This is a genomic window from Streptosporangium sp. CA-135522 (assembly GCF_050949235.1).
GTDB lineage: Bacteria > Actinomycetota > Actinomycetes > Streptosporangiales > Streptosporangiaceae > Streptosporangium.
This window is the reverse complement of sequence record NZ_CP192026.1, coordinates 277,307-392,649: the sequence shown is the minus strand read 5'-3', so window position 1 is coordinate 392,649 and position 115,343 is coordinate 277,307. Positions and strand designations below refer to the sequence as shown.

94 protein-coding genes, 2 tRNA genes and 7 pseudogenes (2 of these 103 running past the window's edge) are annotated in these 115,343 nt (G+C 66.9%); 50 read left to right on the top strand and 53 right to left on the bottom strand.

All coding sequences use genetic code 11. The features are described 5' to 3' along the window. Together ACQPYK_RS01940 and ACQPYK_RS01935 are read left to right on the top strand one after the other, a co-directional pair. A protein-coding gene (locus tag ACQPYK_RS01940) for a DUF742 domain-containing protein (protein ID WP_433249195.1) crosses the window boundary here: on the top strand, positions 1 to 29 show its 3' end. The gene continues 319 nt to the left of window position 1, outside the view; only the last 29 of its 348 coding nucleotides appear in the window; its start codon lies off the left edge, out of view; the stop codon is at positions 27 to 29. Further along, entirely contained in the window at positions 10 to 585 is a 576-nt protein-coding gene (locus ACQPYK_RS01935) for a GTP-binding protein (RefSeq protein ID WP_433249192.1), read from the top strand. The genes ACQPYK_RS01940 and ACQPYK_RS01935 overlap by 20 nt, the downstream gene beginning before the upstream one ends. Before the next feature lie 60 nt (positions 586 to 645). Here ACQPYK_RS01935 and ACQPYK_RS01930 read toward each other — a convergent pair whose 3' ends face one another. The 6 genes from ACQPYK_RS01930 to xylA form a co-directional block, all read right to left on the bottom strand. Next, positions 646 to 1,017: a DUF742 domain-containing protein gene (locus ACQPYK_RS01930; RefSeq protein WP_433249189.1), complete on the bottom strand. Its 372-nt coding sequence runs from the start codon at positions 1,015 to 1,017 to the stop codon at positions 646 to 648. Continuing rightward, positions 1,014 to 1,403 (bottom strand): roadblock/LC7 domain-containing protein, encoded by a 390-nt coding sequence (locus ACQPYK_RS01925; RefSeq protein ID WP_012887135.1) that lies wholly within the window; start codon positions 1,401 to 1,403, stop codon positions 1,014 to 1,016. The genes ACQPYK_RS01930 and ACQPYK_RS01925 overlap by 4 nt, the downstream gene beginning before the upstream one ends. 101 nt (positions 1,404 to 1,504) lie before the next feature. Continuing rightward, positions 1,505 to 3,727 (bottom strand): sensor histidine kinase, encoded by a 2,223-nt coding sequence (locus ACQPYK_RS01920; protein WP_433249185.1) that lies wholly within the window; start codon positions 3,725 to 3,727, stop codon positions 1,505 to 1,507. 144 nt (positions 3,728 to 3,871) lie between these two features. Further along, complete coding sequence (locus tag ACQPYK_RS01915; RefSeq protein WP_433249182.1) at positions 3,872 to 4,522, bottom strand: DUF998 domain-containing protein; 651 nt, start codon at positions 4,520 to 4,522, stop codon at positions 3,872 to 3,874. Positions 4,523 to 4,665: 143 nt separating this feature from the next. Beyond that, the gene (gene xylB, locus ACQPYK_RS01910) at positions 4,666 to 6,039 is read right to left on the bottom strand and encodes a xylulokinase (RefSeq protein ID WP_433249179.1); all 1,374 of its coding nucleotides are present in this window, start codon (positions 6,037 to 6,039) and stop codon (positions 4,666 to 4,668) included. After that, positions 6,036 to 7,187: a xylose isomerase gene (gene xylA, locus ACQPYK_RS01905; RefSeq protein ID WP_433249176.1), complete on the bottom strand. Its 1,152-nt coding sequence runs from the start codon at positions 7,185 to 7,187 to the stop codon at positions 6,036 to 6,038. The genes xylB and xylA overlap by 4 nt, the downstream gene beginning before the upstream one ends. 78 nt (positions 7,188 to 7,265) lie before the next feature. Between xylA and ACQPYK_RS01900 the strand changes: the two genes are divergently transcribed. Then, entirely contained in the window at positions 7,266 to 8,435 is a 1,170-nt protein-coding gene (locus ACQPYK_RS01900) for an ROK family protein (protein ID WP_433249173.1), read from the top strand. A gap of 171 nt (positions 8,436 to 8,606) precedes the next feature. Here ACQPYK_RS01900 and ACQPYK_RS01895 read toward each other — a convergent pair whose 3' ends face one another. Further along, positions 8,607 to 8,828, bottom strand: coding sequence for a hypothetical protein (locus tag ACQPYK_RS01895; protein ID WP_433249170.1), 222 nt, complete (start codon positions 8,826 to 8,828; stop codon positions 8,607 to 8,609). 277 nt (positions 8,829 to 9,105) lie between these two features. After that, positions 9,106 to 9,555 (bottom strand): MarR family winged helix-turn-helix transcriptional regulator, encoded by a 450-nt coding sequence (locus ACQPYK_RS01890; protein ID WP_433249167.1) that lies wholly within the window; start codon positions 9,553 to 9,555, stop codon positions 9,106 to 9,108. A gap of 73 nt (positions 9,556 to 9,628) precedes the next feature. Here ACQPYK_RS01890 and ACQPYK_RS01885 point away from each other — a divergent pair, with 73 nt between their 5' ends. The 3 genes from ACQPYK_RS01885 to ACQPYK_RS01875 all read left to right on the top strand — a co-directional run bounded on the left by ACQPYK_RS01885 (position 9,629) and on the right by ACQPYK_RS01875 (position 12,970). Next, complete coding sequence (locus ACQPYK_RS01885) at positions 9,629 to 10,138, top strand: VOC family protein (RefSeq protein ID WP_433249164.1); 510 nt, start codon at positions 9,629 to 9,631, stop codon at positions 10,136 to 10,138. A gap of 197 nt (positions 10,139 to 10,335) precedes the next feature. Next, on the top strand, positions 10,336 to 10,722 hold the full coding sequence (locus ACQPYK_RS01880) for a hypothetical protein (RefSeq protein WP_433249161.1): 387 nt from the start codon (positions 10,336 to 10,338) through the stop codon (positions 10,720 to 10,722). A gap of 1,162 nt (positions 10,723 to 11,884) precedes the next feature. Continuing rightward, positions 11,885 to 12,970, top strand: coding sequence for a hypothetical protein (locus ACQPYK_RS01875; RefSeq protein ID WP_433249158.1), 1,086 nt, complete (start codon positions 11,885 to 11,887; stop codon positions 12,968 to 12,970). A 474-nt stretch (positions 12,971 to 13,444) separates the two neighbouring features. Here the strand turns inward: ACQPYK_RS01875 and ACQPYK_RS01870 are convergent, their stop codons facing one another. Continuing rightward, on the bottom strand, positions 13,445 to 14,074 hold the full coding sequence (locus tag ACQPYK_RS01870; RefSeq protein WP_433249155.1) for a TetR/AcrR family transcriptional regulator: 630 nt from the start codon (positions 14,072 to 14,074) through the stop codon (positions 13,445 to 13,447). A gap of 81 nt (positions 14,075 to 14,155) precedes the next feature. On the opposite strand from ACQPYK_RS01870, the gene ACQPYK_RS01865 reads away from it, so the two are divergent. The 3 genes from ACQPYK_RS01865 (at position 14,156) to ACQPYK_RS01855 (ending at position 17,683) form a co-directional block, all read left to right on the top strand. Then, positions 14,156 to 14,791, top strand: coding sequence for a hypothetical protein (locus tag ACQPYK_RS01865; protein ID WP_433249152.1), 636 nt, complete (start codon positions 14,156 to 14,158; stop codon positions 14,789 to 14,791). A gap of 323 nt (positions 14,792 to 15,114) precedes the next feature. After that, positions 15,115 to 16,197, top strand: coding sequence for an acyltransferase family protein (locus ACQPYK_RS01860; RefSeq protein WP_433249149.1), 1,083 nt, complete (start codon positions 15,115 to 15,117; stop codon positions 16,195 to 16,197). Positions 16,198 to 16,538: 341 nt separating this feature from the next. After that, a protein-coding gene (locus ACQPYK_RS01855) for an IS3 family transposase (protein ID WP_433258673.1) occupies positions 16,539 to 17,683 on the top strand; the annotation gives its coding sequence in 2 pieces (ribosomal slippage) (positions 16,539 to 16,752 and positions 16,752 to 17,683; 1,146 coding nt in all). 327 nt (positions 17,684 to 18,010) lie between these two features. Here ACQPYK_RS01855 and ACQPYK_RS01850 read toward each other — a convergent pair. Continuing rightward, positions 18,011 to 18,298, bottom strand: a complete 288-nt coding sequence (locus ACQPYK_RS01850) for a terminase small subunit (protein WP_433249146.1) — start codon at positions 18,296 to 18,298, stop codon at positions 18,011 to 18,013. 129 nt (positions 18,299 to 18,427) lie between these two features. Next, on the bottom strand, positions 18,428 to 18,970 hold the full coding sequence (locus ACQPYK_RS01845) for a hypothetical protein (RefSeq protein WP_433249143.1): 543 nt from the start codon (positions 18,968 to 18,970) through the stop codon (positions 18,428 to 18,430). Between the two features lie 373 nt (positions 18,971 to 19,343). On the opposite strand from ACQPYK_RS01845, the pseudogene ACQPYK_RS01840 reads away from it, so the two are divergent. Together ACQPYK_RS01840 and ACQPYK_RS01835 are read left to right on the top strand one after the other, a co-directional pair. Then, a pseudogene (locus ACQPYK_RS01840) lies at positions 19,344 to 20,168 on the top strand (transposase family protein); the annotation flags it as partial. A gap of 669 nt (positions 20,169 to 20,837) precedes the next feature. Next, positions 20,838 to 22,664 (top strand): sugar transferase, encoded by a 1,827-nt coding sequence (locus ACQPYK_RS01835; protein WP_433249141.1) that lies wholly within the window; start codon positions 20,838 to 20,840, stop codon positions 22,662 to 22,664. Between the two features lie 128 nt (positions 22,665 to 22,792). On the opposite strand, the pseudogene ACQPYK_RS01830 reads toward ACQPYK_RS01835, so the two are convergent. Further along, a pseudogene (locus ACQPYK_RS01830) lies at positions 22,793 to 23,082 on the bottom strand (hypothetical protein); the annotation flags it as partial. 59 nt (positions 23,083 to 23,141) lie between these two features. Continuing rightward, the gene (locus tag ACQPYK_RS01825; RefSeq protein ID WP_433249138.1) at positions 23,142 to 23,630 is read right to left on the bottom strand and encodes a DUF5946 family protein; all 489 of its coding nucleotides are present in this window, start codon (positions 23,628 to 23,630) and stop codon (positions 23,142 to 23,144) included. Positions 23,631 to 23,771: 141 nt separating this feature from the next. Here ACQPYK_RS01825 and ACQPYK_RS01820 point away from each other — a divergent pair. The 4 genes and pseudogenes from ACQPYK_RS01820 to ACQPYK_RS01805 form a co-directional block, all read left to right on the top strand. After that, a pseudogene (locus ACQPYK_RS01820) lies at positions 23,772 to 23,906 on the top strand (IS701 family transposase); the annotation flags it as partial. Further along, positions 23,887 to 24,078, top strand: a pseudogene (locus ACQPYK_RS01815) (integrase core domain-containing protein); the annotation flags it as partial. The pseudogenes ACQPYK_RS01820 and ACQPYK_RS01815, both read left to right, overlap by 20 nt. A gap of 226 nt (positions 24,079 to 24,304) precedes the next feature. Beyond that, positions 24,305 to 25,513: a hypothetical protein gene (locus ACQPYK_RS01810; protein ID WP_433249135.1), complete on the top strand. Its 1,209-nt coding sequence runs from the start codon at positions 24,305 to 24,307 to the stop codon at positions 25,511 to 25,513. A gap of 17 nt (positions 25,514 to 25,530) precedes the next feature. After that, positions 25,531 to 25,995, top strand: coding sequence for a hypothetical protein (locus ACQPYK_RS01805; RefSeq protein WP_433249132.1), 465 nt, complete (start codon positions 25,531 to 25,533; stop codon positions 25,993 to 25,995). A gap of 152 nt (positions 25,996 to 26,147) precedes the next feature. Here the strand turns inward: ACQPYK_RS01805 and ACQPYK_RS01800 are convergent, their stop codons facing one another. Genes ACQPYK_RS01800 through ACQPYK_RS01790 form a run of 3 tightly spaced genes read right to left on the bottom strand, consistent with a single transcriptional unit; the run spans position 26,148 to position 27,576 of the window. Next, on the bottom strand, positions 26,148 to 26,336 hold the full coding sequence (locus ACQPYK_RS01800) for a hypothetical protein (protein WP_433249129.1): 189 nt from the start codon (positions 26,334 to 26,336) through the stop codon (positions 26,148 to 26,150). Between the two features lie 10 nt (positions 26,337 to 26,346). After that, positions 26,347 to 26,883, bottom strand: a complete 537-nt coding sequence (locus ACQPYK_RS01795) for a dihydrofolate reductase family protein (protein ID WP_433249126.1) — start codon at positions 26,881 to 26,883, stop codon at positions 26,347 to 26,349. A gap of 30 nt (positions 26,884 to 26,913) precedes the next feature. Beyond that, positions 26,914 to 27,576, bottom strand: a complete 663-nt coding sequence (locus ACQPYK_RS01790; RefSeq protein ID WP_433249123.1) for a DUF998 domain-containing protein — start codon at positions 27,574 to 27,576, stop codon at positions 26,914 to 26,916. Positions 27,577 to 27,668: 92 nt separating this feature from the next. Here ACQPYK_RS01790 and ACQPYK_RS01785 point away from each other — a divergent pair, with 92 nt between their 5' ends. Both ACQPYK_RS01785 and ACQPYK_RS01780 read left to right on the top strand, forming a co-directional pair. After that, positions 27,669 to 27,983 (top strand): YciI family protein, encoded by a 315-nt coding sequence (locus tag ACQPYK_RS01785; RefSeq protein ID WP_433249120.1) that lies wholly within the window; start codon positions 27,669 to 27,671, stop codon positions 27,981 to 27,983. Next, positions 27,983 to 29,194 (top strand): annotated as a pseudogene (locus ACQPYK_RS01780) (RNA polymerase sigma factor); the annotation flags it as partial. The gene ACQPYK_RS01785 and the pseudogene ACQPYK_RS01780, both read left to right, overlap by 1 nt. A gap of 1,479 nt (positions 29,195 to 30,673) precedes the next feature. Here ACQPYK_RS01780 and ACQPYK_RS01775 read toward each other — a convergent pair. Next, entirely contained in the window at positions 30,674 to 31,252 is a 579-nt protein-coding gene (locus ACQPYK_RS01775) for a TetR/AcrR family transcriptional regulator (RefSeq protein ID WP_433249117.1), read from the bottom strand. 76 nt (positions 31,253 to 31,328) lie between these two features. Here ACQPYK_RS01775 and ACQPYK_RS01770 point away from each other — a divergent pair, with 76 nt between their 5' ends. After that, on the top strand, positions 31,329 to 32,150 hold the full coding sequence (locus ACQPYK_RS01770) for an NAD(P)H-binding protein (protein WP_433249115.1): 822 nt from the start codon (positions 31,329 to 31,331) through the stop codon (positions 32,148 to 32,150). A 219-nt stretch (positions 32,151 to 32,369) separates the two neighbouring features. Here the strand turns inward: ACQPYK_RS01770 and ACQPYK_RS01765 are convergent, their stop codons facing one another. Continuing rightward, positions 32,370 to 32,909 carry a dihydrofolate reductase family protein gene (locus ACQPYK_RS01765; RefSeq protein WP_433249112.1) on the bottom strand — a complete coding sequence of 180 codons (540 nt, stop codon included), beginning with the start codon at positions 32,907 to 32,909 and terminating at the stop codon, positions 32,370 to 32,372. A gap of 82 nt (positions 32,910 to 32,991) precedes the next feature. On the opposite strand from ACQPYK_RS01765, the gene ACQPYK_RS01760 reads away from it, so the two are divergent. After that, complete coding sequence (locus ACQPYK_RS01760; protein WP_433249109.1) at positions 32,992 to 33,903, top strand: LysR family transcriptional regulator; 912 nt, start codon at positions 32,992 to 32,994, stop codon at positions 33,901 to 33,903. A gap of 195 nt (positions 33,904 to 34,098) precedes the next feature. On the opposite strand, the gene ACQPYK_RS01755 is transcribed toward ACQPYK_RS01760, so the two are convergent. Continuing rightward, entirely contained in the window at positions 34,099 to 34,578 is a 480-nt protein-coding gene (locus ACQPYK_RS01755; RefSeq protein ID WP_433249106.1) for a helix-turn-helix domain-containing protein, read from the bottom strand. 165 nt (positions 34,579 to 34,743) lie between these two features. On the opposite strand from ACQPYK_RS01755, the gene ACQPYK_RS01750 reads away from it, so the two are divergent. From ACQPYK_RS01750 to ACQPYK_RS01735, 4 genes are all read left to right on the top strand, one after another. Then, complete coding sequence (locus ACQPYK_RS01750) at positions 34,744 to 35,289, top strand: dihydrofolate reductase family protein (protein WP_433249103.1); 546 nt, start codon at positions 34,744 to 34,746, stop codon at positions 35,287 to 35,289. Positions 35,290 to 35,397: 108 nt separating this feature from the next. After that, the gene (locus tag ACQPYK_RS01745; protein WP_433249101.1) at positions 35,398 to 36,063 is read left to right on the top strand and encodes a DUF998 domain-containing protein; all 666 of its coding nucleotides are present in this window, start codon (positions 35,398 to 35,400) and stop codon (positions 36,061 to 36,063) included. A gap of 80 nt (positions 36,064 to 36,143) precedes the next feature. Beyond that, entirely contained in the window at positions 36,144 to 36,515 is a 372-nt protein-coding gene (locus ACQPYK_RS01740) for a DUF1801 domain-containing protein (protein WP_433249098.1), read from the top strand. Between the two features lie 83 nt (positions 36,516 to 36,598). Next, positions 36,599 to 37,375: an alpha/beta fold hydrolase gene (locus ACQPYK_RS01735; protein ID WP_433249095.1), complete on the top strand. Its 777-nt coding sequence runs from the start codon at positions 36,599 to 36,601 to the stop codon at positions 37,373 to 37,375. A gap of 230 nt (positions 37,376 to 37,605) precedes the next feature. Here the strand turns inward: ACQPYK_RS01735 and ACQPYK_RS01730 are convergent, their stop codons facing one another. The 7 genes from ACQPYK_RS01730 to ACQPYK_RS01700 all read right to left on the bottom strand — a co-directional run bounded on the left by ACQPYK_RS01730 (position 37,606) and on the right by ACQPYK_RS01700 (position 43,395). Continuing rightward, positions 37,606 to 37,758: a hypothetical protein gene (locus tag ACQPYK_RS01730; protein ID WP_433249092.1), complete on the bottom strand. Its 153-nt coding sequence runs from the start codon at positions 37,756 to 37,758 to the stop codon at positions 37,606 to 37,608. Between the two features lie 911 nt (positions 37,759 to 38,669). Next, positions 38,670 to 38,867: a hypothetical protein gene (locus ACQPYK_RS01725; protein ID WP_433249089.1), complete on the bottom strand. Its 198-nt coding sequence runs from the start codon at positions 38,865 to 38,867 to the stop codon at positions 38,670 to 38,672. Then, complete coding sequence (locus tag ACQPYK_RS01720) at positions 38,864 to 39,193, bottom strand: transposase (RefSeq protein ID WP_433249086.1); 330 nt, start codon at positions 39,191 to 39,193, stop codon at positions 38,864 to 38,866. The genes ACQPYK_RS01725 and ACQPYK_RS01720 overlap by 4 nt, the downstream gene beginning before the upstream one ends. A 316-nt stretch (positions 39,194 to 39,509) precedes the next feature. Beyond that, a complete protein-coding gene (locus ACQPYK_RS01715; RefSeq protein ID WP_433249083.1) occupies positions 39,510 to 40,859 on the bottom strand; it encodes an alpha/beta hydrolase in 1,350 nt (449 codons plus the stop codon). Between the two features lie 339 nt (positions 40,860 to 41,198). Continuing rightward, positions 41,199 to 41,275, bottom strand: a tRNA-Thr gene (locus ACQPYK_RS01710). A 67-nt stretch (positions 41,276 to 41,342) separates the two neighbouring features. Beyond that, a complete protein-coding gene (locus ACQPYK_RS01705) occupies positions 41,343 to 42,806 on the bottom strand; it encodes an alpha/beta hydrolase (protein ID WP_433249080.1) in 1,464 nt (487 codons plus the stop codon). A gap of 211 nt (positions 42,807 to 43,017) precedes the next feature. Next, the gene (locus ACQPYK_RS01700; RefSeq protein ID WP_433249077.1) at positions 43,018 to 43,395 is read right to left on the bottom strand and encodes a DUF4267 domain-containing protein; all 378 of its coding nucleotides are present in this window, start codon (positions 43,393 to 43,395) and stop codon (positions 43,018 to 43,020) included. Positions 43,396 to 43,499: 104 nt separating this feature from the next. On the opposite strand from ACQPYK_RS01700, the gene ACQPYK_RS01695 reads away from it, so the two are divergent. Then, positions 43,500 to 44,102: a TetR/AcrR family transcriptional regulator gene (locus ACQPYK_RS01695; protein ID WP_433249074.1), complete on the top strand. Its 603-nt coding sequence runs from the start codon at positions 43,500 to 43,502 to the stop codon at positions 44,100 to 44,102. Positions 44,103 to 44,242: 140 nt separating this feature from the next. On the opposite strand, the gene ACQPYK_RS01690 is transcribed toward ACQPYK_RS01695, so the two are convergent. From ACQPYK_RS01690 to topA, 11 genes are all read right to left on the bottom strand, one after another. Continuing rightward, a complete protein-coding gene (locus ACQPYK_RS01690) occupies positions 44,243 to 45,094 on the bottom strand; it encodes a PSP1 domain-containing protein (RefSeq protein WP_433249071.1) in 852 nt (283 codons plus the stop codon). Positions 45,095 to 45,260: 166 nt separating this feature from the next. After that, on the bottom strand, positions 45,261 to 45,920 hold the full coding sequence (locus ACQPYK_RS01685; RefSeq protein WP_433249066.1) for a permease-like cell division protein FtsX: 660 nt from the start codon (positions 45,918 to 45,920) through the stop codon (positions 45,261 to 45,263). Beyond that, positions 45,917 to 46,429: a SigE family RNA polymerase sigma factor gene (locus tag ACQPYK_RS01680; protein ID WP_433258671.1), complete on the bottom strand. Its 513-nt coding sequence runs from the start codon at positions 46,427 to 46,429 to the stop codon at positions 45,917 to 45,919. Before ACQPYK_RS01680 ends, ACQPYK_RS01685 begins: the two co-directional genes overlap by 4 nt. A gap of 276 nt (positions 46,430 to 46,705) precedes the next feature. Continuing rightward, positions 46,706 to 47,860 carry a glycosyltransferase family 4 protein gene (locus ACQPYK_RS01675; protein WP_433249061.1) on the bottom strand — a complete coding sequence of 385 codons (1,155 nt, stop codon included), beginning with the start codon at positions 47,858 to 47,860 and terminating at the stop codon, positions 46,706 to 46,708. Next, a complete protein-coding gene (locus tag ACQPYK_RS01670) occupies positions 47,857 to 48,546 on the bottom strand; it encodes a hypothetical protein (protein ID WP_433249058.1) in 690 nt (229 codons plus the stop codon). Before ACQPYK_RS01670 ends, ACQPYK_RS01675 begins: the two co-directional genes overlap by 4 nt. Positions 48,547 to 48,804: 258 nt before the next feature. Further along, a complete protein-coding gene (locus tag ACQPYK_RS01665; protein WP_433249055.1) occupies positions 48,805 to 50,478 on the bottom strand; it encodes a hypothetical protein in 1,674 nt (557 codons plus the stop codon). Beyond that, positions 50,475 to 50,981 carry a SigE family RNA polymerase sigma factor gene (locus tag ACQPYK_RS01660; RefSeq protein ID WP_433249052.1) on the bottom strand — a complete coding sequence of 169 codons (507 nt, stop codon included), beginning with the start codon at positions 50,979 to 50,981 and terminating at the stop codon, positions 50,475 to 50,477. Before ACQPYK_RS01660 ends, ACQPYK_RS01665 begins: the two co-directional genes overlap by 4 nt. Positions 50,982 to 51,047: 66 nt before the next feature. After that, positions 51,048 to 52,229 carry a DNA polymerase III subunit delta' gene (locus tag ACQPYK_RS01655; RefSeq protein ID WP_433249049.1) on the bottom strand — a complete coding sequence of 394 codons (1,182 nt, stop codon included), beginning with the start codon at positions 52,227 to 52,229 and terminating at the stop codon, positions 51,048 to 51,050. A 21-nt stretch (positions 52,230 to 52,250) separates the two neighbouring features. Beyond that, the gene (gene tmk / locus ACQPYK_RS01650) at positions 52,251 to 54,317 is read right to left on the bottom strand and encodes a dTMP kinase (protein ID WP_433249046.1); all 2,067 of its coding nucleotides are present in this window, start codon (positions 54,315 to 54,317) and stop codon (positions 52,251 to 52,253) included. A gap of 172 nt (positions 54,318 to 54,489) precedes the next feature. Further along, positions 54,490 to 55,926: a metallophosphoesterase gene (locus ACQPYK_RS01645; protein ID WP_433249043.1), complete on the bottom strand. Its 1,437-nt coding sequence runs from the start codon at positions 55,924 to 55,926 to the stop codon at positions 54,490 to 54,492. 211 nt (positions 55,927 to 56,137) lie between these two features. Next, the gene (gene topA, locus ACQPYK_RS01640) at positions 56,138 to 58,786 is read right to left on the bottom strand and encodes a type I DNA topoisomerase (RefSeq protein WP_433249040.1); all 2,649 of its coding nucleotides are present in this window, start codon (positions 58,784 to 58,786) and stop codon (positions 56,138 to 56,140) included. Between topA and ACQPYK_RS01635 the strand changes: the two genes are divergently transcribed. Further along, on the top strand, positions 58,713 to 59,129 hold the full coding sequence (locus ACQPYK_RS01635; RefSeq protein ID WP_433249037.1) for a DUF5703 family protein: 417 nt from the start codon (positions 58,713 to 58,715) through the stop codon (positions 59,127 to 59,129). The genes topA and ACQPYK_RS01635 overlap by 74 nt on opposite strands. 197 nt (positions 59,130 to 59,326) lie before the next feature. On the opposite strand, the gene ACQPYK_RS01630 is transcribed toward ACQPYK_RS01635, so the two are convergent. The 3 genes from ACQPYK_RS01630 to ACQPYK_RS01620 all read right to left on the bottom strand — a co-directional run bounded on the left by ACQPYK_RS01630 (position 59,327) and on the right by ACQPYK_RS01620 (position 63,354). Continuing rightward, a complete protein-coding gene (locus ACQPYK_RS01630) occupies positions 59,327 to 61,081 on the bottom strand; it encodes a chaplin family protein (protein WP_433249034.1) in 1,755 nt (584 codons plus the stop codon). Positions 61,082 to 61,314: 233 nt separating this feature from the next. After that, on the bottom strand, positions 61,315 to 61,875 hold the full coding sequence (locus ACQPYK_RS01625; RefSeq protein ID WP_433249031.1) for a hypothetical protein: 561 nt from the start codon (positions 61,873 to 61,875) through the stop codon (positions 61,315 to 61,317). Positions 61,876 to 62,046: 171 nt separating this feature from the next. Continuing rightward, complete coding sequence (locus tag ACQPYK_RS01620; RefSeq protein WP_433249028.1) at positions 62,047 to 63,354, bottom strand: M20/M25/M40 family metallo-hydrolase; 1,308 nt, start codon at positions 63,352 to 63,354, stop codon at positions 62,047 to 62,049. A gap of 167 nt (positions 63,355 to 63,521) precedes the next feature. Here ACQPYK_RS01620 and ACQPYK_RS01615 point away from each other — a divergent pair. Both ACQPYK_RS01615 and ACQPYK_RS01610 read left to right on the top strand, forming a co-directional pair. Further along, a tRNA-Leu gene (locus ACQPYK_RS01615) sits at positions 63,522 to 63,607 on the top strand. A gap of 157 nt (positions 63,608 to 63,764) precedes the next feature. Then, on the top strand, positions 63,765 to 64,016 hold the full coding sequence (locus ACQPYK_RS01610) for a hypothetical protein (RefSeq protein ID WP_433249025.1): 252 nt from the start codon (positions 63,765 to 63,767) through the stop codon (positions 64,014 to 64,016). 135 nt (positions 64,017 to 64,151) lie between these two features. Here ACQPYK_RS01610 and ACQPYK_RS01605 read toward each other — a convergent pair. The 4 genes and pseudogenes from ACQPYK_RS01605 to ACQPYK_RS01590 form a co-directional block, all read right to left on the bottom strand. Further along, a pseudogene (locus ACQPYK_RS01605) lies at positions 64,152 to 65,264 on the bottom strand (recombinase family protein); the annotation flags it as partial. Between the two features lie 5 nt (positions 65,265 to 65,269). Further along, entirely contained in the window at positions 65,270 to 65,569 is a 300-nt protein-coding gene (locus tag ACQPYK_RS01600; protein WP_355510411.1) for a hypothetical protein, read from the bottom strand. Continuing rightward, the gene (locus ACQPYK_RS01595) at positions 65,566 to 66,441 is read right to left on the bottom strand and encodes a hypothetical protein (protein ID WP_433249022.1); all 876 of its coding nucleotides are present in this window, start codon (positions 66,439 to 66,441) and stop codon (positions 65,566 to 65,568) included. Before ACQPYK_RS01595 ends, ACQPYK_RS01600 begins: the two co-directional genes overlap by 4 nt. Next, a complete protein-coding gene (locus ACQPYK_RS01590; protein ID WP_433249019.1) occupies positions 66,442 to 66,840 on the bottom strand; it encodes a hypothetical protein in 399 nt (132 codons plus the stop codon). A 698-nt stretch (positions 66,841 to 67,538) separates the two neighbouring features. On the opposite strand from ACQPYK_RS01590, the gene ACQPYK_RS01585 reads away from it, so the two are divergent. Further along, positions 67,539 to 67,886, top strand: coding sequence for a GntR family transcriptional regulator (locus ACQPYK_RS01585; RefSeq protein ID WP_433249017.1), 348 nt, complete (start codon positions 67,539 to 67,541; stop codon positions 67,884 to 67,886). A 353-nt stretch (positions 67,887 to 68,239) separates the two neighbouring features. Here ACQPYK_RS01585 and ACQPYK_RS01580 read toward each other — a convergent pair whose 3' ends face one another. From ACQPYK_RS01580 to ACQPYK_RS01565, 4 genes are all read right to left on the bottom strand, one after another. Next, positions 68,240 to 69,574 carry a hypothetical protein gene (locus tag ACQPYK_RS01580; protein WP_433249014.1) on the bottom strand — a complete coding sequence of 445 codons (1,335 nt, stop codon included), beginning with the start codon at positions 69,572 to 69,574 and terminating at the stop codon, positions 68,240 to 68,242. Continuing rightward, a complete protein-coding gene (gene mobF, locus ACQPYK_RS01575; RefSeq protein WP_433249011.1) occupies positions 69,511 to 72,228 on the bottom strand; it encodes a MobF family relaxase in 2,718 nt (905 codons plus the stop codon). The genes ACQPYK_RS01580 and mobF overlap by 64 nt, the downstream gene beginning before the upstream one ends. Positions 72,229 to 72,790: 562 nt before the next feature. Then, complete coding sequence (locus ACQPYK_RS01570) at positions 72,791 to 74,662, bottom strand: hypothetical protein (RefSeq protein ID WP_433249008.1); 1,872 nt, start codon at positions 74,660 to 74,662, stop codon at positions 72,791 to 72,793. Positions 74,663 to 74,840: 178 nt separating this feature from the next. After that, complete coding sequence (locus ACQPYK_RS01565; RefSeq protein WP_433249005.1) at positions 74,841 to 75,788, bottom strand: hypothetical protein; 948 nt, start codon at positions 75,786 to 75,788, stop codon at positions 74,841 to 74,843. A gap of 398 nt (positions 75,789 to 76,186) precedes the next feature. Between ACQPYK_RS01565 and ACQPYK_RS01560 the strand changes: the two genes are divergently transcribed. Next, on the top strand, positions 76,187 to 77,182 hold the full coding sequence (locus ACQPYK_RS01560; RefSeq protein WP_433249002.1) for a hypothetical protein: 996 nt from the start codon (positions 76,187 to 76,189) through the stop codon (positions 77,180 to 77,182). A 272-nt stretch (positions 77,183 to 77,454) separates the two neighbouring features. On the opposite strand, the gene ACQPYK_RS01555 is transcribed toward ACQPYK_RS01560, so the two are convergent. Further along, positions 77,455 to 78,153: a hypothetical protein gene (locus ACQPYK_RS01555; protein ID WP_433248999.1), complete on the bottom strand. Its 699-nt coding sequence runs from the start codon at positions 78,151 to 78,153 to the stop codon at positions 77,455 to 77,457. A gap of 262 nt (positions 78,154 to 78,415) precedes the next feature. Between ACQPYK_RS01555 and ACQPYK_RS01550 the strand changes: the two genes are divergently transcribed. The 3 genes from ACQPYK_RS01550 to ACQPYK_RS01540 all read left to right on the top strand — a co-directional run bounded on the left by ACQPYK_RS01550 (position 78,416) and on the right by ACQPYK_RS01540 (position 83,890). Then, positions 78,416 to 79,843 carry a hypothetical protein gene (locus ACQPYK_RS01550; protein ID WP_433248996.1) on the top strand — a complete coding sequence of 476 codons (1,428 nt, stop codon included), beginning with the start codon at positions 78,416 to 78,418 and terminating at the stop codon, positions 79,841 to 79,843. A gap of 1,127 nt (positions 79,844 to 80,970) precedes the next feature. After that, a complete protein-coding gene (locus ACQPYK_RS01545) occupies positions 80,971 to 81,135 on the top strand; it encodes a hypothetical protein (RefSeq protein ID WP_433248993.1) in 165 nt (54 codons plus the stop codon). A gap of 292 nt (positions 81,136 to 81,427) precedes the next feature. Then, positions 81,428 to 83,890: a hypothetical protein gene (locus ACQPYK_RS01540; protein ID WP_433248990.1), complete on the top strand. Its 2,463-nt coding sequence runs from the start codon at positions 81,428 to 81,430 to the stop codon at positions 83,888 to 83,890. A 229-nt stretch (positions 83,891 to 84,119) separates the two neighbouring features. Here the strand turns inward: ACQPYK_RS01540 and ACQPYK_RS01535 are convergent, their stop codons facing one another. Both ACQPYK_RS01535 and ACQPYK_RS01530 read right to left on the bottom strand, forming a co-directional pair. Further along, positions 84,120 to 84,920 carry a WbqC family protein gene (locus ACQPYK_RS01535; protein ID WP_433248987.1) on the bottom strand — a complete coding sequence of 267 codons (801 nt, stop codon included), beginning with the start codon at positions 84,918 to 84,920 and terminating at the stop codon, positions 84,120 to 84,122. Further along, entirely contained in the window at positions 84,862 to 86,646 is a 1,785-nt protein-coding gene (locus ACQPYK_RS01530; RefSeq protein WP_386499931.1) for an ElyC/SanA/YdcF family protein, read from the bottom strand. Before ACQPYK_RS01530 ends, ACQPYK_RS01535 begins: the two co-directional genes overlap by 59 nt. Positions 86,647 to 86,803: 157 nt before the next feature. Between ACQPYK_RS01530 and ACQPYK_RS01525 the strand changes: the two genes are divergently transcribed. The 10 genes and pseudogenes from ACQPYK_RS01525 to ACQPYK_RS01480 all read left to right on the top strand — a co-directional run bounded on the left by ACQPYK_RS01525 (position 86,804) and on the right by ACQPYK_RS01480 (position 97,390). After that, positions 86,804 to 87,247, top strand: a complete 444-nt coding sequence (locus tag ACQPYK_RS01525) for a recombinase family protein (RefSeq protein WP_433248984.1) — start codon at positions 86,804 to 86,806, stop codon at positions 87,245 to 87,247. Between the two features lie 963 nt (positions 87,248 to 88,210). Beyond that, on the top strand, positions 88,211 to 88,531 hold the full coding sequence (locus tag ACQPYK_RS01520; RefSeq protein ID WP_093892002.1) for a hypothetical protein: 321 nt from the start codon (positions 88,211 to 88,213) through the stop codon (positions 88,529 to 88,531). A 68-nt stretch (positions 88,532 to 88,599) separates the two neighbouring features. Beyond that, positions 88,600 to 88,773, top strand: a complete 174-nt coding sequence (locus ACQPYK_RS01515) for an FxLD family lanthipeptide (RefSeq protein WP_143121300.1) — start codon at positions 88,600 to 88,602, stop codon at positions 88,771 to 88,773. A 62-nt stretch (positions 88,774 to 88,835) separates the two neighbouring features. After that, on the top strand, positions 88,836 to 90,860 hold the full coding sequence (locus ACQPYK_RS01510) for a lantibiotic dehydratase family protein (protein WP_433248979.1): 2,025 nt from the start codon (positions 88,836 to 88,838) through the stop codon (positions 90,858 to 90,860). Beyond that, positions 90,857 to 91,915: a lanthionine synthetase C family protein gene (locus ACQPYK_RS01505; RefSeq protein WP_433248976.1), complete on the top strand. Its 1,059-nt coding sequence runs from the start codon at positions 90,857 to 90,859 to the stop codon at positions 91,913 to 91,915. The genes ACQPYK_RS01510 and ACQPYK_RS01505 overlap by 4 nt, the downstream gene beginning before the upstream one ends. 36 nt (positions 91,916 to 91,951) lie before the next feature. Continuing rightward, positions 91,952 to 94,000: a methyltransferase, FxLD system gene (gene fxlM, locus ACQPYK_RS01500; RefSeq protein ID WP_433248973.1), complete on the top strand. Its 2,049-nt coding sequence runs from the start codon at positions 91,952 to 91,954 to the stop codon at positions 93,998 to 94,000. A gap of 15 nt (positions 94,001 to 94,015) precedes the next feature. Next, a complete protein-coding gene (locus ACQPYK_RS01495; RefSeq protein WP_433248970.1) occupies positions 94,016 to 95,134 on the top strand; it encodes a hypothetical protein in 1,119 nt (372 codons plus the stop codon). Positions 95,135 to 95,235: 101 nt separating this feature from the next. After that, positions 95,236 to 95,487, top strand: a pseudogene (locus ACQPYK_RS01490) (transposase); the annotation flags it as partial. A gap of 88 nt (positions 95,488 to 95,575) precedes the next feature. Further along, a complete protein-coding gene (locus ACQPYK_RS01485) occupies positions 95,576 to 96,427 on the top strand; it encodes an IS701 family transposase (RefSeq protein ID WP_433248968.1) in 852 nt (283 codons plus the stop codon). Between the two features lie 147 nt (positions 96,428 to 96,574). Further along, positions 96,575 to 97,390: a transposase gene (locus tag ACQPYK_RS01480; protein ID WP_433258669.1), complete on the top strand. Its 816-nt coding sequence runs from the start codon at positions 96,575 to 96,577 to the stop codon at positions 97,388 to 97,390. A gap of 127 nt (positions 97,391 to 97,517) precedes the next feature. Here the strand turns inward: ACQPYK_RS01480 and ACQPYK_RS01475 are convergent, their stop codons facing one another. Next, positions 97,518 to 97,679, bottom strand: a complete 162-nt coding sequence (locus ACQPYK_RS01475; protein WP_433248965.1) for a transposase — start codon at positions 97,677 to 97,679, stop codon at positions 97,518 to 97,520. 311 nt (positions 97,680 to 97,990) lie between these two features. On the opposite strand from ACQPYK_RS01475, the gene ACQPYK_RS01470 reads away from it, so the two are divergent. The 5 genes from ACQPYK_RS01470 (at position 97,991) to ACQPYK_RS01450 (ending at position 109,172) form a co-directional block, all read left to right on the top strand. Beyond that, positions 97,991 to 101,215 carry a helicase-related protein gene (locus tag ACQPYK_RS01470; RefSeq protein WP_433248962.1) on the top strand — a complete coding sequence of 1,075 codons (3,225 nt, stop codon included), beginning with the start codon at positions 97,991 to 97,993 and terminating at the stop codon, positions 101,213 to 101,215. Next, a complete protein-coding gene (locus ACQPYK_RS01465) occupies positions 101,212 to 104,073 on the top strand; it encodes a hypothetical protein (protein WP_433248959.1) in 2,862 nt (953 codons plus the stop codon). Before ACQPYK_RS01470 ends, ACQPYK_RS01465 begins: the two co-directional genes overlap by 4 nt. Continuing rightward, positions 104,070 to 107,006: a DUF499 domain-containing protein gene (locus ACQPYK_RS01460; RefSeq protein WP_433248956.1), complete on the top strand. Its 2,937-nt coding sequence runs from the start codon at positions 104,070 to 104,072 to the stop codon at positions 107,004 to 107,006. Before ACQPYK_RS01465 ends, ACQPYK_RS01460 begins: the two co-directional genes overlap by 4 nt. Before the next feature lie 504 nt (positions 107,007 to 107,510). After that, entirely contained in the window at positions 107,511 to 107,645 is a 135-nt protein-coding gene (locus ACQPYK_RS01455) for a hypothetical protein (RefSeq protein WP_433248953.1), read from the top strand. Between the two features lie 9 nt (positions 107,646 to 107,654). Further along, complete coding sequence (locus tag ACQPYK_RS01450; RefSeq protein WP_433248950.1) at positions 107,655 to 109,172, top strand: hypothetical protein; 1,518 nt, start codon at positions 107,655 to 107,657, stop codon at positions 109,170 to 109,172. Here ACQPYK_RS01450 and ACQPYK_RS01445 read toward each other — a convergent pair. Next, on the bottom strand, positions 109,105 to 109,941 hold the full coding sequence (locus ACQPYK_RS01445; protein ID WP_433248947.1) for a hypothetical protein: 837 nt from the start codon (positions 109,939 to 109,941) through the stop codon (positions 109,105 to 109,107). The genes ACQPYK_RS01450 and ACQPYK_RS01445 overlap by 68 nt on opposite strands. Positions 109,942 to 110,327: 386 nt before the next feature. On the opposite strand from ACQPYK_RS01445, the gene ACQPYK_RS01440 reads away from it, so the two are divergent. The 3 genes in view from ACQPYK_RS01440 to ACQPYK_RS01430 are tightly spaced (at most 3 nt apart) and all read left to right on the top strand, a layout consistent with a single transcriptional unit that may run on beyond the window. Then, positions 110,328 to 111,518 (top strand): hypothetical protein, encoded by a 1,191-nt coding sequence (locus ACQPYK_RS01440; protein WP_433258668.1) that lies wholly within the window; start codon positions 110,328 to 110,330, stop codon positions 111,516 to 111,518. Further along, positions 111,508 to 114,867, top strand: a complete 3,360-nt coding sequence (locus tag ACQPYK_RS01435; protein ID WP_433248944.1) for a hypothetical protein — start codon at positions 111,508 to 111,510, stop codon at positions 114,865 to 114,867. The genes ACQPYK_RS01440 and ACQPYK_RS01435 overlap by 11 nt, the downstream gene beginning before the upstream one ends. Positions 114,868 to 114,870: 3 nt before the next feature. Further along, a protein-coding gene (locus ACQPYK_RS01430; protein ID WP_433248941.1) for an RNaseH domain-containing protein crosses the window boundary here: on the top strand, positions 114,871 to 115,343 show its beginning. It continues 2,245 nt past the right edge of the window; the window shows 473 of its 2,718 coding nt (coding positions 1-473); its start codon is at positions 114,871 to 114,873; its stop codon lies beyond the right edge, outside the window.

The following is a 115,343-nucleotide window of genomic DNA, read 5'->3' as shown; positions in this document are numbered from 1 at the left end:
AAGTGATCAATGGACTTCGGGCCCTCTGACGAACCCGTCGCGCTCAAGATTCTCATCGCGGGCGGCTTCGGGGTGGGCAAGACCACGCTCGTCGGCGCGATCAGCGAGATCCGTCCGCTGCGCACCGAGGAGGTGCTCTCCGATCGCGGCATCGGCATCGACGACGTCGAGGGCGTGGAGGGCAAGACCACCACCACGGTCGCGATGGACTTCGGCCGCATCACGATCCGGGAGGGCCTGGTCGTGTACCTGTTCGGCACCCCCGGTCAGGAGCGGTTCTGGTTCATGTGGGACGAGCTGTCCTACGGCGCGCTGGGCGCGGTCGTGCTGGCCGACACCCGGCGGCTGACCGACTGCTTCCCCTCGATCGACTACTTCGAGCAGCGCGGGACGCCGTTCATCGTGGCGGTCAACTGCTTCGACGGCGCGGACCGCTACGAGGCCGATGACGTGCGGATCGCTCTCGACCTGGACCCGGACGTGCCGGTGCTGCTGTGCGACGTACGGCGCCGCGCCTCGGCCAAGACCGTGCTGGTGACGCTCGTGGAGCACTCCCTCAAGGTGCTGACGGCGAGCCAGCGCTGACCGGACCCGGTAGTCCGCGATTCCCGTCGCGAACCACCGGCCTGTCACGGCCTCCGGGGGTCACAATGCCCGGAGGCCGCTGATCACTTCCTGCAGCAGGCTCTCCGCGGGCGGCGTGGCCGCCGGCAGCGGCGACCGCACCAGGATCAGGCCCTGATCCAGCAGATCCCCCAGCAGAACCTTGATCACCCCGATCGGCAGCCCGACGTCCGAGGCGATCTCCACGATCGGCCGCGTCCGCCTCATCAGGCCGAGCAGCCGCCGGTGCTCCGAGCCCAGGTGCGATCTGGCGGAGACCGCCGACCCCGTGGCCACCACCATCGACAGCAGATCGAACGCGGCGGAGGACGTGCTGGTCCGCCCGCCGGTCAGCGCGTAGGGACGGACGACCGGCCCCGCCTCCTCATCGACCCACTCGATGTCGTCGCTCATTGGCCGGCCACCCGGGGGCCGGTGGCGAGATGCTGGCCGACCCGGGTGACCAGGCGGGCCATCTCGTAGGCGATCAGGCCCACGTCGGCGGCACCCGTGGTCATGACCGACAGGCAGCTTCCCTGGCCGGCCGAGGTGACGAAGAGGAACGCGGAGTCCATCTCCACCATCGTCTGGCGTACGGCCCCGCCGCCGAACTGCAGGCTGGTCCCCTTGGCCAGGCTCTGGAAGCCGGAGGCCACCGCGGACAGATGGTCGGCGTCCTCCTTGCTCAGCCCCCGGGACGAGGCCACCATCAGCCCGTCGTTGGACAGGATCAGCGCGTGTGAGACGTCCGCCACGCTCGTGACGAAGTCATCCAGAAGCCAATACAGCTCACCCGGCACGTGATTAAGCCCCTTCCCCTGTGGTGGTCACGCTCGTTCTGGGCCCTCGTCGGTTCAACGGATCCGCCTTCGCGGCCGTGCCTCCGGCTTTCGAACCCCGTTCACTGCTCCATACCGCCGTCCTCACCGTTGTCCTCCCCCTCCGACCGTCCGCGGCGCCACCCCGCCTGCAGCGAGCTCAGCAGCGCCCGCGCCTCCTCGGGCGATCGCTCCTCCGGCTCGGCGACCGAGACGGGCTCCTGTCGCAGCTGCGGCGAGATGTTCGCCTGGCGCACCCGGCGGGGCAGCCCGCCGTTGCCGCGCCGCTGCGGCGCCTTCCACAGCCCGGCCGGGACCGGCACCACGGGCTCGACGGCCTTGACCAGCTCCACGGGCTTGACGACGCGCACGGGCTCGGCGGACTCGGCCGGCTCCAGCAGCGCCGGCCCCTGCGGCTCCATCGGCTCCGGGTCGCCCAACAGCGACTCCGGCAGCAGGATGACCACGCCGGTCCCGCCGTACGGCGAGGTCCGCAGCGTCACCCCGACCCCGTAGCGCGCGGCCAGCAGCCCGACCACCGCGAAACCGAGCCGCTCGGTCTCGGCGGGGTCGAACTCCGGCGGGCTGGCCAGCCGCTCGTTGATCGCGGCACGCTTGTCCGCGGTCATGCCGAGTCCCCTGTCCTCGATCTCGATCGTGAACCCCCGGCCCACGAGCTCGCCCCGCACCGAAACCTCGCCTCCGGGCGGGGAGAAGATCGTGGCGTTCTCGATGACCTCGGCGAACAGATGCATCATGTCCGCCACCGCACCGCCGACCAGGGTGGTGCCGGGCATCGGGTAGATCCGCACCCGGGCGTAGTCCTCGACCTGGGCGGCGGCGCCGCGCAGCACGTCCTCCATCAGCACCGACGAGCGCCACTTGCGGCCCGCGGCCCCGCCGGAGAGGATCACCAGGCCCTCGGCGTGGCGGCGCATGCGGGTGGTGAGGTGGTCGAGCCGGAACAGGCTCTCCAGCGCCTCGGGGTCCTCGGCCTGCTTCTGCATCCCGTCGAGCAGCTTGAGCTGGCGCTGCAGCAGGGACTGGCTGCGCCGGGCGAGGTTGCGGAAGGACTGGGCGGCGCCCTCGCGCAGCCTGGCCTGCTCCACGGCGGAGTCCACCGCGCGGTGCTGGACGCTGTCGAAGGCGGCGGCGACGTCGTGGACCTCGGCCGTGCTGCCCAGCGATTCCAGCGGGGGCGCCTCGACCGCCACGTCCACCGGCTCGCCCCTGCGCAGCTTCTCCATGACCCGCGGCAGCCGTATCTCGGCCAGGTCGGTGGCGGCGTTGCGCACCGCGGCCAGCTCCCGGGTGAGCCCGCGCCCCACCCGGTAGGAGACCAGCAGCGACGCCAGGACCGCGGCGAGCCCCAGCACACCGGCGATCCCGGCCCTGGCGAAGGTCGCCAGGGCCGACGGGGTCGCCTGGTCGACGAGCGAGAGACCGGCGGTCGTCAGGGATCTCTGGTAGGAGGTCTCCAGATCGTCGCTGACGGCTCGCCAGTCGGTGGCCGGCACCCTGGCGCCGTCCAGCAGGCGGCCCTCCAGACCGGTGAACCTGGCCGTCAGCGGCGAGGCCGCCAGCTCGGCGAACGGCGCGCGCAGCACCGGGTCCAGCTCCGCCAGCCCCTGCTCCAGGAGGAAGGCCCGCTTGGTGGACATCTGGCCGAACAGCCGCAGCTCACCGGCCGACAGGGGGCGCCCGGCCGCCAGCGCGCCGGCGGCGAGCGCCCGCTCCCGGCTGAGGAAGTCCTTGGAGTAGCCGATCATGATGATGCCGCGTGACTGCCGGCTGAGCACCTGGTCGTCGCTGACGCTCGTGCTGGCGAACATCCGCTGCATCGCGTCGGGCACCAGGCCGAACTCACGGGCGAGCACGACCGGCCCGATCCGGCCGTCGTCGATCTTGGCCCGGACCGTGTCGAGCGCGCTCGCGCGCGCCGTCAGCTCGTCGACGGCGGCCCTCACCTCTGCCGTCATGATCGAGCGGGCCGAGTCGGAGCCCGCCCCCTCGCGCAGGCGGGCGCGGGCCTGGTCGGTCACGGCGCGCTGGCCGGTCAGGGTGGCGCGGTCGGCGGCCACGCGGGTGGCCAGATACTCCGCCGACAGGAGATGCTCGCGCTCGACGGAGGTGACCAGGTCGGTGGCGGGCTTGCCGACCGCGTCGTAGAGCGCGTCGGCGTTGAGCAGGCTCATCGAGTCACCGACGGTGACCGTGGCCGCGAAGCCCCACAGGGCGACCAGCGAGGTCAGCGGGATGGCCACCAGTACCGAGATCTTGAACCGGATGGACCTGCTCGATGCCATGTCACCTCTACGGTTCGGTCTCGGAGCGCCGGTGGCGGAGACCTCCGGACGATCTCTAGATCGCCGACGAGGATAGCACTGACTAGTCCCGTTATTCGTATCCTATTTGTGACATGTCATGAAAGAGTCAAGAGAAGTGACAAGTCAGCCGAGAGCGGCACGTGAGGCGCGGGACCCCTCGCGCACCCAGGTCAGCTGCGCCAGCCGTACGGCCAGCACGCCGACCAACGCGACCTCGGTGCCCAGCAGAACCCGCTCGACGAGGCCGATCAGCACCCGGTCGCCGGGAAGCGCCACGTAGGTGATCGCCAGCAGTCCGAACCCGCCCGCCAGCGCCAGCCACTCGACCGGCCTGGCCACCGGTCGCCACCGCTCGTCCTGGCCGAGCCGGGCCACCATCAGCGCGCCCGCCAGGGGCATGACGACGAACGCGGCGATCGACACGTAGCGGTGCACCTCGGCGTTCAGGTCCAGCGCCAGCCCCGGGGCGGTGGTCGGCACGATCGCGATGACGACCAGCGCCGCGCTCCAGGCGAGCATCAGCCGCCGCGCCGCCGCCCCTACCGGCGCCCTGGCCGCCCGCAGCCCCGCGACCAGCGCGAAGGACGCGACCCCCAGGGACGCCATCGCGAACTCGGTGGCTCCCCCGCGGTCCAATACGGCGTACTCGCTGATCGTCAGGTTGAGCGGGTCCAGGTACGGATCCGCGTCGATCTGACCGATGACCGTGGCCACGACGGCCATCACGATCCCGGCGCAGGAGACCAGGGGATAGAGCCTCTTCAACGCGAGCATGCGTCAAGACTGTCCCGCAGTGCCCCGTCCACGTATCCGGCGACGCCCCTGACACGACCCTGACCCATCCCTGAGAGGGCGCCACGGCGGGGGCGGGAGCCGGGGTCGGCCGCGGGCTTCGGCGTAGCGGACCCCGACGGCCGTCAGCCGCGGGCTTCGGCGTAGCGGGTCCTGACGGCCGGCGTGGCCTCCGCCTCGAAGCGTCCGGTCCCGCCCGCCTTCCAGGCCGGGGGCTCGTCGTCGCCGCTGAGCAGCCACGCGGCCTGCCGCGCCGCGCCGTCCGCGACGTACTCGCCCGGCTCGGGGACGAGCACCGGTCGCCCGAAGACCGCCGGGGCGATCCGCCGTACGGCCTCCGACCGGGCGCCGCCCCCGATGAGCAGCACCCGGGCCGGGTCCAGTCCCAGGGCGTCGAAGGCGTCGGCCATGTGGCAGAGCAGGCCCTCCACGGCGGCCCTGGCCAGGTGGGCCGGGGTGGAGGTGGCCAGGGTCAGGCCGTGCAGCGATCCGGTGGCGTCGGGCAGGTTCGGGGTCCGCTCCCCCTCCAGGTACGGCACGCAGACCAGGCCGCCCGCCCCCGCGGGGGCCTCCAGGGCGAGCCGTCCGAGCCGGTCGAGATCGACCCCGAGCAGCCGGGCGGCGGCGTCGAGCACCCGGGCCGCGTTGAGCGTGCACACCAGCGGCAGGAACCGCCCGGTGGCGTCGGCGAAGCCGGCCACCGCACCGCTGGGATCGGCGCTCGGGCCGGCGGCGACCGCGAAGGCGGTCCCCGATGTCCCGATCGACACCACCACGTCCCCGGGCTCGGCCCCGACCCCGAGGGCCGCGGCCATGTTGTCCCCGGTCCCGGGCGCCAGCCGTACCGGCCCCTGAGCGCCGCTCAGGACGCGCAGTTCGCCCGCCGGGTCGCGGGGGCCCAGCACACGCGGCAACTCGGGAACGGCGCCGAAGGCCGTCCGGAGGAGATCGGTCCGGTAGGAGCCGGTCGCGGGCGACCAGTATCCGGTCCCGGACGCGTCGCCCCGGTCGGTGACGAACTCCCCGCCCAGCCGCCAGGTGAGCCAGTCGTGCGGCAGGCACACCCGCGCCGTACGGCGGGCGTTGCCGGGCTCGTGCTCGGCCAGCCAGCGCAGCTTGGTCACCGTGAACGAGGCGACCGGCACGCTGCCGACCGCCTCGGCCCACTCCGCCGGCCCGCCCAGCTCCGCGACGAGGTCCCGGGCGGCCCCGGCCGAGCGGGTGTCGTTCCACAGCAGCGCGTCGCGCACGACGGCGCCGGACTCGTCCAGGCAGACCATGCCGTGCTGCTGGGCGCCGACGCTCATCGCCGCGACGCCGTCCAAGCCGCCCGCCCGCGCGACCGCCTCCTGGAGCGCCGTCCACCAGGCCTCCGGATCGACCTCGGTCCCGTCCGGATGGGCCGCGCGCCCCTGCCGCACCAGGGCGCCCGTCTCGGCGTCCCTGATCACCACCTTGCAGCTCTGGGTCGAGGAGTCGACCCCGGCCACGAGGGTCATCCGCGGACCCCCAGCAGGTGCTCCAGGGCGAGCTGGTTCAGGCGGGAGAAGTGGAAGCCGCGCGCGGCGGCCCGGTCGAGGTCGAAGTCGTCGCGGTGCAGGTCCTCCAGCGTCTCGCCCGGGGCCAGCGTGGGCTCCGACAGCTCGGCCACCCGGCTCGCGGCGAGCGCCTCGGCGACCTCGGGGTCGGCGCGGTAGGCCTTCGCCTTCTCCCTGAGGATCAGGTAGGTGCGCATGTTGGCCGCGGCCGAGACCCAGACGTCCTCGGCGTCCTCGGTGCGCAGCGGCTTGTAGTCGAAGTGCCGGGGACCGTCGTACCCGGCGTTCTCCAGCAGGTCCACCAGGAAGAAGGCGTTCTTCACGTCACCGTGACCGAAGACCAGGTCCTGGTCGAACCGGGGGCCGTGCTGGCCGTTGAGATCGATGTGGAAGAGCTTGCCGTGCCAGAGCGCCTGCGCGATGCCGTGCGCGAAGTTGAGCCCGGCCATCTCCTCATGGCCGACCTCGGGGTTGAGCCCGACCCGTTCGGAGTGCTCCAGCTCGTTGATGAACGCCAGCGCGTGGCCGACGGTCGGCAGGAGGATGTCGCCGCGCGGCTCGTTCGGCTTGGGCTCGATGGCGAACCTGATGTCGTAGCCCCGGTCGATCACATAGGAGGTCAGCAGGTCCATGCTCTCCTTGTAACGGCTGAGCGCGGCCCTGATGTCCTTGGCGGCCCCGGACTCGGCGCCCTCGCGGCCACCCCAGCAGACGTAGGTGGTCGCGCCGAGCTCGGCGGCCAGGTCGACGTTGCGCATCACCTTGCGCAGGGCGTGGCGCCGCACGTCGCGGTCGTTGCTGGTGAACCCGCCGTCCTTGAAGACCGGGTGGGTGAACAGGTTCGTGGTGGCCATCGGGACCTTCAGCCCGGTCTCGGCCAGGGCCTTCTTGAAACGCTCGATCGCCTTGTCCCGGTCCGGCTCGACGGCCAGCAGGTCGTCGTCGTGGAAGGTGACGCCGTACGCACCGAGCTCGGCGAGCCGGTGGACGCTCTCCACCGGATCGAGCGGGGCCCGGCTCGCGTCTCCGAACTGGTCACGGGCCTGCCAGCCGACGGTCCACAGGCCGAAGGTGAAGCGGTCTTCGGGCTTTGGGGTGTAGTCGCTCATGTGTGGTCCTCCGATTTAATCCACTTTATGGACTTAATATGGGACGAGGTGGTGGGATCGTCAAGAGGTGGGTGTTTCATGACGCAGGCCGTACGCCATGACTCGATGCGTGCCCGCAACCTCGGCGTGGTCCTGGCCGAGGTGCGCCGGAGCGGCCCGATCACACGCGCGGCGCTGGCCGAGATCACCGGCCTGACCAAGACCACGGTGTCCAAGATGGTCGGCGACCTGCTCGAGGCGGGCATGGTCACCGAGTCGGGCGCGCTGCGGGACGGCGAGCGGGGACGGCCGGGCACGGCGGTCGGCCTTAGCGGGCACCGGGTGGCGGCGCTCGGCCTGGAGATCAACGTCGACTACCTGTCGGTCTGCGTCGTCGATCTCACCCTCTCGGTACGGCTGCGCTGTGCACAGGCTGTGGACAACCAGGCCGCATCTCCTGTGGAAACACTGTCTCACCTGCAAGAACTTGCCCACAGAGCTGTGGATGAAGCCCGTGCACAAGGTCTCACCATCGCCGGGGCCGCCCTCGCCGTCCCCGGCCCCGTGGACGACGGGCTGCTCCACACCGCCCCGAACCTCGGCTGGCACGACGTCCGCGTGGGCGACCTGCTGGACTTCCCCGTGACCGTGGAGAACGAGGCCAATCTCGCGGCGCTGGGCGAGCTGTGGTTCGGCTCCGGCACGGACGACTTCCTCCACGTGTCAGGAGAGATCGGCATCGGCGCCGGCCTGGTGGTCGGCGGCGCCCTGTTCCGCGGTGCCCGCGGCCTCGCCGGGGAGCTCGGACACGTGATCGTCTCTCCCGACGGTCCTCCCTGCCGTTGCGGGGGCCGGGGCTGCCTGGAGCAGTACGCCGGGCAGGAGGCCCTGCTGCGCGCAGCCGGCCTGGGCGGGGTGCCCGAGCTCGTGGAGCGCCTGCGGGCGGGCGAGGCGAGCGCGCTGGAGGCCTGCGAGCGCGCCGGGCACGCGCTCGGCGTCGCGCTCACCTCCGCGATCCATCTGATGGACCCCGCGACGGTCGTACTGGGCGGCATCTTCGCCCCGCTGTTCCCATGGATCCACGGCCCGGCCCACGAGACGATGAACGCCCGGCTGGCCCGGATGCGCCGCGCCGTCCCCGAGCTCACGGTCTCCCGGCTCGGCGGCGACGCCGCCACCCTGGGCGCCGCCGGGCAGGTCATCCACCGGATCGTCGCCGACCCCTGGACCCACGTGGCCACCTCCCGGACGGCCGCCGGCCCGCGCTGACCCGGGCAGGCGCTTCCCGGACGGCCGCCGCCCACGCCGACCCGGACGGCCACCTCCCGGACGGCCGCCGCCCACGCCGACCCGGGCGGCCACCTCCCGGACGGCCGCCCGCGCCGACCCGGGGCGTCGGCCCCGCCGGAGCGGGGCCGACGGCCGCGCCGTACGCCTCGGCTACAGCCCGGACGGGTCGCGGCCGACGCTGATCTCCTCGGCGATCCGCAGGAACCCATGGTCGTCAAGGCCCGGGACGTCGACCAGCCGCCGCCGGAGCACGGCGACCACCTGGGCGACGTCCGCTCCGGCGTAGCCCACCGCGACCTCGTGGACGATCCTGAAGAGCACGCGGTTCGCCTCGTGCTCGGTGTTCGTCCGCATCAGAGAAGCCTCCGTCATGTGCGCATCCCCCTGCTTTCGTCGAATGGTCGGGGCAACGGTACGGCCGGGAGCCGACGGTCGGCGGGAGGCCCCCCGGCGTGCCGGGCGTGACAGAGCGACCCGGCCGGGACCGGCGGCCGCCGACCGGCGCGAGCCCGGAGATCATCTCCGTCGCACGACGGACATGAGCGTCCGCCTCCGTACGTCGCACGACGGACACGAGCGTTCCGTACCGTCGCACGACGAACACGAGCGTTCCGTACCGTCGCACGACGAACACGAGCGTCCGCCTCCGTCAGCGCGCCGCCTTTCCCAGCACGGCCGCGCAGATCCCGGCGAGCTGACGGATCTGCTCGGGGTCGAGCCGGTCGAACAGGCTCCGCCGTACCGCCTCGACGTGGCCGGGGGCGGCCGCGGCGAGCACCGAGAATCCCTCGTCGGTGAGCACCGCCCAGCTCACGCGCTTGTCGGAGGCGCACGGCTCGCGCCGGACCCAGCCGCGTTCCTCCAGCCGGGCCACCGCGTGGGAAAGACGGCTCTGCGAGGAGTTGACCTCCGCCGCGAGCTCGCTCATCCGCAGCGCCCGCCCCGGCACCTCCGACAGTCTCACCAGCACCGCGTAGTAGGCGTGCGGCATGCCGGAGTCCCGCTGCAGCTGCCGGTCCAGCTCTTCCTGGACGAGCTGCGAGGCCGCCAGGAACGCGCGCCAGGTGTGCTGCTCGTCATCGTCCAGCCATCGCGTCACGTCCTCAGTTTACTTGAACTCTCAAGCATCGGAAGGTAGCGTACTTGAGAGTTCAAGTTTTACGGGAGGAATCATGCCGGTCCAACGGCTCAACCACGCGGTCCTGTTCGTGCGCGACGTCGCGCGCAGCGTGGCCTTCTACGAAGAGGCCCTCGGCTTCAGGGTCGTCATGGGCATGCAGGGAGCCGCGTTCCTGCAGGCCTCCGGCTCCAGCAACGACCACGACCTCGGGCTGTTCGAGCTCGGCTCCCAGGCCGGCCCCTCCGGTGCCGGACGCTCCACCGTCGGGCTCTACCACCTGGCATGGGAAGTGGACACCCTGGACGAACTGGAGCGGATCGCGATCAAGCTCGGCGAGATGGACGCGCTGGTCGGTGCCTCGGACCACTCCACCACCAAGGCCCTGTACGCCAAGGACCCCGACGGCCTGGAGTTCGAGGTCTCCTGGCTGGTTCCGGCCGACCTGCTCACCGAGGAGGTGCTGCGGGGACGCAGCGGCATCAAGCCCCTCGACATCGCCAAGGAGAAGGAGCGCTACGGCGCGCAGACCCGCGGCGGCCTCGGCGTCTCGATCCCCGCCTGACCACATTGAAGGCGTGGGCGACGTTCGTGCACTCGCCCGAGCGGGTGACCGACACCGTGGAGCAGCTTCTCGGGCGGCCGGCGCGGACGTTCCGCTCGTGGGCGCAGGAGCACGCGGACGATTTCCGCTAGAGCACGAGGCGCTTTCCGCCAGAGCACGGCACCGGCTGCCGTCCGCCCAAGCCCGATGAAACAACGATGATCAAGCCCTCCCTCTTCGCCGCCGATGTGATTATGATCATGGTCCCGGCGAAGGTGACCCGCAGCTCCGCCGGGACCGATCCCCCCATCTTGAAGGGGTGTCTCATGTCCACCAAGCTCACCAGATTGGCCGCGACGTCGTTCGCGGCGGTTGCCCTGGCAGCGTCGGGAGCCGCATTGGCGACGCCTGCCAGCGCCGCGGCCACCGCCCCCCGCACGCCGAGCACCTCGGTCGCCGTCATGTCCACATGGATCAAGTACGGCGATTACTCGTCAGAGGCGACGTGCAATGCGAAGGGCGCGGAACTGCGACGGAATGGGACGTACCTGTCGTACTACTGCACGTACACGGGCTTTTTCACGCTGATGGTCCTGACCAGGTAACCGGCTGAACGCGCGCGGCCCGGAACGGCGATCTCCGGGCCGCCTCCGCGACCGCTCAGGGATCGGATGGTACAGGTTTCCCTACCATCGCAGACCGGCCGTCTCCCCGGCCCCTGCTCCACCTCGTACCGGTGGCCGCCGCCCTCGCTGGGATACGCCGCCTGAACATGGCTTGGGCTCTTACGAAAGTCCCCGACCCTGCCCGGTGCAGGCTCAGGGACTTCACGTTGAGGTGTGCACATACGGAACCACTCGACATCACCTCCGATGAGGGCCTCCGGCCCGGTGCCACCTTGGGGAGTCGAACCCCAGACCTCTTCATTACGAGTTGGAACACGACCGTCCATCACCGTCTTACGGTCCTTCTCGGGCGGGGGGCTACAGGGTTCCTCGGTCCATGGTCGTCCAGGGCCGCCCAGACCTGCTGACGGCATCCGCGTTGGCAAGATCATGCCGATGCCGGCCGGTCACGTCCGAGGCTGAGCACTCTTCACCCGGTCGCGCACCGCGGCGGCCGGCCGGCGGTCGTGAAGAACCCGGCCTTCCGGGTCGAGGAGCATCCACGGCCCGTCCACCAGGAGGCACAGCGGCCCGACGCCGGAGACGAAGGCAAGAAGAGCCGGAGACGAAGGCAAGAAGAGGGAAGGCCGGCCACGCGGCGCCAGGATGCGGCCACTCGCTCTGCGCGGACCTGCCCGGTGCGACCGCCAGGCCACCACGTTGACCATGGCGCGGTTGGCCATGGCGCGAATCGACCCTCACCCGAACCGTGCCGGGCGACCGAAAAAATCACGAGAGTAGCACACGATCCGGCGGGGCATCCGGAATTCATCACAAAAAGCCGCGAGCCTTACCACATGCCGCCCGACTTTCGTGTCCCTCTAATTACCATACGTGATTACCTAATCGCTGAACACGAATATTGACGACCCCGATGAAGATTGATAAGGTCCCGTCCCACGTGTGATCTCTCCCGAATCACACGGGGTTTCGGTTGAAATAGCAACCAGGCGATCTCGCCGGCCCGACGTCATTCGATTATATATCGACGACACTGGAGAACAACATCAAGACATCACTTGGCAGAGCCCTGTATAAACGCCGCCGTTTTTCAGCCGGCCGCAAGATCATCCGGAGTTGCATCCCCGCAGCTGCCGCTCTGGTGTTCATCGCGTCCGCCCTCACCTCCGGCGTCGCCGCCAGCGCCGAATCCCATGAGCGCGCGCCGGCCGACAGCGTCTCGGCCCTCAAGGCACGGCCCAACGACGGATCCGGATATTGGCCGGACTTCTCGAACACCGGTTATGCCAAAACTCCGGCCAATGCCGGCGGTCTGGGTTTGAAGGCATACCCTGGGAAACTCACCAACTATGCTTCGAATATGAGTGCCAGCAAACCGTTGACACTCAGGTTCCCGAATAACAGCGTCATCTCCTTCAAACGCTTCCTGGCTCTGAAGGTATACATCTACGGCGACAATCTCACGTTCGTCGGCTGCTCGTTCGAGGGCACCAATCCCGACGACAACCTCGTCCAGATCTATTCGGACAACAAAATCAAGTTCCTGTATTCGACGTTCAAGCCCAACTCCTACTCGAGGCCTCCCGGCAACGACGGCACCGTCTCGTCGTCCCATTCCAAGCCCGGCACGCCGTTCAACAAGTCCTGGCAGTATGCGACGACGATGAAGGAAGCCGTCGTCGTCATGGACCACAACGACATCTGGGGCAACGCGGGCATGCAGATGGTGACGGGCTTCCCCGGACGCCCGTCGACCTGGACGAACAACTACATCCATGACATGGCCGACACGTCCCATGACGTCTATCACCACGACGGCATCGGCCCGCAGAGCGAAGGCAACGGCGGCCCCATGGTCGTCCGCCACAACACCCTGGCCTCATTGGGCAACACCAACGCCCTGGCCCTGCAGGGCGACGGTGTCTACGATCACATCTCGTTCACGGACAACTACGTCTCCGGCTGGGGTTATGCCCTGAGCATCGGCGTCGCCAACAACGCCACCAACATCACCGTCACCGGTAACATCTTCTCGACCGAACTCGAGCAGTTGTACGGTTTCCTGTACGGCAACCTCTGGGGCGGGTCGGCCCGCGGCTCCACCTGGCGCGGCAATCTCATCCAAGCCCGTGCGGGGGACGGCAACCGCGCCTATTCGACGGCCGACAACGGCAAGTATCTGTGGCCGACCGGTAACGACGGCCACACCACCGACTACACAGGCTGAGTCTCTTCCCAACTGACGGCGACCGCACGACCGCGCTGCTCTTCGCGAACCCAGCAAACGCGAAGAGCAGCGCGAGCCGTATTACACGAGCTTCGCCGTTAATGATCGCGATGGGGACCGTACGGGACGTTAATGATCGCGATGGGACCGTACGGGATGGGGTCTTCCGGCGTTGTCGGCACAGCCCGTCGAGCTGGATCACCGATCAAGCCTCCGCTGTCGTTCCGGTCCGGTGTCGAAGAGGGCCGTCAGGTAAGCATCGGAATCAAGGCCGCCATCCCGGAAGAGATCAAGTTCGCTGTCCCGGAGGAGGGAGAACGCCTCTGCGCCCTGTCCGATCACGATGCCACGCCCATCACCGGCGAAAACTCGTACCCCCACCCGTGGACGCGACCATGAGCAGAGCTCGACAAACCTGGAAGTCCTACGAGCGCACCGGCCACCGGCACCGTTGAGGCGAGCGCCCGACCAGGCTCACCGTTCCCCTGCGACCAGGGCGGCGAGGTGGCGACGTAGCACAGAGAGCATCGTCTCGGGATCCAGGCGACCGGGGTGAAGCACGGCCTGCAGGGACATGCCGTCGAGCAACGCGCACAGGCTGCGGGCCTCCAGGGTGATGTCAGCGTCCAAGCGCAGGCGACCGGCGCGGCGGGCGCCTTCCAGAACGCGGGTGGTCAGCGCGAGTAGCCCGTCGTAGAGCTCGTCGGCGTGGGGACGCAGCTCGGGGCGGGTGCGGGCGGCGGTGACGAAGGCCAGCCACACCACCGCCTCGCGCCGGCGCTCGCCGTCCAGGGGTAGCACCTCGGCGAGCATGCACACGGCCGTCTCCCACCGCTCGTGCGGCGTAAGGGGCGCGTCTGCGTTCAGCAGGCGGTCGGCGTGCGCGACCAGCCGGCCCGTAACGCGTTCGCTCATCGCCCTCATCGCGAAGACCATCAGCTCGGAGTGCGTGGTGAAGTAGTGCCGCACCGAGCCGATGGCCAGCCCTGCCTCGGCGGCGACGTTGCGTAGCGACGCCTGCTCCAGGCCGTCGCGCTCCACCACCCGGAAAACCGCCTCGACGACGGCCCGGCGCCGCTCCTGCGGATCCACGATCTTCGGCATCCCACTTTTATAGCATGCTCGTGCTACATTTTTTTTAGCATGCCCGCGCTACCAACGGAGGGTGTTAATGAGGAGGGTGTTATGAACGGAATGTTGCTGACGGCCGTCGTGGCCGTGCTGGTGGTCGGCGTGGTCGTCAAGCGGTTCATCGGGGAGCCTCTCAACGCCCGCGACCTGTTCACGCCGCCCGTCATCCTCATCGGCATCGGCGTCTTCGGCCTGGCCAAGGACGCGCATCCGAGCGGCCGCGACATCGTCTGGATCGCGGTGGCCTCCCTCGCGGGCCTGCTCTTCGGCGCGTTGCGAGGCCTTACCCCGCGGCTGTTCACCAAGCGCGGTCACCTCTGGCAGCGCTACACGGTCTGGACCCTGCTGGTCTGGGTGGTGTCCGCGGTGAGCAACATGGGGCTCGGCCTGCTCGCCGTGGCCGCGGGCGTCCCGGAACAGGCGCGGCCGATCACCCTGTCCATCGGCGTCGGCCTCCTCGGCGAGGCGATCACGCTCGGACTCCGCGCCCTGACCACCGGAACGCCCTTCGCCCCCGAGACCTCCTCACCCCTCGACCGCGCCCTGCGGCTCGCGGCCCGCCCCACCGGTACGGCTCACGCCGCGGACCACGCCTCGGGCCATCACGAAGGCTCGCCGGACCCGGGCCGGACGGCTCTTGACACTGCGGCGCGGACCGTCGCGCGATGGGCCAGAGACGGGCGGGCCTAGGGTGGCGCCTATCTCCGGAACACGCCCATCCCTGGATACTCTCCGGAACACACCCATCCCTGGATACAACGCCGCGATTCGTCCCGTGACCAGCCCATCATGATCAACATCCTGGTCGCCGGCTCAGCAGCACCTCCCATCACGACCCGGCCGGGTAGAGGCCGGTGGGGCCCGGCCGCCCCGCTGTCGCGCCACCTGGGCCGCGTCCTCAACCCACTCCCCGACCACCGACGACACATCCACCTACCGGGTGAACACCCCTGGCCATGATCTGGACACGCACGTCGGCGAACTCACCGATCCATTGGAAGGGCTTGCACGAAATGAAGACCGAGCCGAGGACCACGACCAGGCTCTTCGGGGTGGACAACCTGCGGGTCACGCTGACCGTACTGGTCATCGCCCATCACGTGGCGGTCACGTACGGGAACATCCCGCTCTGGTTCTATACCGAGCCCGCGCAGGACGGATCCGGGGTCATCCTCGACGTCCTGGTCACGTTCAACCAGTCGTTCTTCATGGGGTTCTTCTTCCTCATCTCCGGTTTCTTCACCCCTGGCTCCTACGACCGCAAGGGCGGCCGAGGTTTCGTCCGCGACCGACTGGTGCGGCTCGGCATCCCGCTGCTCGCCTTCCTCCTCCTGCTGCGCCCCCTGGTCACCCTGGGGATCTACGTCGAGGAGGAGCACGACCTGCCGTACTGGATGTTCTACATCGGCTCGTGGGACCCGGGACCCATGTGGTTCGTGGAAGTGCTGCTCGTCTTCACCGTGTTCTACGCGTTCTGGCGGCGCTGGTATGGGCGGGCCGAGGCTCGCGTGACGGTGCCGCAGGCGCGCTCGATCGTGCTGTTCGCACTCGGCTTGTCGGTGGCCACGTTCCTGTGGCGGATCCCGGTGCCGGTCGGCTCCTACATCCCGGTGCTCGGGCTGCCCTCCCCGCACTTTCTGCCGCAGTACGTGAGCATGTTCGTGGTCGGCCTCGTCGCGTCCAGGCGCGGCTGGTACGAGAGCCTGTCTCCCAGAGCGGGACGGATCGGGCTCGCCGTGGCCGGCACGGTGACGGCAGTGCTCATGCCACTGTCCTGGATGACCGCGGGGCCGTTACGGACGGCGCTGGAGGCCGCCTGGGAATCCACCTTCGCGGTCAGCCTCATCGTCGGGCTCACGGTCCTTTTCAGGGAACGGTTCAACCGGCAGGGGCCGCGCGGCAGGTTCCTGTCCGACCACGCGTTCACCGTCTACATCATCCACCCGCTGGTGCTGGTGGGCCTCGCCTACGCATTGCGCGGGCTGCACACGCTCGCGATCGTCAAGTTCGCCATAGTCCTGGCCATCGCCTTGCCGGCGTGCTGGGGGCTGGCCTATCTGACGCGGTCGTTGCCCGGAGCCAAGCGAGTGCTGTGAAAAGGGGTGCCGTTGACCGACGTGTCACGAGCCGCCAAACCCCGGGGCCACTTCGCCGGCGAAGCCCACCCATCATGAGCAGGCACATCAGACCACCTTGCGGAGATCATTTCACGGAGAGAACGTCACCGTGCCGCCATTGCGAGTGGGGCGGCGTTGCCGGTGCATGGACAAAAAGAAACCATGGTCGAGGCGGCAAGTGTGGGGACGAGCGGCTGGAGGCATGGGTGCCGAAATGGAGTTGACCCGGTTTGGTGGACACCTGATTTCTGAGGAACCCTGGTTCCCGGAAGAAGGAGTCCACTGTGCCGAACAACTATCCGCCGGAGTTTCGCCGGCAGATGGTGGAGCTGGTGCGCGCGGGACGGTCGCCGGAGGAGCTCGCCAAGGAATTCGAGCCCTCCGCGCAGTCGATCCGTGTCTGGGTGCGCCAGGCCGACCTGGATGACGGCCGCCGCCAAGACGGGCTGACCAGCGCCGAAAAAGACGAGCTGGCCCGGCTGCGTCGTGAGGTCAAGCTGCTGCGCGAGGAGAAGGAGATCTTGCGTAAGGCCGCGGTTTTCTTCGCGCGGGAGACGGATCGGCCGAGATGAGATTCCGGCTGATTCATGCGGAGAAAGACCACCACGGCGTCTCCCTGCTGGCCCGGGTGCTGGGTGTGTCGCGCCAGGGCTACTACGCCTGGGCCGGGCGCGGCCCGTCGGCTCGCGCCCGTCGCGATGCGGAGCTGACCGAGAAGATCCACGCTCACTATCAGGCCTCCGATGAGATTTACGGAGCGCCGCGCATCCACGCCGACCTGCGCCAGATCGACGGGGACAACGTGGGCCGCAAGCGGGTGGCCCGGCTGATGCGCGCGGCCGGGCTGGCCGGAGTGTCTCGGCGTCGGGGCTGTCGCACGACGATTACGGATAGGAAGGCGGCTGCCGCCTCAGACCTGGTGAGGCGGACGTTCGAAGCCGACGAGCCGAACCGGATCTGGACCGCCGATATCACGTATGTGCCGACGTGGCAGGGCTTCCTTTACCTCGCGGTCGTCTTGGATGTCTTCTCCCGCAGGATCGTTGGTTGGGCGATGGCCGAGCACATGCGCACCGAACTGGTCACCGATGCCCTGGCGATGGCGGTTGGTCAGCGCCGCCCTGACGCCGGGGTGATCCATCACAGCGACAAGGGCGGTCAATATACGTCGATTGCGTTCGGCCAGCGGTGTGCGCAGGCCGGCGTGCGCCCCTCCACCGGCCGCACCGGCACGTGCTTTGATAACGCGATCACCGAGAGCTTCTTCGCCTCGCTGGAGTGCGAGCTGATCGACCGGCGGACTTTCCACACCAGGTCAGAGGCCGAGCGCGCGGTGTTCGCCTACATCGAGGGCTTCTACAATCCACGCCGCCGTCACTCCGCTAACGGCCAGCTCAGCCCGGCCGAATATGAGCGACGCCAAGCCCTCAAGCCCATTCAAGAAGACGACTATGCTGCCGCGTAGCCGAAAGCCCTGATGTGTCTACCGAACCGGGGCAACTCCAAAAAGCATGATCTTGCAGATGTGGAAGCGGATGGCATCGAACTCGAACTTTCGGAACTCGATCCCATGTCGATCGATTCGCTCGACGGCACGGCACTCGGCCAGGTCCTACTGGAGATATTCAGCGGTGTGGACTCCGAGATAGGGTCGAAACACAGTCATCACAGCAGCCACAGCACCCACACGGCCCCGGCGGGCCGGTCACCAGCGGAGGCGTCCAGATCCTAGGAGTCACGCTCCCCGGCAGCATCGGCGCGTAGCTGAGCGAGCCTGCCTCCGATCGGCTTGTCACCCTTCATCGCCTTGCGGGTCACCCTTCATCGCCTTGCGGACCGCCGGAGTGCCTCCGAGGTCACGCAGCACGCCTTGGAACTGCGGGCCGGGCCGGCCGACGATCCTGATGACCTCGCACATCGACTCCAGCGCCCGCAGCCGTCGTAGCGCGCCCTCGTCGCCGACCGGCTCCCGGCGTAGTTTGGCCAGTTCCTCGGCTCGGTCGATGACCTTCTCGATCTCCTCGGCCTGCCGCAGCGCGAGCGCCTTCATCGCCTGGTCGGAGTCGGTGAGCCAGTCCATCACCTCCACCGCGGCACGTACGGCGTCGCGCAGGTCCGGCGCACGATCCCGCGCGGGCGGTTCGGGCGCTGCCGCGAGGCGGCATGCTTTCTCCCCTCGGTCGGGCCGATGAGGCTCTTATGGGACGAGTTATGAGGCAAGTAGATCGAAATGGAAGCCGGCGATCAGGAGTACGGCCGCCACGATGCGGATGTGAACGGCGCGAGGATGCATGAAGATCGCAGGTAGCTTTGTGCACACCTTGTCGATGAGGAGCACGGTTCCCGCCACGGCCAGCGGAGCCAGACAGAGCAGCGTGACGACGACGGCAACCTTGAGAAGGCCGATGAGCACGTCCAAGCCGGGGACACCAGCCGGGACGGGAATGTCGATGCTCCATGCAATATCCCATATGGCGACCCAGCTGAACGCCAGGACAAACGCACCGACCGAAAACGAGTAGACCAGCGCGCGGCTCCAGAGAGCCTGAATGAGGGCGTGTAGCCGGTCCGCGAACGACGCGAGACGCTCAGCACCCGCGATGTCGAGCAGGATGGTCATGCCGCTGACGAAGGCCGCGATCTTCCCCGCCCTGCCCCACCAGATCATCGGCAGACCGAACATCTCGTTTCCCAAGGTGGACCTGCCGTCCAGCCACATCTGCCAAGCCTCGAAGTAGCCGATGTCCGCCACGACCGGAGCGTATGATCCGTTTGGCCGCCTGACCAGCGCCCTGCTCCGCTAAGCCCGGAGGGCAGAAGCAGAGGGGTACGGGCAGGCGCGGGGGAGAAAAAGGGAGACTGTGGCGCGGGTCGACCAATGATCATGGCTAAAAACAGACATGCTCGCGTTTCACCAGATCAGATGCTTGCCGGTGTCGCGAAGTGAGCGGCTTGCGTGCGCGAAGCCGGTTACCCCGTCCACTGTTGCATCGATAGTGCGCGGCGCGCGTTGGCGAGGTCGAGTGAGTCACCGCCCTTGGACAGCGTAGAGCGGTGGCGGATGAGGGGAGGCTCCCGATAAGACAGCAGTCGACCAAGATCCGATGCCCCGGCCGGGAGCCTCGTTGCTGTCTTACCGTGCCTCGATTCCGCTGTACAACCGCACCCTGGCACGCCTGACCGAGCTGATCCGCACGCAGCGTGCCGACCGCCGGTGGCGGCGGTGGCGGCGGCGGCGGTGGCGGCGGCGGCGGCGGCGGCGGCGGCGGCGGAGATTAGACCCGGCCCGGCAGGCGTTGCTGGTCCTGGCCCCTCTGCGTAACGGCGGCACCTACGCCCGCCGGGCCGCCGGATTCGCCATCGGCACCACCACGGCCTGGCGCTACGTCCGCGAAAGCGTCGACCTGTTGGTCGCGCCGGCCGACGGCGCACGCCGCCGTCAAGCGCGCGCTCCGGCCGGCCTACACCATCCTGGACGGCACCCTCATCCCCATCGATCGCGTCGCCGACGAACGGCCGTACTACAGCGGGAAACACAAACAGCGCGGGATGAACGTCCAAAACTGCTGGCCGATCCCGCAGGTCGGCTGGTGTGGGTCTCACCGGCGCTGCCGGGCGCCGTGCACGACGTGACCGCGTCCCGGACGGTTGGCCTGATCGACGCCCTGACCAGCGCCGGTGTGAAGACCTTCGCGGACAAGGGTTACCAAGGCGTGGGCGGCACGATTCGGACGCCGTTCAAGCGGCATCGCCATCGTCCCTGGTTGTCGCGCGCCCAGAGGGACGTCACCCGCTCTCATGCCCGTATCCGGGCCATCGGTGAGCGTGCCGTCGCGACCTTGAAGTCCTAGAAGGTGCTGACCAGGCTGCGCTGCTGTCCGCATCGCGCGACCGCGCTCGTGCAGGCGATCCTCGTACCGCAGCTCGTCAAAGAGGGCCGTTACTTAGGAAAGAGGGCCGTTACTCAGGATGAAAAGGCCTCAGGGTGCGCGCCGATGGCCGCACAGAACTCCGCGAACGGGCTCGAAACACCACGCCATCACCGACGGTGACGGCATCGCGCTCGCGCTGTCCCTGACCGGCGGCAATCGCTGATCAAGGCGATTCCCTCGATGCGCGGCCGCCGCGGACGGCCCCGCAAGCGGCCCGCATGCCCATACGCCGACCGCGGCTACGATCATGACAAGTGCCGCCGTCTGGTCTGGCGCACCGGCATCAATCCGCACATCGCCCGCCGCGGCGCCCCGCACGGCTCCAGAGTAGGTATCCACCGCTGGGTCGTGGACGAACGATCGCGCTGCTGCGCTGGTTCCGTCGCCTGCGAATCCGCTGGGAGCCCGCGACGACATCCACGAAGCGTTCATGACCCCCGCCGCAGCCATCATCTGCTGCGATGCCTCATCCGCTGATCTTTGTGTCAAGATCTCTAAGGGCGGCCACGCATTCCGCCGAGGTAGCTGATTCGTTAGAGTTGCACAAGCGTTTGCTGTGAATTATGGGGTTGAAGAGACATCGCCATCAACGATCTGTCCCCTGTAGGGACACTGCAGTTCAACCCGGGGATCTGGGTCAGTGCGGGGAAAGGCGTCCGAGAGGCCGCTGACGATCTGGCCCAGGGCGTGGACGCGTTCTGCCGGGCGATGGATGAGCGGCCCTTCGGTCAGGACGACCTGGGCCGGGCACTGTTCGAGGGCCACCCCGAGGCAGGCGTGCCGGGGTTCGCCCGACTACGTGACGACCTGCTGAAAGACCTGGTCGTGGCGGTGAACCTGCTACGCGGGATGGCGGCCGGGTTGGTCGTCACCGGGGACAGGTATGCCACAGCCGAGGCGGCGAACACCGGGGTCCCGTACGCGCAGCCGTGCCCGAAATGGCTGAAGGATCCGGAGGAGTACAAGCCTAAGCTGGGCCCGAGCGGCCTGCCGACGACCACGCCACCACCTGACTTCGTGAGCCAGGCGATCTGGTTCCTCGAGTCCGTAGGATTCGGCTCCGCGTGGCCGGATGCCGATCTCGACGGTGTGACGCGGCTGCGCGATGCCGCGACGGCGCTGGGACGCGTGGTCGGCGACGTTCAGGAGCAGATCGCCGGGCAGGCCGGACGTGCGACCGGAGCCGGGTTCGGGCCGACCACGGCCGCGTTCGGACGGGCCGCGCGGGTGGTGCACGGCGAGAAGGGGCAGTTGGCGGACCTGCAGCGGCGGTGCGAGCATCTCGCCTACTGCGGCCAGGTCGCCTATGACGCGATCGTCAAGGCCAGATGGCGATTCGTGGCATCCGCGGTGTTCGTGCTGACACTGATGCTCCTCGCAAAGCTACTGGCCCCCCGGCTCGGCCCGCTCCTCGACGTTGTGGTGAAAAAGCTTCTCCGAGCGGAGGGCCTGGCACTGCGGATCATCTTGCTGATCATCCGGCAGGCCGCGCTGGGTGCGATGTTCTCCGGCGGACTGAGCGCGATCAATCAGTTGTTCACCACCGGCGACATCGATGCGGCGAAGCTGGTTCGGGATGCATCTCACGGAGCGCTCGCCGGCGGGTTGATGGCCGGTGCGCACGCCGCGCTGCCCGCGATCCTGCGCCGAGGCGGACCCGCGCTCACCGGCCTGGCCGAGGCCATGGAGTCGGCCACATGGGAGCGGGCATTCTCCCGGATCCTGGCCGGCGGGACGGTGAGCACAACCGTGCTGGCGACCGCGGGATGGGCCAGCGGTGCCGGCTGGAATTGGAAGCACGCCGCCGAGATGGGATTCGGCATGGCCGTTCTCAGCACCGGTGCGGCACTCGCCTCCCGAACCTGGCCTGCCCCAAGCTATGCGAGCCTGAAGGGCAGAGACTGGAAGCAGAGTCCGGCCAAGCAGTGGCATGATGTCAAGTGGGCCTTGGGGATTCTCACGATCACCGCCCCTGCGGTCTCCGCCTTCGCGCTCGCAAAGTTCGCTGAGGACAGAAAGAATCCCTTCTTCTTGCAGAAACGGGTTGGCCAGTTCGGCCGCGAGTTCGACATCGCCAAGGGCCGTTCGATGAGCACAACCGATGGTAAGGACAGCAGCCATGGCGCATCGGATTCGCGGCGTACGAGGATCGGCGAAGTTTGGGCGAAGACCAGTCTCGATGAGTTTGTCCAACTGGCTTACAACGTCCTCTATAAGAGAGACATGTCGGTCATAAACGACCGACCACTCTTGGATGCCACCAGACAGGAGACAATAGCGGCCCTCGGCCCCACCCTGGGTCCGCGTTGGAACGAAGCGGATCTGGCTGGAAAGCCTGGGCTGTTCGGCCCGTTCCCCAACAAGATCGTCGAGCTCGGCCTCAAGCCGAAGACAGAGGCGTTCGACCTTCAACGAGGCTACACGGGCATCTGGCATGACAAAAACGCGAGCCTGTATTCGGACCGGAATATCCTTTGGGAGTTCATTTCCACTTACGTGAAGCGCATTTCCTAGCCTCGATCTTTCGCGCGTCGCGCGAAACAGGGAGGCGAAGCCGTGACGCAGCGGTGGATCTTGTTGTTCGTAAGCTCGGGGTTTTCGCCGGTCAACTCCCTACCTATTACTCCAGCCGCACTTATCGATCGTCGCCATCGCGACCAGTGCAGGGTGTGGTGCTCGTTGATGGTTGCCGGGGTCAGGAGTAGGAAGAGGCGGCGGATCTCGTTGGCGGAGATTGCGACGAGTTGATCACTGTGTCGTGGGCGGTGGGCCTCCTCTAGAGCACGCCCTGCGAGCACGCGCTCAGACGAGCTCCTGAACGCTGGAGTGAGGTGGGATCTTCGAGGAGAGCGGATCGGGTGACGGCGAGGAAGGCCGGCGCGAGCATGGCCGGCGTCATGTACCGACACCATGCGGGGTAGAGCCGGACCTGACAGCGGAGTCGGTAGTCGCGGTCGGGGTCGGGGTCGGGGTCGGGGTCGGGGTCGAGCATCAGGTCTGGGCGGATCTCCAGGACTCCACAGTCGCTTGGGCAATGATTTCGATGTGGCGTCCGTATGCCAGGTGCCCATCAGACACGAAGCTGCCGTCCCTGAACGGCAACCCGCAGAACGTGGCGCGGAAGTGCCCGGGAGATCCGCCCGGCGGGAGCGGCGCGTACGCCGCGAATGGCGCCATGTCGTAGCTCGACCGTACCCCGTGCTTGTTCCGCGCCACCTGATGAGCTGCCACGCGAAGCAGCGCGTCAAGGCCCTTGTCCACATAAAGCTGCAGCTGGCGGAACTGACCGTCAAGGTACTTCTCATGGGCTCTGGAAGGATGCTGCAGGAGATACGCGCAGACCACAGGCGCGTGCCACCTGTACATCTGAGGGTCGGCCTGCTCTTCAGCCAGGATCGCGTGGTAGTAGTCCACGCACACGCCCAGCGGGCCAGCAATTGCACCGCAGTCGCACTGACCCATGCTGGGGCTATCTGTCATGGTCTGCACCATAGGCGGCCGGTAACAGCCATGTCGACGGCATTTCGGCGCAGTCCTATGTCCTACCGGGCCATAGCCCCACAGGACATAGGACGACCACCGCTGTGATCATTCAGGTCTGATGGATCCGAAGATCATGCGGTGGCCGCGTTCGCCGGAGTGGAACACCTCAGTGCTGCCCGTCTGCAGGCTGGTCTGGATGCCGCGTTCGCGCTGGTGGCCTACCAGTTCGAACGCCCCGAGGTACGGCTGCGTGCCCGATCGTGTATCGAGGGCCGAATACTTCAACCGGACCCTGTAAACCGAGTGGGCCTACCGGCAGGTCGTCACCGGCAACGCCGAACGCGCCGAGGCACCGCGACCATTGATGGACTACTACGACACCCGACGACGTCACAGCGCACTCGACGGTCTTCCACCGATCAGCCGCCTGTCACCAACGTCATGACCGAGTACAACTAGCGCAGGATGACGGCGGTGCTCACCCCTGGAGCCATGGCCACCAAGACGCATGCTCCGATGAACGCGAGAAACGGGACCCATGCGGTCGAGCCATCCCTGGTAGGCCGTCGGCAGCGTGGGCAGCCCGCTCACCGATGGGCCCTGTCCGGGAACCCCTGATCGCCCGCCGCGACTTGCCCCATGCATGATCATTCACATGTACGATCTCGGCCATGTTCGACTTATCCGGCCCCTGGGGACGCGTGCTGGCGGGCACCCGGCTGCACCACGGACCCGCCATGCAGTCGCTGGCCGTCGATCCGGTCACTCACGACCTGTTCGTCATCCAGCTTCGCGACCCCGACGTGGCGCCGGTTGAGGGCAATCTGTGCGTCAACCGGGTGCACCGCCGTACCGGGCTGGTGCAGGACTGGATGCACCTGGACGGCTTCGGACACGGCTACCAGATCGGTGCCCAGCACTTGGGTGGTCGCACCCACCTGTGGTCGGAGGCCGGGCCGGTGCGCAAGGGGTTCGGCACCAGGGTCACCCGCTTCCCCTTCCTGCCCGGCCAGAGCATCGACATGAGCGCGAGCGTGCTGCTGGCACCCTTCAGCCCGGTGCCCGGCACGCTGGTCTGCGCGCCGACCGTGGACCCGGTCGGCAACTGGCTGACCATCCGCTACCGCACCACCGCCGGCCACTTCTACGCCCGCTACGCCATCGATCCGGCCACCGGCAAGGCCGCCACCACCCCGGCCGCCACGATCGCGCACCCGGCGGCGATCGCCGACACCTTCCAGGGCTTCGCCACCCTCGGCGACCTGCTCTACCTCTACACCGGCAACCCTTCGGCCTCCTACGAGACCAGCAACACCCACATCTCGATCGTCTCCTGGTCCGACCCCGGAACCGCGCCCCGCGTCACCCGCATCACCGCGCTGCCCGGGCTGCCTCTGCGCGAGCCAGAGGGGTTGGCCCTGGAATCCGTCGGTGAGCGAGTGCAGCTCCTGTTCGGATTCAACGGTGACGCGGAGCGCGGCCGGGAGGCCAGCGTGTGCCTGTACACGTCCGACCCGCCCGTGCAGGGTGTGAAGGTCGTGGCCGGCTGGAGCGCGATCACCCTTGCGGACGGCATCACCCCGCACGCCGACCAACGGCTGCCGCGGGCACGACTGGTCAGCCTCGGCGGCAGCACCCAGCTGCAGCTGCGTGGTTCTCTCGGCTGCGACCTGGCCGCAGACGGCCTGATCGGGACGCTGCCGCCCTGGCTGACACCCAGCCACCCGGTGCGCGCCGCGGTCCCGCGCAACATGGCCTACGGTATGGGCGCCTGCCAGGTGGAGGCGAACGCGGCCGGCGAGCTGTGGGCGTACGGCGCAAGCGCGGGCAGCCGGGTGACATGGATCGACCTCGACTGCTTCTCGGCCCCCTGGGCCTGAACCCTCCGGAGAATCTCATGAACCCGCCCAGCCGCCGCGCGCTGCTGACCACCCTGCCCGTCGCCCTCGCTTCCTCCTCGGCCATCTTGGCCGCTCCGGCTTCAGCCACTTCGGTCGCTTCAGCCGGTGGGGGCGTGGAGGTTGTCGTCGGGTGGAAACCGCTCACCCTGCGCGCGGGCGTCACGCCGTTCCCCGGCGACGCGCCTCAGGCACGTACGGTACGCGTCGCGGGCACGAGCTTCCTGCAGCTGCGCGGTGGCGCGAGCGTCTCTTTCACCACCGACGCCGTGCTCGGGACGCTGCCCACCGGGATTGCCGTAACGAAGCTGACCAGGGGACTGTGTTCGCGCAACAACTTCAACGGGCTGATCGTCTGCCGAGTAGAGGCCGACACGAAGGGGCAGCTCACGGTGCTAGGTGGCACCACCGCCAGCAAGATCACCTGGGTGGCGCTGGACAGCTTCTCCTCTGTGCTGGCCTGACCGATCAAGCTGGCGACAAGCTGCGGCACCGGCTCGGCGACCATGACGTCGTGTCCATCAGACAGAAGGGCCTCTACATGGCCTTACTCCTCAGCTCGCCTTCCGGCCAGGCAGGCGGCGTGGTCATGGGCAGTCGAGCCGCAGGTCCAGGATCACAGGACGCCGAGGTCGCGGACGACCTGGGCGAAGGCGCGGATGAGGCCGTTCTCCGTCAGACCCGGAACCGGCTGAGGTTCCAGAACGGGTACCCGCCGGACCGCACCCGGTTGGGAGGTTGCGGCGTCGACGATGGTCTGCAGTTTCTCGTACAGGGGGCGGCCGAGGGCGGCGGGCTTGGTCATCTCTGGCTTGCTAGGCGGATTGGTAGTGGAGGTTCAGGACACCGGATGTGAAGATGGTCGAATCGACCAGCTTGAACGGCAGGTGGCCGGTGCTCTCGTCGAACAGCCGGGTCCCGGTGCCGAGCACGATCGGGTGGACCATCAGGTGGAGCTCGTCGATGAGGCCCGCACCCAGCAGCGTCCTGGTCAGCGCGATGCTGCCGGTGATGCTGATGTTCTTGCCGGGCCACCCCTTCATCCTCCTCAGCTCGTCGATCACGTTTTCGCTGATCAAGGTGGAGTTTTTCCACTCCGCCGTCTGCAAGGTGGTGGAGACGACCAGCTTGCGGATGTTGTTCAGCCGGTCGGCCATCTCGCCGCTCCGGTGGGGCCAGACCGCGGCGAAGGACTCGTAGGTGGCCCGGCCCAGCAGGAGCGTGTCCGCCTCGGCCTGGATCGCCATGACCGCTGCACCCATCTCCTCGTTCATGTAGGGGAAGTGCCACTTCTCGGGCGACTCCACGACTCCGTCCATCGAGACGAACAGCCCGGCAACGATCTTCCTCATGGTTTCTCCTCAGGGACGAAGTGGTGTGATTCAAGCGGACTTGCGGAAGCAGGCCGCGGCAAGGGAGAGCCAGCCCATTGCGATCATGACCCCCGTGGCGAGCGTCACCGAGCCGGCGGGCCCGCCGGTGATCGCCCAGCCGTCACCCACGATCACGGCCACACCGGCCAGGCGGGAGACGACGGCCATGCCGCGGTCGCCGGTACGGGTGAAGTACCGGCCGAGGACGAAGCAGGCCGCGGCGAAAGCGATGAACGTCACCGAACCTGCCACCATGTGCAGGATGCTGTGCCAGCTCATCGCCGCCGGCGGCCCGGCCGGCGTGCCCACGGGGAAACCGTCGCCGGGATCCATGACGAAGACGCCCGCTCCGATCATTCCGGTGCCGCCGACCAACGTCAGGCGTGGCACCCAGGTGCCGCCGGGCTCGCCGTACAGGGCCTTGCGGAACCCGAAGGAACCGGTGATGAGCAACGAGCCGACGATCAAGAAGTTGGTGATCTGGATCCACCCGAGCGAGCCTGTGGCGAGCTGACTGAAGGGGTGGCGGACCAGGTCGAAGCCCTCGCGGGTGAACGCCTGCGTCAGGGCGACGACAGTCCAGACGGGCATGGCGGCCGCCGCGGCGGTGAGCAGCGTGCGGGTGGAGGCGGAGCCGCGGGTGGAGGCGGAGCTGCGAGTGGTGGTGGTCATATTCCCGGTTCCCTTTGTGGTTTTGCCTACGCGTCGTCCAAGCGATATGACAGGGAACGCAGGAAGCTAAGGTTGCTCAAAAGGAGTACGGCATGCGATTTCTCTTGACGGGCGTGGGCGAGCAGAAGTCGGACGAGACGCTCCAGATCGAGATGGGCAAGTTCATCCAGGAGCTGACCCAGGCCGTGTCGCTGCTGGCCGTCGGCGGGATGGAGCTGGGAGGCACCGTGCTCACGTCCGTCGGCGGCGAGCTCACGGTGACCGACGGACCCTTCGCCGAGGCCAAGGAGATGGCGGGCGGGTTCGCGCTGATCGAGGTGGGGTCCAAGGAGGAGGCGCTGGAGGTGTCCCGCCGATTCTTCAAGATCATCGGCGATGGTGAGGGCCGGATCCAGCAGATCTACTGATGAGTGCCGCACGGGACGCCCACGGGGCGGTCGACGCGGTCTGGAAGCTCGAGTCCGCGCGGATCATCGCGGGCCTGACCAGGATGGTCCGCGACGTCGGCCTGGCCGAGGAGCTCGCCCAGGACGCGCTGGTGGCCGCGCTGGAGCAGTGGCCCGAGCAGGGCGTCCCGGACAACCCCGGCGCATGGCTCATGACGGCGGCCAAACGTCGCGCGATCGACCACATTCGCCGCAACGAGCGAATGGTGCGCAAGCACGAGGAGGTCGCCCGCACGCTGGAGCACCAGGATCCCGAACTCGACGACGACGTACTGCGTCTGATGTTCATCTCCTGCCATCCCGTGCTGCCCGCCGAGGAGCGGGTCGCGCTGACACTCCGGCTGCTCGGCGGCCTGGGCGCCCTGGAGATCGCGCGGGCGTTCCTGGTGCCGGAGCAGGTCGTCTCCCAGCGCATCGCCAAGGCCAAGCGCACCCTCGCCGAGGAGCAGATCCCGTTCGAACTGCCGCCGGGACCGCAGCTCGCCGGCCGGCTGACGTCCGTACTCGATGTCATCTACCTGATCTTCAACGAGGGCTACTCGGCGACCTCCGGCGACGACCTGATGCGCCCGTCACTCGCCTTGGAGGCGCTGCGCCTGGGCAGGCTGCTGGCCGAGCTGGCACCTCACGAAGCCGAGGTGCACGGCCTGGTCGCTTTGATGGAGATCCAGGCGTCACGCGCGACCGCGCGCACCGGGCCTTCTGGTGAGCCCATCCAACTGCACGAGCAGGACCGCGGCCTCTGGGACCGGCTCCTGATCACCCGCGGCTTCGCGGCGATGTTGCGGGCCAGGGAGGCAGGTGGCCCACTCGGTCCCTACGTGCTGCAGGCCGCGATCGCCGTCTCCCACGCGCAGGCGAGGACCGCGGAGGACACGAACTGGGCGCAGATTGCGACGCTCTACGAGACGCTGGGACGGCTGACGCCGTCCCCGGTGATCCAGCTCAACCGGGCCGTGGCCCTCGGCATGGCCCGCGGGCCCCAGGCAGGGCTGGACCTCGTCGAGACGGTGGCCGTGGACCGGGCCCTCAAGGATTACCACTTGCTGTCGGTGGTGCGCGGCGACCTGCTGGCCAGACTCGGCCGGCACGACGAGGCCGCCAAGGACTTCGAACGCGCAGCCGTGCTCACCCGCAACGCCGCGGAACGCACGTTTCTCCTCAAACGCGCCGCCACTGGGGCGGCCCAGGCACGCTCCAGGGAGGACGGCATCACGTTGGGTGAGGCCGCAGAGGGCTTCCTGGCCCGCGGCGACCTGGACGCCGAGACGGTCCGCTCCTACGGCCAAACCCTGCGCCGCCTGCGCCTGGACCTCGGCCCCGGCACCCCGCTGGCCGACGTGACCACCGGGAAGGTGGCCAGGGTCTTCGCCGTAGCGTGGGGGACGGCGGCCCCCAAGACCTGGAACCGGCACCGCGCCGCCGTACGCTCATTCTCGTTCTGGGCCGCCATCGAGGACCTGTCGGCCGAGCTGGACAGGAAGCCGGAAAGCCGCGAACGACGCCCCGCCGTCCACGGGTCGGACTTGGAGGCCCTGTGGCGGCACCCGTCCCTGCGCGAGCGGACGCTGTGGCGGCTCCTGCACGAGTCGGGAACGTCCGCGAGGGCGGCCCTGTCGCTTAACATCGAGGACCTCGACCTGACCGCCCGCCGCGGCCGCGTCACCACCGGGGCCGGACCGGTCTGGATCTCCTGGGGGTACGGCACGGCCGCCCTGCTGTCCGAACTGGTGGCGGGCCGGGCTCGCGGGCCCCTGTTCCTGGCCGAACGGAGACCTGCCCCGGCCCGCATGCCCAAGCCCGCCGACCTGTGCCCAGACACGGGACGGGGACGGCTTTCCTACGAGCGCGCCGAGTACCTCTTCAAGAAGGCCGCGGGCTATACCCTGCACCAGCTGGCTTTCCCGATGGGGCATGCCGTTCCGGGCGCACCGGACAATCGGCAGGCGGAAACCCGTGACTGAGTGGATCATCGATGGCATCTCATCTTGAAATCGCAGGTCGCCGGGACCGGTGTGAGTGATCGGGGTGTGCTCGTGCCGGTGCGGGCGAGATTCCGGACATGATGATCGTCTGTCACCGGGTGATCTCGCTGGTGGTCTTCGGATCTCCATGTCCGGCACTCAAGGTGCCCACACCTCGATGCAGGGCCCGGCCCGTCTCACCGCCATCGAAGCCAGACTGCGGGCCCAACCTCTGCTATCCGGCGCGGATGCTTCGTCGGCATGTGTGCGACCGCGACGATCCTCTGGAACGTCTGCCGCCCTTGTCGTGTGAGCTGCACGTAGGTGCGCCAGCCGGTCACCGCTCCGCGTCACGACGACCCGCCGGTCACCCGCTCCACCCGCCCCGAGCCCGCCGACAGGCCGCGCCCCGCACGCGGCGGCCCTCGCACGTCCGAAAACAGTGCTCAATGAGCGGAAACGGTCCTCGGGGAGAAGTCGGGCCGGAAAACGATCGGACAAAATCACGCAGTGGATCGGGCTGAGCAGTCTGGTTGACCGGTTGCTGCCTGTGATGGCGTCGGGTCTCTTGGATGAACCCGTGAGGCGGCCCGGGCTCGACGCCGAGCTGCGCGCCGTTGAGGCGGCTGTCGCCGCGCAATCGCGCCATCATCGTGATCCCCTACTGCGCCGGCGAGCGCGAGGTGCTCACAGAGAGTTCAGCCAGGCGACGAGCCGGGCTCCCTCGCGTGTCATGATCTCCGGGTCCCGCAGCGCGTTGGCCAGCAGCGACATGCCCTGATACGCGCCCACCAGGGTCACCGCGAGCGCGTCGGGATCGGGCTGCCCCAGCTCGCGGAACTGGCGTGCCGCCCAGTCCAGCAGCAGCCGGATGAGGTTGCCCGCCGCGACATCCAGCCCACCCTGCTCACGCTTGTCCAGCTCGGCGGCGAGCGTCCCCGTCGGGCAGCCGTAAAGCACGGCCACATCGCGCTGAGAGATCCAGTCCTCCACCAGATGCTTGAGTCGGTCACGCGGGTCCGGCAGGCGGTTCAGCTCGCCGGTGATGAGCTCCAGCCGGCGTTCGTGCTCGGCGAGCGCGGCCGCGACCAGCTCGTCCTTGGTCTTGAAGTAGTAGTACACGTTGCCCACCGGGACATCGGCGGCACGCGCTATGTCGGCGATGGTGGTGCGCTCGACTCCCTGCCGGTGAACTACCTGGGCGGCGGCTGCCATCAGGCGCCTGCGCTTGGCTCCGGCGGCTTGCACTCGCTGTGAGTCAGTCACCCAACTAACTATAGGCGCCAGAGTGTGTTAACGTTTCTCTCAGTCAGTCAACTAACTCAAATTGAGGGAGCTCATCATGATCGTTGTTACGGGTGCCACGGGAAACGTCGGCCGGACCCTGGTGCGGCTGCTGGCCGGGACGGGCGAGCAGGTCACCGCGGTGGCTCGCCACATCACGCAGGCCGACGTCCCGGAAAGCGTGCGCGCCGTCGCCGCCGACCTGAGTGACGTCGAGAGCCTGCGCCCGGCGCTGGAGAGAGCGGACGCGCTGTTCCTCCTGGTCGCCGGAGAGGACCCGCAAGGGCTGGTGGGGGCGGCCAAGGCCGCGGGCGTCCGCAAGATCGTCCTGCTGTCCAGCCAGGGAGCCGGGACCCGGCCGCAGGCCTACCGGCACGCCGGGATGTTCGAGGAGGCCGTGCGAGAGTCGGGGCTGGGCTGGACGATCCTGCGCTCGGGCGGTATGGCCTCCAACGCCTACGCGTGGGCCGAACCGGTCCGCCTGCATCGCACCGCTGCCGCATCCTTCGGCGACATGGGCCTGCCGTTCATCGACCCCGACGACGTGGCCGCCGCCGGCGCCGCCGTCCTGCGTGAAGCCGGGCACGACGGCGCCACCTATGTCCTGACCGGGCCTGCGGCGACCAGCCCGCGCGAGCGGGCGGCGGCGATCGGCCAGGCGCTGGGCGAGCCGGTGCGCTTCGTCGAGCAGACCCGGCAGGAGGCCCACGAGCAGATGGCGCAGTTCATGCCGCTGCCCGTGGTCGAGGGGACGCTGGCCATCCTCGGCGAGCCCACCCCCGAGGAGCAGCGCGTCAGTCCAGACGTCGAGCGGATTCTGGGCCGCGCCCCGCGCCCCTTCGGCGAGTGGGCCGCGCGCAACGCCGCCGCCTTCCGGTGAGCAAGCCGTCCGGCGATCCAGGCCTTCCTGTCCGATCCCTCCGGCCGACTTGATGCCGACGCCCGGCAGATGGCCGGGATCAAGCTGCGGTCCCCGGCCGACATCGACACCGACCTGTTCACGGCCTGGCTCCGGCAAGCCTGCGACCTGGAGTCGAATGGGTGGTAGACGCGCAGGATCGTGACTCCCGCTGAGCTAGCGCGGGCGCCACGGTCGTGTTTATCCCCCGAAGCCGACCGGGCGGTAGTCCAGGACGACGGCGCCGGAGCTGAAGACGGTGGTTCCGGCGAGCGCCCAGGTCGTGATGGCCACGCCGCTCGGGAACAGCTGTCGGCCCGCGCCCACCACAACGGGGCGCAGCAGCAGCTTGAGCTCGTCCAGGAGGCCGTGCTCGATCAGGTGGTTGACCAGGGCTGCGCTGCCGTACACCAGCAGGTCCCTGCCGGGCTCCCGCTTGAGCTTGGCAACCTGTTCGGCGACGTCGCCTTTGATCACGACGCTGCTCCAGCCCGCGTCGCTCAAGGTCGTGGAAGCCACGTACTTGGGAATCGAGTTCATCCGGGCGGCGAAGTCGTCCTCATGCGTCATCGCCCGCCACACCTTCGACATGGCGTCGTAGGTCTTGCGCCCCAGCAGCAGCGCCCGGCTGGCGAACAACTGACCGCGCTGGAACTTGTCCTCCTCTTCGTCCCAGAACGGCGTGAACTCCTCCAGGACCCCGTCCATGGAGATACGAACCACCGCGACGATCTTGCTCATCCCTTCAGTCTGCAACAACACGCAAGTCTGAACAACGGGACATAATGAAACGCACCTTTAATTGGGCTCAACGGAGGGGCTTGTGCTCGAACGGCTTGAACTGGAGGCCTTCCTCACCCTGGCCGAGGAGCTGCACTTCGGGCGCACCGCCGAACGCCTGCACGTGACCACCGGCCGGATCAGCCAGACCATCAAAAAACTAGAGCGCCAGGTCGGCGCGTTGCTGTTCGAACGCACCAGCCGCGAGGTACGGCTCACCGCTCTGGGACAGCAGCTGCGCGACACCCTGCTCCCGGCCTACGAGCAGATCGGCGCCGGGCTCGAGCAGGCCGTCACCGCCGCCCGCGGCATCACCGGCACGCTGGGCGTCGGCTTCTCCGCTGGGTGGTCGGGCGATCTCGTCGTCCAGGCAGCCGACCTCTTCCGAGTCCGTCACCCCGACTGCGAGGTTCACATCCAGGAGGTGCCGCTGGGCGACCCGCTCGGGCCGCTCCGCAGCGGCAAGCTCGACCTCCAGCTCACCGAGTTTCCCATCGACGAGCCCGACATCGCCCTCGGCCCTGTCATCTTCTCCGAACCCCGCGCGCTCATGGTGCCCGCCGGCCATCCCTTCGCCGGGCGGGAGACGGTCTCGCTGGAGGACCTCGCCGACACCGTCCTGCTGCCGATGACAGGGAACATCCCCGGCTACTGGCTGGACTACCATTACCCGCGCCTGACCCCATCGGGCCGGGCCATTCCACACGGACCCCCCATCACCTACTGGCAGGAAGTGTTCTCCCACATCAGCGTCGGCAAGGGCGTCTCGGTCGTCGCCGCCCGCGGCGTCCGCTACTACACCAGGCCAGGTGTGGCCTTCGTGCCTTTCAGCGACGCCCCGCCCATCGAGTACGGGCTGTTGTGGCGGGCAGGCGAGGAGAACGACCGCGTTCGCACGTTCATCCAGATCATCCGCGAGATCCACCCACCTGCGGGCCGGAGCGGACGAGCCTGACGGAGGCGACAGCCAGGCCAGGTGTTCAGAGAACGCCAGCGGGTTGTCGAGCATGATGTTGTGACCGGCGTTCGGGACGGTGACGACCCGGACACCCACGACACGGATCGGGCCATCGGCCGGCTACCGCGATCGCCATGGCACCGCCCATGCCGCGCCCAGCCGGCTGCCGGGCGTGGCATGGGCGTGTGCGGTTTACTTGGCAGGCGGGCAGAACCTGGCCTCGATGACGCCGATGACGTTGCCGATCGCGTTGTTCCAGTCGCCGTTGACGTTGATGGCGACCGAGTGCTTACCGTCGCGGCTGCCCATGACGTAGGTGTAGGAGCCTTGGAGATAACCGGCGGTGCCCCAGGTGGTTACCCCGCATGACAGCTTCTGGGAGAAGACCCCGGTGCCATTGATGGCGCCCAGGGAACCGACGTGCGGGTCGCCGGTGATCCCGCGTCCGGCGTCGACGGCCCGGCGTACCGCATCCTCCACGCCGGCGACCAGCGGGTCAGGTCGTCGGCCAGTTGCCGGGTGTTCGGCGGACTTGGCGGCTGGTGCGTTCGAACAGTGGTGCGCCGATAGTCGTTCCAACTTCTCGGTGGTCTGGCTGATGCGCCCGGTGGTGATCCCCACGTGCTCCGCCGTACGCCTGAAATGAAGCTGCTCCGCGAGCGCCAGGAACACCGGGACCTCATGTCGCTCCAGGACCGCCTCTCCTTCATTGAGCTCAACTAAACGATCGCAGTGCGATCGTGCGTTGATCCACCCCGCTTCGGAGCAGGATCGTAGAGACATCTCCCCGGTGACCAGCCAGAGCCTGGGACGGGGATCCCGATGAGGAGTGCTCATATGATCGCTACCCGCAAGATCGTGGCTGGACTGTTCATGTCGCTGGACGGTGTGGTGGAGGCGCCAGAGACGTGGCACTTCCCGTACCTGAACGAGGAGCTGACCGCAGCGATCGGAGAGATACATGCCGAGGCGGACATCCTGCTATTGGGGCGGGCGACCTACGAGTCCTTCGCCGCGGTCTGGCCGCACCAGAGCGGCGAGCTGGCCGACCAGATCAACAGCATGAGCAAGCTGGTCGTCTCCACCACCCTGGACAAGGCCGACTGGCACAACTCGACCGTCATCGACGGTGACATCGCCGCCGCGCTCAGGCAACTCAAGCAGCAGCCGGGCGGAAACATCACCATCTCCGGCAGCATCAGCCTGATTCGCGGCCTGCTGCAAGCCGGGCTCATCGACGAACTACGGCTGCTGGTGCATCCGATCGTGCTGGGCACCGGGCAACGGCTCTTCCCCGAAGGCCTCGGCCAGGTGCCCCTCAAGCTCGCCCGCGCCGCCACCTTCACCACCGGCGTGCTGGACCTGACCTACCAGCCCGCCTGACGGCTTTATGCCCGACATATCCATGAAGCACCTATCGCATGATTTACGGCGATTGGCGCAGCAGGCTTGCTCGCAGGAGCGACAGGCCTGAACGAGGAAGGCGCTCCCGTGACCCACACGATCACCGGCACTCGTCCCCCACCCGCGACGCGTCCAACTGCTCGGCTCCTGCTGGTCGGCGGCATCGCAGCAGGGCCGCTGTTCCTTGGCGCGGGACTGATCCAGGGGCTGACCCGTGACGGCTTCGACTTCACGCGCAATGCCATCAGCCAGCTCAGCCTCGGCGACCTGGGCTGGATCCAGATGACCAGTTTCCTGCTCACCGGGGCGCTGGCCATCGTCGGCGCCATCGGCATCCGGCGCACCCTGCACGGCAGGCCCGGCGGCACCTGGGCCCCGCGTCTGGTCGCCGTGTTCGGCATCTCGTTCCTGGCCAACGCGATGTTCAACGCCGATCCCGGCGCGGGATTCCCCGCCGGCGCCCCCGCAGGCCCGGCCGCCGCACTCAGCACGACCGGCGCTGTCCACCTGCTCAGCGCCGCGATCGGCTTCCTGGCCCTGTGCACCGCCTTCGTCGTCCTGGCCCGCCACTTCGCCGCCCAGGGGCGGCGCGGCTGGGCCGTACTCTCCCGCCTCGTGCCCGTAGGCGTCCTCGCCGGTTTCGCGGGCTCCTCCGCCACCGTCATGGCCTTCACCGCAGGCGCCGCCCTGGGCCTGGTATGGCTCAGCGTGACGGCCATCCAGCTGATCACTGAGCCACCGGTGGGACAGTAGCCGCCCCAGGCGACCTCTATGACGGTGTGTCCCCCATGGCCCCTGAGACGCACGACCTCTCAGGGAAAGGACTGATACCTATGGCCAAGTTCGACTCCGTGCAGGACTACCTCAACGCCCTGCCCGAGCCTCAGCAGCGGATCACCGACGAACTCCTGCCGATCATCGAGGCGGCCCTCCCGGGAACCGGTGCCCTCTACCAGGGACACCCGGTGTGGAGCGCGGGAGAAAAACCCGGCAAATCCCCGGTCTGTTACGTCAAGGCCTACCCCTCCTACGTGACCTTCGGCTTCTGGAAGGGCCAAATGCTGTCCGACCCCTCCGGCCGACTTGATGCCGGCGCCCGGGAGATGGCCGGGATCAAGCTCCGCTCCCTCGCCGACATCGACGCCGGCCTGTTCACCGACTGGCTGCGTCAGGCACGAGCTGTGGAAGCGAGCACCGGAAGCTGACCCAGGACGCCCGCGCCACAGGCGTGCTCTGACATACGACCGTGCCGAGTAATCCACTTCACTCAACCCTAAGGAAATCGAACATGAGCCTGCAGACCGTCATCTCCAAGGACGGCACCGAGATCGCCTACGACCGCTCCGGCAGCGGCCCCGCGGTCATCATGATGGCCGCAGGGCCGACCGACCGCTGGGCCCTGGCTGGGATCGCCGAACTCCTCGCCAAGGACTTCACCGTCTTCAACTATGACCGGCGCGGCCGCGGCGACAGCGGCGACACCGCGCCCTACGCACCCGAGCGCGAGTACGAGGACCTACAGGCGCTCATCACGGCGGCGGGCGGGAACGCCGGGGTCTACGGCTCGTCCGGCGGCGCCGTCCTCGCCCTGCAGGCCGCCGCATGGGGCGCCGACATCGGCCGACTCGCCCTCTGGGAAGCACCGTTCATCCTCGAGGGCAGCCGGCCGCCGGTCCGCGCCGACTACCGGCAGAACCTGGAGAAGCTCCTGGCCGAGGGCCGCCGCGGCGAGATGCTCGACTCCTTCATGATCGACGCCGTCGGCATGCCCGCCGAGTTCGTCACTCCCATGCACGATCTGCCCATGTGGCCCGGCATGGAACGCATCGCGCACACCCTGGTCTATGACTCGATTATCACCGGCGACTTTTCGATGCCTGCGGGACTGCCCGAGCTCACCATGCCGACACTCGTCCTCGATGGCGGCACGACCCCGTGGATGACCCAAGCCGCCAAGGCGCTCACCCAGGCACTTCCCCAAGCCCGCCACACAGTGCTCCCCGGACAGACCCACGACGTCCAACCAGCGGCCATCGCTCCAGTGCTGGCCGAGTTCTTCTCCTAATTCGGCCCCATCCCTGTCTAGGGTTGTTCACAAGACAGCCGAATGGGTTCGACGCGATCCCGTCTGGTCGGAGGATCGGGCGGGAGCGGGGGTCGAAGCGCAGCGGAACGAAAACGTACGCTAAGCCCGTTCTCACAGGTCAACTACAGCGGTAGAGCGCGGGGCGGAGTACAGGATTGGCGTACGTTCCCGTTCCGTCGCACAGGTCCGGACACACGCGGTCGGCTGTGTCAGCGACTGGTAGGTGGCTCGAGGAGTTCGATCTCGATGGCCAGGACGCCGAGGGCTTCCTTCTCGGAGCCGTAGATGCGGCGGATGTTGGCCAGTTGCTGCTCGCGGGGGCTGTCGGGGTTGACGTTGGCGGGGCCCTTGGTGTCGAGCATTTCCTCGGCGGTAGAGGTTCATCTCGCGGGCGCGCACACCTGTGGTCGCGGCGGAGCCTGCGGTCATGATCCGGCCCAGTTCCTGTGTGGTGTAGCTGCGGTAGAAGCGCTTGGGGTCGGCGATCATCTTGCCGACCAGCCAGACCATGGCATCGACATAGGAGTCGATGTCGCCTTCTCAGGCGGTGACGTCCAGCATCCAGGGATGGGTGCCGGGCGGTGGTGGGATCTTCCCATCGCGGATCAGCGATTTCGACAGTTTCGCGCCGGTGTCGGTGAGCACTATCGGGATGAAGATTCGGGGCGGCGAGGCCAGGCCGGGTAGTTGAGCGAAGCCCTCATCCACCAGCTGGCAGCCGTAGGCCCAGTCGCTGGGTCGTCACCCCACAGGGCAAGAAGACCCGTAAGTGGGCCTATGGCAAGACCCGCGAGGAAACCCACGACAAGTGGCTCAAACTCCATGAGCCGGCGAGCAAGGGACCCGTACCGACCAAGCACCCCATCGGACTGCGTACCACTCGCCCACGAGCTCCCCTCACGGCTGACCCCGTTGCTGTATTTCACTGCTGTACGGCATGCAAGAGGCCCTCCCGGATCATCCGAGAGGGCCTCTGAGCTGGAGCCGCCTTGGGGAATCGAACCCCAGACCCCTTCATTACGAGTTAGATCACGACCGTCCAGGACCGTCCACCGCTGTCTTCTCGGCCTGGTGAGGCGGACTCTACAGGGTCCCTCGGTCCATGGTCGTCCAGGTCCGTCCAGACCTGTCGTTAGCATCCGCGTTAGCAAGATCGCGGCTCTCCCCGCCTTGACCTCTGGACAGATCATCGGTCCGCAAGAAGGATCTCCTCCATCGCCTGGAGCACGTCTGTAACGACATAGTCCGCCCCGTGCTCCTAGTGCTTCGTTCCTCATAGCCGGTAGACGAACGTGCGGCGCAGGACCCGGGGTTGAGGTGGTGGCCGCCCCCAGACCCAAGGCTGGGCGAGGGCGTTGAGCTGCGCGGCGGCGAGGGCGACCGCGTAGGCGATCTCGGTGGCGTCGGCGAAGGTCTGCCCGGCGAACGCCGCCTTGCGCAGCAGCCGCCACCAGCCCTCGGCCAGGTTCAACCAGCACGCCTTGACCGGGAGAACACCTGACGGATCCGTGGATGACGCGGCAGCCACTGGCGGACCCGCCGGCTGAAATGGCTGGACAGGTTGTCAGTGACGACGATCAGCCCGCGCCGGTTGGCCGCGGCGATCCGCTGAAGCAACTGGATCCAACCGTCACTGTCACGCGAGGGCGCACAGAAAGTGAACTCGACCCCATCGCGGATACGCAAGCCGCCGTACACCCAGGTCTTGTCGGTACCACGGAAGTAGGTCAGCGGCGCTTTGATGCGGTGCCCGCCGGGCGACCAGCCCGGGGCAGGCGGGAAGGTGCGCGAGGTCACCGGCCTCAACTCGTCGGCACAGATCACCGTGGTGCCGGGCGGCGGATGGGTGGAGAAGCCGATGACTTCGGCCCTTTTGGGGCGAAGTCATCGGCTCGGTGGAGGTGGTCCACGAGCGGGTGCGCCGCCAGCGCACATGTTCGGTGACCAGGATCCGGCGCACCTGAGAGCGGTGGACGTCGATGTCTGCCACGCGGGCGGCGGCGGTCAAGCTGTTCAGCGTCCACTGCGGCGGGCCGCTCTCATCGGCCGCCACCAGGGTACCGGCTACCCGCAGGTTGGACGCTGCGACTGAATAGCGGAGCCCTCACCGGGTTCAGCGGCAGACCGTGCCGGGCACGGGGAGCGTCCCGGAGATCAGGTAACGGTCGATGCTCCCGGTCGCGCAGGCGTTACGCAGGTATGAGGTGTGCCCATCGCCGTCATAGGTCAGCACCTGTGACCCCTTGATGCCCCTGGCCAGGCTCTTGGCCCAGACGAGCGGCGTTGCGGGATCATGCGTGTTCCCGACCAGCAGAACGGGCGGCGCCTGGGTGATGTGCACCGGCCGCTGCGGATTGGACGGCTGGACGGGCCATCCCAGACATCCGGTCGTCATGTCCCAGAACTCCGATGTCCCGCGCATGTGCGGAGCCCTCCGCGTGACGTCCCGAGCCCAGGCCCTGAGCTGCGAGAATCCGTTGATTTCAGGGTTGATGTCCTGGCAGAGGACCGCCCGGTAGGCCGAGGTCGTCGCAGGGTTGTCCAGCGCCTCAGCCCGCATCTGCCCGAAGACCACCGCATCGCCCTGCTCCGCCTGAACGATGCCCCGGGCCAGACCGCCGTTGAAGTCGGGGGCCATCGTGAGCATCGCGTACGCGACGTAGCGCAGTTCGTCCGCCGTCAGCGGACGCCCGCCGGTCACCGGGATCGGCGTCTCCTCCGCCTTGCGCACCAGCGCATCCCACACCCGCGGTACGGACCGACCGTGCAGCTCACATTCCTTCGTCCGCTCGCACCACCCGTCGAACCTGCTGAACCCGTCCTCCACCGCCGCCGCGGCATCCCGCACCATCTGGCGTGAGCTCATCCCGTGATCGACGATCCCATCCAGAGCCATCGCCCGTACCCGGTCGGGGAACCGCCACGCGTACTCGGTCCCCAGCATGCTCCCGTAGGACCGTCCCAGGTAGCTGATCTGCTCTTCGCCCAGCGCGGCCCGCACCGCGTCGAAGTCTCGCGCCACACTCCCGGTGTCCATATGACGGATCAACGGCCCGCAACTCACGCCCACGGCCCGGTTGTGCGCGACGAGGTGGTCATACTCCCACCGCGTCCCAGGGAACTGCGTGACAGCCGGATCATGCACCGCCTTCCCGCATTGGATCTGCTCGCTGCCACCGACCCCGCGCGGATCGATCCCGACAATGTCGAACCGCTCGCGCAACTCCTTGGAGAAGTAGTACGGCGCCCAATCCCTCACCAGATCGGCCGCGCCCGTCCCTGGTCCGCCCGGGTTGTAGAACAGCATCCCGATCCGTTGTCCGGTGGCCTTGCGTCGCGTCATGTTCAGCGAGATCTGAGGCCCGTCCGGCTTCGCCCAGTCCACCGGCACGGCGAGGGTGCCGCACTCGGCCCCGGGTTCCTTCCCGCAGGCTCGCCAGTCGATCGTGTCTGTACTGGTCACACTTGCTACTTGGGTCGCTTGGCCAATCGCAGCGGCAGGTGCCGCGGGGACCGCTACCGCGATCAGCGCCAAGCCCGTGATGAGGGGTGTCCATTTCATGATCTAGATCGTCCCCAGCTCGCCAGCCCCCGCCATCGGCCTTTCGGGCCTGCCGCATCGGCCGAACGGATCATAGTTCATCGGATACGGCTCTTTGAAGTCCTAACAGAAAGATCAGCGGACTAGCCCGAAGAGTCATCCCCCACTGCCGCTCAACAGTCCAACAAGATTGCGGGGAGCCGTAGTCACGTAGATAGACACGCAGAGGCCCCCACCGGAACCCGGTGAGGGCCTCTGAGCTGGAGCCGCCTTGGGGAATCGAACCCCAGACCCCTTCATTACGAGTGAAGTGCTCTGGCCGACTGAGCTAAGGCGGCGTGCCATGCGTGTTCCACATGGCCTACGGCAGTCTACAGGCTTCCGGGTGGTCTCCGCGCCCCCGAATCAACCGATCTTGGGACAGTGGGTTCCGTCCTTGGGAACGGCGAGGTTGATCAGATAGTCGTCGACCAGATGGTCGACGCATGTGGAACCGGTCAGGTAGGCCGTGTGGCCGTCGCCGTCGAAGCCGACGAGAACACCCGAGGAGAGCTGGTCGGCCAGGGCTTCGGCCCATTCGTACGGCGTGGCCGGGTCACGTTCGGTGCCGACGACCATGATGGGGGCGGCGCCAGGCGCGTCGATCTTTTCCTGCGGCTCTCCCTTGACCGGCCAGTAGGCGCAGGGCAGCGACGACCACATGACGGAGGTACCGAACAGCGGCGCGTCGGTCGCGGCCTTGCGAGCCGCCTCGGCGAAGGCGGAGGAGGCGCGGGGGAAACGGCCGTCGATGCAGTTGACGGCCATGTTGGCCTCGGTCTGGTTGGAGTAGGTGCCGTCGTCGTGGCGGTCGATCAGCACGTCGGCCATGCGCAGGAGCGTGGTCCCGTCACCCTTCAACGCTCCGCTGAGCGCCTGGCGCAGGACCGGCCACGCCTGCCGGTCGTAGAGCGGGGTGAGCAGCCCGAGGGTGGTCAGGGCCTCGTCGACCTGCCGGCCGTCACCGGTGTTATTGGCCAGGGGTTCCCGGTCGGCCCGCTGGAGCAGTGCCGTGATCTTCTCTCGGGCCGCCTTCACCGAACCGTCGAAGGGGCAGTCCTGGGCGGCGAAGCAGTCTTCGAGGAACGCGTCGAGGGCGACCTCGAAGCCGTGGGCCTGGGCGGCGTTCAGCTCCAGCGGGGAGAGGGAGGGATCCACCGCGCCGTCCAGGACGAGGGCGCGCACACGACCGGGGAAGAGGTCGGCGTAGACCGCGCCGAGTTGCGTGCCGTAGGACTTGCCGAGGTAGGTGAGGCCTTCGTCTCCCAGCGCGGCGCGCAGCAGGTCCATGTCCCGTGCCGCGTCGGCGGTGCCGACGTGGGGCAGGAGCTTTGCCGAACGGGCCTGGCACCCGGCGGCGAACCGATGCGAACCCTCTTCCAACGCGATGACCTCGGCGGGTGAGTCGGGCGAGCCGTCGAGACCGATGTAGGCGTCCAGATCGCTCGGCGACAGGCATCGGACGGGCGAGGATTCACCGACCCCGCGTGGGTCGAATCCCACCACGTCGAAACGGGTTCGGACGGCCTCGCTCAGCACCGAGCGGGCGCTGCGCGCGTATTCGATCCCCGAACCGCCCGGGCCACCCGGATTCACGAGGATCGAGCCGATCCGGTCACCCGAGGCGGGAAGCCGGATCACGCCGATCTGGATCCGCTCGCCGTCGGGCTTGTCGTGATCGAGGGGGACCCCCAGCTTCGCGCACTCGAACCCATCGCCACAGCTCTTCCAGTCGAGCGCGGTTTCCGGTCGGCTGACATCGGCGTCGGTGCAGGCTGAGGCGGTGAGAGCCAGCGCCGCGAGGGCGGCAGCCGTACGGCGAAATCTCACGCTATGCCTTTCGGAAAGGAGCGGCGGGCGGTCGCATACCGGGGGCATCCTACGTCCACGCCGCAAAGACCTCAGGCGGGACGAATCAATCGTTTCACCGGCTTCCACCGACTCGGACGGATCGGATCACGAAACGACACCGTTGTTATCTTTTTCCGTACGGCCACGGCCTCACCTCCGGCGCCTTCGCCTAAGAGGGGACAAGCGGCCCTCAGGCAAGCAGGAGGCAGGCGGCGATCGCCGCCATGACGGCGGCCGTCGCCCCGTGCATGCCGTACGCGAGACTCCGCGGGCCTCTCCACTTCAGCACGATGACCGCGTCCCCGACGGGAATGACGGTCGCCGCCAGCATCATCCAGCCCAGGGCGTCGTGCTGCCCCAGCGCCAGCAGGGCGAAGATGATCAGTCCTGAGGCGATGTCACGAATGCCCTTGACGGCGAAGTAGGCGCCCGATCCGCCCTCCGCCGGTGCGGCGACGCCGAAACCCTCCGCGCTCGCCACCGGCGCGAACATGAACCGCAGGCCGACGAAGATGATGCCGACGCCGATCAGCGCGGAGAGCACATAGGCAACGGAGATCAAAGACATGACTGTCCCCCTTGGCCGCGAAGGCCGTTAACGAGCATTGCTAGCTATACAAGCGACACTAGCAATAGTGCTGCTTGATTGTCTAGCGATGCTAGCATCAGGGAATGTCCCTACAGACGCAGAAGCGCCGAGAGCGTGAGCGGGCGCGGCGCCATCAGCTGATCATCACGACCGCCCGCGAGCTGGCCGAGACCGAAGGATGGGACGCGGTGACGACGCGTCGCCTCGCCGAACGGATCGAATACAGCCAGCCCGTCCTCTACAGCCACTTCGCGGGCAAGAACGCCATCGTGGCGGCCGCGGCCCTCGAAGGCTTCGACGAACTCGCCGCCGAGCTGAGCCAGGCACGCGCGACGGCGGACACCCCACGGCAGGAACTCGTCGCCCTCGCCAGGGCCTACGCCGACTTCGGCCGCGCGCACCCCGCGCTGTACGTCGCCATGTTCACCCTCGCCGTCGATCTGCCGTTCGGCCGCCCCGACACACCCGCCCCGCTCCAGGCCGCCTTCCGCCAGTTCCACGAGACGATGTCCACGTTCGCCGACGGCCGTGACTGCGGTGTCTTCGCGGAAGTCGCCTGGAGCGCCCTTCACGGTCTGGTGACGCTCACCTGCGCGGGCAGGCTTCCCGGTGACCACCACGAGCGGTGCCTGACGACGCTGATCGATCAGCTCACCACCCCGCCCGAGCGGCCGCCGGCACCGTAGACCCGGCGACCGGCCGGCACCGTAAACCCGGCGACCCGGCGACCCGGCGACCACCGGAAGATCTCCTGAAGGGCCGCGAGGAAGGGTGATCGCGGATGCTCACCGGGCGTCCGTCCGCGACGGGTGAACCCGGTCCCGGCTCACTCCTGCGGGGCGCCCTCGGCGTCCGCCTCGCCGTACATCGCGTCGTGCTGCCTGCGCGGCGAGCACACCGAGGCGGAGGGGCAGGCGCAGCGCCGGCCGCCCTCGTCGAGCCGGACCGTCACCGAGTCCGAGGGGACGTTGCGCCCCACCACGGTTCCGGGCCCCTCGGGGGTGTCCACCTTCAGGCCGACGCGGGGCATCGTGCCGTTGGCTTTGACGTAGAGCGGGTGCTCGTATTTGAGGCAGCACATCAGCCGCCCGCACGCCCCCGCGATGCGCAGCGGGTTGACCGGCAGGTCCTGGTCCTTGGCCATCCGCACGGAGACCGGCTCGAAGTCCTTGAGGAAGGTCGCGCAGCACAGGTCGCGCCCGCAGGGACCGATGCCGCCCTGGAGGCGGGCCTCGTCGCGGGGGCCGATCTGGCGCAGCTCCACCCGGGCGCGCAGGTTGCGGGCCAAATCGCGGACGAGGGCGCGGAAGTCGACGCGCTGGGGGGCCGAGAAGTAGACGGCGTAGACGTTGTCGGAGTCGATGTAGTCGACGCCGACGACCTTCATGGGCAGCTCGTGCCGTTTGATCAGGCGTTTGGAGACGCTCCGCACCTCGGCGCGCCGCCGTTTGTTGCCCTCGTCGCGCGCCAGGTGCTCCTCATCCGCGATGCCCGCGCACACCGGAAGGCCGCCGATCTCCTCACTGCTCCACTGCGGCGCCCACACGCACTCGGCCACCTCCGGCCCGGCGTCGGTGGGCACGAGCACCTTGTCTCCGACCTTGGGACTGTGCTCCCCCGGATCGAGGTAGTACAGCCTGCCGTAGCGGGTGAAGCTCACGGCCATGATCATGCTCATGTGGCTCCAAAGCTGCTGGGGGTACGGCTAAGCGCCCACCACGCCACCCTACGCGCCGAGATCGTTCTGTGGGCCTTCGGCGCGGTGGGCGCACGCGAGGAGGTGAGCCATACCCCTTTGACTGCCTTTCAGCCGGCACGGGTCACCACTCTTTGCTCGCGAGGACTCACCGTCCCTTGCCCTTGAAGAAGCACTGTTCGCCCAGCCCCAGAAAATTCACGATGTACCCCCATGGAGAGCTGCGGTCGAGGGCGCAGGCCTGGTCGACGCTGGTGGAGACACCGGGCAGCTCGCTCGCGGCCCGGGCCACGGCCGCGGGGTCCGCATCCGGCTTGATCCGGACCCGGAACGACTCCGGCAGGTCCTCAGGGACTATGGCCCGTGCAAGCTCGGGGTCGTCGTCCTTGTACTGCCGCTGAAAGTCCTCCCAGGCCTGCTGCCGGTCCTCGAAGGTGAGGCTCTCCACTTCGGGTCGTGCCTGCAGCGCCCGCCGGAGGTTCTCCCGCTCGGTCTCGGTGATCCCCTCGCCCGCGCAACTCGGCCAGGGGTCACCGTGCTTGCAGAAGAAAACCGAGACCCGGGGTCTCCCGGACGGCTCCACAGCGCTCACGGACATGGCGACGATGCTCTCCCCCTGTAGTTCCGGGGAGGGAGCGGTGAGCCGTACGACTCCGAAGGCGATCGCGGCGACGGCCAGGGCGACGGCCACGATCCGGGGAGAAGGCCGAGGCCCGCGGCGGGCCGGGGCGGTCAGCGGGCGGATCTCGACGGCGATCCCTGCGGCGGCGGACAGGGCCTCGCGCAGGCGGTTCTCCGTGGCGGTCATGATTGGTCCCCCAGCACTCGGGCGAGAGCGGCCAGCCCGCGCGCGATCGTCGACCGGGCCGTGCTGGCACCGATCCCCATGGTCTCGGCGATCTCCAGGTCGGACAGATCGAAGTAGTAGCGCAGCGTCAGCGCCTCCCGCTGCCGCCTGGGCAGCCCGCGCAGCGCCACCAGCACCTCGCGGCGCTCCTCGCCGAGCAGTGCCGCGTGCTCGGCCGACCAGACGGGCGGCTCGTACGGCACGGCCCACCGGAACGCCACCGCGCGGCGGCGCAGCACGGAGCGGGCGCCGTTGAGCACCGCCGAGCGGATGTAGGTCAGCGCGCGCCCAGGGTCGCGCAGGCGGCGCCGTCCCGCGTGGGTGCGGGCGAACGCCTCCTGCACGACGTCCTCGGCGGTGGCCTGGTCGCCCACCATGAGCAGGGCCAGCCGCACCAGCCCGAGATGATGCTCGGCGAACAGCTCCGCGACGTCGACAGGGTCTCCGGCACCGATGCGGTCTCTGGCCAGGGGCTCCCCGTGGGAGAGCAGTTCGATCTCGGGGTCCGGGGTCGTCCCGGAGAATGACACGGTCACATCACAGAGACGCCGGGCCGGGCCGTCTGCTGCTCGGCCCGGCCCACCGGTTCTCTCCATCGGCCCGGCCCACCGGGCTGTGTCACCGGTCGAGCCCGCCCGCCCGGACCGGTGCGCGACACGCCCGGACCATCGGCGCCGCTCATCGTCCACCATGACGGTGACCCTCGTCCGCCATGACGTCGACTCGCCGGATGGTCCGGGCCGGCCTCAGCGCACCAGTTCGGCGAAGGACTTCTCCCATCGGTTCGCGATCATGGAGATGTCGTAGCTCCTCGCCGTCTCAAGGGCGTTGCCGGCCATCCGGCGGCGCCCCTCCTCGTCGTCGATCATCTTGAGCAGCCCCTGGGCCAGGGCGTCCACGTCGTCGGGCGGGATCAGCAGCCCGTCATGACCGGGAGTGATGATCTCGCGGGGCCCTCGGGGGCAGTCGAAGCTGACCACCGGAACTCCACACGCGAACGCCTCGATGATGGTCATGCCGAAGCCCTCGAACCGGGAGCTGACCGCGTGGATCGAGGCCTTGGCGAGTTCGCCCTCGATGTCGCCGGTGGGTCCCATGAACGTCACGTTGTTGTGCAGCCGCAGTTTGACGGCCAGTTTGACCAGCTTGTCGCCTACCCGGCCCTCGCCGTAGATCCGCAGCTTCCAGTCCGGGCGCTCCCGGACCACCTGGGCGAAGGCCTTCAGCAGCCGGTCGTAGCCCTTGACCGGCACCAACCGGCCGGCGGCCAGCACGATCCTGTTGTCCTGCCTGGAGCGGGGACGCGGCCCTCCGGCCAGCCCGTTGCCGATGGTGAACACCCGCGTCGGCGCCCGGTCGAGCATGTCCCGATAGTCCTGCTCGTCGGCCTCGGTGAGGGTGACGATCGCGTCCAGCTTCGGGTACCACTGCCGGATCTCCTCGAAGATGCCGGGCTGGTGGGCCTCGAAGTGCAGGTGCTCCTGGGCGATCGTGACGACTCGTCTGCGAGCGAATCGGGCGGCCATGATGTTCAGTCCGGCCCGGGTGGTGACCAGCACGTCGGTGCGCAGCCGCTGCAGCTCGCGCTTGAGCACGTCGTCGCTCCACGCGGTGAAGGAGGCGTAGGCGCGCTCCTCGGGGTGGATCAGCGCGCTCTCCTGCTTGCTCAGCCGCTCCGCCCTCCTCGTGTACGGCCAGCGGACCCTGGCCCCCTCCCTCAGGTCCACCAGCGAACGCAGCCGGACCTTGGATCCCAGGGGCAGGAAGGGCTGGTCGACGTGCTGGAAGACGCTGATCACCTCGACGTCGTACCGTTCGGCCAGCTCGGTGGCGAGGTCGAAGGTGGCCCGGATCGTGCCGCCCATGCCGTAGGCGTTGAGGATCAGGAAAGAGATCTTCACGAACCCTCCTCCTCGACCGTGAGCGCGATGGCGAGGCTGTCGGTGTCGGTGTAGTACGGCCGCACTCTCACCTGCCCCACGTGCTGGGCGGGAAAGCGCACCCGGGTCTTCTTGTCGGTGATGTCGTCGAGGCGGGCCGCCAGCGGCAGCCGTACCCCGGCGACCTCCACGTGCAGATCCCAGAAGACCCGCCGCCGCACCTGGGTCTCGGCCATCGGCGCGATCTGGAGGAACCCTTCGAAGCGCCGTCCCTTGAAAAGCCCCGGCCCGCTGACCGGCTTCGGCCCCTTCCTGGCCACGGCCACGAGCCTGGCAGTCCCCTCGATCGCCTCGCCGTACGCGATCAGACCCTCGACCTCGATCGCGCCGTCGTCGGAGACGACGGCGGTCACCTCGACGTACGGCGCGACCTCACGGACAGTCAGGGCGAGGGTGCCGATCGGTGTCCGGTATGCCCGGATCTCCCGATCGCGGGGCGTCTCGGCGTAGACGAGCAGCTCATCCAGCGAGAACCCCGGGTCGTCGGTGGCGAGGGGCTCGCCCCGGTGCGATGCCATCCAGATGCCGGGACGCAGTCCGGCGAGGTCGACACCCGCGCGCTCCTCTCCGGTCTCCACGTGCCGCAGGACGATCTCCCCGTCGACCGGCTCCGGCCACTCGACCTCCAACATGTCATCGCAGTTCACGCGACTGGTGACAGCTCGCCTGGCCCCCGGCGCCATCACCCCGTGACGCATTCCGATACTCACCAAGAGTCCCCCGGTCTTCGCTGCTCATCCCCGTAGAGCAGGACACTGTTTAGGTTGTTTGGTAACGAATGCGTAGAAATTCGCTGTGAATTCCAACGATCCGCACTGATCCTTTGAGTGGCGTTAGCGGGGAATGGTTCCGTTCGCAGGGAAAAAGGTGGATGAGGGCCGCTTGGTGACAACGGCCCTCACTTCTCACCAGCCGATTTCCGAATTCCCCGGGCCTCCCGGCGCTGTGAAGCCGGTGAGCGCCCGGTACCGGCCCGAGGCGACCGCTCCGAACTCCGACCCTCGCTGGACGATGAGGTGCTCGCCGGAGGCGTCCCCGTCGACGAGCCGCAGATCGCCCCGGTCGTCCCGGTAGAGCACGCCCGTCTGCCGGCCGTCTCCGGCGTCGAACAGCGCGATCGTGGTGGCCCCCGCCACGGTCGTGATCCGCTCGCCGGCGTTCTCCTCGATGATCCGGCCCGGCGCGGCGACGAACGACCGGCCGTCCGCGCCGATCCGCACCCCGTGCAGCCCCGCGGGCGTGCCCGCAGCGATCTTGAGCTCGACCTTCCTCGCGCCGTCCAGATCCTCACCGGCCGCCTGGATGTCGAGCACCCACACCTCGGGCGAACCGGGCCCGGCCTCGCGAGCCGGCTCCGGCACGGACGTGGAGACGAGGCTCGTGGGCACAGACAGGTCCGGCGTCGGCGTGACCGTCGCGGTCTCCGACGGACTCGGGGTGGCAGGCTCCGTGGGAGCCGCGGAGACCGTGGCAGGCTCCGTGGGAATCGCGGAGACGGTGACAGGCCCCGTGGGAGCCGCGGAGACGGTGGGCTCTGTTCTGCCCGGGGGAACGGCTGCCGTCCGGTCCGGGAGGCCCGGCGTCGGCGTGACCATCACGGTCCGCGTGGGCGTCGGCGGCTTCACCGGTTTCGGATCCGCGGGAGTCGTCCGAGAATCCGGCGTGGTCGGCAGGGCCTCGGGGTCGGACGGCGGCGCGGCCGAACGAGGCACCGAATCGGGAAACGGCACGGTCGGGAAGACCTCGGAATCAGAAGGCGGCGCGGCCGAAGGAGGCACCGAATCGGGAAGCGGCACGGTCGGGAAGACCTCGGGACCAGAGGGCGGCGCGGCCGAAGGCACCGGGTCGGGGAAGCGGGTGGCCGTGACCGTAGAGGTCTCGTCCGGGTCGGGCAGCGCTGGACCGCGCTGGAAGGCGACCGTCCGGCCGTCCGCGGTGATCGACACGTTCGTGACATCGCTGTTGGAGGCGGAGACGAACGTCCGGCTCTTCCCGGTGGTCAGGTCGGTCACCCCGAGCCGCCCGGTGACAGAGGCCGAGGGCCGGCACGTCCGCAGGCCGTAGGCCAGCGTGGTGCCGTCCGCGCTGGCCGCGAGCGACGTGGGCGTGGTGCCGTCCGGCACGGTGACCGGCAGCGTGTCGGTCCGTACGACCTCCCCCGCCCGGCCGAGCGTCACCCGCAGGAACAGCGTCTCGCAGGCGCCCAGCGTGACCGTGGTGTAGAACGCGCCCCGCGCGGAGTCCACCAGCGAGAAGCGCCTGCCCGGATCCCGCCCGGGAAGAGCGCCGGTCGTCCGGCCGGTGTCCGACCGGTGAAAGGTGATCCCGTCACCACCGGTCATGGCGAAATACTCCGGGGCCGCCTGCGCCGTCGCCGGCCCGGCGACGCTCTCCCCCTCACCTCCCCGGACGGCCACGACTCCTCCGGCGATCACTCCGGTCACCGCGGCCGCGGCCACCAACGGCACGACCCACGGCCTTCTCGTACGGCGTGCCCGCGGCCGGAAGGCGGGGACGTCACGAACGGTCTCTCCGACGGCTCCGGCCGCGTCCCGCAGTCGTTCGACGGTCTCGTTCACCGATGCTCCTCCAGCAGACGGCCGAGCGCTTCCAGCGCCCGATGGGTGGTGGATTTGACGGTGCCGCGGCTGACCCCCATCGCCTGGGCGGTCTCCTCCTCCGACAGTTCGGCGTAGAAGCGCAGCAGCAGCACCTCGCGGCGGCGCCCCGGCAACCGCTGGAGGGCCTCCATTACGGCCCGGCGCTCGTCACCGAGCATCACCTCGGACTCGGCCGACCAGACGGGCGGCGCGTAGGTCCCGGCGAACCACGAGGGCAGCCGTCTGCGCCGCAGCACGCTGCGCGCGTTGTTCAGCACGGCACTACGCAGGTAGACGAGTGCTTTGTCCGGGTCCCTCAGCCGGCCGAAGCGGCGGTGAAGGCCGAGGAAGGCCTCCTGCACCACGTCTTCGGCGGACTCACGATCCCCGATCATGACCAGGGCCAGCCGGGTCAGCCCGAGCGCGTGCTCGGCGTAGAGCCCGCTGATCGTCTCAGCGGGCTCCGGTCTCCCTAGGTCCATTGTTTCGGCCTGCATGATCAGGAGACGCGGAAACCGTCTCCCGGTTGCTCGCGGACACCGGCCGGATCAGAGCCGGGGCTGCCGCAGCGAGAGAGTCATCGCCTCGACGGCCATCTGCGGGTTGACGTTGGCGGCCAGCCGCTCACGACAGCGCATGATCGCGTCGATCCTGAGCAGGGTGTCCTCCGGGGTGGAGGAGCGGGCCAGGCCTTCCAGATCGGCCCGGCGGTCCTCGTTGGCCAGCTCCACCGGCGCGCCGAACTGCATGGCCAGCACATCGCGGTAGAACGCCACCAGGTCGAGCAGCGCCGCGTCGATGACGTCGCGCTTGGTACGGGTGGCCCGGGACTTCTGCCGGTCCTCCAGATCCTTCAGCGCCCCGGCCCCGCCCCGGATGAGGCCTCTGTTGAGGCCCTTGCCGGAGGACCCCTCGCCGTAGATCTTGCGCAGCTCGGAGATCTCCGACTCGTTCAGCACCGAGGTGACCGCGGCGGCCTCCTCCTCGGCGGTCTTCACCAGCCGCTCGGCGGCCGTCACGCACTCTCCCACCCCGGTGAGCGCCCGGGGGATGGACAGCACCGCGTCGCGGCGCTTGCGCGCTTCCTCGTCCAGCGCCAGCCTGCGGGCCCGTTCGATGTGCCCCTGGGCGGCCCTGGCGGCGAACTCCGCCATCGCCAGGGGCACGTTCTCCCGGGTGGCCAGCACGTGGGCGACCGCGGCGGCGGGTGGCGTGACCAGCGTGACCAGACGGCAGCGGGACCTGATGGTGATCATCATGTCGTCCGGGGAGGGCGCGCAGAGCAGCCAGACGGTCCTCGGCGGCGGCTCCTCGATCGCCTTGAGCAGCGCGTTGGAGGCCCCCTCGGTGGCGCGGTCGGCGTCTTCGAACAGCACGATGCGCCAGCGGCCCAGGGTCGGTGCCCCGGCCGCACGGAGGATGAGCTGGCGGGTGTCCTTGATGCCGTAGGAGAGTCCCTGCGGCCGGACGATCTCCAGGTCGGGATGGGAGCCGATCGCCACCTGATGGCACATGTCGCAGTGACCGCACCCCTGGTCCGGGCAGAACAGCGCGGCGGCGAACGCCCGCGCGGCCTCCTCCCTGCCGGAACCGGGCGGTCCGGTGAACAGCCACGAGTGGGTCATCCCGGCCCCGCGCCCGCCGGCCAGGAGCTCGGCGCCGGCCGCCGCGGCCCGGCGGAGCGTTACGGCCGCCCGTTCCTGCCCCACAAGGTCATCGAAGACTCCCACGCCCTCAACCTACCGCCGGTGTCAGTCGCGGATGACGGGGATGGTCCCGGTGGCGTCCTCCGACTCCTGCGGCACCGGGTCGGGCAGCACCTCGCGGACCCGGTCATGGATGAGCAGGGAGATCTGCTCCTGGGTGAGGGTCCCGTCGACGACCAGGTAGCGCTCCGGGGCGGCGGCGGCCAGCGAACGGAACTCGCGGCGCACCCGCTCGTGGAACTCCAGCGGCTCGGACTCGATCCGGTCGGCCGCCCCGCCCAGCCGGGTCAGGCCGACCGACGGCGGGGTGTCGATGAGCACGGTCAGGTCGGGCACGAGCGCGCCGGTGGCCCAGTCGTTGATCTTTGCCACGTCGGCCGGTTCCAGGGCCCGGCCGGCGCCCTGGTAGGCGAGCGAGGAATCCACATAGCGGTCGGAGATCACCATCGATCCCCGGTAGAGCGCCGGGCGGATGACCTTCTCCACGTGCTCGGCCCGGTCGGCCGCGTACAGCAGCGCCTCCGAACGCGCCGACAGCCCCTGGTGCACCGCGTCCAGCAGGATCGCGCGCAGCCGCATGCCCACCTTGGTCGAGCCGGGCTCCCGAGTCTGCACGACGTCGAAGCCCTGGTCCCGCAGCCAGATCGCGAGCAGCCTGGACTGGGTGGTCTTACCCGACCCCTCGCCGCCCTCGAACGCGATGAACATCCCACGCGGCTGCTCGGGCTCCTCGGGCGCGAATCGCTCGCCGCGCACCGCCGCGATCAGGTCGGCGACGATCGAGACGCCCCTGCGGTCGTCCATGTGCCGCAGCGCGAGGAAGCCGACGATCATCGCGAGCAGCCCGCCGACCAGCAGCACCAGGTTCGATCCGTCGAACTGGTAGACCGTCTCCCCGCGGACCTTGATCTCGTTCTTGCCGAACAGGCCGGCCAGCGTCGGCGCGACAGCGACCACCAGCAGCAAGGTGACCCGGGCGAGCGACTGCAGGAAGGAGAACGTACGGCCGCGCAGGCTGTCTTCCACCTCCAGCCCGATCATGGTATAGCCGATGATCCAGGCGATCCCGGCGCACGCCCCGAGCACCACGGTGAGCATGACGACGATCACCAGGTTGTGGACGAGCGCGATCGCGGCGAGCACCAGCCCGGCCAGGATGATCGACAACCCGAACAGCCGGCGCCGCGACAACTCCCGCATCAGCCTGGGCCCGAAGAACATGCCGAAGGCCATGCCGACGAAGACCGCCCCGAACACCACGCCGTAGGCCGCGTCGCCGCCTCCCAGCGCCCCCACGTAGATCTTGGCCACGCCGACCACCGCGCCGCCGGCGGCGAACGCGCCGAGCATGCCGATGACCAGGCCACGGATCAGCCGGTTCGCGCCGACGAAGCGCCAGCCCTCGACGATCTGCCGCAACACGGAGGGGGTGGAGATCGCGGTGGTCGTCGCGCTGGTCGTCGAGATGTCCTTGAGCGTGAAGATGATGGCGGCCGACACCAGGTACGCGAGAGCGTTGATGAACAGCGCCAGGTAGGTGTCGCGGGTGGCGAGGAACGGGATGAAGTTACTCAGGGCGTCGTCGGCGATCGACAGCACCGCGAACAGCAGCGCGGCCACCGGGGCGGTGCCGTACGTGACCAGCAGGTTGAGCTGGTTGGCCTCCTCCAGCCGCTCCTTGGGCACCAGGTTGGGCACCGTGGCGTCCTTGGCCGGGACCCAGAAGAGGTTGACGCACTCGACCAGGAACGTGGCGATGATCACCCACTGGTAGCTGCCGATCAGCGGGATCGACAGGACCAGCGCGAAACGCAGCAGGTCGCAGAAGAACATCGTCAGCCGGCGGTCGAACCGGTCGGCGAACGCGCCCGCGAGGGGGCCCAGCAGGATGGCCGGAAGCATCTTCGCGACGAAGACGCCGCCGATGGCCAGGCTCTGGGTCTTGTAACCCGATCCGCTGGTGAGGTTTCCGGCGAGCGCGGTCAGCGCGATGATGTTCAGCCAGTCTCCGAGGCTGCACACCGACATGGCCGTCCACAACTTGCGGAACGGGGCATTGGCCAGCACATGGGGGGGCTTGCGGCGCGCGGTGTTCCGGCCAGGGGTGGTCATAATGTCAGCGTATCCAGGTGCTCGCTGGGCTGGGGAAAACATGCGCCGGGCGGATATGCCCGGCTGCTCGTCGCATGAGGGTAATACGTCCCGCCCGTTCCCCGCAGGGAGCATCCGTGAAAAGAAGGCCTCGGCGCCCTGTTTCCGGAGTCTGTGACCGGGTCGCGAGCTTCTAGCCGCGAAGCTCCAGAAGGGTGATCTCGGGTGGGGCGCCGACCCGGACGGGCGGTCCCCAGAAGCCCGCGCCCCGGGTGACGTAGACCTGGGTGCCGTCCACCTCGCCGAGACCGGAGACGACCGGCTGCTGCAGCGGGACGATCAGATTGAAGGGAACCATCTGACCACCGTGGGTGTGACCGGACAGCTGAAGGTCGACGCCGTACTCGGCCGCCCGGAAAGCCTGGACCGGCTGGTGGGCGAGGAGGACCGCGGAGCGGGAACGATCCCGGCCACCGAGCGCCCGCTCGTGGTCGGCGGTGCCGCCGGTGACGTCGTCGACTCCCGCGAGGTCCAGTACGGCCCCCGCGTGGGCGATCTCGACGCGCTCGTTCCGGAGCGGGCGGACGCCGAGGTGGCGGAGCTCCTCGATCCACTCGTCGGGGCCGTTGGCGGTGTAGTACTCGTGGTTGCCGGTGACGAAGTAGGCGCCGTAGCGGGATTCGAGACTCCGCAGCGGCCTGGCCAGCGGGCCGAGCTCGGCCACCGTACCGTCGACCAGGTCGCCGACGATGGCGACCACGTCGGCCTGGAGCGAGTTGACCAGGCGGACGATGCGCTCGGTGTGCGCCGGGCCGGTGAGCGGGCCGAGGTGGATGTCGCTGACCACGGCGAAACGCAGGCCGCTCAGGCGCGGGTCCAGCCGGGGCAGCGTGACCGGGACCCGCTCGATCACCGGGTCACCGAGGGCGGTCCTGACTCCGGATCCGACGGTGACCAGTGCTCCCGCCCCTGCGACGGCGGCGGCCGTACGGGCGATGAAAAGCCGGCGGCCGATGTCCGCCGATCCGCTCGCGGCCCGGGCGGGAGCGTCTCCGGAAGCAGTGCCGCCGGAGACGGCGGCGTGCTCGGAGACCACGACATGCCCGGAGACGGCGGCGTGTTCGGAAGCGATGGTGTGCCCGGAGGCGGCGCTGTCGGAGGCGGCGCCCTCAGACGCCACGCTCCCGGGGACGGCGTCCCCGAAGACCGCGTCCCCGGCCGCAGGGGTGGCCGTCAGGGCGGGCTCGGAGACCGGAGCGACCCGGGGATCGCCGGTCTCGCGCCGGTCGGCCGTACGCCGGGCCAGGCGAGTGGCGGCGCGACGGCGATCGGAACGGCGCAGGGCCAGCAGGGCCAGGGCGCGGGGAATCTCCAGCAGCACCAGGAACACGACCAGGTAGAACATCACCGCGATCCAGAAGAACCCCGGCCAGGCCAGGACGTGACCCCAGTGGCTCCGGGAGGCGATGAGCGTCAGCGGGGCGAGCACCCCCAGACCGGCCATGACCCAGGTCAGCGCCCGGCGGGTCCGCCCCTCGGCCGTGGTGGCCCGGACCAGGCGGCGCCAGAGGTAGTAATGGACCAGCGCCACCACGCCCACGACCAGTGACACGAAGCCCACGACCGTCACCGCTCACTCTCTCCCACGCCAAGCCCGCCCGCCGTACCCGGCGCGTTCCAAAGAACGCCCGGGACGGCGAATGCGTTCCCCGACCCGTCAGGCCTTGGCCTTCACCTTGGCACGGCCGTCAGGCCTTGGCCTTCACCTTGGCACGGCCGTCAGGCCTTGGCCTTCACCTTGGCACGGCCGTCAGGCCTTGGCCTTCACCTTGGCACGGCCGTCAGGCCTTGGCCTTCGCCTTGGCGCGGGTGGGGCGCTTGGGCGCCGGGCCGCGGGCGCGGCGGTCGGCGAGGAGCTCGGCGGCGCGTTCGGTGGTGATCTGCTCGACCTCGTCGCCCTTGCGCAGGGAGGCGTTGGTCTCGCCGTCGGTCACGTAGGGCCCGAAGCGGCCCTCCTTCACCACGATCGGCTTCTTGGACACGGGGTCCTCGCCGAGCTCGCGCAGCGGAGGCGCCGCGGCGGCGCGCCTGCCCCGGGCCTTGGGCTGGGCGAACAGCTCCGTGGCCTGCTCCAGGGTGACCGTGAACATCTCCTCCTCGGACGCCAGCGAGCGCGAGTCGGTGCCCTTCTTCACGTAGGGCCCGAACTTGCCGTTCTGCGCCGTGACCTCCTGGCCGTCGATCTCCCCGATCTTCCTGGGCAGCGACAGCAGCCTCAGCGCGTCGTCCAGGGTGATGGTGTCCAGGGACATCGACTTCAGCAGCGAACCCGTGCGCGGCTTCGGCGCGTCGGCCTTCTTGGTCTTCTTCTTCCCCTCGGCCGGCGGCTCCTCGGGGAGGATCTCGGTCACGTAGGGGCCGTAACGGCCGTCCTTGGCCACGATCAGGTGACCGGTGACCGGGTCCTTGCCCAGCTCGCGGTCGCCCGTCGGGCGGGAGAACAGCTCCTCGGCCATCTCGGCGGTGAGCTCGTCCGGCGCCAGGTCCTCGGGAACGTTCACCCGGGCGCCCTCACGATCCAGGTACGGGCCGTAACGCCCCACCCGGATCATGATGTCGGTGCCCCGGATCGGGAAGGAGCTGATCTCCTTGGCGTCGATCTCGCCAAGGTCGGTCACCAGCTCCTTCAGGCCCTCGTCGCCCTCCTCGCCGTAGTAGAAACGGCGTAGCTCGGGCACCCGCTCGGCGCGGTCGTTGGCGATGTCGTCGAGGACCTTCTCCATGTCGGCGGTGAAGTCGTAGTCGACGAGGTGGCCGAAGTGCTGCTCCAGCAGGTTGACCACCGCGAACGCCAGGAAGGACGGCACCAGGGCCGTGCCCTTCTTGAACACGTAGCCGCGGTCCAGGATCGTTCCGATGATCGACGCGTAGGTCGAGGGACGGCCGATCTCCCGGTCCTCCAGCTCCTTGATGAGCGAGGCCTCGGTGTAGCGCGCGGGCGGCTTGGTGGCGTGCGCCAGCACGTTGAGCTGGGCCGCGGTGAGGCGGTCGCCCTCGTCCAGGTTGGGCAGCCGCTTCTCGGAGTCGTCGCGGTCGGTGGACGGGTCGTCCGCGCCCTCGACGTAGGCCTTGAGGAAGCCGTGGAAGGTGATCGTCCGGCCGGTGGCGCCGAACTCGACGCGCTCGCCGGAGCTGGAGGCGCCGCCCACCTTGACGGTGACCGACTCGCCGACCGCGTCCTTCATCTGGGAGGCGACGGTCCGCTGCCAGATCAGCTCGTACAGCCGGAACATGTCGCCGCTCAGCCCGGTCTCGCCCGGCGTGCGGAACTCCTCGCCCGAGGGGCGGATCGCCTCGTGCGCCTCCTGCGCGTTCTTCACCTTGCTGGCGTAGACACGCGGCTTGTCGGGCACGTACGCGGCGCCGTACAGCTTGATGGCCTGGCTGCGCGCGGCGGCGATGGCGGTCTCCGACAGCGTGATGCTGTCGGTTCGCATGTAGGTGATGAAGCCGTTCTCGTAGAGGCGCTGGGCGACCTGCATGGTCGACTTCGCGGAGAAGCCCAGCTTCCGGCTGGCCTCCTGCTGCAGCGTGGTCGTCCGGAACGGCGCGTACGGCTTGCGGGTGTACGGCTTGCGCTCGACCGAGTTGACCTTGTAGGCCGTGCCGCTCAGCCGCCCGGCCAGCGCCCGCGCGGCCTGCTCGTCCAGGTGGACCACGTCGGCGCCCTTGAGCGTGCCGTTGCTCGCGAAGTCACGCCCCTGGGCGACGCGCTTGCCGTCCACACCGATCAGCGTGGCGCTGAACTCGTGCGGGATCTCGTCCCGGCCGGTGTCGAACAGCGCCTGCAGGTCCCAGTAGCTCGCGCTGGTGAACGCCAGGCGCTCGCGCTCGCGCTCCACCACCAGCCGGGTCGCCACGGACTGCACGCGACCGGCGGACAGGCGAGGCTTGACCTTCTTCCACAGGACCGGGCTGACCTCGTAGCCGTAGAGGCGGTCGAGGATGCGCCGGGTCTCCTGGGCGTCGACCAACCGCAGGTTCAGGGCACGCGGGTTGGCCACCGCCTCCTGGATCGCCCTTGGGGTGATCTCGTGGAACACCATACGGTGGACCGGCACCTTGGGGTTGAGCACCTCGCGGAGGTGCCAGGCGATCGCCTCCCCCTCCCGGTCCTCGTCGGTGGCGAGATAGAGCTCATCGGCATCCTTGAGCAGCTGCTTGAGCTTGCTCACCTGTGCCTTCTTGTCGTGGTTGACCACGTAGAGCGGCTCGAACTCGCTGTCGACGTTGACACCCAGGCGGGCCCAGGTCTCACCCTTGTACTTCTCCGGGATGTCGTCGGCCTTCTCGGGGAGGTCGCGAATATGCCCGATGCTGGACTCCACGACGTAGCCGCGGCCGAGGTACCCAGCGATGGTCTTCGCCTTGGAAGGCGACTCGACGATCACCAGGCGGGTTCCGCCGGCGTTGCCGTTCTTGGCTGGCACGCTGCTTCCTACCTCGCTGTTCGCATTGGTTCCCCGTTTTCTTCCCTCTCGGGTTACCCGATCTGGATCGGGCACACTCCAAGGAAAGCCGCAAGGACGCACAATAAAGCCCTATGAGTGCCGACGTCCCCCAGCCCACCCTCGGAGACTAATCGCTGTGCTCGACTACTCCTACTTGGTTCTCCATCTTCCGCGTGGCACCTCCAGAGACACCGCCCGGCAGATTCTCACCGAACACGCAGAATACGGCGACTGGGAACTCGACCGCCTGAGACTGTATCCCGACGGCCGCCGGGACGTCCGATTGCGTCGCAAGATCATACGTGTGACCAGGACGATGTGATGTTGAGCACGGCTTTCGGGCCCCGGACATGGCTTTGCCCGTCCCGGGCCGCGCCCCCGGAACGGGCAAAGCTTCTCTGCCCCACCGGGCGAGGGAGGACACGGCTCGGAGGCCGCGGCTTCCCTCGCCACCGGCGAAGCGTCTGTGCGTCTCCCTCGATGGATTCGAGGGGACATGGCTGAAGGGTTACTGCTGTCTTACTTCTTGCCGAAACGGATGCGGCGGGTGGTCGCGAAGAGCGCGGCCGAGGCGGCGGCCATCGCGCCGAACAGCAGGGCGAACAGCGAACCGGAGTTCATTCCGGTCACCCCGGCCGGCTGAGCGGCGCTCATCAGGCCGAGGTCGCCGACGGGCAGCGCGCCGCCGATCGGGGTGGAGGAGACCAGCCCGGTCACCGGGGCGAGCGGCGAGCCGCTCGTGCGCCGCGCGTCCTGAGCGGTCGTCCGGGCGCCGGGCACGACCGGGAGCTCGGGCAGGCCGGCCATGCCCTGGACCTCGTCGACCAGGGGAAGCCGCGGCAGGCCGGAGCCATGCGCCTGGCCCACCTTGTCGCTCCCGACACCGCTGAGAGCCGGGACGACGGGGAGGGCGGGAACCAGGCCACCGCCGTTCCGGTTGCCGGCCATCCGGGTCCAGTGGCCGTAGCCGTGCTGCCCACCGTGCCCGCCAGGCCCGCCGACGCGGGAGCCTCCCAGGCATCCTGCCGCGGCGTCGCCCAGGACGGCGACGGCGTTGCCGCAGACGTTGATCGGAGCGGTGATCGGCGCCACCACCTGGTTACCGGCCAGCACCCCGGAACGACCCGAAGTGGTGTTGCCGCCCGCGCCCCGGCCGCCGTTCTTGACCGAGACACCACCCCTGCAACCGGCGAAGGCCTTACCGGCGAGCGCGACGGCGTTGCCGCAGACGTTGATCGGAGCAGTGATCGGCGCCACCACCTGGTTACCGGCCAGCACCCCGGAACGACCCGAAGTGGTGTTGCCGCCCGCGCCCCGGCCTGCCTCGGCCCGGTCGAGGGAGATGCCGCCCTTGCAGCCGGCCGAGGCGTTGCCGACCGCGTTGCCACAGACGTTGACGGGCAGGCTGATCGGCGCGATCACCTGGTTGCCGCTGCCGGCGCCGAAGCGGCCGTCGGTGTCGTTGCCGTTCGAGCCGGGACGCCAGCCGCCGTGCCCGCCCGGGTAGCCGGGCTTACCGGGGCGCCCCGGCTTGCCGGACCTGCCGTGGTCGGTCACCTCGGCGCCGCCCTTGCACCCGGCGAAGGCCTTGCCGAGGACGGCGACGGCGTTGCCGCAGATGTTGATGGGAGCGGTGATCGGCGCGTTGACCTGGTTACCGCCGAGCACGGACGACCTGCCCGAGGTCCTGTTGCCGCCGGTCGCGCCCTTACCGGTGTTCTTGACGGCCGCGCCGCCCTTGCAGCCCGCGACGGCGTCGCCGAAGATCGCGACCGCGTTGCCGCAGGCGTTGATGGGAGCGGTGATCGGTACGTTGACCTGGTTACCGCCCAGGACGCTGTGGTCGCCGTTCGTACGGTTGCCGCCGCCGCCGGCCTTACCGGTGTTCTTGACGGCCGCGCCGCCCTTGCAGCCCGCCTCGGAGCCGCCGAAGATCGCGACCGCGTTGCCGCAGGCGTTGATGGGAGCGGCGATCGGCGCGTTGACCTGGTTACCGCCCAGGACGCTGCCCCTGCCGGAGGTCTCACCGGGGATGGTGCCGCCACCGGCGTTCTCGACGGAGGCGCCCCCCGTGGAGGCCGCGTCCGACTCACCGGCCACGGCGGCGGAGTTGCCGCTGATGTCGATCGGCAGGGTGATCGGGACGTTGACCTGGTTGCCACCGCCGATCGAGTGGTCGCCGGAGGTGTCCGCGAAAGCCGTGCCGCTGCCGAGGGTCATGACACCCAGGGCGAGCAGTGCGGCGGGAGTCGTGCCCTTAACCCACGTACGCATGATTGATGCTCCTTGCGGTTCTTGGGGGGATACCTGACATCTCGTGCTCGACGTGCGGAGGCATGCGAGATCTCGACGGAGGCCCGCACAGCGGAAGCCCGACGGCCGTCACGAGGGATGGAAGTTGCTCACCGTCATGAACGGAGCGGCTCCCCTTGGAGATGGGGACTAAAGGCACGCTCCGCGACCGGCGGGCTCGACTGGAGAAACGAGGGCCGGTCTACGAGACGGAGTCAGTCAGGAGAGAAGGAAGGGTCGTCCGCCGCTGTGCGGACGACGGGGGGAAGCACGCACGCCAGCGGGGCGCGCTGCGCCATCAGCCGCGGGTCGTAGACGAACCGCGCGACGTCCCCCATGCACGGCCCGGAGAGGCCGGATCCACCACCGGTCTGGGGCACCAATCCGTCGGCGCCAGAACTGTGGTCAACGGTGGCGGGTGCCGGGGACAACGGCTTCGACTGGCTGGTGAGCCCGTCTACACCTCGCCCGGCCATGGCTTCGGCGTTTCCTGTCGCCGATAGCCCGCCGCTGTCCGTGGGGAAGTCCTCGGCCTGGAGAGCCGATCCGGAAGCGGCTGAGTCGGGGGCGTCGGAGCGGGCCACTCCCGTCGCCGCGGTGGTGTCCGCGGCCGCCGGAGCGGCGGCAAGGAGCCCGAAGACGACCGCGAGCAGCCATCCGGCGGCCAGCAGGCCGCCGATCGCGAAGACTCGCCTGACGATCTGCCAGGTGCCGGCCGCGAACCGCGCCATCCGGTCAGCCCGGGCGAAGATCGCGTCGTCAGCGGAAACGGCCACGGGCACGCGCCGAGCAGCGGGCGACGTCGCCCTCCACTGCCCATGCGGCATGCGCGCCACGTGACCTCCCCAAAGCTCCCGGTCGGGTTCGTTTTCGCACAACCCGATCCCTCAACGGAGAGTTACGTTAGCACTACGCGGGGTCAGCGCAACGGTTTTCCGGGGAACACGTCAGCAACCGTCCAGGAAGCGGTCAAGCACCCGAACACCGAACCGGAGCGAATCCACCGGCACTCGCTCGTCCACCCCATGGAACATCCCCGAGAAATCCAAATCCGCGGGAAGCCTCAACGGCGCGAACCCGAAGCCACGCATGCCCAGCCGGCTGAACGCCTTCAGGTCCGTGCCGCCCGACAGGGTGTACGGCACAGCGAGCGCGCCCGGGTCCTCGGCCAGGAGCGCGTCGGCCATCGCCCGCACCAGCGGACCGTCGAACCCGGTCTCAAGGGCGATGTCGTGATAGACGAACTCCCTGGTCACGTTGGGGCCGAGCAGCTCGTCGAGGGTCTGGAAGAACTCGTCCTCGTAACCGGGCAGGAAACGGCCGTCCACGTGCGCGACGGCGGTCTGCGGGATCACGTTGGCCTTGTAGCCGCCCTCCAGCATGGTGGGGTTGGCGGTGTTGCGCAGCGTGGCGCCGATCATCCGGGCCAGCGGCCCGAGCCTGGCCACGGTCGCCTCGGCGTCGTCCAGGTCGAGTTCGAGCTCCAGCGCCCGGGAGGTTTCGGTGAGGAAGGTCCTGACCGTCTGCGTGAGCCGTACCGGCCACTCGTAGCGCCCGATCCGGCCGACCGCCTCGGCCAGCTCGGTGATGGCGTTCTCGCCGTTGAGCATGGAGCCGTGCCCGGCCCGGCCGGTGGCGGTCAGCCGCATCCAGGCGATGCCCTTCTCGGCCGCCTCGATGAGATAGAGCCTGCGGGCCTCGTCGATCGAGACGCTGAACCCGCCGACCTCGCCGATCGCCTCGGCGCACCCGTCGAACAGATCCTTGTGCTCGGCGGCCAGCCACTGCGCGCCGTACGCGCCGCCCGCCTCCTCGTCGGCGGTGAACGCCAGCACCACGTCCCGCGGCGGCCGGCGGCCTTCGCTGAGCCGCTGCCGCACGACCGCGAGGATCATCGCGTCCATGTTCTTCATGTCGACCGCGCCGCGCCCCCAGACACACCCGTCTGCGACCTCCCCGCTGAGCGGGTGGTGGGTCCAGTCACCGGCGTCGAAGGGGACCACGTCGAGATGCCCGTGCAGCAGCAGCGCGTCGCGGGAGGAGTCCTCCCCGGCGATGCGGGCGATCACGTTCGCCCGGCGGCTGTCCGACTCGAGGATCTGCGGCTCAAGACCGACCTCGGCCAGCTTCCCTGCCACATACTCGGCGGCGGCCCGCTCACCGGGGCCAGAGTTGTCACCCGCATTCGTCGAGTCGATCCGAATCAGGTCACGGCACAGCTCCGCGACCTCGTCCTCACCATTGAGCGCGGTCATGTCGACTCCTTCGGTTTGTACGGCCTGCGCCTCCCATCCTGCCCGCCGCCGCAGGGGTTTGCGGGCATCCCCTCGGGGCCTGCTCGCATACCGATATGACGCAAGCTCAAGAGTTTGCTAACCTGATTCCGCCGACGAGGGATGACGGTCCCGCGTGCAGGCACCAAGTCCGGGTGGCGGAATAGGCAGACGCGCTAGCTTGAGGTGCTAGTGCCCTTTGCGGGGCATGGGGGTTCAAGTCCCCCCTCGGACACAAACCGGTGGCCTATGGGGTCCTGGTCACGTGCAGACGTGACCAGGACTTTCTGTTTTGACGGGTGGTAGATCAGCCGCAGTCCGATGTTCGTGTAGATCTTGGCCTTCCGGATCGGGTCAGCATTCGAGAAAACTCGCACCATGTCTCCAAGCCTGTGCGTGATCTCCGCCAGCTCATCACGCCCCAGCCGCCTCTGAGGCAGTACGTGCGCGCGGCCGAGACGTTGCTCGGCCGCGGTCTTGCGGACAAGCTCTTCCTGAATCCATCCAGCAACGAGCGCCGGGTCGGCGCCCGCCTCAAGGGCAGCCCGATGCTGGGCGAGCTTGCGGTCGCACTCGGTGATCTGGCGGCGTACCACAGCGAGTGCTTGGGCCTCGGGCGGTGTCACGTCCTGTGCGGCCGCTAGAACGTCGAGAGTCTGGTCAACGTTGTGGGGCGCGAACAGCCGGCCGAGCCAGCGGTCCAGTCGCGGGACTACGCGGTCCTCTCGTAGGTAGACGTTGCGGGGATGCATGAGGTGGTTGGCCAAGGCGTACTCCTCGGGGAAGCGGCAGCGGTAGTAGGCCGCGTCGTTGACCCATTGGCCCTGCATTCTGCGGTCGCAGACACCGCAGTACAGCAGCCCCCGGAGCTGGTACGGCTTGGGGGTGCGCTTGCGGGTCTTGTCGGTGTGGCGATCGCCTCGCCCCGTCAGCGTCATCTGCACGGCGTCGAAGTCCTCCGTGGACACGATCGGCGGGTGAACGACTGTCTTCGACCAGACCCAGTCCTGCTTGGAGTTCCACCTGAGCTTCGTGGTGTGGCCCAGGCCGACGTCGTCCACATCGATGAGGACCTCGTCTTTACGCTGACGGTTCCACACCTGGTGGCCGGTGTAGCGGGGATTGGTCAAGATGGCGCGCACCGCGCTCTTGGACCAGGCGATGCCGGAGCGGTGACGGTTCCGGCCCGGGTCGTGAGCTGATGGGCTGGGAATCCCGTTGCGGGTCAGTCTCTCGGCAATGGCGAACAGGCCGTAGCCATCGAGGAAGACCGCGAAGATCTCTTCCACCACGGGCACGGCGACGGGATCAAGCTCCAGCCGGTGAGCACGCTTGCCGTCGGCCGCCTTGGCCGGGTTGGGGTGTGGGCCCGCGTCGGCCAGCCGGTAGCCATAAGGCGGCCGACCCCCCAGAAAGCGGCCTTCCATCTGGGCTTGGGCTGACATGGCGCTGCGCACGCGGATCTTGATGCGGTTGCGCTCGCCTTTGCTCATACCGCCGAACACACTCATGACCAGGTCATGAGCCTCGTTGTTCGGGTCGATCGGGCCGCCCACCTCGGGCACCCAGAGCGGAACCCTGAAGTGCTCGAAGACGGGAAAGGTCAGGCCGTACTGGTTGCCGTAGAAGGCTCGTTGCGGCTCACCGATCACCACCGCGTCGAAGCCGCGGTCGGGGTTGCGTAATTCGGCGAGCAGCGCCGCCGCGTGCGGGCGGCGCTGCCAGGGGATCGAGCGGGACTTGTCGACGTCGAAGAACTCGGTGACGATCATGCCCCCGCGCGACTCGATGAGCGCGCGGGAGCGGGTGATCTGCCAGCCTCGCGAGGACTGGGGATCCTGCTTGTCCTCGGTGGAGACCCGGCCGTAGAAGGCGAAGCGGATGGTGTTCATGGGTCCTATGCGGCGTTGGGGTGGTTGACCAGCATGGCTTGGTGAGCCTCCAGCAGGATGGCGAGCAGTTCCGTGGCGGCGCTGGGCGTCAGGTGGGGCGGTCCACTTGGTAAGACGATGTGCGGAGTCGGCTGTTTACGAGTGATGGATGCAGTCATGATGAGAGGCGCTCCTATGCGTTCGTTGCTGGCGAGTAGGGGTGCGGCCCCGGCGACGTGCTTGGCGGTACTGGAGTCGGGGCCGTTTTGCCGCCGTACCTTGGCGTAGATCCGCACGTTGCGGTCGGCACCTCGGCATCTGGTCATGACGCAGGTCTCTTAGCTACGAGTGGGTGGCACGCCGGACAGCGCGCCACGGTGTTGTCGCGAAGTTCCATCTGCCGGGTGCGCTCGTCGCAGTGACCGCACCAATCTGGGGCGATCCTCATCGACGAACTGGGCTCGACGCCCTTGACCGCAGGCAGAAACTTGTCGGGGTCTTTCTCGATTGCCTTGGCCACGTAGCGACTGCGGTGCTTGACGGACCGGCCATCGAGGATCGTGTGGCGGATCGCGGCCGCATCGAGGAGGCGGATCTCGCGGCCGGTCAACTCAGCCAGGAGCTGGACGATACCGCGATCGATGGAGTCGTCGTCGTTCGCCCAGGCACGCGCGTTACGACGAGAAGACGACTGATTGTCTGCATCTTCTTCCGTCCTAGTCCCCTTCGGGGACTGGACGGAACTGCGTGGCGTTAGTAACGCGTTACGTTCGGCGTTACTAACGCCACCGTCGACGGCGTGTGGCTCAGTCCGGTTGCGTCGCCTGTCTCGCCACCTTTTCTGCCGCTCGGCGTTGGCCTTCCGTTCTGCCTCTACCCGCTCCTTAGCGGGCACGAATGCGAAGAAGTCGTGGATCACCCACCTCTTCGCCACAGGCGCCGGGCAGAGATCGGAGGGACACTCTTCGCCAGGCAGATGCCAGGTACCCCGGGACACGAGTTCGGTGATGAAGCGCAGCGGCTTTCGCACTCGCGGACACACGTCGATCAGGTCTTCCTGGAGTACCGCACCGTCGGTCAGGTTGTGGGCACACCAGAAGATTGCTGTGAAATGTATACGAAATGCGGCGTCCGACAGGCCTGCTACCTGCCTCCGAGTCGGGAATCGGTCGTCGAAATACAGCCCTTCCCGTTTCATCTAGTGCCTGCCTCTGTACGTCAGATGCAGACCGGCCGTGGTGTTGAAGGCACGGTCGATTCGCAGCGCGAGGTCACGGGCTGCCTTCCGGGCCACCGTAAGTTCTGACAGAGCCTTGTCAAGACGCTCGCCGGGGTCGCCATGGTCGTCACCCAGTTGTCCGGATCCCTGCATGCGCCGCAACGCCTCGCCGAGTTGCCTCAGCAGTTGGTCAAGCCCAGCTGTCGAAATGCCGATACGGCCGAGGACGTCGTACACGGTGGAGGGATAGGTGACGCCGACATGGGAGAGCGTGGCGTGATTGAGGACGCGGACGGCCTCGGATACGGCTGCGGCGACCTCGCTGGTGTAGTCGTCACCATTGGGGCCATCTGACGACAGCCAGACGGCGTCAGCCATCGACGTTGACTCCGATCGCTGAGATCTTGTCAAGATGCCTGCGTCCCGTCAGAGTGGTGACGAGAGTCAGCAGCCGACGCATGAGCCAGTGAGGCACCCCTAAGGTGTCTGTGCTTGCGATGGATGGGATGCTGAACATGACCTACTCCTTTCGAGTGGGTCTGGCGGGAGGCCCGGCGCCAGCCGGCCTGCAAGCAATGCGGGCGCCGGGTCCTCCTGTAGTGAACTTGCAGAGGACCAACTTCATGATTCGGCGGGAGCTGTTCAGCTACGCCGACATGCGCAGTTGTCCGCTTCCCAACTGCTGGTGATCCCCCAGACGCCTCACCCCCTTGTGTTCCAGGAATCACGTACGTAGCAGACGTATCTGCCATGATGACACAAATCACTTTGCTGGTCTTGACTCAAAGCAGTCAGAAGATTCACCTCGCGCTTCAGCGCCTCGTGATCTTCCTACCGTTCTCATCACCTTCACACCGCACCGCTGGTTTGCCGTGCGCGCGCATCCATCCGGCTAGTGATCCAAAGCACGGCCGACATCACACCAGGCCGGAGCCATCAGCCCATGGCGATCGCTCTCACCTTTCCTCCTTGTCTGGCGATCATATTGGTCTAAGTAGACAGTACTGTACTAGTTCAATCTGGGTATAGCTCAACTGTGCTTTCCTAGTACAGCTGAAGGACTTAGCCTTGGTGTTGTGTCCGTGCCTGATTTCAGCGATCCTAAGCCTGCCTACCTGCAGATTGCAGACGACCTGCGTCAAGAGGTGGCGGCAGGTCGACTCAAGCTCGGCGAGCGGCTTCCGGCGCGGCGGCAGTTGGCCCAGCGCTACGGCGTGGCCGTCGAGACGGTTCGTCGAGCCTTGAACGAACTCGCGCACGATGGCCTGATCAGCACGCAATCGACGCGCGGCACATACGTGGTCAAGGCTCCTGACCGGAATGAGCCGTCCTCCGAACTTCAGCAGGTGATGACCGAGGTGCGCCGGCTGGCCGAACGCATAGAAGGTCTGGAGTCTCGCGTGAAAGACCTCGAAGGCCGCTGACCCCCTCCACGCGTCCCTTCGAGCTCCATCCCTTCAGAACATCGCGCGTGCAATGCCACGCACCTTCGAGGTTCCTCCCTCTCGGGGCTCCGGGCTCTTCCTTGGCAGCCGAATCGGCCGTCGCGAAGCCACAGGTCCAGGTGGAGCGGCCCGAGCGGAGCGAGGGACGACTACCTGGAGGTGCGGCTCCGCGACGGCCATCATCGGCCTGCGAGGAAGACTCGGGCGACCGCGATTCTCACCCGCCGTTGAATAAGATCGTTTTTGACGGTTCCGCCTGCCAGTGTCTTCTTCCAGAGCTCGCGAAAGGCAGTGACGCTCTCCCGCGCCGGGCAGCGCCTACGCTTCCGTGCTCACATACTGAAGCCAGACCCACGACGAAGATCGCTGCGACTGCGATTGGTCGGTGGCTGGTATGCCTGGGAGGGGCCACGCTGGTCGATGCGGTTGTGGGGCGGCTGAGCATCCGGTCGCTTTGCTGCGGCTTGTTCGGCTCGGACGGCTCGTTCGAGGTCGCGCTGGTCAGGTGGCAGGTCGGCGCGGCGGATGATCTCGCGTTGGATCGTACTGAGTTCGTGCTGAGCGGCCTTATGAGCTTGGTGAAGCCCTTGAGTGCGCCTCTTGACAATGTCGACGTCGCTGTCTCGGGCAGCCTGCAGGCTGATGTCGAAGGAGTGCGACAGTTCGGCGTGGCGGCGGCGCAAGTGCGGCCAGGAGCCAACCGGCGGGGCCTGTGCGGCGGTCTGGCGAGCGGACTCTTCCAAGACCGGGCCATGGGCACGGATCGGCGCGAGGTGCTGGGTTACGCGCTCCTCACTTTCGTGCAAGTCGATAAGCTCGGCCGTCAGGTCTCGGCGACGGCCTCGCTGCCACGGGCGCAGGCTGGCCAGATCGTCCTTGACGGCATGCTCTTGTCGGCGCAGCTCAGTCAGGCGCTGGCGGCCCTCGGTGACCGCCTGGCGTGCCTGCTGGAGCTGGAGGGCGGCGGCCTCGGCCGTCTCAATCCGGCTGATCTGCTCCTCGATGTCGGCGCGCTCGGCCAGCAGGCACCGTTCTTGTGGGCCTCCGCCCTCAGCGGCCAGGCGCTGAGCGATCTGTTCGGCGGCTCTGGCCTCGGCAACCGCCGTGTCGAGTTGTCTCCCGAGTCGGTTCATGCGGTGATTCAGCTCGGCGTCGTTGGCCAGCCCGACACCGTAGGGGGAGTTGGTCAAGGACTGCAGAACGCGGGCGCGCTGCACGGTGATGCGAGCTGCGCGATCGGCGGCCTGCACCTCGGCTTGGGCGCGCTCGAACTCGGCATATGGAGACGCGTCTGCTTGGACAGGCGGGATGAGGCGTGTCTGGTGGGCGATGGGTTCGGGTTCGGGAGTCAAGAGTTGGTCGGCGCGGTCGCCGTAGAGGGCCGTGGCGTAGGCGGCCAGGGCGCGCTGCAGTTCATCGGCCGGGCCGCGGGTTGGGCCTTGGCGGAGCCGGTCGGCGTCGCTTTCCAGGAGCTCAAGAGGTAGGTACAGATGGGCACTGTGCCGATCGCGGCTCAGGGCCGTGTACGCGCTGTTCGGGTCCAGGCCCAAACCGTAGACGAATGTGTTTCGACCGCTCAGGCCCTGGGCGGAGGCCACGGTCATCACGGTGCCGTACGACAGACCACCAGCCGCGATGTAGGCAGGGCTGACCCATTCACGTACCACTGCGGCTCCATCCAGCCCAGCCCGACGCCATTCGACCTGTACGCCCCGTCTGCTGTCGATGGCGGTGACATGGCCGCGGTAGCCATTGAGAACGTCCACTGGGCCTTCGCCGCGGCGGGTGCGGTAGTCGTTCTTGCGTACCCGTACGTGATCCCCGACGGCCAGGGCGATGCTTGAGCCGCCAGCCAGGTGGTAGAGGCGTTCAGGGCCGGAGAGCTCGCCCAGTTCGCGGCGGATCGCTCGGGCGGCCAGGTTGAGCCGGTTGGCAGCCTCGTTCGTTCCTGCCAGCACCAGCAGGTCGGCCAGTTCGTCATGCACGCCCGGCCCTTCGACGCCCGGTACGGTTGCCGGACACCGGCCCAGTCGGCGATCAACCGGGCCATCGTGTCGTCGGCTCCTGCCTCGGCGTGTACGTGGCCGCCTGAGGCCCAGGTGTGCAGGGCTTGGCGGTGTTGGCCGGCTCGAAACAACTTCAGGGCTTGGCGTTCGAGAGGGTCGCACTGGCGGCGGTTCTGCCGCAGCACCAGCCCGTCGACCTGGCGGTGGATGGCAGCGAATCCGCCGCCCACGCCGATCGCGCGCAGTTGCTTGGGGTCCCCGAGGAGCACCACCTTGGTGCCGTGCCGCTCAGCGTCGTCCAGGAGAGTGGCCAACTGGCGGTCATCGACCATGGCGGCTTCGTCGACCACCAGCGCGTCTACCCCGGCCAACCCCCGCCCGCGCTGGATGCGCAGCAGCCAGGTGGCGATCGTGTCAGTGCCGATGCCGGATTCGGCGCGCAGGGTGGCGGCGGCGACCGCCGCAGTGGTCGCGCCCCGGACCACCAGGCCCCGACTCTCGTAGGCGGCGCGGGCGGCGGCCATCAACGTGGTCTTACCCGCGCCGGGCACGCCGATGATCGCCTCCACCCCGTGTCCGGCGCGCAGGACGCGTTCCAGCACAGCTCGTTGCTCGCCGGTGAAGGCCATCTGGTGGCCGACCTGGAAGGTGTCCAGGGCCAGGCAGACAGCATCAGCGTCCAGCACGGCCACGCCGCCGTTGTAGCGGCGGCGCACGATGGCCAGCAGGGCCTGTTCGGCGGCAAGGATGTCGGTGCTGGTGTAGCGAGCGGAGTTGGCCATATGACGCGCCCCGGCATCACTCAGCCGCACCGCTGGAGCCAGCGTCAGCACCTCATCGGCCAGCGTCTCGGCCTCGGCCAGATCCGTCACCCCGCCAGGAAGCGCGTCCAGGACCGCAGCCAGCACAGCGGCCCGGGACACCTCCTTGCGATGCGCGGTCAACCCGCCCTCTGGCCGCCAGATCCACGCCGCGATCTCCGCCGGAGAAGGCCGCACGGGCAACGGTGCGCCACTACGGCAGGCTGCGACCAGCGCGACCGGGTCCACGCCGACCGCTTCGAGCTGGTTGTGCCAGTCGGCGCGCAACTCGGCTTGCCCGGGGTCGGTTCTGTGCTGGCGGCTTTCGGCCGAGGCCACCTTCTTGGCCCGCCGAGAGGCCTCTCCAGCGGCGAAGCCGAGTTTGGTCAGTATCTGCTTCACCTGGCCGTCACGCTTAGAGAACAACGTCCGCACCGCGGCTGGGACGGCTGCGATCTCCCACTCTCCGGTCTCCGGATTCCGGATCCAGGCGATGCCGTAGCGCTCAATCGCTACTCGGCGCACTCGCGCCTTGAAGAAGGCGTCGGCGGCGTGCGCGTGCCGGTACAAGTCCCGTCCTCCGGACGCGACCGCCGACCATTTCCCATCCAACCCGCGCGCCGCGTTCACGATCACCACATGCGCATGCCAGTGCGGATCCGGCGCCGACGACCCCACCGGACGCGCGGTTCGGTGCGTCATCACCCAGCCGAGTAACCCGCTCGTGCCCATCTGCTCAGCCAGCCGGCCGTTTCCCTGGTGACCTCGCTGACCGTAGCCCACCCACTGCTCAACCGCCGCGACCGTCTCGAACACCGCTTCAGCGGCGACATCTTCCAGTGCCGCCGCGAAGCTGGGGTCGGCCAGCCCGATCAGCACCGACACGCTCTTGGTCACGTCAAGAGTCAGGTCATAGCCGCGGTTGCCGATGCGAACCCGTGCGTCGCGCCACTTACGCGCGTGCGCCAATTCCTCTCGCTCGTACACCTCTGCCAGGTCGACACCGGCGGCGAAGGCCAACTGTTCCAGATCATCAATGCGCACCAGGTGTGCCTCGCCCTGCCGAGCGATACCACGTGCCATCTGAGCCGCCCGCTTGACCATCGCCGGGCGGGCGACCAACAGGCCCTCCACAGTGGTACCGCGCTTGGCTGCGGTAGCCTCCAGCGCCTCCCCAAGCGGCGCCGCAGGCAGCTTGCCGCGTGGATCGACGACATGCTTGGCCTTCATCAGCAGCTCGCCGGTAATCGGGTCCTCACCGTTCATCAACGCCCGCGCCATGCCGTGCTGGTCGGCCGTCAGCGCAGTGCCCGGGACGATGCCCACCTCATGCAGACCCGCACCGATCCACACCAGCCCGCGCTCACCGCCCAGCCGGTAGCTCAGCTGCCCGTCCAGTTCTTCACTGGGGTCGTGACCGCGCTCGCCCGCATGCGGCACGCCACAACCGGCGCCCTCCCGTAGTCGATAATCCACCTGCTCCATGCAGGGACCGAGCACATTCACCCAGGCCATGCGACCCCCGTCCAGACGGTGGCGGTAGCGACGATGGCAGGGCCGCTGATGGCGGGAGCAGCCCAAGATGTATCGCAGATACCTTCGGTCTAAGTCTTGAATTGATCTTGTAAGGAATTATGACAGATTGTGTTGATATTAGGTAGATCGTAACTAGAGATGGTGATAGAAGCGTTGAAATAGTGGTTTCTGAAAGATCTTGCTTGAAGGTTGTTGCGCGTAGATTTGATGTCAGTAACTGGCTGCCGATCACCTTGGGCGGCCGGGGGTGCCCGCTATCGGCTCAGGTGGTCGTGGTGTTACGCGCGGGATCGTTGTCAGCGGGTCACGCGGATTTGTTGTCAGTGGCGCCGGTCGTCATCGACGGGCAGCAGCGCTGCCGTACGGCGTAGCCCGTATCGGACCTTGGCACGACAGCAGGCGGTGCACACCGCGCAGTGCCACACATGCCGGGTCAGGGGTTCGGTGATGGTTACGGGCCGATCGAGGTCACGGGCCTGGTCGGTCAGTGAGGCTGTGGAGGCGGTGGAGGCGGTGGCCGAGTCTGAGCGGTTGCACGCTTCTACAGGTAGAGATGATCGCCCGGGTGTTGAGCCTTCATCCAGGTGTCCAGGAGATTCGACTGCTTGGCCAGGAATTTTTGGTGAGCAGCAGGCAGGCCGTCGCCGGTCAAGGCAGCCTCCAGGAGTGTCTCGATCTCCCATGCGGCGAGACAGCCGCTGAAGTGGGCGACACTTTCAATCGCACTGTTCGCCGCCGGTCCACCGTGGGTCACGGCGTTGCGCACTCGTACGAGCCGGTCGATCAGGCGCTCCCACTGGGCCTCAAGCTCGCGATGCCATTTGTGGAAGGCGGCCGGGTCATCCAGCCGCTGGTGAAGAGAGCTTAGCCGTCGGCTCGTCTGGTGGTGATGAGGGAAAAGAGCCAGCAGCTCTGTGACGGCTTGACGGGTCGAGTTTGGCACCAGTTCGACCCGGTCGAGGCCGTCGTAGTGCACCGTCTTGTCTGCGATGTCCTGGAGTTGCTTCCACATCGTTGTCGGCAGCTGCGACATATCAGCTCCGACCGCGTCATAGATCGTGGAAGCAAGCTCGCTGCGGGTCTGATACACCAGCCACGCTGGCTTCATGTACATGGTCAGGTGCTCTGCCCACGGCACGACTTTCGGCGTCGACGCCCTTGATGCCGCGACTTCGATCACGCGCACGTTCGCCGTCACACGGCCGAGGGCCGGTTGACTGAGGGCATCACGCCACCAGCCCAGCAGTTCAATAGCTTCAGCCAGCTGAACTTCCGTGATCGGGATCTTGCTGTGGTTCGTGGCCCAAGCCGTCATCTCCTTGAAGACGCGAGCTTGCTGGTCACGACTGCGCTGCCTGTCCGGAAAGCCGCTGCTGGGCGTGATGCGCTGGAAGCGCACATGAGTGGGCGATTGGTGCTGCGCGCCCGCGAGCAGATGCCAGACTCGGCTCTGGTCGGCGTCCGCGTGGAACTTACCAAGTGTGACCAGCGCCTCGACCTGGTCGCGAGCAGCACGCACGGGGTTGGCGTAGGTGTCGGCAGGCAGAAAGACGCGAACCAGCACGATGCCTTGGCCACGCGGCATCTCAGCGGCCATCAACCCATCGGACTCAGTCCACTGCTCACCGTACTGGGACAGTTTGGCGATAATCGCCTGTGGTTCGCTCGGGATGATCTGGCTGTCGAAGAAGGCCATGTTCCCGACCGTGACGGCTGTACACGAGTGAAGAGCGGCTCGTTCATACGCCAGCCACAGGACGTGCTGGCGGGAGGCGACGGGCAGACTGAGATAGCGGCTGACAAGGTCGCGTCGCTCGTCGGCGCTCAGATCGGTTGTCTCCCACACCTGCGGCGCCTCGTCGAGGGCGTCGGATGTGACGACGTCGCCCAAGTCGACGCGGACACGCTGGACCGTACGCGCGTCGTTGCTGAGAAGCCCGTCGACGTCATGGAGAAGATGTTCCAGATCGTGCTCGGCGAGACGGACGAGCTCGAAGAAGAGATCACGTCGAATGGCGATCGCCTCAGCGGACGAGTCGAGGCGTCTGCATTTCGCCCATAGATCGAACCACGCCGCTTGGAGCACATCGGAACTCTTGAGACGCTCGATGAGCACATTCAGCGCTGACAGAGCCGATGTTCGGCTCATGGCCGGGTCCGAGTGCAGCGATCTCAGCTCAGGCTGTAGTGCCCTGAGCTCTGCCCGTATCGCATCCTGGACTTTCGCGGGCAGCGCAGATTTGGTTGAACGAGTGAAGTCATCGATGGCTGATCGCAGCGCGATCTTGTGGTTACCCGGATCGTAGGCGCGTGAATCGCCCAACCATCCGTGCAGTTCGGCCGCAGCCGCGCACACGGTGAGGGTAGCAGGGCTGGACCAGCTACGCTCAGGGTCTTTGAGGGCATGGCGCACCTCGTCTGCTCCGTCTGGGGGTGATGTGCCCAAAGACATGTTCTGCCCTCGATCCTGCTACTTGTACCGGCATCTAGGGTGGCAGAACGAAGCTCTTGCGGTGGTTGGTCTGCGGTTTTGTTCGCAGTCCAAGGCGGCCGGAGACAAAGGAACGGTCCTGCTGACATCCTCGCCGCGCTCAACGATCGCCTTGGACGGCCGGGCGGCCGGGGGTGCTCGCCGTAGTAGTCGTCCTGCGCTTCCGAGCCGCTCGTTTCGTTGTCGTGGCGTCGCATCGCGCGGCGATGACGTGACGTCGGCGGCGGAGTGTCTTCGTCTGGGTGAGCCGGTGGGGGGTCGACCACCCACCATGCGTCCTCGTACTCGCTGGTGTCGTGTGCGGCGTATCCGAGGCTGAACAGCACATCGTCGTTGACGCGGACTTCGCCGTGCGGCCCGCGGATGATGAGGCCGGCCTGGCGGAGACATTCCTCGGCGTAAGGATGCTCGTCGCGGTAGGCGAGGCGGGCAGGGGGCCGAACGCGAGCGCGGCATACAGTACGTCGGTCTGTTCCACGGCCAGGATGCTGTGCGGGAACCGGGGGTAGGCGATCATGCTCTGCTGGTGGGCGTTGAGGATGTCCACGCGCGGGGTCAGGGTGTAGGTCTGCGGCGGGATGCGGCGCAGCGCCATCGGCCCGCCGAGTTCGGGGTGAGCGGCGATGTGGTCGAGAGCGGCGTGCATGCGGGCCAAGCCGAGGCTGAGGGTGCGAGCCAGTTCGGCGGCGGTGAGCGGGTAGGGGGCGCGGGCCAGCGCCGACAGCAAGGTCATCGCATCGGCGGCCATGCCCGGCTCAGGTGGCGGTGGGCCGATAGGGGCGAGCGGGTCGGATGCGATGGTGCGCGGGTTGACCAAGACCGCGTCGAGTTCGTTGATGAGGTCGGCCGGGTGCATGTCCAGGCGGCGGGCAAGTTCGATGACGACTTTGACGGGGCGCTCGCGCAGGTCATTGAGCTCGGTCCGGTCGAGCTCGTGGGGGTGGATGCCGAGGAAGTCGGCCAGCTCCCAGCGCGACAGTCCGCTAGCTTGCAGGCGCTGGGAGAACGCGGCCATGTCGTTTGCTCGGGCCGTCTCGATGCCGGTCACGGCATCGGCCATTCGATGGTCGAGGCGGCCGGTAGGTAGCCGATCGCCAGAGCTCGCTCGCCCAGCCAGGTTCTGCTGATCACTGGCAAAAAGCCCATGCACAATACGCCTGGCTATTGTCAGTGAGCAGCTACCGCCCGCTGATCACCTCGCTCCTGCGATGAGGGGCCGGTTCCCCGGCCTGCGGCCCGACTGGTCTGGTCGATGAGGGCGATCATGTCAATTCCGGTGGAACACCCTTACCGCCAGCACTGATCGGATGGGGTGCTCGCGTGGCTCGGCGAGCCGATCGATACTCAGCCCAGCGTCGATGAATGCGTTGATCAGATCGGACAGCGGCACATGGCTCATGAAATATGAGATCACGATCATTGCCGCGTTACGGCTACGCTCTCGCCGTGGACCGCTACGCCTGGCTCCCCAGTCACCAGCAACACGCCGCCTACAGCCTCGCGCATGCCGATAACCTGATCGAACGCGCTGGCCGCATCGCTCTCGAGCACACCCAGCGAGGCACCATGACCCTGGACGACAGGGTCACCGGGAACCTCGTCGCCATGACAGTGACCGGCGTAGCGCCCCTCCCGCAAGCCATGGTGCGGCTGGCCTCCGATGCGCTCAACCAGCTGCGGTCGACTCTTGAACACGTCCTTTATGCCGAGATAGAGCATCGGGTCAGTGTTCCTCTGACCAGCGGGCAAGCCCGCGGGGTGGAGATGCCCTGCGTATTGTCCGCCGACAAGCTCCGGGAGTGGGCGACGAAGGGAGCGCGTCGTGACGTGGGCGTGCTGCATCCTGGGACAGATCTGTATCGGCGGATCACCGACCTGCAACCGTTTCAGCGCAGAGACTTCCAAGCCCACCCGCTGAAGGTTCTGGTCGAGCACACCAACCACTCCAAGCACCGCACCCCGTCAATCGCCGCCACTCTTATCGGCGCCGTGACCCCTGACCGGCCATCCGATGACATCCAGGTGACGACACCACCGGGCCGTCCGATTCAGGTCGGCGACGTCCTGGCCAGGCTGCCGGTCGGCGGCGTCGTCGAGGTCAACCTGTGGCCAAAGGTCTCGATCCAGCGCCCCCACACCCAGACCTGGCACATCCTGATCCACGAATTGCGCGACCTTGAATCCTGGGTTCGCCGAATCGCCCTACCGATGCTGATCGCAGGTACCACCGACGTCAGCCCGCTGCCGCCCCACCTCGACATCACCGTCGGCTACGCCGACTTCCGCACCGCGCTCGACGCAGCCAGCCCCGCTCCTGCCGCGGACCGCCTCGACAGGTGGCTGCGCGCCGAGATCGCGCGCCAGGCGATCCCCGACGTCCTGCGCGCGCATCCCCATGGCATACCGCACGGCCAGCCCTCACCGCATGGGCCACCGCACTGAGCGACGACGAAGCACTTCAAAGAGTCGACAGCCTGCAAGGGCTTGAAAGGCGCACGCTCGATGCCGTCGTCCGCGCCATGATCGACGAGGCGCTGAGCACCTGACCGGCTCCACTGGCCTGGCCACGCCCCGGCCGCGCTACGGCCGGGGGCGAGGCGGCTGGGTCAGCACTTGGGGTCCAGCCGGTCCAGCCCGCGATTTCGCCGAGGTGTGACGGTCCTGGTGGCTCAACAGCCGAAGTGGCGCGATCGCTACATCCACCACAACGGGCTTTACCGCGGGTCGCGCACGAACGCGAGAAAAGCCTTGCCGTGATCCGTTGTCACCGCCTGCCAGGCCCCGTCGGCACTCATCATCCCCTGGAGGGCTCCGTTGACCAGGCCGCCGTCAGTCAGTGCCGCGTAGAACCGCTCAATGACCATCTGTCCCTTCGCTCCTAACTCCGGCAATGCCGCCGTGATCAGCTGGGTTCGCGTGGACGACAAGGCAAATCGGGGACGCGTGAGTTCGGAATGCTGATCGAACCAGCCCGGCGGGTCGTTCAGGAGCATCAACAACCGCAGGTGGGTGGGGGTCAGCCTGTCGATGAGCTCCAAGTACAGCTGCTGAATGTCCGGCTCTGGAGCGCCCGGCATGGCGGAATTGAGCACCGCGTTCCGAAGAATCGCGATCTTCTCCTGCTGCGAGGTGCGGAACGCGGTCTGGGTGGCGGTCATGATCGCGTCGACGAAGGCATCGTTCTCGACGAGCGCGTCCGGCTCGAATTCCTCGAATCGCTGGCGCAGTTCCTCCACCGCTTCGGCGAGTTCGGTTAGCCAGCGCTCGCGCCGCTGGTTGACCTTGTGATTGAGGCCTGCCATCAGCGCCACAGCGATCGTGCTGCCTGCCATCGGCACGAGGTTGACGGCCATCTCAATGACCTTGTGCGTTATCTCGCGGCCCTTGCTGTGGGCCGGCGGCGTGGTCTCCATGGATAAAGAATGCCGAGCGGGAGAACTACGGTGAGCTACTGACAAAACTTGACGCCGACCACTGTCATCCTTCCGACGCGCAACACGTCGTACGACCTGAACGGACGGATCGGCGGGTGCCGGTCCACCGAAGTGGCACGGTGAAGTTGAACAGCTCAGAACCGATCATTCGGAGGCGCCCTGCCAACCTGCAGGTGGCCGCACGGCGTCGAGCGAAACGGACAGCGGGCACCGGGCGGCGCATCGACTACACCGAAGGCTGATGAAGAGGAACACCTTCGTGCAGGCCTGTCGCGGTTTCTGCCAGAATCACAGGATGGCGCGCGGACCGGATCTGAAGGCGCTACGCGATCTCCTCGCCAGCGTTGTAGGCACCCTCACGTCCTACACCCATCGCGAGCTCGGTCCGCTCGGCGAGCAGCTGGGGATGCCAGTGCCGGACGGGGGCTCGAAGCACGAGCGGGTCAGCCAAGGCCTCGCCGACCTCGCCGATACCGACCTTCCCATGGTGGCCGAGCGCGTCCTGCAGCACCTGCAAGTCCCTGCGGCAACCCGCAACGCGATTCAGGATGTCCTATGGGCGGGCGGCAGCACCCTGGACATCCCCGCAAGAACCCGGAGGGACATTGCCCGAGACCTCGATCTTGCGGAGTTCGTTCCGTACTCCGGCCGCTTCAAGGTCCTCCTGGCGCGCTTGTGGGTCTTGGACAACGGCCCATTTGACTGGCTCCTCACCAGCAGCGCAACGCTGAGCGCTCAGATCGACCGACACGTTTTTCGTAATCCCGGCGATTGGACCGCTGAGGATTTGTTCGAGCGCCTCCACGCGTTCGACGCGGACAACAGGCGCTTCATCCTGTTCCTGGAAGGAATGACCAGCGCAGAGGTCCTTCCCGACGAGCTGGCGCAACGGCGCGTGGTCGAGGTCATCAACCCGCACCTGCATGGCGCAGGAGTCGAACTTCGTCAGACCAGATTCGAGGGCGGCTACCCCGTCTTCAGCCTCGTCTCTACCCAGTCCGCGCGCTCCCGACGACCCAAGAACCTGATCTTCGCCACGACTGCTAAGCCCGACATCCGTTTCCTGGACGCTGTCGATAACGACATCGAAGTTCTCAACCCCGATGCCGTCCTCATCTACGACCGGCTCATTACCGCCGAAGGTATCCGTTGGAGCGATCTGCAGTCCTGGTGGAAGGAAACCCAGAACCTGCCCACGGATAAGGACGCCAAGGACTCCTTGTACGCCCGACTCGGTTCTTGCCTACCGAAGAACTCCACGGCCCAGCGGAACCTGTTCACGATCTACCACGAACTCCACGCTCCGAACGTTCCGGGGCTGCCCGCCCTCCTGCCCGAGGTGTGGCTGCACTGGGACCCCAAGACCGTCCGTGCCCGTGGACGCGAAGCATTGCTCCGATTCCGCATGGACTTCCTGCTTCTCCTGCCTCGTGGCCAACGCGTCGTCCTGGAGGTCGACGGACGCCAGCACTACTCAACCAATGGACGGCCCGATAGCGCCAAGTACGCCGCTGGCATGAAGGGGGATCGAGACCTCAAGCTCAGTGGATACGAGGTCTTCCGCTTCGGCACCGACGAACTCGACGACCCGGCCCAGGCCCGTCCCCTGCTCGAGCAGTTCTTCTCCGACTTGTTCAACAGATTCGACGTCGCCCCTTCCCTCGGCTGAACACCATCTGGGTTGTCGCTGACATTAATTCCGCGCGGAGCACTGACAGTTTTTCCGCGCACAACAGTTGAATTAATGGTTTCTAAAAGATCTTACATTAAGGTACTTCGGTAGCAGGTCGATGTGCGACTGGCACTGAACGACAAGTTGTTGATTTCTGGCTCACTCTCAGCGATCATCAAGAGTGAGCCAGAGCCCAGGATCCTGGCGTACAAAAGACATGTGGATGATCTTTGGCGCCCACTCCGCCTTCATGCCCGGAGCCGACGAACGCTCCTTCGTCCTTTTAATCCATAGGTTCAGGGTTCGAATCCCTGGCGCCCCATCAGATTTGTTCCAATTTGACTAGTGATATGTCCCGATTTGGGGCCTCGAACGGCGAGGCGAGGCTGACCGTGGTTGCTCGGCGGGTACTCATTGGTGCGTCCGCGTGCCGGGCGAAGATCGCTAAGCGGACCGACATCATGTCGGATCCATCTGACAGCCAGAGAACATCCCCAAAGCGGGCTCACGAGTCCCACTCCTCCTAGATCAGGTCGGCCTGGGGTCAAGCTTTGGTCAACACGCCGGGGCCCGGGGTCACCTGGCGGCCGATGGGCGCTGCCATCCTTTGTCGTTTCTGCTCACGCCAGGGTCAGGCAGGCGACAGCCCGCAACTGGCCGCTGTGCTTCTGCGCATCCGTGTACCGCGACTGCGCGGGGGGTCAGCTCCGGACCCAACCGCTCAATCTGGCCGCCGATAAGGCTTACAGCTCCCGGGCTAAACGCTCCTATCTTCGATCCCGCAAGATCCGGAACACGATCCCCGAACCCGATGATCAGAAGGGCCATCGCCGCCGTCGCGGCTCGTCCGGCGGCCGCCCGACCAACTTCCGCCCCGCCCAATACGCGGGCCGCAACGTGGTCGAGCGGGCGATCAACCGACTCAAACAGTTCCGGGCCGTTGCCACCCGCTACGAAAAAATGCGGCTACATCTTCCTCGGCAGGGTGACCGTCACAGCGTTGGTCATCTGGCTCCGCACCTGATCCAAGAAACAGGCCCTACACGGAGGAGTTCGACCGCACCCTCGACGACGCCGACCTCCGGGTCCGCGCCGCCGCCGCTTTCGGCGCGCCACCTGGCGCGTTGTGGGCGCGACTGACGGTGGAGAAGAACCGGGGCGTGCGCTACCGGATCGCCCTCGCCCTGCTCCCCGGCGACGAGACCGCCTATTCGATCCTCGAAGACCTGAGCACCGGCGACGACTTCGCGGCCCCGGCGGCGACCATCATCCTGGACTTCCGGCCCTAGCTCACATCGGGCCGCCCGTCATCGTGGCGACGGCTCGCGGTGAACCCCTGAATCGCCGCCGTAACCAGATTGACCAGCGCCGCCGCCAGCGGAACCCACTCGGTGAGATCGTGCATCTCGTATCCTTTCTTCGTCGGTGGGGTCAATGGCAGCGGCGGGCGTGAACTCCGGCAGCAGATGCGAACGAACCCGGATAAGCCCCCGCGTCGACATGCGGATTCCGGAAGGATCGGCCAAGTCCGCCGAAGTTCGGCCACAGCCGCCAACCTGGCCAGCATCGGAGCATCGCGTTATGCAACAGCAGCCGGATCCGGCCGGGGTGCACACTCTCCCGGAACTCGCCGAGGCGCTTAAGACGCTGCGTGCGGGCCGCACCTACAAAGACCTCGACCGGGCCGCCGCACCGGAAAGGCTGCCCGGCAGCACCCTCAGCGACATGCTCAACTCGGGCCGTTCCACGGTCGAAACCCTGGAATTGTTCCTCCGGGCCTGCGGCGTGCCCCGCGAACAGCACGCGGCCTGGCTGTCTGCCCGGGAAAGGGCGACGAGCGCGAACCTTCCAGGAACAGCCGGTCTTGTACGAGTCGCGGATGCCGACCCCCGAAGGCTGGGCGTCCACGCGGCGATCGACGCACCGGGAGCAACTGGCGACCTCCCCGCCTACTTCACTCGGGACACCGACCTCGACCCGAAGGGCATCCGAGCCCGCATCGCCCAAGCCATCGAAGGACGAGGCGGCATGATCGTGCTGGTCGGCTGGTCATCGGTCGGCAAGACCCGCTGCGCCTACGAGGCGATCCGCGAACTGTTGCCTCAGTGGTGGCTCCTGCACCCGGCCGACGCGGAGCAGATTCGCCAAGTCGCGCATCAGCCGCCAGCCAGGTTGGTGGTGTGGCTGGATGAACTTCAGCGTTTTCTCGGCGGCTCTGACGGCTTTACCGCCGCAATCGCGCGTGCTCTGATGGACAGAGGAGCACTGCTGGTCGCAACCCTCTGGCCCGACCGATACACCACGTACACGATCAGGCCGAAACTGGGGCAGCCAGACATTAATGCCACAGAGCGGGAGCTTCTCGGGCTGGCCTATGTCATCCACCTAGACCAAGCTCTCGCTGCCGGCGAGCGGCAACGGGCGGAAGAGGTGGCCCACGATGACGCGCGCGTTGCCCTGGCCCTCAATTCGCAGGATTACGGTCTCACCCAGGTCATTGCCGCCGCACCACAGTTGATCGATCACTGGAAAAGCGCCGATCCCTACGCGGCGGCGGTACTCAACGCCGCTGTCGATGCCGCACGACTCGGTGTGCAGTCCCCGCTGTCCGCCGACATGCTACGAGCCGCAGCACCGGGTTACTGCGACGCTCGCCAGCGCGCGATCGCACCAGCGAACTGGTTCGAGACTGCCCTCGCCTACGCCACGGCCGAATTGCGCGGTGCCGCCGCGGCGTTGGCTCCGGTGGCCGATCCTGACAGGATGGGCCAGACCACAGGTTATGTGGTGGCTGATTACTTGCAACAACGCGCTACACGCGAGCGCCGTTTGGTTGAGGTGCCTGCCAAATGCTGGCAGGCTCTCGTTGAATACCTCAGCGATCCATCCGACCGGGCACGCGTTGGTGAGGCTGCCAGTAATCGGGTTCTCTTTCGATACGCCGATCCACTGCTCCGTTCTGGCGGACAAGCGGGATCAGCCCATCTTGGACTAATGCTAGTCGGCCAAGGGCGGCTGCAGGAGATCGCCGATTTCTGGCTCGATCCAAAGCATGACAATAAAAATACCGCTTTTGAGGCGGGGTTCTGGCTGTCGCTCGCCGGTCGGGAACAGGCTCTGAAAGAGCGTGCGGATGAGGGTGATGAGGGCTCCAGATACCATCTGGCGGCACTTTTGAGAAAGCAATGCCGATTCGACGAGTTGCGTGCCCGTGGTGATGCCAGCGGAACATATGAATCACAGGAACTCAACCGTTTGTTGTTCGAGCGGGGACAACTCAACGAGTTGCGGGAACGTGCGGAGGCCGGAGACGAGTGGGCGGGCAAATATGCGGCTCGGTTGAAAATCGAAAAGCTTATGGACGCAGGGCGATTGGACGAGGCGAGCGAGTCCCTGAAGCTCCTCGACCATTCCCTTGGCGAGGGAGCCGCCTACCGCCTTGCCGAGCTACTCGCCGAACGAGGCCGCGAAGCCGAGGCAATAACGCTGCTACGCCCGATAGCCGACGAGCCCGACAGCGCGGCAGCTTATGACTTGGCCCAGTTATTGGCCGCTCAAGGCCATGAGGAGGAACTCAGGCAGCGGGCCGATGCCGGTGATGAATTCTCCAGAGATGCGCTGGCCCGTCGGTTGGCGGCACAAGGCAGGGAACGGGAGCTACGGGATCGCGTCAGAGAAGGTGACGGGTTCGCTCGCGCCAGATTGGCCGAACTGCTGGCAGAGCAGGGGCGTGAGCGTGAATTGCGTGAGCGGGCCGATGCCGGCGACGACGACTGTTCCCGTGAATTGGCAGGATTGCTGTACAGCCAAAAACGGACCCAGGAGATGAGTGTTCGTGCTCAGGCGGGGGATGCGGCCGCCGCTTTATTGCTCGCCCGCACCCTCTACGAGCAGGGCAGGGAGAGCGAAGCGCTCGACGCTTGGCGTCTGCTCATCTTGGCAGGCGTGGTAGATGCAAGACCTCAGTTCTTTCATCTGCTGAAAGAGAAGGACGAGGTGACCTACAAGCACATCCTGCGATACGGCCTGTCACCGGAGGAGTGAACCGGCAGGCTCCAAGCCGTGCGCAAGTCGCCTCTGACAAGCTGATCCCGAAATTTCGGGAAGGATCACCGCGTTCGGGATTGTTCGCCCCTACCAGCATAACTTGTGCGACGGGTTGTTCGCGGAGTGGATGGCAACCTGGGGGCTGTCGGGATCCTTACCGAGGAACCGGAGTGCCATGAGCCCGGCATAGCGAGGAGTGCGAACCGATCTCCAAAGCCCAGCAGGGCTAGGCACCAGATCGGGGATCGTCCTCAAGAACTCGTCCGCGCAAAGCCTTCAGTTCCCGCCCCAGAGCGCCCGACCCGACGAGCATCAGGGCGTGTACCGCGCTCACCTCTCGGCCGGATGCCCATATGCCCGATCTGCGGGCCTGGAACGGGAGGACCTCGATCGAGTGGACCCGGAAGGCGGCCGGGTCCAGGTATCGCATGCCCCCGGTCCCGCACAGGTAGGTCGCGGCGCCTGTCAGCCAGGCCAGGTCGGCCAGGCGCTGCGAGCGTTCACCGGGTGCGAGCAGATCGCTGCTGTGCAGGATCTGCCCTCGCCACCCGACCTCCTCCAGCAGCAGGCGCGTGGACAGCTCCGTCACGTCCGCCAGTCGATCCGTGCTCTCGAACGCGGCGAGTACGGGTTCGAGCCGCCTCTTGAACGACGGCCAGTAGGCACTGTGCCGGTAGTGATCGGCGAGGAGCTGAGCGACACGGCGCCGGCATCGGGCGGGATCGGCCAGACGCGCTCCGCGGATGGAGGTGGAGCGGCCGTGTGGCAGATGGGTGGAAATGGAGAGCCACTGCGGCTGCCACGAGCCGTCGAGCGAGGCGAGGCGCGCGCGGTGCTGGTAGTCCCTGCGTGCGAACTGCACGTCGTCCAGGACGATCCAATAGTCGGCGGCGAACAGCTTGGCCAGCGTCACCAGTCGGGGGAAGAGGTTGGGCTGGTGGATGGCGCACACCTCACCGTACGGCAGGTCAGGGCGTAAGGAGCCTGCTGTCGAATCCGGCGCGGAGAAGAGCCTGGTAGGCGTCATGGACCTCTCCTGGGACGGGCTGCTCGATGGCGTAGCCAAGCTTGGGGTACTCGATCACGCGCTGGAGGTCGCCGACGAGCATGTCGATGACCAACTTCGGATCACCGATCGAGCTGACGTAGTCATCCAGCTCAAGCGGCTCGGAGGCGCACACCACCTCGACCTCGGGCCATACCTTTCGTGCCGTGGCGTAGGCCCGACGCTCCATGTACGGCTTGGAGATCAGGAGCACCGAACCGGGCTGAATACCCGCATCGGCCAGCACCTGGCGGGACAGTGCGATGTTCTGGCCGGTATTGGTGGCGTTCGACTCCAGCAGAATCGCCTCGTCGGACATGCCGAGGTCGAGCGCGTGCTCGCGGTAGTGAACGGCCTCGCCTCGGGGGAAGCGGGCCGCGGTGGTGGGGCTAGTGGCACCGGAAAAGACGAGCAGCGGGAACCAACCGGCGCGGTGCAGGTCGACCGCCGCGCGTGCCACCCCCAGGTCGTGGCTGCCCAGACCGATGGCCACGTCACACCGGCTCAGGTCGTGGTGCATCTGGTGGTAGTCCCAAATGGTGTAGGCGTGCTGCCACTGCTCGTCGGTGATGACCTGCTGCTTGACGCTCACTCGATTGCTCCCTGGTCGCCGTGGCAGAGGGAGGCGGATCTCCCCCTGGATGGTCCGCTGGATGCCCTCGATGCTGCGCAGTTGGTGCGCGAGCCCGTGCTGCGCGGCCTCGCGCGCGGCACGGTCGAGGATCACCACCCCATCATCCACGGTGGCCCGATCCGAAAGCAGGACGTGCCCGTAAGCCGTCTCCAGCCGGACCCGCTGCATCGGCGCATCGGTGACTGCAGTAGCGCGGGCGAGGTCGATCAGGCGTAGCGCCTCCGAGAGGTTCCCTGCGCCACGGTGGGCCAGAGCGAGTTTCTGGTGCGCGACGGACCAGTCCTCGGGTTCACCGAGGTTCTCGAACTCGCGGATGGCAGTCGTCATCAGGCGGGCGGCGTAGTCGTTTTTGTCGTTCTTGCTCAGGGCGGTCCCCACCCACAGCCGGGCTCGCGCCCTATCGCGTGGTGAGAGCCGGTCGTCCACCGCCAGCGCCTCATATTCCTTGGCGGCCTCGTCCAACCGGCCCCCCATCTCGGCGACCACCGCCAACGAAAGGTCGAGCTGCGCGATACGACGGGGGATGTCGAGCTGCCCGTAGATCGATCGGGCGTTGAGGTAGGAGCGGCGAGCGGACAATGGGCCGGCGACTGCTCCTTGGTCGCGCTGGAGGTCGCCGAACAGCGTCGTCGATCGTGCGAACAGGTAAAGACCCTTGTCGTCCAAGGCGTGCGGGTCGTAGCGGGTGAGCCATCGGTTCAGCAGGTCGGTGGCGTAACTGAAGCTCTGGCGGCTGAGAGCGACCACAGCCCGGTCAAGGTCGTCTGTCCAGGTCTCGTAGTCCCAGGCCCGTGGTCCCATCCGGGTGACTCTCAGCCCTTGGTCCACGTCCTGGCCGAGTTCCAAGAGCAGCGTCTCGAACCGCAGGTGAGTCGCCGAATTCGCGCGGGCGAGCGCGGTGTCCAGGATGGCTTGGGTGTCCGGACGTGGCCGAGTAGTGGTACCGAGCTGGTCCCACTTCGCCACGGTGCGGGGAGCCACGCCGAGGTGCTGCGCGAACACCCGCACGCTCATCCGCAGGGCTCGGCGAAGTGCACGCGCTTCGAGACCGGTCCACTCATGCACGGTCGTCACGTCGCTGCTCCCTTCCACGGCCATGGAAGCACGTAGAGGTACCGAGGGCCTACGGAAGTGCAACGCAAGTGCGACAGCGGGTCGTACCCAGCGGGGTCAGGGCTGGCCATGCTCAAAGAGCGGGCCGTAAGCCCCGACCACGGTAAGGACGGCTACCTTGTGGACACTCACCGAACAACACGATGTGGACGGCCCGATCGTCTACGGGTACCTGCGGCTGCATCGTTCGACGCCCGAGCGGCACGCCGCCCTGACGGTAGCCCTCGCCCAATACTGCGAGCAGCACGAACTGCAGCTCTGCGGCATCTTCACCGATCGAGGGGCCGCATCGCCGGACGACCCGGCCTTCGCCGGCCTGCTGGACGTCCTTCTCATGTCCGGCGCCTACGGGGTGGTTCTGCCCACTACGCACCACCTGGGCGAGAAGCCCATCGCGACTCGGCGGCGGGAACAGCTGAACGCGATTGGGGCGCGGCTGCTGGTCGTGCGGGGAGCCCTCCGTACCACTGGCTCTTCCGCCGGCCGACCGGTCGTGACTCTGGCCCGCGCCGTTCCCCATGGCCAGCTCGAACCAACTCGCCAAGGACCCCATGATGATTGACACCTTCGTCGCACCACCGCCCGGCAGCGAATTCAACCCGGACGTGCCAGCGGTAGAGCGCACGTACGCCGCGCTCGCAGGCTCCGAAAAGGACGGCTTCGAGGCCGACCGTGCAGCCGCCGGCAAGCTGAAGGGGGCGATTCCTGGGGTAACCGAGGTCGTCCAAGAGAGCGCAGCGGCTATCGCGCGGGCTGTCGCCTCCCCGTCCACCTTCGTGAAGTGCTCGATGCAGCCCCGGTATGACCCCGGCGCCGTCGAGGTCGCCAAACTGATACAGGCGCGGGCGCCCCGCTGGCTTGTCCTGTGGCGCCCGTACTGGCGGGTCCTGCAGGCGTGGGAGTGCTCCGACCCGCGGCTATGTCGCACCGTCATGGGGCGCAGCGCCACCGAGCTGTGGCAGCGCATGCAGGAAGCTGAACTTGATCTCTGGCGGGCCTCCCCGCGCGCCATGACCGCGGACCGGCCACCCACTACACCCGTTCCGGGTGGCCGTGAGGATCTGCCAGAGGCGGCCCCAAGACGATCACCGGACCTGGCAGCACCCCGCCGGCCCGGAAGACCTCGGGGCCCCAGACCACACCAGGCGGGAGCGCATCGTGTTCACGTACAGTGACGCGTTCCTGGCGGTCGCCGGGTGGCCGTGTTGCTCCTCCTCGTCTTGGCGTGGACAGCCGAGCAGGCTCACAACGTGCGGCCGTCCACGTACTCCGGCGCGGGCCCATGCCCCTATCTAGCACTCATGCTGCCCCGCGCCGTCTACGACTCGCCGCCCACGATGTGCCCCGGGAGGCCGTCGTGGGCGGCGGGCTCCAAACCCTGGCCGGACCCTTCCCACGTGGCGAGCGCGCAGGCTCGCCAAGGGGTCGGCCAGGCGGGAGAAGGCGGGCACCCTGTCGAGGAGTGCAAGGTTGTCCGCCTTCCTCCCCCAGCGGGCCGAACGCCCCGTGGAGAGAGCAGACGAGGATGACGAGAACCCGCCAGCCGCAGGCGGTCAAGCAGGAGGGCCCCACCCCCGAGTGGGAGCCGTACACGTCACACGGCGCCATCCTCCGGGTCAGACACACCTCGTGCTGCGGCCGGTACGAACTGGCGTCGGAGGGCGGCGAGTTCTTCGTGCTCCGTCCCGCCGACAGGCGCGGGCACGAGCAAACCAGCCGAGGCCGGGCCTACCGCGACGTCATCCAGATGTACGCCGCCCTGGTGCGCAAGCACCACCTTGACCACACCAGCCGCGGCGAATGGTACGAGGCCGACCCGTACGTGAACCAGGCGGAAGCGGGCTGACTATGCCCCTGCCCGGCTGGCGTGGACCCCCCACGTCAGGAACCCGAAACAGGACAAGGAGTAGAGACATGAGCACTCTAACCCCGGAGGAGACGGCCACGGTCGACACGGGAGAGACGTTCGACCCGTTCGCCCTCAACATCGAGTTCATCGAGAACACCCCGGCGGCCGACACGGTGCTGATGTGCAGCACCGGCGACAACTGCGGAACCTCCTGCCCGAGCGCCTGCACGACCTCGTAGTCCGCGGGGCGCGGGTCCGTACGGGCCCGCGCCCCCCTTTTCCCCAGAACGGAGCGTGAGTGATGACTCGGTCGCGGCGGACCTTGTACCGGTGCACGGACGCCGGGATGCTGCGCGCGGCGGTGAACCTTTCCGCCCCCGCCCTGCCGCAGTGGCCGGGGCCCGCCGCGTCCCCCGAGCAGTGGCGTTCCTGGCTCGGCGCGATCTGGGCCGATGACACGTTCCGGCGCGCGGTCTCCAGTGCCAGCCTGGACCTGGCCCGCCAGGTGGAGGCAGTTCTGGACGGGCGGTTGTCGAACGCTCGCCGGGCGCGTCGCGCCGCACTCGCGGTCGCCCGGTACGCCATCAGGTATGAGCACCGGTCCACGCCATTCGGCCTGTTCGCCGGCGTCTGCCTGGTCGACTTCGGCGAGACATCCGCCGTGCTTGTCGGGGATGAGCACGAGATCGTTACCCGAGCCGACCCCCGGGCGCTGGACAAGGTGATCAGCGCCCAGGAAGCCGGCGGCGTGTCGATGGCGGCCGTCGAGGTGTGCGTCAACAATCTGGTGTACGTGCGCGGCGGCCGCGTCTTCGTGCCGTCCGAGGGCGCGTCGGAGTTCTCCCTCGCGCTGACACCTGCGCTGACGCTCGTTCTCCAGGCGGCCAAGTCACCCATCCGGTATGCGGCGCTCGCGGGCAAACTCGCCGCAGAGTTCCCGCAGGTGGAAGGAGACCGCCAGGCGGCGTTTCTCGCGGAGCTGCTGCGGCTTCGGCTGCTGCTGTCGGCGCTGCGTGCCCCCGCCACGATCGTTGACCCGGCAGCCGTCCTGCATGCCGTCGCCTTGGACGCCCGCGATCGGGAGGCGTGCGTGGACCTACGGCTGGACGCCAAGGTTCGACTACCCGAGACAGTCGCGGTCGAGATGGAAACCGTGGCAACCGTGCTGGCCAGGCTCGCGGCCAATCCAACCGGCACCCGGGCGTGGCGGCGCTACACCGAGCAGTTCGCCGCCCGATGGGGCGAAGACGCCGAGGTCGGCCTGGAGCAGCTCGTTGACCCGGACAACGGGTTGGGCCTGCCTGACGGGTTCGGCTCGGTGTCCGAGCCGCCACGACCGATGTCGCGGCGCGACCGGCTGCTGTTGGATCTCGCAGGGAACGCCGCCATCGAACGTCACCGGACGGTGCCCCTGTCCGAGCCGCTCATCGAGGAGCTGGAGGCGGCCGCAGGCGAACCCACCGCCCTGGCTCCGCACTTCGAGGTGTGCGCACAGGTCCAAGCCCGTTCGCTTCCGGCGCTCGACCGAGGCGACTTCCGCGTCCGCGTTCACACCGTCTCCAGGGCGGCAGGAACGATGACTGGACGATTCCGGCACCTGTTCCCGCAGGCCGCCGGGCAAGTGGCCCTTCCCACGGTTGACCCTGTGGCGGAACTGGCTCAGTTGTCGTTCCATCCCTCCCGCGTTGAGGCCGACCTACTCACGCGCACCCCGCAAGTCCTGCCGAAGCTGGTCAGCGTCGGAGAGCACCGGGGCAGCGACGCCACGGTGTTCGTCCCCTCTGATCTGGTCGTGGGTCTGCGCGGTAGCCACCTCTACCTCGCGGTGGCCGCCACCGGGGAGCGCCTGGAGCTGCTCGCGCCGACCGCGCTCAACTTCATGTGGAACAACTTCACCCCGCCGCTGGCCCGGTTCCTGGCCGAGATCAGCCGTGCCGCGACTCCGCAGGTGACCTGGTTCGACTGGGGTGCGGCGTGGACGCTGCCGTTCACGCCGGGGCTGCACTATCGGCGCAGCATCGTCGTTGCCGCCCGCTGGCAGCTTCGGGCCCGCGCCCTGCCTGGCCGTGCGGCATCCCTGGAGGAGTGGGCCGCGCAGCTGCACGCCTGGCGCGGCCGGGCGGGTGTGCCTGACCGTGTGCTCCTGGCCATGGACGATCAGCGCCTGCTGCTGGACCTCACCGGGGAGATGGACCTGGACGTGCTCCGTACGCACCTGTGCGGCTCCCCTATCGCAGTGCTCTACGAGGCGCCGCCGCCGGACGTGGATGGATGGATCGGCGGGCGGGCCCACAGCATCGTCGTCGCGGTAAGGGCGGGCCGATGAGCCCGCCCACGACGCAGGCCCTGGCCGAGGGCGCGCTGGGGATAGCGTTGATGCACATCGAGCGCGGCAGCCTTGCCGCAGCCCGGCCTCTGCTGGCCGAGGCGGTCGCCGGCGGCGTCAGCACCGGCTCCAACGCTTCTCTGTTCCACGGCGCCCCGGCCCTGGAGTTCGTGCTTGGCCGTGCCGGGCGCGCCGACCAGACCGTTCAGACGGCCGTCGACCGGGTCGTGGCCGCCCGGCTCACCGCGGCCCGCTGCCGACGAAAGGCGACCCCGCTCCCGACACTGGCAGAGTTCGATCTCATCCGGGGGCTCACCGGGCTGGGGGTGGTGCTGCTTGCCCGAGCAGGCTCGCCGCCGCTGCTGCAGGAGGTGCTGGCCTACCTGGTGACGCTGGCAGTCCCGGCCGAAGCCGATGCCCAGGTCCTGCCCGGGTGGTGGTCGCCAGACAGCCCCACGCATGAGGAGATCACCGGTGGCCACGCGAACAACGGGGTAGCTCACGGCATCGCTGGCCCGTTGGCGCTGCTATCTCTCGCCGCCCGCCGCGGCGTCCTGGTAGAAGGCCAGATAGGCGCCATCAAGACGTTCACTGCCTGGCTGGAGAAGTTCGGCTCCTTCTACTGGATCACCCTGGACCCGCTCGCCGCTGAGGCGTTGCAGGCGCCGCCCCTGCGCCCCTCCTGGTGCTACGGGGACCTTGGTATCGCCCGCACGCTGCAACTGGCAGCCTGCGCGCTCGGCGACGACACCCGTAGGCAGAAGGCCGAAGAACTCGCCATCGCCGCCCTCACCGACCCGGCCCGCCTGAGCCGGGTCACCGATGCGTCCCTCTGCCACGGCTGGGCCGGGCTGCTGACCGTCACGACCGCCCTCGCCTCCGACAGCCGTACCCCCGACCGGTTCGCCGAGCCCATCCGGCAGACCCGCCAGAGGTTGGAAGCAGGGATCCCCGCACTGTCCAAGCCCGGGTTCATGGAAGGCCGAGCCGGGGCGGTTATGGCGCTGAAGGGCTCCAACGTGACCGGCTGGACCCGCGCCCTGTTGATCAACTGACCCGCCACCACAACCGAGCAGGAGCGAACCGAGGACATGGACTGGAACGACGAGAACCTACCGCTGCCCGACGAACCGAAGTGGTGGCACGCCACCATCCACTTTCCCGGCGATGCCGGAGCGACCCCGAAGGCTGCGACCGCACTCGCGGCCGCGCTGTCCGGCTGGCGTTTCCACTTCCTGCGCAAGGAAGGCAATCTCCGGCTGCGCACCGAGAGGCCCGCTGCCGACCTGCTTGATCAGCTTGTCGCCGACGAGGTCGCGGCCGGTTGGGTTGGCGGCATCTACGAACCGGAGATCGAAACCTTCGGCGGCGAGCAGGGTATGGCCATCGCCCACGAGGTATGGTGCGCCGACAGCCCCGCGGCCTTGGCCGAGACCGGCAGCCCGTACGCCCGCGAGCGGTGCATCCTGCTGCTCTCCACCATGAACCGCGCGGCGGGCCTCGACCCGTTCGAGATCAGCGACGTGTGGGCGACATTCGGCAACCTCCGCCCGGCAATCGACCCACCGCAGGCGGCCTACCAGGCGTCTGCGATCACTGCCATGCGGCGCCTCGTACACGCCGACGCCGCCAAGCGGGACACTACCGAACCCGGCTGGCCTGACCGCGTCGCCGCGTTCGAGGACGCCGGCCGCCGCCTGGCCCAGCTCGCGACCAATGGGCAACTCCGGCGGGGGCTGCGCGCGGTCCTCGCCCACCATGCGATCTTCGCTTTCAACCGCGCGGCCACACCCGTGGCCGAGCAGGCTGCCGCGGCCTGGTTGGGCTGGAACGTCGCCTTCGGCGACGGCAACCCAGCCACCGTGTCTAGCAGTCAGTCCACACCTGTAACCCTTATTTTCAAGAGGATGGAGAGCACCATCACTACGACCGACCCCGCCGAGCTGCGCAACACCATGGTGGACAAGCTCACCGGCTCCGGCCACCTGCGCACCCCTGAGATCATCGACGCCTTCCGGGACGTCGAACGCCACCGGTTCATCCCCGAAGTCGAGGTCGTCGCCGCCTACGTCGATGACGCCGTGTCGGTGAAGAACGACCGGGACGGCGAGATGATCTCCTGCATCTCCGCGCCGTCGATCGTCGCCACCCAACTGGAGCAACTGGGCGCAGAGCCCGGCCACAATGTCCTGGAGGCCGGGGCGGCTACCGGCTACAACGCCGCTCTCCTCGGGCGGCTCGTCGCCCCCGGCGGCCGCGTGTGGACGGTGGACGTCGACACTGACCTCGTCAACACCGCCGCGAAGCATCTGGCCGCTGCTGGCGCGTCGAACGTGACCGCGCTGCTGGCCGATGGCGCGGCCGGTCTGCCCGAGCATGCCCCGTTCGATCGGATCCAGTTCACCGTGGGCGCCGGTGACATCCCCCTCCCCGTCCTGAATCAACTGGCCCCGGACGGCCGTCTCGTCATCCCGATGCGGATCCGCGGCAGTATCTCCCGCTCCTTCGCCTTCGAGCGCGACGGCGATGGCGAGACCTGGAAGACCGTCTCCTGCGAGATGGCCACGTTCGTCCCGCTGCGTAAGGGCGTGTGTGATGACGTCCGTACGGTGGTCCCCATGGCCGGGGAGGGCAATGTCCGGCTGGAAATCTACGGTGAGCAGCTCGTGGACCGGGAGGCGATGCGGACCGTCCTGGACGAGCCCTCCCACCAGGTCTACACGGGCGTGAAGTTCCGGCAGGGTTCAGCCTGGGAGTGGGTCTATCTGTGGCTGGCGTGCGTCCTGCCCAACGGCTTGTCTCGGGTACCTGGCCGGCGGCCCGGGTTCACCCCGCATTTCGGGTGGGGTTCGATGGCGGCGCTCGACGGCGACAGCCTGGCCTATCTGACCGTCCGCGAGGGTGAAGACACCGTGGGCCGGTTCTGGGAGATCGGCGTCATCGGTCACGGCCCGCGCGCCGCCGACCTCGCCGAGCAGGTCGCCGCCGCGATCCAGGAATGGGACCGCGACTACGGCAACGACGCCCCGGCCCCCGGCTTCCGCATGGCCACGGCCGCCAACCGCGACCTACTGAAGGCCGCTGACTCACGCTTCGTCATCGACAAGACCAACAGCCGACTCGTCATCGACTGGCCGTAGAAGGAGAGCAGCGTGATGAGCCCTGCGATCGCCACCCGTATCCCGCTGGTCTGCCGACCCAAACCCCCCGGGCTTCCACTGGACAAGCGCATTGCAGAGCTCACCGCGCTGACCGCCGAAACACCCGGCGCGGACCACTCCAAGCGGGTGGCCCGCGCCTGCGGTGTCCTCAACTTCTCCGCGCTCATCGCCTCCGACAGCGGCATGCCCGACCTGGCAGCCGAACTGTGCTGGCGGCAGCACAAGGTCTTCGCCGAAGCCGAGAGCCTGGACCAGGACATCGCCGTGATGTCGCTGATGCCGCTGGTGAACATCGCCCGGCTCCTGATCCGTGAAGGTGAAGGTAGCGCTGCCTTCGCGGTGCTGCAGCAGTTGTACCGGGCCGCCGAGCAGCGCGGCGCCACCGTCATCCGCGATCACGCCGTCGACCTGTCGCCGTTGATCCGGACCGTCGCAGACCACCGCACGATCTGTACGGAGCTGTGGGTCGCCCTGCTGATCGACGGCGCCAGAGCCCTCGCGAGCGTCGGCCGTTGGACCGAGGCAGCCGAATCCATGGCCGCGCACCGCGGCGTCGGTCAGCGGCTTCTCGACGGCCGCCAGCTCACGATCATGTCGCTGATGGAACAGGGCCTCCCGCGGCAGGCCACCACCATGATCGACTCCAGCGTTCCCACAGAGCCCTGGGAGAACGCCGTCGCCGCCATCCTGCGCGTCTACTGCCGTCCTCCGACCACGCCAACACCACAGGACGAACTGGACCATACGGGGCGGGAAACTCTCGCGCTGATCACCGATCCCGACCCGATGACCGCAGCGTTCCGGACTCGGCTCGCCCTGACCATGCTCGACCTGACCGCCGACCGACCCACGGCATATGACTTCGACCTGCGGTCCACTGTCGTCGGCCTGGCCTGCACGGACGCCTACGCTGCCCGAGAGGTCATGGGGCACCACGGGATGCGCTCCCGCATGACCCCGCAGCAGGAACAGGAAGTCTCCGGCGTGCTCACCGCCTCGGGGTTCGGCGCCGGGCACCTCCCAGCAGCCCACCTGGATGCCCTCACTGCCGCAGTCCGTCACGGCGAGGACAGCTTGCGTGCCCTGCTTGCCGAGCTACGCGGAGCGGCCTGAGCCGACCTATGTCAATCCCCTGAAACAGAGCTTGGTCGTGGTCCTCGACCTGTTCAGCGGTGTAGTTGAACGATCTTGCCCAGCGGAGTGACCGTGGTGTCATGGACCGACAAGCTGTTGAGGCTCTGAACGAGGACCTTGCGGAGTTCGCCGCTGACATCTTCACCTACCTCGCCTACCGAGGCCAACGCGACTACGGCCAGCAGTACCTGCGCGGGCTGATGCTCGACGGAAAGCGAAAGTCGGTGGAGCCGATGGCCGTCCGGTTGGGTCTGCCCCGGCAGAACCTCGGCCACTTCGTCGCTCAGTCCACCTGGGAATACACCGAAGTGATGCGGCGCATCGCCGCGCGTGCGGTCTCGGTGATCGATCCGGCGGCATGGCTGATCGACGATCATCCGTTCGTTCGTTCGTTACGGCCACGGCACCGCCGGAGCGATCGTGCAGCACTGCGGGGAACGCGAGCAGCACCTGTGCCAGGTCGCGGTCTCGGTCCATGCGGTGTCCGAAACCGGTTCCACCCCGCTGCACTGGCGGTTGTTCATCCCGCAGGTATGGGCCGACGATCCTGAACGTCGCACGAAGACAGGGATCCCGCCCTCGCTCACGCACCGGACCAAACAGCAGATAGCGCTGGAGCTCCTGGACGAGGTCGCCGAATGGGGGCTGAGGCCGCCCGTGGTCGTCGCCGACAGCGACTACGGCACCAACGTCGCGTTCCGCAACGGGCTCACCGAACGCGGGATCCGCTGGCTGGTGGCGGTCAACGGTGACACGACGGTCCTGCCGGTCACAGGAGTGCCGGTCACCGCCTGGGCCAAGCGGCGGCCGGCCATCGGGGCCAGTGAGCTGGCCCGCGTCAACCAGGGCAGGGCCCGCCGGTTCGTCTATCGCGCGAAGACGCCGGATCATCCTGCTCGCTGCGGGTGGTTCGCCGCGATCCCCGTCCATATCGCCGGAATCATCGAACGAGGCCACATCGCCTCCACCGGGCAGCGCCTTCTGCCCGAACGCACGCTGCTGGTCCGATGGCGGCGCAAGCACGACGCTGAACCGTTTCGCGCCTGGATCACCGACCTGCCCTCCGACAGTCCGCTGGCTGCCCTCGTCCGACACGCGACCGGCCGTTGGTGCGTCGAGACCGATTACCGCGAGATGGAACAGGCACTGGGGCTGGGCGACTACGAAGGCCGGACCTATGCCGGGTTTCACCACCATGTCGCCCTGGTCTCGGCAGCGCATCTGTTCTGCCTGGAACAGCGTCTCAACCCAAAAGGAACGGACACGGTCTGAACCTGTACCAGGTCGTGTCCCGCCTCCAGGCTTTACTGATCGCGATGCTGGCGCGATGCCCCGCCTGCCATCGTGATCCATACGACCTCGTCGACCTTGGTCGAGGACCATGACCAAGCTCTGTGAAAGCGTGGAGACGATCACGTAATCGAGGTCAACCGGCCCGACCGCGCCACCCGTCGCCAGCGTGGCAAGACCGACGCTCTCGATGCGGAAAGTGCCGCTCGCGCGGTCCTGTCCGGACGGACCACAGCCGTGGCCAAGTCCGGCGACGGGGCCGTGGAGATGCTGCGCATGGTCAAAGTCGCCAAGGAATCAGCCGTCAAGGCCCGCATGCAGGCCATCAACCAGCTGCGGGCCGTTTTGGTGCACGCCGACCCGTGTCTGCACGAATCCCTGACCAGGCTCGGCCCGGTCGCGCTGATGCGCCGCTGCGCGGAACTGCCCGAAGCCGGGATGCACGACATCCATACCGCCGCCACCGCCGTGCTGCGCACTCTGGCTCGTCGTGTTCTGGCGCTGACCGAGGAGATCCGCGCCCATCAGCAGCGTATGACCGTCATCATCGCCGATTGCGCTCCGCGACTGCTGGAGCGCCACGGGATCGGCCCGGACACCGCCGCAACACTGTTGATCACTGCGGGCGACAATCCTGACCGGCTGGCCAGCGAGGCCGCCTTCGCCGCTCTGCGCGGGGTCAACCCGATCGAGGCCTCCTCCGGCAAGACCACCCGCCACCGACTCAACCGCGGCGATCGACGCGCCAACAGCGCGCTCTACCTCATCGTTCTCGCCCGGCTGAGCCGTGACCAGCGCACCCGCGACTACGCCGAACGCCGCACCACCGAAGGCAAATCAAAGAAAGAGATCATCCGCTGCCTTAAGCGCTACGTCGCCCGCGAGGTCTTCCCGATCATCCTTGCAGCCCTGTCACCAGCATCAACCTCGACCATCGCTGCTTGACAACCATAGGGGCGTCATCGCGCTCCATCTCCAGCTCGGCGCGTTCCTTGGCCCATTCGGCCCGCTGCCGGCGCAGCCGGGCGAGTTCCTCCCGCTCGAACTCGGCCAGCTCACCACCGTTGGTGTCCTACTCGCGGGCCAGCCGGTCCATCTGCACCCAGTTGGCCATCGTGCCCGCATTGATGCCCAGATCCTTGGCGACCTGCGCAATCGACTTACCTGTCTCCCACACGATACGCACCGCGCCCGCGCGGAACTCCGGATCGAACCTGCGTCTGGTCTCTCCCACGACCCAACCTTCTCCTTAGGTCAGGTCTCCACGCTAGAAGGGGAAGTCCAAGGTTGACATTCGGGACATTTCACGTATTTTGCCTTCCCTGCCGATACGCGTCTGCTCGGGAATGCAACAATTCGATCTCTGACTGCCGCTCCTGTATTGATCGACACCTTTGGATGGATTTATTTTTGCCTTTCATCTTCTCGTTTTATAGGTGGAAGCATGCGTCCGGACCGGGAGCCTTGGCCGATCTCATGGGTGGCCGTACGGACTATGCTGCGGCCCCTGTTTGTGCTGCACTCGCAGGCTTGCACAAGGAAGCAATGACGAGTGAACTGCCCGCGAGAGGGCGACAAGTACGCGTTGACGGCGCGCTGGTGACGGTAAGGGATGCCGACTGGGCCGGAGACGGTTCGATCGAACTCTTCGTCATCGACGCCGAGGGCCAGCCGCGACGCCTCTTATTATCTGAACAGCAATTAGTCAAGGGACTTATCCCCACTAATGACCGCGGCGGCCATCCCGAACGCGCGCTGACGGCCTTATGGGGACGATGGATGCAGCACGCGCTCCCGCGTATCCGATCAGCCGTCCTGGCCACCCGTCCACTGCGCCCGTACGCTCACCAGGACGAAGCCGTCCACGGGCACATGCTTAGCCAGCCCCGCCTGCGGTTCCTGTTGGCCGATGAGCCCGGGACCGGAAAAACGATCATGGCGGGGATGTATCTCACCGAGGGGCGACGGCAAGGACTCATACAGGGCCGATCATTGATCATCGTGCCGGCGCACCTGGTTATCAAATGGGAGCGAGACCTGCAGCGACTGTTCGGCGTGGAGGCTCGTCGAATCACCACCGAGATCGCCGCCGACCCTGCGGATCTCGACCCCCGCTACGACACTTGGCTGATCTCAGTCGACCTGTTCACTCATAACCCAGACGTGCGCCGCAAGGTGGCTGGGCACCGCGCCTCCTGGTCCTTGATCATCTTTGACGAGGCGCACCGTCTGACCCCCACCAGCCAACTCCTTGCTGCAGCACGCGAGGCGGCGGCGAGGACTCATCACCTGCTGCTGCTCACCGCCACCCCTCACCGCGGCAAGGAGCACTATTTTCGCGGCCTGATGAATTTGCTGGATCCGACGCTGTACCCGTGGGAGCCGCGCCAGAGCGACTACGACATCGCGCTAGTACCTAGCAAGCTTTCTTTTCTACGACGGATGAAAGAGGATCTGGTCGACCACGACGGCAACCAGCTCTTCCCCCGCCGCTTCTCCAAGACGATCCCCGTCCGTCTCAACCCGTACGAGGAAGCGGCCTACGACGCCGTAATGGACTACGTCGACGCCTTCTACGCCGACAACGCCACCCTGGCCCGCTCCATCTACGGCAAGCGGGCGGCATCCAGCTTGTACGCCGTCACGCAGACGATTCGTCGCCGCGAAGCCGCCCTTAAGGGGGCCGCGCACGAACGCAGTACCGTCGTAGTACCCGATGATCTCCTCACAGCTGACGGCTTAGGAGCAGCTGCCGACGACGACGACACCTGGGCACGCGCAGAAAGCGCTCTCGTCACCTCCAGAACACGCGACAAGAGCGCTGAACTTTCTCGTGTCGCCACCGTCCTGGAGACGCTGCGCCAGGCCGAAGTGGCAGCCTCTCCGGCCAAATGGCAGGCACTCCTAACGCTGCTCGACCAGCACAACATCCGCCACAAGCACGGACAACTGCTGGTCTTCACCGAGTTCGCGGACACCGCCCGATGGTTACTCGCACGATTTACTGCGGCGGACTTCAGCGCCGACATCCTGGAAGGTGCCGTCGACCACCGCAGCCGGGACTCACTCCAGGAGCGGTTCCTTGCCGGACAATTCCAAGTCCTGGTGTCCACGGACGCGGGCGGGGAAGGCATCGACCTGCAATCGGCTCACGTCATGGTCGATTGGGACCTGCCCTGGTCGATGGTGCGCCTCGAACAGCGGATGGGGCGCCTGCACCGGGTCGGCCAACGCAACCCGGTCCACGTCTACCACCTGGTCGCCCCGCACACCCGCGAGGGCCGCGTCCAAGAGGTCATGTTGAATAACCTCGAAAGCGCAGCCGAAGCGCTAGAGGGGAAGCTGTACGACCTACTGGACGCCACTTCTTTCAGCGCTGGCTTCGACTGGGGGAAGGCGATGGTCGACGCCCAGAGCGGGCGGCATGTCACCATCCCCGAAGCCGCCGCGCTCATCGAGACCGCTCGCGTCCTGGTCGCAGATGAACGCTCGCTGAGCACGCCAGCCAAGGTTGGCGACGCGTTGGAGCGTTTCGCCGCTGACCGGCTGGAGGCGATCAATCCGGTCATCGTCGATGCGATGGTCGACCAGCTTGCCCGCAGCTGCAGTTGGAACATCGGGCCAGGCCCGGCAAAGGGAATCCGCCTGCTCACCGTTGCCGACAAGGGGAAGCTTCCCGAGTCGCTTAGCGGCGGCAGCCACGCGTACATCGCCGCTGACGGCGCCTCGGTGCGCCAGGCAATCAATGATGGCGCGGCTGGGCTGGACGACGTTATCGTCCTGGGGCCGACCGAGGATCCCTTTCAGCAACTCATCGCGCACGCACTCTCCACAGGAGAGGAAGACCTGGTCCGCGGCGCAGCCCTCGTCGACAGCGCTGCACTCACTTCGTATGTGCTGGCCCTGTTCGACGCTGACATCCAACTCCATGACGGTGCCACTCGCGCCACCCGTAAGGCCCCGCTGCTCATCCGCTGCTCGGCTGGTCAAGCCCTACCCGTGGCGTGGGAGTCGCTTCTCACCCTGCGCAGTCCGGATCCGAATGGCCCACCACCGGCAGGGCTCACCTCGTTGTCGCCAGCTACCCGCCACGATGCCACTGAAGCGGCCAAGAGCGAATTACGCACCCAGGTTGCTGCCTTGGTCACCGAGCGTCAAGCGTGGATCAAAGCCGCCAAGCAGCAACTGGACGCTACGCAATACCGGTTCGAGGAATCCATCGCCGACCGACCACTCCTCGACCGCACCCAGTTGCTGAGGCAATTCACGGTTGCCAAGGACCAGCGCTTGGCCGTACTAAAGGACATCGCCCAGGTCAACAGCAGCGCCGTGCGACTGGTCGGCTGGGTCGCGGTCACTGGCGGCGCCCGCGTGGATCAACTGGGCTATGACCCAGACGCCGAGAAGGTCGCGATCTCTGTAGTCGTCTCCGAACTGGAACGACGCGGCTACGAGGTCGACGACCGGCAGACCGCCGGTCTCGGTTATGACCTATACGCGCGGCATCGCACTACCCGCGAGCAACGCCTGGTCGAGGTCAAGGGAGTGCAAGGACCGCTGCGCGCGGTGTGGCTGGAGCAGAACGAATGGGCCCAGGCTCAGCAGCGCGGCAGCGAGTACTGGCTTTATGTCGTGGACTCATGCGCCACTACACCAACTGTCCGGCTCCGCCAACAAGATCCTGCCGCCGTGCTTGGTGGCCCGCGACGTATCGAACGCTTCCAGATCCCCCTTTCCGAGCTCAAGCGACTGATCGGAGCCCAGGCATGAGCACCTCCCCGACCGTCACCGCCGGGAGGAGCAGCACCGGTGGCTTAGCCGATCAGGCTGTAACACCTGTTCGCCTGATCGACACCTGGTTTCCCTGCCCTGAAGTGGACGAAGCAGTTGGCACTCCCGCCGGATCGGGTCTCAGCGAGAAGGCGCTGTTCACCTGGTTCGCCTCCCGGCCTATCGCGCAGGCCCGTGCCGCCGTGTTGTGCTCACTCCTACCCGACACCCCGGAGAACCGCACCGACATCCAAACAGCTGTCCTTAAGGGTGAAAAGGCAGCGATGCTACGCCTACGCAACCGCATCTCCGAACAGTACGGGGCCAGGCCGCCCGTCGTGCTCGATATCTTTTCCGGCCGGGGAATCATCTCGCTGGAAGCAACCCGCGCCGGGGCCACAGCTGTCGGTACTGACCTCTCTCCGATCGCGACCCTCGCCGGACGTTTGCTCGCCGACTACCCCCTGCGCGATTGGTCCGCTGAGCCGCCGCTGCCATACACACTCCCAGCGAACATCCCGGAAGAGGAAGCAGAACCCACCGCAGCGAACAGTAAGCGGCGAGAGCAAGCGGCAGAGGCACAACTGGGGCTCGATGGCCTGGTCGGAGAGCCACGTCTGCTCAGTGATGTGCGGACCATCCTGGCTGAGGTTGGAAACCGTGTCGCTGATCTTGTGTGGCCGATCTATCCGGGTAACCCTGTGCTCGACGGTCTGCTCCCGTGGGCTTACCTGTGGGCCGTAACCATCCCATGCGATGGCTGCAGCCGTCGCTTCCCGCTCATCAGCTCAATGGTCCTGCGGCATCCCTACGCCCGCACCAGCGACGCCGGTCAAGCCTTGGAACTGATCGTCGGCGAGAAAGAATGGCACCCGCGTGTCAACGCCGGCCTTCCACAACAGCAACCGACTTTTGCCGCCCCAGCAGGCAAGCGCGGTAAGTCCGCACGCTGCCCGTACCCCAACTGTGGTCACGTTCACAACCTGGATGTGATCAAGGCGAAAGGGTTTGCAGGCCAGTACACCGACGCGATGGTGGCTGTGGCTGAGGTAGATCCCGACACCAACCGAAAGGTATTCCGAGCCCCGTTTCCCGCGGAGGTTGAGGCCGCCGCGCTAGCTGCAGAACTGACGCCTACCTCTCTGTTCCAGGAGCTGGAGGTTTTCCCGAACGAGAAAATCCCCAAGACCGCCGGCGTCGATGCCCGACAGTACGGGTATCTCACCTACGGATCGCTGATGCACTCACGGCAAGCGGTGCTGTTCTCCACCACCGCGAAGGTCATCGCCGAGTTGCACCGTGAGTTATGCGAGGTGGTCAGCCACGACTACGCCGCAGCGCTGTGCTCATACGCAGCGTCCAACGTTGCCCGGCAACTACGGCGGGCAACCCGCGGCTCACGCAAGGAAAGCCGCGGGAAATCTGATGGCTCAGAACAGAACCGTGTCTACTCGGGCGACGTCTTCACCAACCAGAGCACCATCACCCACGCCTTCGACTACATCGAAGCAGGACCAGGTGCAGGACCGGGAACTTGGCGCTCGGTGTCCTCCAGCCTGGTGAACGCGCTCCGTAAAGTGCTTCTTGAAAATCAGTTCATGACACCGCCCGCGCGCCTGCGCCGCGCCTCCGCAGTGGCCCTGCCGTTCCGCGACGCCACAGTCGATGCGATCGTGACAGACCCCCCTTACTACGACATGATCGCGTACGCGGACTCCTCGGACTTGTCCTACGTCTGGTTCAAACGTGCCTTGCGGGAAGCCGTTCCGGATCTCTTCGATGGGTCTCTCGATGGCAAGGACGGGCTCCAGGACAAAGCCGAAGAGATCATCGTCAAAGGGCGCGGCGCCAAGGGGCGGGGTGACCATCGCACAAAGGAATTCTACGAGTCGATGCTGGCCCGCTCCTTTACTGAAGCCCGGCGTGTACTCAAGGCTAACGGACACATGACCGTCATCTTCGGTCACTCTGACCCCGAAGCCTGGAAACGACTGCTGGCCGCTCTGACAGATGCCGGTTTCGTGGTCACCTCCTCCTGGCCCTCACGCACCGAGACGGCTGTCACGGGTGTCGCAACTATTTCCGTGACTGTTTCCATCGGTGCGCGAGTCGCTCCACCCAACCGTCCCATTGGTATTGCAGCACAGGTTGACGCTGAGGTGATCTCTCAGGTGAAAACGCGCTGCCGCAGCTGGGATGACGATGGACTAGCTCTCGATGACCAACTCATGGCCTCCTATGGAGCGGCCCTTCAAATAGTTGGCCGCTACAGCAAGGTCATCACGCCAGACGGGACTGGTGTATCTCTGGAGCACTATATGACCTTGGCCCGCCGTGCCGTCCGTGATGCAGTCGCCCTGCGGCTAGACGAATCGCCGCTTGAGATCTTCGACCCGCACACTCGTCTGGCGATTTTCTGGCATGAAGTTCATGGCCGCATGGACGTCCCTAAGGGAGAAGCTCGCTTCTTCGCCCAATCCGATGCGTTGCGGATAGAGGATCTACGCGGCCCCATCCTCACCGAGACCAAGGCAGGATATCGGCTTCGCCATGACGACCCCGGAGAGCTCACCCCCGCTTCCAGCACTTATGAGGTTGTTCGTGGACTCGCGGCGAGATGGGCCGAGGGAACCGATGCCGCCGCCGCATGCCTCACAGCTGCGGAGCGCCCCCCAACCGATGCACAAATCTGGGCGCTAGTCGACTGGCTGGCCACCAAACTGCCTGCCTCTGACCCGGTCAGAGTCGCCTTGGCAGCGGTGAAGCGTAACCGCGCGGCCATCCAAGCCACCTCCGCCATCAGCGGCACCACACGCGTAGCGCCTACCCCCCTCAGCTTGTTCGAGGAGACCTCGTGACCGGACCCGCTCACGACGCTCATTGGGTCGACGTCCTCAAACTGCGCGACGAAGTCCGCCGCACCGATGGCTCGGTAGGTGAACTGCAGATGAGCCTGGCAAAGGCCGTCTACCAAACTGTTCCGGTCCCCTATGCCAAATGCACTTACTACACCGACATCACACAGCCCACCCCCTTGCTGGTGGGCTTTCTAGGCCGGGTTGCCCGCCGACTCGGTGTACAAGGTGTTGAGGCCAAGGCCTGCTTTCATCTTGACCAGGGCATGGGCGGAGGAAAAAGCCATGCACTTGTCGGTATCTGGCATCTGATCAACAGTTCCGAGTCGTTCCTCGCCACCGACCTTGGGCATGCTGTAGCGGCCGAAGCAACCGCTGGTGGGCATGAGCTGGATCTCAGCGCGGTCGTCCCGATCATGCTCATCGGTGACTCAATGTCCCCCGGGAAAACCGATCCTCGATTCGGACCGGCCACTGACCTGTTCGGGCGATTCCTGTGGCTGCTATTCGACAGGCACTCCGACCGCATGGGCCGCTGGCAGCACTACGTCGCTCTCGGTGCCAACAAGGCAACTCTTCAGGCCGCCTTCTCTGAAATCGACCGCCCTGTGCTGGTCGTTATCGACGAGCTCATGGACTACGCGATGATGTTGTCCGACCAGGACGCCATCGATGGCCTGCCCGGGGAACAAGCCTTTCTCAACGCTCTTGCCGACGCTGTCGATGATCAGCCTCACGTCGCACTAATCGTGGTGGTCATTCGCAGTGACGAGGACCAAGCCGGCTACCACCCGGCTGCCGAAGAGATGCGCGAGTACGTGACGGCCCGGCTGCGGCGTAACGGCGAGACCGTCACGGTCACCGAGCCTGCCGACTTCGCACAGATCATCCGCCGTCGTCTGTTCGCCAGCGGCAAAGGCGACGAGGTCGCCCGGAGTACCGCCGCCGCCTACCTTGCCGCCGCTGACGAGACGTGGTCCAAAGAGGTCTACGGCAAGCTCGGTTCCGCCCGTACGCTCACCAGCCTCCCCGACCGGATCGTCGAGACCTACCCTTTCCACCCTGACCTCTTCGAGCTGGTCGCCAAGGAATGGTCGGTCGTCCAAGCCTTCCAGCGGGTCCGCTCCACCGTCGATATCTTTGCTCGCACGGTTCTGCACTGGGCGACCGAGCGCGAAGCGGGACGGTGGGCACCCGAGTTGATCGGCCCTGGAGACATTCCTCTGCACACCGACGCCTTGGAGGCGCTGTTGTCTTCTGGTGTGCTGGCTGGCAGCAGCCGCGCTATCCAGGGCTTTCGCGCGGTTGCCAATACTGACATCGTTCGCTCTGGTGGAGGAGGCGGCACAGCCTTCACCTTGGATACCGCTCTCGCTACCAACGGCGTGTTGGTCGGCCAACCAGCACCCGCCATACGGATGGCGACCGCGTGCTTCGCATACAGCCTGGTTCCTCGGGCCCAGGCCGCCCGAGGGGCAACCAAGCCCGAACTGATAGCCGCCATCGCTGGCCCGGACGTGCAGTACGTGGCCGCTGAAGAAGTCTTCAACGCTCTCACCGCCAGCCCTGTTCAGGGCGGCCTTGGCGCCTTGGAACGGGCACGCCCGGCCCAGGGCAAAGGGCCAGAACGGTTCTACCTCTCCATCAAGCAGACGCTGAACATGTACCACGCCAACGCCACAGCCATGGTTAGCAACGATCTGGCGCTGGATCGTGTATGGAAGCGTGCTCAGCGATTAGCCAGCAAGGGAGCATTCAGCAGGTTGCATTTCGCTGAGCGGTCCATTGGGGGCGACGTCTCCGCTGCTGGGTGCTTCTCGGGGATCGACGGCCAAGAGAACCGTCTTGTTGTGCTCGACCCACGCCGGTGGAGCCTGCTCAACGGCCGCGATGCCGATACCCGTATCGACCTCGACATCGCCTTCGGCGTCACGGCCGGGCTTAGCGCCACCTATGCAGCCTCCATGGTGGCCGCCATGGTGAACACACAGCGTCGCACCCGAGCACGCGATCGAGCCCGGGACCTAATCGCTTGGGAGACTGTTGTCGCCCAACTCGATCCAGCCGCAGAAGAGTACCCCGAGGCGTGCGCACGCAGAGACGAGGCCCGGACCAAGCTCGACGCTGATGTTAAGTGGGCCTATCAGCACTACGCCTACCTTCTGCGCACCGCCGACGGTCTGACGGTGCAGTACAAGACGATGCCCGATGGTAGGAGCGCCCTGGTGGGGCAGGAGGTGTGGAATGACCTTGTCGCGGTCCGCCGTGCCGTCGCGGCTGGAGCACTAGCGCCCGAGTACGTCAGCCAACTGATCGCCGGCGGAACTTTTGGACGCGACCTCACCCCTATTGAGCTTTTCGCACTCCCCTACAGTGATCCCACCTGGCCGCTGGTTGCCACCGTTGATGACCTGCGCCAAGCTCTGTTCGGCCTGGCTACCAGCACCGAATGGATGCTGACCGACAGCGACGGCAATGAGATTCGCCCCGCCAGCCCCAGCCAAATTCAGCCCGCATCGATGCAGCAATTGCTCCGCCCACGTCCGGTGCTGTCGCCCCAACCTTCATCCACGTTCCCCATTCCAGTATCTGGACGCGGTGGTGGGTCGAGTCAGGGCGTGAGCAAGTTGACCGGCGGATACGCAGGTGCAAATCCTGTCCCTTCATCGCAGGCAGAGACTGAAGCGACGACCTACGAGGTGACGAAAGTCAGGATGCCGCTGTCGTCGCTTACCAACGATGCGAAACGCGAAGCCGTGTGGGGGCTCATCCGCGAACTCGCCTCTCTCGTCGACCCGGCAAGGACGACTGTCGATCTCCAGATGCTCGGGTTGGAGATCACCGTGACGGCCCGGACGAGGGATACCAGTTCGCTCTTGTCCAAAGCGAAACTGCTGCCTGGCGTCACCTTCTCCATTGAGGAGGAGGATCTCTAACTCGTCGGTGACGCATCCACACGAATGGTTGCCGTTACTGTGGACGTACGGCTCTAGCCACAAGCGGTGTTCGGTTGCACGCGCCGCCTCGTACCGGTCGGTGGGCAGCAGCGGCACCACGCGTTCCACCTCAACGAGAGTCTCAACGGGCTGGCACACGTGGTCTTTGGCCGGCGTCTCGATGGATGGTTGTCGGGTGTTCCGGACGATCCACATGAGCAGTTCGTACGCGCCCGCGAAGGCCAGCGGTGCCAGAACGCTGACCAGGCGCGACCCCAGTCCGCCGGACCAGCCGTGCGCCACGTTCGCCGCCAGCGTCACCGCCCCGCCCGCCTTGCTGCTCCTGCCCCAGGCGCAGCGGAAACCGCCTGTTGAAGATCTCGAACTGGCGGCTGCTGGGGTTCGCCGGCATAAGCGTGTGCCGCGCTGTTAAACCCGATTCTATCGAGTTGAGTCCGGGAGTCGCCGCCTTGCGCGCTCATTCCGGGCATGAGACGTCCAACCATGGGCATCGACCCTGCTCAGGGGATAGGCGAACAGTTCAAGTCCCCCTGCATGCTCCACGCCAAGAAGGTCGACAAGCTCGCCGAAGCGACGCAAATCCTGAAACCACTTGCCTGCGGTGACATTGCGGTGTGATCTGGTGACGTGCAGCGATGGGACAGGTTAAATGATCGTCAGTTGACGGTGTTGCAGCGGATCGGGAAGAGCCAGGAGCCGGTCAGCGCAAAGATGCCGGAGCTGGCTAGAACGGTGTACGCGCTTCGTGACCGCGGCTTGGTCACCACGCCGCGAAAGGACGGATTCTGGCAGGCCGAGATCACTGAGGCTGGCCGCTTCTATCTGGAGCATGACCATCACCCGGACCGGCCAACTCCAGGCATAGTGAGCAGTGCCATCGTTGCCCGTACACCAGGCGCCTCCAGAACACGCGACGCCGGTCAAAGCCCCCTCGGCCTGGCCAAGGAGTTGATCGAACGCCTACAACACAATGGGGGAACCCTCGAGATCCAGAACCCTGACCAGGAGACACGCGCGTCCTACCGGCGGGCGATGCACGCGGCCAAACAACACAACCTGGTACCCGCAGGTTTCCATCTACGGCACACCGGCCGAAATGGCGGCGATCTGATCATCCGGCTCTTCGACGATGCGCATCCGGACGAGACGGACTGGAACCGCATCCGCCTCAGTGCACGCGACAAGGTCACCGATGCCGACGCGCTGGTCAAGCTGCTTCGGGATCATCCCGAGGTACTGGCCGTCTCCGAAGCACTCATGCCCCGGGCCATCGACCTGGTCAAGTCCCTTGCAGAAGAAGCCCGCCGACGCGGCCACAAACTTGCGATGTCCAAGAAACGCAAAGCTCGCGGACTGTACATACAGGCCGGTACGGGGCAGTACCCGGTTGCCGTCAAAGAGGAACAGGACCAGGTGGTCCGCGAGCCAGATCCCGAGGAAAAACGCCGAAGACCTTATGCCTGGCAGCGAGTCCCCGTGCAATACGAATCCGTACCAACGGGACGCCTTCGCCTGGAGTTACCCCAGTCGCCACATAGCCGACGCGACCAGTGGACGGATAGTTCGCGCTCGCTGGTGGAAAGCAAAGTACGCGAGGTCGTCAAGGAGATCGAGCATCGCGCCGGGGCGGCGGAAAAGGCTGCCCTCGCTCGGAGACAGGAATACGAGGAGTGGCTCGCCGAACAAGAACGAGAAGAAGCCGCGAAGCGGGCGCGCTGGGAGGCCGCGATGGTGCAGGCCCGGAGCCGCGCAGTTGATGACTACCGCAACACGACATTCGCCAATGCCTTGGATGCCTGGGGGGCGGCCAGCGTAATCCGCGAGTTCTGCGCCGCTCTCGACCAAGCCGCGGCTGGCTGGCAGGAGCCAGGGGAAGCCGAACTCCTGCGCTCCTGGATCGAGTGGGGACACGCGATCGCCGACCGCCTGGATCCACTCCGCGGTCCATCCCGTCTCGCCCACGCGGGCTTCGACAAGGACCCAGCCCCAGATGACCTACGCCCTTACCTCGGGGACTGGAGTCCCCATGGCCCCCAAAAGGAGTATTACCGACCTCAATCCGAACAGCGAACACAGGTCAGCGATGCCTACCGCGAAAGCTGGTCACATGGACGCCGAGGTCAGCCTCAATGGTGGCGGCGATAGCGTGACATTTGCGAGCTCTCAACTCCGACACTGCGCGCTGGACCAGCTCACCCAGACGTTCGACCTCGGCCCGTAAGGCCTTGAGCTCGTCATAACGGTCGATGACTTCCTTACCGCACCACTCATAGAGCGTGCCGACGACGGTCTCCAACCGCTCCAGTTCGCGGTCGGTCTTCTCATGTCCGTACCAGGACTCGTTCCGGCGTTGTGTCTTCAGTGCTTCTTCCTGCTTCGCCATGGCCTTCAGGATGTCTCCACCCAGAATCTGGGCCACTCGCATGGCCACCTGACGAGTCGTCGGCCACGAAGCGACATAGGTTCCGAATCTGTCCTCAAAGGCCAGCGGCTCCTTACGCAGTTCCTGAGGGTCGAGATCAAGCCACGACGCCACCCCGTCGAGATCGGCGATCTCCATCACTCCGGCATCCGCGACAGCATGCCGGAGACGAATCCTGTTCTTCGGCCGAACATGACCGAAGAGCAGCTTGGCCACCTCGAATTCCGCGCTACCTCGAACCTCACGTGAGCGTTCAATCGCCGCCGCCCACCGGCGATCGTCATCAAGGAACGCCCCGACGTCAGCCCACGGAGCGACCAGTTGACTACGCGCCACCCACTCCTGCAGCCCGGCTTCCTCGCCATCGAGGAAACGTACATGCAGATCGCCATGTTTTCGCGGCCCATCGTCCCGGACCACCTCCACCTGGTACACCCGCCCCCCGACGGCCTTCGGTTGATCCCTGAACCCCCAGACATCACCGACGTCCATAAACATTCTCACCTTTCAAATCCGGCAAATGCTACCCTTTCAAGACATTCACCCTTAGCGCTTTGGTGAATCAGCCCGGTAGCGCACCCTCGGATGAATGTAGCGACTACCTGCCGGCCACCTCGGAAAACACCATCTACCTGGCTATGGGCTTCACCCTGCTCCATCGGCTCACCCGAGCACCAACCTAACGACTTTTCAGACACCCTCTAGCGAGAAGGCCGATGCCTGCAAGCAGATCGACGCGGAACACCTTGATGATCGAGTTCTCCTTGTCACCCCCATAAGTCGACAAAAGCGCCACGCAGGGGCCAAACACGCCTGTTCTTAATAATTAAGGACAGTTCGCCTACTAGCCTAAGAGTGGCCGAAATGAGTTCTTGGTGATGCACCTGCTTTTGTCAGTGGTACAGGCTAAGGTGCCGCGCATGACGCAGGAGACATCTTCGGACGCAGGGACAGCAATGACCGCTGGCCCGCTTCCATGGCCTTCAGAGTGGGATGCGGTAGTCGTTGGCATGATCGCCAGCGGATTGGTCACGTTGTCGCGAGGGCTGGAACGGCGAGGGGCGTTCCCAGTGCCCTACCCCGTGGCCTTACAGCGCGGGCTAGATCGATTGAGCGCCATGGCGATGGCGGTTGGCGCCGAAACCCCGCGCAGCGTAATGGACTTAGCGGAATGGTCACATCGCCCCTTTTTCCAGTGGCCATTTCATCCGTCCGTAGAAGGCATGAACGGCGACGAGGCGCTGCTCGTAAACGGCAAGCCGAGCAAGGCATGCCTCGAGTGGGCAGTGATCAGTGGCGATGTTGAAGGGGAAATCCGGGAACGCATGCTCATCCACGGCGTCCTGGACGTGTGCAAGGCACAGAACAACCCAGACGCCTATGTATGGTTCCGGAGATTGCTCGTTGAGCGGCCAGCAATGTCCGAACGTGATCTAGTGGTGACGATGGCGAAGCCTGAGTTTGCTTTGGTCGCCCAGCAGCTTCGTGTCGCCTATCGCCCGGCTCCAGCCGAAGCGCTGATCGACGGTGAAGCTTTGGTGTGTGGCGGCTGCGGACACCTTTGGACGGTAGACGACTACGGCATCCGGCGCTGCCACGAATGGGACTGTCCAGCTCCATCAACGATCAAAACTCGACTGCCGAGGTCAGAAGGCGTCGTCTGGTTGAGCCGAGAGCTTCGGACTTTCATTTCCGGTCCTGGCCGATCTGAGCTCCGGATCGCCGACGCGTTGACGCGTGCGGGGCTGACAGTGCAGTTGTGGCCTGACTTCGATGCCTGTGACGTGCTCCCCGCAGAGGTGCCGTGGGCGGCGGACGTGAAGTCGTGGACCAATCCGGTCCGCTTGGCTTGGCGCCTTACCGAACGCCCCTTCGTCGTTCCGCAGAACGCCGACCGCGGTTTCATCGTGATCGCAAAGGAACAGACCATCGGCCGCGCGGAGTATCTGCGAACGTTGCGCAACCACTGCACCTGGCTGAAGAGCCAGTCTCGTGTCGAGGTGGTAAGCGAAAAGACCTACATCGACCGCGTGATCCGGGAAGCTCGGAGGCGAAACTGTGAGGGATAGTAGGGCGTGGAAAGCCGATCTCGGAAGGACGCTGGACCGGGAATGGGACGAGCCCGAGGTCTCACGAAACGCAGCGCGACTGGTCGATATTGAACTTGTACTGTACCTGGCTGAGCGTGTCGCCCCTCAGCATTCCATCGCGGACGCGTGGGCGCTGCTGGGCGGCTATCCATTTCTGCTAGCCAGTCAAGAATCGGCGCCTGCCGAACACAACCTGATGATCGGAGTCGCACGGCACCTCGTCTTGTGGTTCAAAGACCGTGATGACTGGCTTACTGGGCTGGAGAGCTATAGGGATTTCCCCGAGACACTCCGCGGGTACGAGTTGGACAAGTCGCTGAAGACTGCCCAGCGCCGGACCCCTTCGGTCCTTCCAGATCGCTTTGACTACTACGACGAGGTGCTCAGCCGCCCCCCGGCAGACGCAACCGGCACCAGCACAGTGGCTGAGCCCGGACGGTACTTCAACCAAGCACGAGCCGGAACCAGCGTCACGATCCCAGACTGGTTCCCAACACAGCCCGCCGTTCGCGGACACGACGTAATACCGCGCACCGACCGTGAACCGATCGAGATCGTATGGACTGATCTCAAGGATGCCGCACGGTGGGGCGACACCCAGGAGGAACTAAACGGCTGGCCACAAGAATCGCGTTCGAACTGGGCCGAGCGCCTCGAACGAGTAACCCTTGAAATCCGGCAGGCCGACAACACATTTGCTGAATCCAAGATCCTCACCATTGTCGGCATCATTCACATGATCGGCATGGTCGGCGCCGGCAAAAGCACTCTTGTCGAAGTCCTCATCCTGTGGTGCCACCTGCGCGGCAAGCGCGTCTGCGTGCTCGCCGACAACGTCACCTCGGTGCTCCGCAAGACGGTGCATCTACAAGCTCTCGGTGTGCGTGCAGCACCTGTGTTGGGGCAATCAAACCGTGTACAGCACCTGACACGACTGCACCGGCTGACCAACCCCCGCGACGGCCGTATCTCTCCGGCCACGAATCGCATGTTCGATCTGACCAGCACGGCGTGTTCCTTGGAGGGGCTGCGAGACCATTCGCCGGAGCCGTGGGAGATCCGGCACGCACCATGTCAAGGGCTTCTGCCCGAAGAAAGCACTGACGGCGCTCAAAGGCCGAGATCTTGCCCAGCGTGGCACGGTTGTCAGCGCCATCGGCCCTCCCGCGATCTTGTCGATGCACAGGTGTGGGTCGCCACGACCGCCAGCCTGATCCACACACCCGTGCCACGGCAGCTGAACGACGAGCACCTTCGCTACCTCGAATTGGCCTGGCGCCGTAGCGACTTAATCATCGTCGACGAGGCCGACCAGGTCCAAGCCCAACTGGACTCCGTGTTCAGCCCTGAGCAACAACTTATCGGTGAGGACTACGACGCCTGGCTGGACGAGGTAATCGACCGCACCAAGAAGACCATCCGCCAGGCGGGCCGTGAGCCTATGCATGAGCTACTGGTCCGGCAGTGGCTGGTCAACTTGGACAATGCCAACATCGCCGTCGACATCCTTTACTCGGCGTTGTCCCGCGATAGCGTCCGGCCTCAGCCTGCGCTGTCTCGGCGGTGGCTGGACAAGGCCTATTTCACCGAGTGGACCCTGTCCCAGCAACTCTCCCAGTCCTGGGCTGGATTTGGTCCAGTTCAAAGCAACAGCCACCGCCCGGTGGAGGGTTGGCAGGATAGCCCGGTTTACCTGCGGCTTCGTCGAGCGTTCGACAAGGTGATCGACGATCCCTTGGGGGCCGCGACCTCAGATGATCCCCTGACTCAGAAGATGGTCATCCTTACCGCTCAGATTCTCCGTGACGCAAACGAATCCATTCGACTGCGTCGCGTGATGGATTGGCTAGAGAGTATGGCCAAAGAACTCCACGAGCAGGGCCTGAGCATCAGCATAGATAACCTCGAACGCCAAGCTGTTCGCCTGGAATTCACGCTTGCCGTAGCCGTGCTAGCTAAGTCGCTCGACCACGCAATGGATATGTTCCGGGCCATCGAGATTGAGCTCGGCTTGGAAGGAACCAGCTCCGCCCTGTTTCACCGTGCGCCTCGTGATTATCAACCAGTTGTCCCAGACTCTCCCATGGGCAATGTCCTCGGATTTCAATACCTCGGCGACGACGTCGATCGCCGCCAAGGACGCGCCAAGATGGGGCGGCTGCGATTTTTTCGTTGCAGTGGAATTGGACGATGGGTTCTGCTGCACCTGCATGATCTGTTCTCCACCGACTCCGATCGTGGCCCAAACGTGCTACTACTCTCAGGCACAAGCTGGGCAGGTACATCTGCCCGCTACCACATCGATATTCCGGTTACCGCGATCCTGACGCCGCCAACTAAGGAGCTGGACGCCGTACGTGGCAGCCGCTTCGAGTTCTTTCCACTATTCGCAGGCGATCACAGTGCGCCTATAAAAGTCTCCGGTAAGTTCGGCGAGGCGCGCGAAATCGCACTGCGACAAATGGTTGCGGAACTCGCCAATCCGGGTGCCGGGAAGAGCATTCTCGAGCAGCACAGAGATTCCCTACCTCCCAACCGGCAGCGGTTGCTGCTCTTGGTGGGCAGCTACGCCGAGGCTCGTCTTGTCGCCCAGCACCTGGTGACCCTCCGCAAAAGCTGGCAAGATTCCGTCCTTCACCTAGTCGCCGACGACGAAGAGTTCACCGAATCCTGGGATGGCATTAACAGCTTGCGCCGCAGCGAAGTACACACCCTCGCGCGCACGTCAGCATGGATCCTGATCGCCCCGTTGCTGGCAGTCGAACGAGGGCACAACATCCTCAACGACGACAGCCAAGCTGCGATCGGTGCGGCCTACTTCTTGGTGCGTCCGCATCCCAGGCCCGACGACCTGAGCTACGTCATCCAACGGGCCAACCGCTGGGCCACTCATCAGATCCATAACCGCTTTCCCGCTGTCGAAGAGCCCGACCGATCAGCATTGGGAAGGTGCGCCAGCGCGTTCCGCTCTGCCGGTCACCGTCAGTGGCGATGGTTGCTCAGCCTCAAACTCGCCTACAGCAGCCTCCCCGTGCGAGAGCGCGAAGCACTGGCGTGGACGCAACTGGTGACCATCTGGCAAGTGATCGGTCGACTAGTCCGCGGCGGCGTGCCGGCCGAGGTGTACTTCTGCGATGCCGCCTTTGCGCCAGGTGCCGCTAGGCGCTCAGAAAACAGTACCGATGATGGCTCACTAAGCCTGCTCGTCGGGCTCCGTGATGTTCTTTCCCCTTACTTCGAGCCCGGCAGCACCGACCCAGACACCTACCTCGTCGAAGTGCTCTACGGTTGCTTGTACGAGGCCCTGGCCCAGCTTGAAGGACTGTGATCAATGGCTCCCAGGTATCCACACCTCCAGCTCGCTGCATTCCGGCTGCGAACCGACACGCCGTGGCAGCGCCGCATGTATCTTCTGCGCTTTCCTGAGACCTGGAAGAAGCCCCTCACTACGTTGTCCAGGCAGCGCAGGGACGGGAAAGAAATCCGCTCAGTTCCCATCCGGCTGCTCAATGACGTCATTGCCGCGCTGGTGCCCGATGTCATCACAGTCGCAAAAAGCGCCACCATCGGTGAGCACTCACCCTGGATCTACAGCGACATCGAAGTCAACACAGAGTCTCTGTTCGCCATCATCGCAACCTGGGTGCGGGCCAGCTCTTCTGATGCGGCGAAGGTTAGGGCGATCCTCGACAAGATCAACCATTCCGATCTCTCCTGGGAACCGCTGGACATTGACTTCTCCACGCTCACCTGGGAAACCGGAGACGATGAAGTTCGCTTTGACCAGATCCACCGGCTGCTCCC

Excerpts from the sequence above, each read along its gene's own strand:
- ACQPYK_RS01870 (WP_433249155.1), bottom strand. The coding sequence starts at position 14,074 with ATGCCGAAGATCGTGGATCCGCAGGAGCGGCGCCGGGCCGTCGTCGAG.
- ACQPYK_RS01735 (WP_433249095.1), top strand. The coding sequence starts at position 36,599 with ATGAGCCTGCAGACCGTCATCTCCAAGGACGGCACCGAGATCGCCTAC.
- mobF (WP_433249011.1), bottom strand. The coding sequence starts at position 72,228 with ATGGCCTGGGTGAATGTGCTCGGTCCCTGCATGGAGCAGGTGGATTAT.
- ACQPYK_RS01895 (WP_433249170.1), bottom strand. The coding sequence starts at position 8,828 with ATGACGGAGGCTTCTCTGATGCGGACGAACACCGAGCACGAGGCGAAC.
- ACQPYK_RS01515 (WP_143121300.1), top strand. The coding sequence starts at position 88,600 with ATGAGCACTCTAACCCCGGAGGAGACGGCCACGGTCGACACGGGAGAG.
- ACQPYK_RS01700 (WP_433249077.1), bottom strand. The coding sequence starts at position 43,395 with ATGTCTTTGATCTCCGTTGCCTATGTGCTCTCCGCGCTGATCGGCGTC.
- ACQPYK_RS01520 (WP_093892002.1), top strand. The coding sequence starts at position 88,211 with ATGACGAGAACCCGCCAGCCGCAGGCGGTCAAGCAGGAGGGCCCCACC.
- ACQPYK_RS01810 (WP_433249135.1), top strand. The coding sequence starts at position 24,305 with ATGTTCGACTTATCCGGCCCCTGGGGACGCGTGCTGGCGGGCACCCGG.
- ACQPYK_RS01555 (WP_433248999.1), bottom strand. The coding sequence starts at position 78,153 with ATGGAGACCACGCCGCCGGCCCACAGCAAGGGCCGCGAGATAACGCAC.
- ACQPYK_RS01695 (WP_433249074.1), top strand. The coding sequence starts at position 43,500 with ATGTCCCTACAGACGCAGAAGCGCCGAGAGCGTGAGCGGGCGCGGCGC.
- ACQPYK_RS01495 (WP_433248970.1), top strand. The coding sequence starts at position 94,016 with ATGAGCCCTGCGATCGCCACCCGTATCCCGCTGGTCTGCCGACCCAAA.
- ACQPYK_RS01825 (WP_433249138.1), bottom strand. The coding sequence starts at position 23,630 with ATGACAGATAGCCCCAGCATGGGTCAGTGCGACTGCGGTGCAATTGCT.
- ACQPYK_RS01930 (WP_433249189.1), bottom strand. The coding sequence starts at position 1,017 with ATGAGCGACGACATCGAGTGGGTCGATGAGGAGGCGGGGCCGGTCGTC.
- ACQPYK_RS01535 (WP_433248987.1), bottom strand. The coding sequence starts at position 84,920 with ATGACGCCTACCAGGCTCTTCTCCGCGCCGGATTCGACAGCAGGCTCC.
- ACQPYK_RS01510 (WP_433248979.1), top strand. The coding sequence starts at position 88,836 with ATGACTCGGTCGCGGCGGACCTTGTACCGGTGCACGGACGCCGGGATG.
- ACQPYK_RS01935 (WP_433249192.1), top strand. The coding sequence starts at position 10 with ATGGACTTCGGGCCCTCTGACGAACCCGTCGCGCTCAAGATTCTCATC.
- ACQPYK_RS01795 (WP_433249126.1), bottom strand. The coding sequence starts at position 26,883 with ATGAGGAAGATCGTTGCCGGGCTGTTCGTCTCGATGGACGGAGTCGTG.
- ACQPYK_RS01445 (WP_433248947.1), bottom strand. The coding sequence starts at position 109,941 with ATGGACGTCGGTGATGTCTGGGGGTTCAGGGATCAACCGAAGGCCGTC.
- ACQPYK_RS01790 (WP_433249123.1), bottom strand. The coding sequence starts at position 27,576 with ATGACCACCACCACTCGCAGCTCCGCCTCCACCCGCGGCTCCGCCTCC.
- ACQPYK_RS01860 (WP_433249149.1), top strand. The coding sequence starts at position 15,115 with ATGAAGACCGAGCCGAGGACCACGACCAGGCTCTTCGGGGTGGACAAC.
- ACQPYK_RS01540 (WP_433248990.1), top strand. The coding sequence starts at position 81,428 with ATGCAACAGCAGCCGGATCCGGCCGGGGTGCACACTCTCCCGGAACTC.
- ACQPYK_RS01440 (WP_433258668.1), top strand. The coding sequence starts at position 110,328 with ATGCACCTGCTTTTGTCAGTGGTACAGGCTAAGGTGCCGCGCATGACG.
- ACQPYK_RS01685 (WP_433249066.1), bottom strand. The coding sequence starts at position 45,920 with ATGACCGCCACGGAGAACCGCCTGCGCGAGGCCCTGTCCGCCGCCGCA.
- ACQPYK_RS01805 (WP_433249132.1), top strand. The coding sequence starts at position 25,531 with ATGAACCCGCCCAGCCGCCGCGCGCTGCTGACCACCCTGCCCGTCGCC.
- ACQPYK_RS01465 (WP_433248959.1), top strand. The coding sequence starts at position 101,212 with ATGAGCACCTCCCCGACCGTCACCGCCGGGAGGAGCAGCACCGGTGGC.
- ACQPYK_RS01455 (WP_433248953.1), top strand. The coding sequence starts at position 107,511 with ATGGGCATCGACCCTGCTCAGGGGATAGGCGAACAGTTCAAGTCCCCC.
- ACQPYK_RS01750 (WP_433249103.1), top strand. The coding sequence starts at position 34,744 with ATGATCGCTACCCGCAAGATCGTGGCTGGACTGTTCATGTCGCTGGAC.
- ACQPYK_RS01550 (WP_433248996.1), top strand. The coding sequence starts at position 78,416 with ATGAAGAGGAACACCTTCGTGCAGGCCTGTCGCGGTTTCTGCCAGAAT.
- ACQPYK_RS01635 (WP_433249037.1), top strand. The coding sequence starts at position 58,713 with ATGGTCTTCGCCTTGGAAGGCGACTCGACGATCACCAGGCGGGTTCCG.
- ACQPYK_RS01885 (WP_433249164.1), top strand. The coding sequence starts at position 9,629 with ATGCCGGTCCAACGGCTCAACCACGCGGTCCTGTTCGTGCGCGACGTC.
- ACQPYK_RS01660 (WP_433249052.1), bottom strand. The coding sequence starts at position 50,981 with ATGGACCTAGGGAGACCGGAGCCCGCTGAGACGATCAGCGGGCTCTAC.
- ACQPYK_RS01620 (WP_433249028.1), bottom strand. The coding sequence starts at position 63,354 with ATGACCGCGCTCAATGGTGAGGACGAGGTCGCGGAGCTGTGCCGTGAC.
- ACQPYK_RS01900 (WP_433249173.1), top strand. The coding sequence starts at position 7,266 with ATGACGCAGGCCGTACGCCATGACTCGATGCGTGCCCGCAACCTCGGC.
- ACQPYK_RS01505 (WP_433248976.1), top strand. The coding sequence starts at position 90,857 with ATGAGCCCGCCCACGACGCAGGCCCTGGCCGAGGGCGCGCTGGGGATA.
- ACQPYK_RS01920 (WP_433249185.1), bottom strand. The coding sequence starts at position 3,727 with ATGGCATCGAGCAGGTCCATCCGGTTCAAGATCTCGGTACTGGTGGCC.
- ACQPYK_RS01630 (WP_433249034.1), bottom strand. The coding sequence starts at position 61,081 with ATGCGTACGTGGGTTAAGGGCACGACTCCCGCCGCACTGCTCGCCCTG.
- ACQPYK_RS01880 (WP_433249161.1), top strand. The coding sequence starts at position 10,336 with ATGATCAAGCCCTCCCTCTTCGCCGCCGATGTGATTATGATCATGGTC.
- ACQPYK_RS01730 (WP_433249092.1), bottom strand. The coding sequence starts at position 37,758 with ATGCTCGACACCAAGGGCCCCGCCAACGTCAACCCCGACAGCCCCCGC.
- ACQPYK_RS01800 (WP_433249129.1), bottom strand. The coding sequence starts at position 26,336 with ATGACCAAGCCCGCCGCCCTCGGCCGCCCCCTGTACGAGAAACTGCAG.
- ACQPYK_RS01470 (WP_433248962.1), top strand. The coding sequence starts at position 97,991 with ATGACGAGTGAACTGCCCGCGAGAGGGCGACAAGTACGCGTTGACGGC.
- ACQPYK_RS01770 (WP_433249115.1), top strand. The coding sequence starts at position 31,329 with ATGATCGTTGTTACGGGTGCCACGGGAAACGTCGGCCGGACCCTGGTG.
- ACQPYK_RS01915 (WP_433249182.1), bottom strand. The coding sequence starts at position 4,522 with ATGCTCGCGTTGAAGAGGCTCTATCCCCTGGTCTCCTGCGCCGGGATC.
- ACQPYK_RS01785 (WP_433249120.1), top strand. The coding sequence starts at position 27,669 with ATGCGATTTCTCTTGACGGGCGTGGGCGAGCAGAAGTCGGACGAGACG.
- tmk (WP_433249046.1), bottom strand. The coding sequence starts at position 54,317 with ATGACCACCCCTGGCCGGAACACCGCGCGCCGCAAGCCCCCCCATGTG.
- ACQPYK_RS01765 (WP_433249112.1), bottom strand. The coding sequence starts at position 32,909 with ATGAGCAAGATCGTCGCGGTGGTTCGTATCTCCATGGACGGGGTCCTG.
- ACQPYK_RS01865 (WP_433249152.1), top strand. The coding sequence starts at position 14,156 with ATGAACGGAATGTTGCTGACGGCCGTCGTGGCCGTGCTGGTGGTCGGC.
- ACQPYK_RS01590 (WP_433249019.1), bottom strand. The coding sequence starts at position 66,840 with ATGGCTGACGCCGTCTGGCTGTCGTCAGATGGCCCCAATGGTGACGAC.
- ACQPYK_RS01600 (WP_355510411.1), bottom strand. The coding sequence starts at position 65,569 with ATGACCAGATGCCGAGGTGCCGACCGCAACGTGCGGATCTACGCCAAG.
- ACQPYK_RS01850 (WP_433249146.1), bottom strand. The coding sequence starts at position 18,298 with ATGGACTGGCTCACCGACTCCGACCAGGCGATGAAGGCGCTCGCGCTG.
- ACQPYK_RS01595 (WP_433249022.1), bottom strand. The coding sequence starts at position 66,441 with ATGAAACGGGAAGGGCTGTATTTCGACGACCGATTCCCGACTCGGAGG.
- ACQPYK_RS01740 (WP_433249098.1), top strand. The coding sequence starts at position 36,144 with ATGGCCAAGTTCGACTCCGTGCAGGACTACCTCAACGCCCTGCCCGAG.
- fxlM (WP_433248973.1), top strand. The coding sequence starts at position 91,952 with ATGGACTGGAACGACGAGAACCTACCGCTGCCCGACGAACCGAAGTGG.
- xylA (WP_433249176.1), bottom strand. The coding sequence starts at position 7,187 with ATGAGCGACTACACCCCAAAGCCCGAAGACCGCTTCACCTTCGGCCTG.
- xylB (WP_433249179.1), bottom strand. The coding sequence starts at position 6,039 with ATGACCCTCGTGGCCGGGGTCGACTCCTCGACCCAGAGCTGCAAGGTG.
- ACQPYK_RS01690 (WP_433249071.1), bottom strand. The coding sequence starts at position 45,094 with ATGAGCATGATCATGGCCGTGAGCTTCACCCGCTACGGCAGGCTGTAC.